The sequence below is a fragment of the Arthrobacter sp. N1 genome (assembly GCF_048288285.1).
In the GTDB taxonomy this organism is placed as follows: Bacteria; Actinomycetota; Actinomycetes; order Actinomycetales; family Micrococcaceae; genus Arthrobacter_D.
In genome coordinates, this window is record NZ_CP102608.1 from 2898876 (window position 1) to 3011421 (window position 112546).

The window sequence follows — 112546 nt, forward strand, 5'->3', positions numbered from 1 at the left end:
CGGCGCTGTCGAGCGACCACACTGGACCGGGTGCGGCTCCTGCTGGTCGCGTGGTGACCCCGGCAGCGAGTATCCCTGGGACAGGGACCAAGTCACCGACGATCCACCCCATACGCTGCGCCCGCGGCCGGTGCCGGTGCGGCAATCCGCCTGATGCTCACCGCTGTCACCGCCGACCCCGTAGAGACCGCCCGACGCGAGACCGGAGGCGTTCACCGTGTCCCCCTTGGTGATGGACACGTCCCGGTCAGCGCCCGTCCACCCGGAGATGGTGAGCCCGGGACGGTTCACGTGCCCTGACATTGCGTGGATGGCCATGGCGGCGGCAGCGTGCCGCGACGATCGATAGCGGTGCGGCGGGCCACAGTGACTCCAGGGTCGGCGCTGATGCAGACCGTGGGCGCGGTCCTGGAGTCTCAACGCGAGAGGCCGGCACCTCCACCGTTTCCAGTGGCTGTACCGGCCTCTCCTTGCTGTGGCAGATGAGGGATTCGAACCCCCGTAGGCGTTGCCAGCTGATTTACAGTCAGCCCCCTTTGGCCGCTCGGGTAATCTGCCGAACGTCTTCACAGGAAGACCGCCCGCAGCAAGCGCGGGCAAGACAACTTTACAGACAAACCAGCCTGGTGACGAATCGGCCCGAGGTACCGGGTCAGGAGCCTGCCACGGGACGGCGCAGCTCAGAGACCGGCGGCGACCCGGCGCTGGATCTGCGCGTAGAACCCGTCGGCCTGCTCGGACGTCACGAGGCGGAGGAGGACGGCCTGGTCGAGGTCGGATCGCACCCCGGCCAGGCGCTCGGCCGCTGTTGGGCCGGCGTTCGCGGAACCGGCGACGGCAGGACCGGCCAGTACGAGCGGCGCGGGCGCAGCGAGACCCACGGTCGACCCCGTGTCGAACCCGCTGACCAGGCCGTCGGTGTCGTAGTCCGGCGACTCCGCGAGGTCGGAGGTCTCGATGACGGACGACGGCGCGACGGCGAGGGCCGGCACCGGAGCCATTCCCGAGAGGGCCGCCGCACTCGCGGCGGCCAGGAAGGAGCCGGCCACGGCTCGCCGAAGGCGGACCCGGTAGCGTCGACGGGCGGTTTCGAGCATCGTTCTGGCTCCTTGGATCTCAGGTGGTAGGACCAACCGTTCCACCTGTCCGTGTGGACGTACCCGGAGACGGCTGTCCGCTTCCTGTGAGACCGCGCGCGCCCCGCGACAGGCGTTGCGGATAGTCTTGGGGGCAAGAATCCCCATCACCCCAGGAGGCATCGTGGCTAGCGAATCCACGTTCGACGTCGTCAGCAAAGTGGACAAGCAGGAGGTCGCCAACGCGCTGAACCAGGCGCAGAAGGAGATCGCCCAGCGGTACGACTTCAAGGGCGTCGGCGCGGAGGTGGACTTCAGTGGCGAGAAGATCCTGATGAAGGCGAACTCCGAGGAGCGCGTACTGGCCGTCCTCGACGTCCTGCAGTCCAAGATGATCAAGCGCGGCATCTCGCTGAAGTCCCTCGACACCGGCGAGCCGTTCCCGTCGGGGAAGGAGTTCCGCCTGGAGACCTCCATCAAGGAGGGGATCGCCCAGGACATCGCGAAGAAGATCAACAAGCTCATCCGCGACGAGGGCCCCAAGGGCGTGAAGTCCCAGATTCAGGGCGACGAGCTGCGGGTCAGCTCGAAGTCCCGTGATGACCTGCAGGAGACCATGACCCTCCTGCGCGGCTTCGAGGAAGCCGACCTCCAGTTCGTCAACATGCGCTGATCCGCGCCACCCGACGACGACGGCGGCCCACCTCCTCGGGAGGTGGGCCGCCGTCGTCGTGCCGGATCGTCGGGTTCAGCCCCGCGGCCGCCCGGCCATGCCCTCGAGGCGTGCGATGCGCTGGTCCATCGGCGGGTGCGTCGCGAACAGCTTGCCCACCCCGCCGCCCTTGAAGGGGTTGGCGATCATGAGGTGCGAGGTGTTGACGAGGCGCTGGTCCTGCGGCAGCGGCGCCCGCTGGGTGCCGGCCGCCAGCTTGCGGAGGGCCGAGGCGAGGGCCAGCGGATCGTCGGTGAGGATCGCGCCGTCCTCGTCGGCGTCGAACTCACGCGTCCGACCGATGGCCGTCTGGATGAGGCCGGCCGCGAGAGGTGCCAGGATGGCCAGCAGCAGCGCGCCGATCGCGTTCCCGCCGCCCTGGTTCCGGTTCCCGCCCATCATGCCGGTGAAGGCGAACATCTGTGCCACCGAGGTGATGACGCCGGCGACCGCCGCCGCGATGGATCCGGTGAGGATGTCGCGGTTGTACACGTGCATCAGCTCGTGGCCGAGGACACCGCGCAGCTCACGCTCGTCGAGCAGCTGGAGGATCCCCTCGGTGCAGCAGACCGCCGAGTTCTCGGGGTTGCGGCCCGTGGCGAACGCATTGGGCGCCTGCGTGGGCGAGACGTAGAGCCTCGGCATGGGCTTCTGCGCCCGCATGCTCAGCTCGCGGACGATGCGGTACATGGCGGGCTGCTGCTGCTCCGTGACCTCGACGGCGCGCATGCTGCGGATGGCGATCTTGTCGCTGTTCCAGTAGCTGTAGGCGATCGAGCCGACACCGAGCAGGGCGAACAGCCAGATGAACATGGAGCTGCCGGTCGCTCCCGCGATGACCGCACCGAAGACGAGGAAGATGCCCATGAGGGCACCGAACAACAACGCCGTCTTGGCACCGTTGAAATGGTTGTGCACGTCGTACTCCTTGCGCTGTGGACGCCGACCGCTCCGTCCGGGTGGACGGCGCACGGTTGTTGCCGGTCCCCTCATGGTAGGACGTGGCTCTGCACGCGCGCTGGGAGGGCGAGGGGGTCAGGGCTCGGGGCGCCGAGAGTCGTAGTGCGCGAACCGCGGTTGCCACCGGGCGACGGCGAGCACCAGGAGGATGCACGCGAGGCCCCCGACGACGGCGGTCCAGCCCTCGCCGAGCCATGAGGCCTGGCCGCCCGCCACCATGTCCCCGAGGCGCGGCCCCCCGGCGACGACCACGATGAAGACGCCCTGCAGGCGCCCGCGCATCGCGTCCGGCGTGGCGGACTGGAGGATGGTGTTGCGGAAGACGCTGCTGATGGAGTCCGCGATGCCGGACAGCACGAGGCACGCCGCCGCTGGGAGCACCCAGACGGACAACTCGCCCTCGCCGGGGGTCGGCAGGGACGAGGACCCTGCCATCACGACGACGAGGCCGAACCCCGACACCGACGCCCCCCATCCGACGATCGACCAGATGACGGCCTGGCCCTGCCGGTGGATGCGACCGAGGGGTCCGGAGAAGAGACCCGCCAGGACCGATCCGAAGGCGGCGGAGGCGAGGAGGATCCCGACGGTCAGCTCGCCGCCGCCGATCAGTACCGCCCCGACTGCGGGCAGTAGCGCCCGGGGCTGTGAGGTGATCATGGCGATCAGGTCCAGCACGAACGTCATGCGGATGTTCGGCCGTGTTCCGAGGAAACGGAAGCCCTCGAGGACCGTGGCGAGCCCGGCGCGCCGCTGCGGACCCTCCGGGGGCAGGGGCGGCAACCGGTAGAGCGCCCACAGCGCGAAGGTGAACGTGACGACGTCGACCGTGTAGGTCCAGGCGTAGCCGACCTGCGCGACGAGCAGGCCCGCGAGCAGCGGGCCGACGGTGAACGCGAGGCCGAAGGTGATCATGCTGAGGGCGTTGGCCGCAGGCAGCAGTTCCGGCCGGACGAGGCGCGGGATGATCGAGCTGCGCGTGGGCTGGTTGATGCCGGCCGCACCGGACTGGACGGCGATCAGTGCGTACAGCAGCCAGACGCTGTCCACGCCGATCCAGGCCTGCGCCGCGATGGCCATCGTGGTGGCCCAGAGTGCGAAGCCGGAGTACAGCGCGACCTTGCGGCGGTCCTGCGCGTCGGCGATCGCGCCGCCGTACAGTCCCGCCACCACGAGGGGCACGAGGGCGAAGAGGCTGAGGAGGCCGACGCTGAGGGTGGACTGCGTCAGCGAGTAGATCTGCAGGCTGACGGCCACGATGGTGAGCTGCGTGCCGATCGCCGAGAGCGCCGTGCCGACATAGAGCCGACGGAACGCCGGCGACTCCCGCAGCGGGGTGATGTCGGCGAGGAGTCTGGGCACGGAAGAAGTCTAGCGGCGGGATGATTCACTCCAGCAACTATCCGACGTGCCTGCTACGGCTCGTCCGGAACGACCGCTCCGTCCGGCAGGCGGACTCCCATGAGTTCGAGCTGCCCGGGCGGCACCGTGCGGTAGGCGTGGCTCTCTCCGTGGTCGGGAAGCCCGGGCTCCTCGTCCGCCGGGAGCTGCCGTGTGCGCGGCGCATCGCCGTCCGTGGAGGGCCGGTCCAGCGGTCTGCAGGCTCCCGTCGACGGCTCGCAGATGATCACGGAGCCCGTGGTCCCGGTCAGCTCGTCGGGGAGGAACCGCGCCGTCCCGTCCGGGCCGGCTCCGGGCGGCGAGGGGCAGGCCCCCGGGTGGACGGAGCAGACATCCAGGGGCACACCGACACCGCCGGGAACCGCGGGTCCGGCGTCCGCGTGGCGCGCCGGCATACCCGGCGCGGACGGACCCACCGACGGCGGCACGGCCGCCGTCGCACTGTACGCGGCTCCCGTCAGGGCCAGGATCCCGGCGACGGCGAGGAGCGGACGGCGTCGTGGCCGGGCCGGCCGCTTCCCGCCGGCACCGGTCCATCGACGGGAGCGCGGAGGTCGCCGATCAGCGCATCCGCCGCCCCGGGCGTGCCGTCCTCGACTCCTCGCATGCCCCTACCCTGCCCGCCCCGTAGCCCGGCCGCAAGGAACGGCCGCCGGCCGGTCAGGCGCTGTCGCGCTCCCCCGCCTCGATGGCCCGGTCGATCTCCTGCAGGACCCGCGCATCGGCGATCGGACGGAAGTGGCCCATGGTGTCGAGCTGGATGTTGCGCGCACCGTCGACGAAGCTGCCGCCGGGGATGTGCGGATCGAAGCGGCTGTAGATCGACGTGATGCGGCCGTTGAGCTCGAGGTTGTTCCGCAGGCTCAGCAGCGTCGGGTTGTGCGGGGAGAACGCGCGGATGCTCGGCAGGATGAAGAAGTTGGCCCAGACGGACCCGGAGAAGGGCGAATTGACCGCCACCAGTCGGCTCACGCGCCCGGTGGAACCGGACATGGTCATGAGGAACTTGCCGATCAGGCCGCCCTTGCTGTGGGCCACGACCACCACGTCGGTCAGGTCGTGCTCCTCCAGGTAGGCCGCGGCGAGCTGCGCCATCGCCTCGACCGTTCCGCGGTTGTAGCCGAGCTTCTGCACCACGTGGACGGGATGCCCGGCTGCGTGGAGGTGCTTCGCGACGGGCCGCATGAACTGCCAGGTCTCGTAGATGCCCGGGATCAGCAGGACGGGCGCCTTGCCCTCGGGGGCACCGGGGTCGGTGATCAGGTACTGCGCGGGGTCGGCCCGGACGAGGAAGGCGTGCGCCTGCCAGAACCCGACGTACGCGTAGTCCAGCGCCCAGGCCCAGCCGCGTCTGATGAGGTTCACCCCGTCCACGGTACCGACCCGCGAGGGTGGATGGGGCACAACTTAGCCGAGCCTTATTGTGAGTTATTCAGATCTACTGGTTGACTGGTCCCATGACGCACACAGCGATGGCCCTGCAGGACCGGGAGGCCCTGTGGACCGCCGCCCTGCATTCCGCCGGGCGCCGCGTGACGCGCCAGCGGCTCGCCGTCCTCACCGCCGTCGACCGCCTTCCCCACGCGACGGCGGACGACGCAGCCGCCGCCGTCCGGGCCGGCCTGCCCCACATCACCGTGCAGTCCGTCTACGTGATCCTCGCCGACCTCACCGACATCGGCCTGTTGCGCCGCGTCGAGACGCCGCACTCGCCTGCCCGGTACGAGACCCGCGTGGGGGACAACCACCACCACGCGGTCTGCACCGGCTGCGGACGCATCGAGGACGTCGACTGCGCCGTCGGCCACGCCCCCTGCCTCACCCCCGAATGGTCGCCGGGGGCATCCCGGATGACCATCCAGATCGCGGAGGTCCTGTACCAGGGCCTCTGCGACGACTGCCGCTCGGCAGCCCACAGCCGTCCACGATCCGCACCACAGGAATAGGAGCACCATGTCCGCCAACTTCAGCACGACCCAGTCCGGCGCACCCGTCATCGACGACAGCAACTCGTCGGTCCTCGGCCGCGACGGAGCCATCCCGCTCACCGACCACTACCTCATCGAGAAGCTCGCGCAGTTCAACCGTGAGCGCGTCCCCGAGCGCGTGGTCCACGCCAAGGGCGGCGGAGCCTTCGGTGTCTTCGAGACCACCGAGGACGTCAGCATGTACACGCGCGCCGCACTCTTCCAGAAGGGCACGACGACGGAGACCCTCCTGCGGTTCTCCTCCGTGGCAGGCGAGCAGGGCTCCCCCGACACGTGGCGCGATCCCCGCGGCTTCGCCCTGAAGTTCTACACCTCAGAGGGCAACTACGACCTCGTGGGCAACAACACGCCGGTGTTCTTCATCCGGGACGGCATCAAGTTCCCGGACTTCATCCACTCCCAGAAGCGCCTGCCCGGCACCAACCTGCGCGACGCCGACATGCAGTGGGACTTCTGGACGCTCAGCCCGGAATCGGCCCACCAGGTCACGTGGCTGATGGGTGACCGCGGCCTGCCGAACTCGTGGCGCACCATGAACGGCTACGGCTCGCACACCTACATGTGGATCAACGAGTCGGACGAGAAGTTCTGGGTGAAGTACCACTTCAAGTCCAACCAGGGCCACGAGGTCCTCACCGTCGACGAGGCCGAGGCGCTCGCCGGCTCGGACGCCGACCACCACCTGCGCGACCTCTCTGAGAACATCGCGAAGGGCAACCACCCGAGCTGGGACCTGAAGGTCCAGATCATGCCCTACGAGGATGCGAAGGCGTACCGCTTCAACCCGTTCGACCTCACCAAGGTGTGGCCGCAGGGCGACTACCCGCTCATCCCGGTCGGCAAGCTCACGCTGAACCGCAACCCGGAGAACTACTTCGCGCAGATCGAGCAGGCCACCTTCGCGCCGTCGAACTTCGTCCCCGGCATCGCCGCGAGCCCCGACCGCATGCTGCAGGCCCGCATCTTCTCCTACGCCGACGCGCACCGTTACCGCGTGGGCACCAACCACGCGCAGCTGCCCGTCAACATGCCGAAGAACGAGGTGCGGAACTACTCGAAGGACGGCGCCGCGCGCTACCACTTCAACTCCGCCGCCACACCGGTCTACGCACCGAACTCGGTGGGCGGACCCGCGGCCGACCCGGCGCAGTACGGCGCGCACGGCGGCTGGGAGAACGACGGCGACCTCGTGTACGCGGCGCACTCGCTGCACACCGAGGACGACGACTTCGGCCAGGCGGGGACCCTCTACCGCGACGTGTTCGACGACGCGCAGCGGGCCCGCTTCCTGGAGACGATCACGGGTGCCGTGGGTGGCGTGCAGAGTGACGACATCCGCGCCCGGGCCGTCCAGTACTGGGCGAACGTGGACGCAGAACTCGGTGCGAAGCTGGCCGCCAACCTCGGCCACGGCGTCACGCCGGCCACCGAGTCCGAGGCAGCGCTCTACTAGAGCCTCCCGCGGTACGGCAGGACCACCAGGAGGGCGGGCCCACAGGGTCCGCCCTCCTGTGTGCGTTCAGGACACGGAGCGGCGTGCCCCGGCCAGCAGGTCGAGCGTGACGTCCCACAGCCGGTCCGCGTTCTCCGGGTCGATCGCATAGGGCCGTACGCCGGAGATGCCGTCGATGATGGCGGGGACGACCTCCGCCTCCCGGCAGTCCTCGAGGTAGAGTCCGCCCACGCCGTCCAGGAGCGGCGAGGTCGCGGCGAAGACCGAGGTCGCGGCGCCCTGCTCCGGGGTCTTGGCGCTCATCCCCGCGGCGATCACCCGTTCCTTCGTCGCGGCGAGGACGTCCGGATCCCAGTGGCGCTGCAGGTTCGTCCAGATACCGCCCGGCATGACGGCGTTCGCGGTGATCCCGTCCGCCGCCCAGCGGTGCGTCGCCCCGACGGCGAAGAGTGCATTCGCCGTCTTGGACTGCCCGTAGGCGTGCCCCGCGTCGTAGGGCCGCTGCCGGAAGAAGAGGTCCTCGTACACGATGTCCGACATCCCGTGCCCGCTGGAACTCAGCGAGACGATCCGCGCTCCGCCGGCCGCTGCGAGGGCGCCGTGCAGACCGATCGCGAGCGCGGCGTGACCCAGGTGGTTGGTCGCGAACTGGAGCTCCCACCCGAGCGGCGTCCGCAGTTCGGGGGTCATCATGATCCCGGCGTTGTTGACCAGGAGGTGCAGGGGACCGGACCACCCGCCCGTGAAGCGGTCGACCGCGGAGAGGTCCGCGAGATCGAGCGGACGCACGTGCACGACGGCGCCGCCGCTGGACCGGGCGATGTCCCCGGCGACGCGACGGCCGGCGTCGACGTCCCGGACCGCGATCGTCACCTCGGCGCCGGCATGGGCCAGCGCCCGCGCGGTCTCGATCCCGATCCCCGAGGCCGCACCCGTGACCACGGCGGTGCGGCCGGCCAGCTCGATCCCCCGCACCACCTCGAGGGCGGTGCTCGCTGCGGTGAAGGGCGAGTCGAAGGTGTTCATCGTGATGTTCCTGACCGTCGTCGTGGCATGGCGGTCGGCCCTCACGCTGCGCGCGTCGAGGAGATACCGCCGTCGACCGCGACGATACTCCCGTGCACCATGCGCGCCGCGTCCGAGGCCAGGAAGAGCACGCCGTCGGCGATGTCCTGCGGTTGCACCACGACGCCCGCCGGGGTGCCGGCGGTCATCGCGTCCAGCACGGCGCGCGCCGCCTCGTTGCCCGGCGTGAGCGTCGCGCCGGGGGACACGGTGTTCACCCGCACTCCCCGGGGGCCGAACTCCGCGGACCAGGACCGTGTCAGTTGCTCGACGGCGGCCTTCCTCGCCGTGTACAGGGCGGCGAACGGATGCCCGACCGAGGCCATCCAGGACCCCACGTTGATGACCACCCCGCTGCCGCGCTCCGCCATCGCCGGCAGGATCTCCGCCGCCAGGACATGGGGGGCGCGGATGTTGACGGCGAGCATCGCGTCGAGGTCCGCATCGGCGAGGCCGGGCGTGCTGGGTGCCGGGTAGATGCCGGCGTTGTTGACGAGGATGTCGATCCGGCCGCCGAGCAGGGCGGTCGCCGCAGCGGTGAAGGCGCGGAGGTCGGCGTAGGACCCACCGAGGTCGACGGCGAGGAAGCGTGCACTGCCGCCTTCGTCGTCGATCTCCTGCACGACCTCCCGGCCGCGCGCCTCGCTGCGGCCGGCCACCAGGACGGTGGCGCCCGCCGCTGCGAGGGTCCGGGCGATGGCCGCACCGATACCGCTGGTGGCTCCGGTGACGAGGGCCGTCCGGCCGTCGAGGAGGGCGTGCGTCGCAGGGGACGGTGAGGGTGGAGCGATGGATGTCATGGTCCTGTTCTAGTCCGGGAGGCGCGACAGGAACCAGAGCAGGACCAACCGGGGCACGGCAGGACCATGCCGGGCGAGCGCTTACGACCTAGGGTTGGACCATGCCTGCAGACCGGTCCCAGCTCGGCGCCTTCCTCCGCGCGCGCCGCGACGGCCTGACACCGGCCGACGCCGGCATGCAGGCCTTCCCCGGCCCCCGGCGGGTCCCCGGCCTCCGCAAGGAGGAACTGGCCGTCCTCGCGGGCGTGAGTGCCGACTACTACAGCAGGCTCGAGCAGGGCCGGCAGGCGAACGTCTCCCGCAGCGTGCTGGACGCGCTCGCGCGGGCGCTCCGGCTCGACGAGGTGGAACGCGCGCACCTGTTCGCGCTGGCCGACCCGACGCCCGCGCGGCGCACGCACACCCGCGACGCGCAGCGGCCGGATGCCGGACTGCTCCGCCTCATGACCACGCTCGACCACGTGCCCGCACTGATCCTCGGGCGCCGCGGGGAGGTCCTGGCGACGAACACCCTGCTCACTGCGGTCCTCCGCGACATGCCGCCGTCCTCGTCGCTGGTCCGGTTCATGTTCTTCGACCCCGTGGCGCGAGAGCGGATCGTGAACTGGGAGCACTTCGCCGCCACCACCATGGCGGCCCTGCGCGGCGAGCTCGGCCGTCATCCGGAGGACTCGCAGCTGGTGGCCCTGATCGACGAGCTCCGCGCCGGCGATCCCGACGCCGCCCGCTGGTGGGCGGACCACAGCGTCCAGGACTACGCCTCGGCCCCCAAGCGCATCCTGCACCCGGTGGCCGGTGAACTGTCCTTCGACATCGAGACCGTCCTGCCTCCCCGGACCGCCGAGCAGGTACTGATCGTCTACACCGTGCAGCCGGACTCCCCGACCGCCCGCACCCTCCCGTTCCTCGCGAGCTGGAACGCGGACCAGCCGGCCGGGCGCTGACCCCGCTGCCCGTGCAGGGCCGGCACGGGACCACGACGCGCACGGCGCCCCCTGCCTCGCGGGCTCTCGTAGGCTGGGGTGATGCCCTCCCTGCCGCCCTGCGCCGAACTGCACCTCCACATCGAGGGGACCCTCGAGCCCGACCTCGTGTTCACACTCGCTGCCCGCAACGGCATCACCCTCCCCTACGCGGACGCCGCCGACCTGGCCGCACGGTACGCCTTCAGCGACCTGCAGTCCTTCCTGGACCTGTACTACGCCACCATGGACGTGCTGCGGACCGAGGAGGACTTCGCGGACATGACGCGCGCCTACCTGCGCAGGGCGGCAGCAGCGGGCGTGCGCCATGCGGAGATCATGATGGACCCGCAGGCCCACCTCGCCCGCGGGATCCCGCTGAAGACATGTGTCGACGGCGTGGCCTCGGCCCTTGCCACGAGCGAGACCGAGTTCGGCATCAGCACCCTCCTCATCGCGGCTTTCCTGCGTGACAGGCCCGCTGCGGAGGCCCTCGTGGTCCTGCGTGACCTCATCGCGATGAAGGCGCCGATCGTGGGGATCGGCCTCGACTCGGCGGAGGTCGGCTACCCGCCCTCGCTCTTCGCGGAGGTGTACGACGTCGCCCGTGCAGCCGGCCTCCGGTGCGTCGCCCACGCGGGTGAGGAGGGGCCGCCGTCGTACGTGTGGGAGGCCCTCGACGTCCTCCGCGTGGACCGGATCGACCACGGCATCCGGTGCCTCGAGGACGAGGCGCTGGTGGAGCGGCTCGTCGGGGACCGGGTGCCGCTCACCGTGTGCCCGCTCTCGAACGTCCGGCTCCGGGCGGTCACCGGCCTCGCCGACCATCCCCTCCCCCGCATGCTGGAGCGGGGCCTCAATGTCTCGGTCAACTCCGACGACCCCGCCTACTTCGGCGGATACGTGGACGACAACCTCGCCGCGGTGGAGGAGGTGTTCGGGTTCGGCCCCGGCGACCTGGCCCTGCTCGCCTCGAACTCCGTCCGGTCCGCCTTCCTCGGCCAGGCACGACGCGACCTGCTGCTCGGCGAGATCGAGGCCTGGCGCACCACGCGGTCGCCGTCCCCGATGTAGCGCGCCGGGCAGGACGGTGGAAGACTTCAGCTGATCACGCCTACCGGCCTGCGCCCTGATGAAGGAGACACCATCGAGAAGGACTTCACGATCACCCAGGACGCCGGGATCGCCGAGGTGCTCTGGCGTCCGGGCATCGTGATCGGGCCTCCGGAACTCGACGTGCTCGCCAACACGATCACGCACGCGCCGCGCTGGCGGTCCCGTCCCTTGCTCATCCACCTGGACCTGGTCCGGCACATCACGCCGGACGCGCGCCAGATGCTCGTCGCCTACCACCACGCGGGACCGATCGCCCTCACGGGGAGCGATCCCGTGGACAGGGTGCTGGCCGCCTTCATCGCGCAGTCGAGGAGCCACACCCGGTACTTCGCCCGGACCGGTGACGCCCGGGTCTGGTTGTCCGGCGGGCATCTCGCAGGACTGCCGGTCAGGCTCCTGGACGGTCCGTCCGATCAGTTCCCGGCGGCGCACGGGGTCCTCGTGCCGGCGTCGGCCGAGTGGTGACGGACCACCACCGGGCCGGGTGCGGCGCGCGCCAGGGCCAGGGCCGGAGCCAGGGGTAGCGCACCCACGGCGGGCCGGCAGGAGACCCCCGGTCGGTGTCAGGCGGACGGGCGGACGAGGCGTCGAGCGTCGATGGACGAGGACACCGCCGCACCCAAAAGGAGCAGCCGCATGGTGCGTTCCGTCGCCTCGATGAGGAGCTGCTCGCCGTTGGCCACGGCGTCCTCGAGGTTCATGGGGATGGTCATGATGGAGGCGATGGCGTCGATGCCGATGTCATGCACGTCCGGTGCTCCCTTGCCCAGCGACCCGGCGAGGGCCAGGACGGGGACGCCTGCGAGCTGTGCGCGGCGGGCGATCACGGCCGGCACCTTGCCGTTGGGGGTCTGGAAGTCGATCGCGCCTTCAGCGGTGATCACGAGGTCGGTGCCGCGCATCAACGTCTCGAGATCCAGCCCAGCGAGGCCGCTGTCGATGAGAGCTTCGAAGCGCGGCACCAGCTTCGCTCCGAGGGCGGCGAGTCCGGCACCGAGGCCCCCCGAGGCTCCCGTGCCCGGACCCGAGCGGTAGTCGACGCCGGTGGCCAGGCCGTCCCGCCCGAGCACCCGGGCCCACTGCCGCATGGCCTTGGCGAGGTCCTCCACCTGCTGCGGGGAGGCTCCCTTCTGCGGCCCGAAGACCCGTGCCACGCCCTTCTTGCCGCAGAGGACGTTGTGCTGGTTGCAGGCCACGATCAGGGTGGCCTCCTGCACGGCGGGGTGCAGGTCGGAGAGGTCCAGCCGGTCGGCGTCGATGAGCGCGGAGCCGCCGGCGGGGAGGACCCGGCCCTTGCTGTCGAGGACGCGGGCGCCGAGGGCCTGCAGGGCACCGGCGCCGCCGTCGCTCGTCCCGGAATCGCCGCACCCGATGATGATCGTGCGGAGTCCCTCGTCCAGCGCTGCGCGGATCAGCTCACCCACCCCGTAGGTGGTGGTGGCGCCCGGATCACGCAGCGTACGGGGGACGAGTCGGAGCCCGGCAGCGGCCGCCATCTCCACCACGGCCGTCCCCGCGGCACTGCCGCCGAGCCTCGCGAAGTGGGACTCCACCGGTTCGCCCACCGGACCGGTGACGTTCACCGGTACCAGCACGCCACCCGTTGCCGCGGCGAGGGTGGCCGCGGTGCCCTCACCGCCGTCGGCGATCGGCACCGCCGTGATCTGCACGCCGGGGAGGACGCGCCGGACGCCGGCGGCGATGGAGCGGGCCACCGTCTCGGCGCTGAGGGATTCCTTGAAGCCGCTCGGGGCGATGAGTACGCGCTGGGGAACTGACATGGTGGTTCTCCTCGGGATGTGGCGGTCGGGATCGACGATGCAGGATCTGTGGTGCGGGTGGTCAGGGGAAGAGCGGGAGGCCCAGGAGCGGCCAGACGAGGAAGCTGAAGAGCAGCACGAGGGCCACGTTGACGGGTGCCAGGAGCGAGGACAGGCGGAGCAGATCCCTGGCCGCATAGGTCTCGACGTCGTCCACGGCGGCGAACATGGCCACCGGCTTGGCCGAGCTCGTGAGGGTGTGGCAGAACCCGGCTGCGGCGGTGGAGGCGAAGGCCGCGGCCATCGGGTCCACGCCCACGGCCGGAGACAGGGCGATCACGATCGGGATCAGGACGGCCGAGCGCGCGGACCTGCTCTGGATGACCAGGTGGGCGAAGGTGGACAGCAGCACCACGAGGACCACGAAGAGGGGTGCCGCAGCCGCTCCCAGGGACCGGATCGGCTCCAGCACCCCGCCGGCCAGCCACTCGGCGGCACCGGTGGACACCAGGGCGTTGCCGAGGGCGAGGGTCGCGGCCATGAAGAGCAGGAGTGACCAGGGCACGGACTTGAGTCCCTTGGCCAGTTCCACGGAGCCGTAGCTCGGCGAGGCCGCGATCAGGGCCCCGATCAGTGCCACGAGGGCCGGGTCCAGCCCGTGCAGGGGCTCGGTGCACCACAGCACGACGACGGCCCCGAGCAGGAGTGCGGCCCGGGACTCGGCGACGGTCAGGGGCCCGGTGACGGGAGTGGCGGAGTGCCGCTCGAGGTCCCGGGCACTGATGCCCAGTCGCTCGGTGCGATCAGCAGCCGAGGTGAACATGCGCAGCACGATCTCGGCGCAGACGTGCGAGGCGACCAGCGCCAGCGGGAGGCCGAGCAGGAGCCAGGTGGCGAAGTCGAAGCTCTCCCCCGTGGCCGTCTCGAGGATCTGGCTCGTGATCAGGTGCGCTCCGGCCCCGAGGAACGATCCGACGGCCGAGAGCAGGATCACCGAGGGGAAGAGGATCGCCAGAGCCTTGATCAGGGCCTCCCGCTCCCCCAGGGCGTGCCGCAGGGCGAGGAAGACCGGCAGCGCCAGCGCGGCGCGGCCGGAGGTCGACGGGACCGCGAAGGTGGTGACCACGAGGGCGAGGGTGGCCAGGTGGGCGAGCTGCCGTGGCGTGGTCGCTCCCGCGATGATGAAGGCCGCGCCCCGGTTGGCGAGGCCGGAGGCTCGTACCCCTGCCGCGATCACGAAGGCGGCCAGGAGCAGCCAGATCGTCTCCTCACCCAGGGTCGAGAAGAGCGAGGCGGTGTCCATCGTGCCCGTGAGGACCAGGACGGTCGCCGCTCCCAGTGCGATGTAGGTGTCATCGATGGCGGTGAAGATCCAGAACCACACGGCGAGGATGAAGACCATCAGCGTGACGGCCCCCTGCGGGGAGAGTCCCGTCCCGGGTTGCTGGGCGGCCAGGATGACGCCTGCTGCGATCAGGAGGCCGGCCAGGGCCGCCACCGCCCGGACGACGGTCCGGCGGACGGAGCCACCGGTCGTGGTGGACGACGGTGCAGCTCCGGAGGTCCCCGATCCTCGTGGCGGGGGCGTGGTGACGTGTTCGATCATGCTCATGGCAGCCGGTACCCCGCTCCCCTGATCGTCTCGATCCGCGCGGCACCGATCTTGCCGCGGAGGGCCCGGACGTAGACATCGACCACGTTCGACCCGGGATCGAAGTTGTAGCCCCAGACGTGGTTGAGCAGCTGTTCGCGGGAGATGACGCGGTCCGGATGGCGCAGGAAGACCTCGAGGATCGCGAATTCGCGCGCTGTCAGTTCGACGATCTCGTCGCCGATCCGCACGCGCCGGGAGTGGAGGTCGAGGGACAGCCCGCCGTGCTCGATCATGGCACCACCGGTCGCGGGAGCGTGGTCGACGAGGCGCAGCCGGATCCGGGCGATGAGCTCGGCGACGTGGAACGGTTTCGTGACGTAGTCGTTCGCGCCGCCCTCCAGCCCGGCCACCGTGTCCAGCGCACTGTCCCTGGCGGTCAGGACGATCACCGGTGTCGACACCCCCTCACCCCTGATCTGGGCGAGGACCTCGAACCCGTCCAGCAGTGGCAGGCCGATGTCGAGGATGATGAGGTCGAAACCGGACGCCCGTGCCAGGAAGAGCGCGGTCTCGCCGTCGGCGGCGTGCTCGGTCGAGTAGCCGGCCGCCTGCAGTCCCTTCTGCACGAAGGATGCGACGTGAGGATCGTCCTCGGCGACCAGGATGCGGCTCATGGTGCTCCTTGCGGTGTCGTGCTCCCGATGGCGGGGAGCGAAGCGGTGACGGGCGTCGACTCGTGGTGCCCCGGCGCGCCGTCGCCGGCCGCCCGGACCCCGGGTGGGCCGGGCGGACCGGACGGCGGTTCCACCGCGGGCCGGTCCGTGGTGTTCTCCGGTGCGGGAAGCAGCAGCCCGAACGTCGCGCCGTTGCCGGGTTCGCTGCGCACCCAGGCTGAGCCGTCGTGGCCGTCGGCGATCGCCCGGACGATCGCGAGACCGAGACCGGCGCCCCCACGCTGACCGGCGCTGCGTCTGTCAGCAGGCAGGGAGTTGGCAGAGCCGTGCTCGAAGCGTTCGAAGATCGCGGCAGCTTCCTCCTCGGTGACCCCGGGCCCGGCATCCGCGACCCAGATCCGCAGCCGGCGGTCAGGGCCGGTGCCCTCATAGGCGGAACCGATCCTGACGTCGGAATCCCCGGGGGTGTACTGCACGGCGTTCGCCCCGAGTTGGAGCACTGCCTGGGTGATCCGTTGGCTGTCGAGAGCGACAGCACCCTCCGCGACCTCCATGAGCAGCCAGCGCCGGTCACCGAGGGCCTGCATCTTCGCCTCGAGGTCCAGCATCAGGACGGCGACGTCCACCGGTGCCCTCTGGACGAAGTCGGGCCGTTCGGCCTTCACCAGCAGCAGGAGGTCGGACACGATCCGCGCCATCCGGGACAACTCGCCGTCGACGAGCGCCAGGGTGGCGGCACGGCTCCGGGGATCATCGTCGATGAGCTCGAGGTGGCCGCGGATCACGGTGATCGGCGTCCGTAGCTCGTGGCTGGCGTCGTCGATGAAGTTCCGCTGCGTCACGTAGGCGTGCTCGAGCCGGTCCAGCATGTCGTTGAAGGTGGAGGCGAGGGCTGCGACATCGTCCCGGCCCTGCACCGGCACGCGCGCCGTGAGATCGGATTCGGTGATCTCGGTGGCCACGCGCCGCACGTCCCTGATCGGCCGCAGGATCTGGCCGGCGACCAGCCAGGCGATCCCCGCGGTGAACAGCAGTCCACCGAGCGCGACGAAGAAGATCACGGTGACGGTCTCCTGGACCTGTGCGTACCCGCCGCGGGTGAAGGCGGCGGTGATGAGCGTCCCGTCCTCGGTACCGGCCTCGACCTCCACCTTCCCCCAGCGCATGGGGCCGGCAGCCGTCTCCCGGACACCGGAGGCCGAGGGATCCTCACGGAGATCCTGCAGCAGGTCCGTGTCGGCGGACAGCCGGTAGGTCTCGTTGTTGCCGCGTCCGGACGATCCGAGGTACAGCACCTCGTCACCGGTGACGCCGAGGATGACCTCCCCGGCCGACGCGTTCTGACGCGAGAGATACCGCTCGAGCAGCTCGCTGACGGACATGTACGGCTGCGCGGTCAGGGGATCCACGGCCTCACCGGCGAAGGTGGTGAACTCCTGGATCTCCTGCACCACGTCGTCGTTCGCATCCCTGTCCACGCCCGCGATCAGCAGTGACCGGACGGTGACGAGCAGCGCGATCAGCGCCAGGGCCGTGGTGAGGACGATCCATCCGACGATGCGCCACCGCGCGGACACCGGAGACCCACCGAGGGGTTTGGCGACCCGCCCGGCCGGGGACGGGTCCCTTACCGGGGCGGCCGCAGACCCGGGACCACCCGGTGGGGAGGCCATCAGTCCTCCCCGGTCGTGGCTGCGTCGTCGTCGATCTCCCCAGGGGCGAGCCCGTCCTCCGTGCCGTCATCGCCGTCGCCGGCTCCGTCGTCGCCGTCGTCGTCGCCCAGCACCTGCCGTTCCACCAGCCCGGGAGTCTCCTGCTGCGGCGGAGCGACGGGGGCGGGAACCGGTGCCGGCACCGGGGGGACCGGTGCCGGGCTCGGCTGAGGTGCGGCGGACGAGTCCGGAGACGTGGACGGTCCTGACGGCGCGGCCGCAGGGGGTTCGGACGCGGGCGGCGTCACGGCGGCGCCGTCGTCCACCCCGGAACCTGCCCCGGTGGTCCGGGCGAGATCGACCACCACCGTGCGCGGTTCCACCGGCGGCACCTCCGCGGGTCGGCTCAGGGCCTGGCTTCCCACGGCGAGGAGTGCCGGGACGGCGAGCAGCCCTCCTGCAGCGAGCACGCGGGGGATGAGGGACATCGGGACTCCTGGATGGTGGTGCGGTCGGGGCGTGCCGGCGACGGTCCCGATGCGGACGATCATCCACAGCAGGCGCTTCATCGCCATCACCTACTGTCGCGTACTCCCGTGACACCCCGATGAACCACGGATGAGGATTCCTTCATCCGGCGCCGGTCCAGCGGATTCCCGTCCTCCGCGCACCAGGACCCCCCGGTCGCTCACGCCACGGGCCGGTCCGTGGGGCGGCGGGTACGCCCGGCGGCTGTTCACGCCCAGGACCATGTCCCCCAGGGCAGCGGGTAGCGTGGCAGGACGACGAGGGGAGGATCCAGCGGTGGCCGATCCCTTGAAGCCCACGCGGGTCCGGGCCGCCGCCTACGTGCTGCGCGGCGAGGGCGCCGGACGCGAGGTCCTGGTCTTCGACCACGTGGACCACCCGGAGGCGGGCACGCAGGTACCCGGTGGCGGCGTCGACCCCGGGGAGACGCTCGACGAGGCCGCCCGCCGGGAGGTCCTCGAGGAGACGGGGCTCACGGTGCGTGGCCCCCTGCTGGCCCTCGGCGTCTGCGCGACACCACCCGCCCCGCCGGTCCCGGACCAGATCACCGTCTTCTTCGCGGTGGAGACGGCGGAGCGGCGATCGTCCTGGGAGCACCGCGTCACCGGAAACGCGGCGGACCCCGGCTCGGACACCGGTCTGCTGTTCCGCTGCTACTTCGTGCCGCTGGCGCGGGCACAGGAGGTCGGACGGGCGACGGGCAACGACCACCTCGCCCTCGCGCACCTGCTGCGCTGACGCGGGCAGCAGGTGCGCGTGACTCACGCCGGTACGGACTCCTTCGCCCGCTCCGGCTCTTCGCCGAGCAGCTTGGCGCCCTCCACGTCGACGTCGGGCAGGATGCGCTGCAGCCAGGCGGGAAGCCACCAGGCGTGCTTGCCGAGCAGGTACATGGCGGCCGGCACCAGCGTCATCCGGACCACGAAGGCGTCCAGCAGCACGCCGAAGGCCAGCCCGAAGCCGATCGGCCGGACCATGGCCAGGTGGGAGAAGACGAAGCCGGCGAACACCGACACCATGATGATCGCCGCCGCGGTGACCACGCGGGCGCCGTGGCTGAACCCGATGCGGACTGCGGCCTTCGGATCGTCGCCGTGGACGAACGCCTCGCGCATACCGGACACGAGGAACATCTGGTAGTCCATCGCGAGACCGAAGAGCACGCCGATCAGGATGATGGGCAGGAAGCTGAGGATGGGCCCGGGGTTCGTGACGCCGAAGAAGCCGCCGAGCCAGCCCCACTGGTAGATCGCCACGGTGGCCCCGAAGCTCGCGAGCAGTGAGAGCAGGAAGCCCGCTGTGGCGATGATCGGGACGAGGATGGAGCGGAAGACGAGCAGCAGCAGGATCAGCGAGAGACCCACGACGATCCCGAGGTACACCGGCAGCGCCTCCATGAGCTTCGCGGAGACGTCGATGTTCGCCGCCGTCTGCCCCGTGACGGCGATGGCGACCCCCGTCTCCTCCTCGAAACGGTCGGTCTCGGCGCGGAGATCGCGGACGAGGTTCTCCGTGGTCTCGCTGGCGGGGCCCTCCTCCGGGATCACCTGGAAGATCGCCGTGCGGCCGTCCTCGCTGACCGTCGCGGGGACGGAGGCGGCGACGTCGGGCACGTCGAGCAGGAGGTCGTTGACGTCCAGGCGCAGTGCCGTCTGCTCCGCCTCGGTGGCGGTCTCGGGCAGCGAGCCGACGACGATCAGCGGGCCGTTGGTGCCGGCGCCGAACTTCTCGCCGATGGTGCTGTAGGCCTGGAACGCCGTGGAATCGGCGGGTTCCGTTCCGCCGTCGGGCAGACCGACCCGCAACTGGGCGGCGGGGATGGCGATGACGCCGAGCAGCAGGACGCCGGCGAGAACCGTCAGGACCGGCTTCCGGGTGACCAGCCCGCCCCAGCCGGCGCCCCTGGCGGCACGCTCGTCGGCGAGGGAGGTGCCGCCGTCGGCCGCGACCGGCGTGGCCGCCGAGTGCTTGTGTCCGCGGGCCTTGGCCCAACGGCGCTTGGACACGACACGACGCCCCATCAGGGCGAGCAGGGCCGGGGTCAGGGTGAGGGCCACCAGGACCGACACGGCGACCGTCCCGGCTGCGGACAGGCCCATCACGGTCAGGAAGGGCAGACCGGGGACGGCGAGCGCGGCGAGCGCAACGATCACGGTGATCCCGGCGAAGAGGACGGCATTGCCCGCCGTACCCGTGGCCCGGGCGATGGACTCCTGCAGCTCCATGCCGTGCAGGAGCTGCGTCCTGTGCCGGTTGACGATGAACAGCGAGTAGTCGATACCGACCGCCAGCCCGAGCATGAGCGCGAGGACGGGCGAGATGCTGTTCATCTCGATGATGCCGGACAGCGCGAAGGTCAGGCCGACGCCGACACCCACGCCGATGACCGCCATCAGCAGCGGCAGCCCGGCGGCGATGAGCGTGCCGAGCATGAGGACGAGGACCACGGCGGCGACGGCCAGGCCCACGGCCTCGGTGGCACCGACGATCCCGGAGACGTCCTCGACGATCTCCTTGCTGTAGTCGACGGTGACACCGGACGCCTCCGCCTCCGCCGCTGCCGCCTGCACGGCCTCCCGCAGTTCCGGCGAGACCCCGTTGATCTGCTGCTCGAACTGCACGCTCGCGACACCCGTGGACCCGTCCTCCGAGAGGAGGCCGACGCCCGACGACGCGTCGAGCTGCCGCTGCGCCAGATCGAGTTCCGTCCGGCCGGACTCGAGCTGCTCGCGGCCCGCCTCGAGTTCCGTGCGGCTCGCATCCAGCTGGTCCTGGCCCTGGGTGAGCTGCTGCTCGGTGGCGGTCACCTGCTGCCGTGGCAGCTGCGCACGGGCCTTCTCGAACTGGTCACGTTGTGCGTCGAGGTCCGCCTGGCCCTGCGCGAGCTGCTGCTCGCCTGCGGTCAGCTGCTCCTCGCTCGCCTCGAGCTCGGTGCGTCCCGCCTCGAGCTCCTCGGCACCGGCCGCCACCTGGTCGGCGACATCGAACGGATCGACGACGCCGCGGATACCGTCGAGGTCGGCGGTGTCCGCGAGGGCCGACTGCACGCCCTCACGCTGTTCTGCGGAGAAGGGTGCACCGTCGTCGGTCGTGAAGACCACGGTGCCGGTGCCGCCCACCGCCTCGGGCAGCTCCTCCCTGAGCCTGTCGGAGATCCGCTGCGACTCCGTGCCGGGGATGGTGAAGTTGTTCGTCAGGGTGCCCGAGAACGCCACGGCGGCGCCACCCACGGCGAGCATGATGGCGAGCCACGCGGAGATGACCCACCACCGCCGACGGAACGCGAAGGAGCCGAGCCGATAGAGCAGGAATGCCATGGGGGTCCTCAGGGGAAGAAGCGGTGATGCGGACGGGTGGAGGGTCAGACGGGCTGACCGGGCGAAGCGTGCGTGTCCCGAGCGGTGGACGGGGCACCGGAGGCGACGGGTTCGGAGAACCCGTCGCGGAGCATGGAGAGCGCGGCGAGGATGCGGGCCTCGAGCTGTTCGCCGGAGTCCTCCGCATCCTCCGCGGTGGTGGCAGCCCAGTCACGCACGGCCGCCTTGGTGCAGGAGAGCACCGATCCGACGAGCGCGGTCAGGTACAGGTCGCCGGTGACGGACCCGAGCCTGCGGCGGAGCGCTTCCGCGATCAGCACCTCCGCACGTTCCCAGGAGTGGAGCTGCGCCCGCAGGAGTTCCGGATTGGTGTCGGCCATGCGGAAGAGCTCACCGTGCTGGGACAGCCCCTCCATCCGCGTGGTCTCGCTGAAGGCCCGGATGATGGATTCGAAGAGGGGCTCGCCGGCCGGCATGCTCCCGAAGACACCGAGGGCCAGTTCGAGGAAACCGTCCATGCGCACGGTGAGGGCATCCTCGGCGCTGTGGAAGTAGTTGAAGAAGGTACGGCGGGAGACACCGGCGCGTTCGGCGATCTGGTCCGCGGTGAAGGCACCCGGGCCCACGGAGCGAGCCAGGTCGAAGGCGGCGTCCGCGATGGCACGCCGGGTGTCGATCTTGTTCCGCTCGCGGCGGCCCATGGGCTCCGCATCATCCGTCGTTCTCAGCACAGTCCCAGCGTAGGCGAATAATTGCACACCGTGCAATCAGGGCTCGGCGGGGGAACTCCCGGCCCATGGTCGGGCCGCCAGGCGTACTCTGGCCCGGAGTGCTGACACCTCCCCTCCTCCCCATCAATGAAGGCGAATCCCATGAAGACCATCTCCCTCGGCGCCGGCCTCGGCGTCTCCCGGCTCGGACTCGGCTGCATGGGCATGTCCGCGTTCTACACCGGCAGCGGCATGGACGACGCCGGGGCGACGACGACGCTGCACCGCGCGCTGGACCTCGGCGTCACCTTCTTCGACACCGCCGAGATGTACGGCCCCTACGCGAACGAGGAACTGCTGGGCCGGGCGTTCCGTGGCAGGCGTGACGGGATCGTCATCGCGACGAAGTTCGGGACCATCCGGCACACCGTCGACGACGCGCGGGGCCTCGACGGCAGCCCGGAGAACGTGCGCCTCTCGGTCGAGGGCTCGCTGCGGCGGCTGGAGACGGACTACATCGACCTCTACTACCAGCACCGGATGGACCCCTCGGTCCCCGTCGAGGACACCATGGGGGCCCTCGCCGATCTCGTGCACGAGGGCAAGATCCGGCACATCGGACTCTCGGAGGCCGCGCCGGACACGATCAGGCGGGCGAACGCCGTGCACAGGGTGACCGCGCTGCAGACCGAGTACTCGCTGTGGAGCCGCGATCCGGAACGCGAGATCCTGCCCCTCGTGCGGGAACTCGGCATCGGGTTCGTCCCCTACTCGCCGCTGGGTCGGGGATTCCTGACCGGCACCATCCGATCGGTGGACCAGCTCGACGCCGAGGACTTCCGGCGCAACAACCCCCGGTTCGCCGGGGAGAACCTGCAGGCCAACATCCGCATCGTGGAGCAGGTGGACGAGGTCGCACGCCAGATCGACGCGACGCCCGGTCAGGTGGCGCTCGCCTGGCTGCTCGCGCAGGGGGACGACATCGCCCCCATCCCCGGGACCAAGCAGGTGCACTACCTCGAGGAGAACGTCGCGGCCGACGCCCTCGCCCTGACGGCGGATCACCTCGCCGCGCTCGACGACGTCGCAGCGCCTGTCGGCGACCGCTACGAGGACATGTCCGGCGTCGACCGCTGAGAGGGTCCTGCGCGGCGATCGTCCGCCTCAGCCCTGCCCGCCCCGCGTGAGGGGCAGGCGCCCCGAGTGGGCGAGTTCGTCGGCCACCGCGAGCAGTTTGACGTTGGTGTCCGCCGAGACCTGGACCAGCATGATGAACGCCTGCCCGGCGGTGATGGCGTACCGCTCCATCAGGATGCCCTTCGCCTGGCCGATCAGGTCACGCGTGGCGATGGCGTCCTTGAACTGGTGCAGTTTCTGGGCATCGGCGAAGGCGACGGCAGCGTGCGCCGCGACGAGCAGCCCCACGTACTCGGACTCCTCGGTGAAGGCGTTCGGCGCCCGCCCGACGAGGTTGAGGGCGCCGAGGTTGTCCCCTTCCACGAAGAGCTGGAAGGAGAGCATGCTCCCGGCGCCGGCCCGGGCGGCTTCCGCCGAGAACTCGGGCCAGCGGTCCTCGTCCCGGAGATCCGGCACCCTGACCGTCTGCTCGTCGTAGACGGCGCTGAGGCAGGGACCTTCCCCGGTGCGCTCCTGCAGTTCGTCGAGGACCTGTGCGAGCCGGCCCGACGGCGCCCGCGACTCGACGCGCCGCCGCCCGGTGACGAGGGTGATCGAGGCTTCGTCGGCCCCGGGGACCAGGTCGATGGAACCGGGGACCAGGCGTTCGAGAACGGCGTCCTCGGAGTCCTCCCGCTGGAGGGAACGTGCGAGTTCGCTCAGCCTGCCGGCGACGTCGTCCTGCGGCAGGGTCCAGCCGTCGCCACGTCCGTCCGGGCCGTCGTCGGGAACCATCGAGTTCTCCTGCCATGATCGGCACCTCGCTGTGGGTGGACGAGCCACCCGGCCGGCGGCCGCGGACCCTCACCGTACCAGCGCACGCAATCGGTCGCCGCGATTCAGCTGTCGCTGTACTATCGGGGGATGGGCTCCCATCACCACCACGCTCCGGCCAGGGCACCCCGCGGCCCGCTGGCCGGCGCCCTCGGTATCACCCTCGCCGTCTTCGTCCTGCAGGTCGCGGGCGCTCTCTGGACCGGGAGCCTCGCGCTGCTCTTCGACTCCGTCCATGTCCTGACGGATGCCGCCGGCCTCGCGATGGCTCTCGGCGCGGCGTCGCTGGCCCTGCGCCCCGCGACCCCGCAGCGTTCCTGGGGCTTCCGGCGCGCCGAGGTGATCGCAGCCCTGCTGCAGGCGGCCTTCCTGCTCGCCGTGGGTGCCTATGTCCTCGTCGAAGGGGTCCGGCGCCTCATCACACCGGAGGACGTCGCCGCACCGCAGATGATCGTGTTCGGCGTCGTCGGGCTCGCGGGGAATCTCGCCGCCCTCGGGATCCTCTCCCGGCACCGTGCGGCGAACTTCAACCTGCGCGCAGCCTTCCTCGAGGTCCTCAACGACGCCCTCGGGTCCGTCGCGGTGATCGTCGCGGCGGTGGTCATCACCCTGACCGGCTGGATGAGGGCCGACGCCGTGGTCGCGATGCTCATCGGGGCGCTGATCATCCCCCGGACGGTCCGACTCCTGCGCGAGACCATCGACGTCCTGCTCGAATCGACGCCGGCGGGGATCGACCTGGCGGAGGTGCGGGACCACATCGCCCGCCTGCCGCAGGTCCGCGATGTGCACGATCTCCACATCACGCAGATCGCGACCGGCCTGCCCGTCCTGACCGCGCACATCGTGGTCGACGACGCCTGCTACCGGGACGGATCCGCCCACGCGGTGCTGGACCAGCTGCAGGAATGCGTGGGCCGGCACTTCGAGGTCGGCATCGACCACTGCACCTTCCAGATCGAACCCGCCGGGCATGTCCCCCACGAGACGGAGCTGTCCCACTGATGCTGCTGACCCTGACCTCCACGTCCGTGCTCGAACGCGTGGGCACGGCCCTCTCGGACCCGACCCGCGTCCGCATCCTGGTGGCACTACGGGACTCCCCCGCGTACCCGAGCGACCTCGCGGACGCCCTCGGCGTCAGCAGGCAGAGTCTCTCCAACCACCTCTCGTGCCTGCGGGGGTGCGGGTTGGTCGTCTCGGTCCCCGAGGGCCGTCGGTCCCGCTACGAGCTCGTGGACCCGAAGCTCGGCCACGCACTCACGGACCTCCTCGGGATCGTGCTCGCCGTGGACCCGGGCCACGAGGGGCACGCCCACCCCACGGACTGAGCCCTGACGGCAGGAGGACCCGGAGGGTTCGGCCCTCCGGGTCCTCCTGTCTCCGTCCCCTACTGCATCAGCCGGGACCGGATGAGGAACCTCTTTCCCTCCGGCGCCTCGACCGAGAACCCGCTGCCCCGACCCGGCACCACGTCGACGGTCAGGTGGGTGTGGCGCCAGTACTCGAACTGCTCCCGCGACATCCAGAACTCGATGAGGCGGGACCCGCCGTCGCCCTCGGCCGATGCGGCATCCCTGCCGGCCGGGCCCGCGGAGATGTCCAGCACCCCCAGGAGCACGTCGGCCTCCGCGGTGATGAACTCCCCTGCCGGGTAGCACATCGGTGACGAGCCGTCGCAGCACCCGCCGGACTGGTGGAACATGAGCGGCCCGTGGATGAGCCAGAGCTTGTCCAGCAGCTCGACGGCGCTGTCCGTCAGGGCCACCCGGGAAACGGTGTCACCCGGGATGGTCACTGATGCCTCGACGGTCATGGCGTCTCCTCCTAGAAGAACCCGAGCTTGGATTCCGAGTAGCTGACCAGGAGGTTCTTGGTCTGCTGGTAGTGGTCGAGCATCATGGCGTGGTTCTCGCGGCCGATGCCCGAGGACTTGTACCCACCGAACGCGGCTCCCGCCGGATACGCGTGGTAGTTGTTCACCCACACCCGGCCGGCCTGAATCTCGCGGCCCGCCCGGTAGGCCACGTTCCCGTTCCTCGACCAGACACCCGCGCCGAGCCCGTAGAGGGTGTCGTTGGCGATCTCCATCGCCTCGGCATAGTCGTTGAACCGCGTGACCGAGACGACCGGCCCGAAGATCTCCTCCTGGAACACCCGCATGTTGTTCGTCCCCTCGAACACGGTGGGCTTCACGTAGTAGCCCTCGGCGAGGTCGCCGTCGAGCATGTTGCGCTCGCCGCCGATCAGGACCTTCGCGCCCTCCTGCGTGCCGATGTCCATGTAGGAGAGGATCTTCTCCAGCTGGTCGTTCGAGGCCTGGGCGCCCACCTGCGTGTCCGTGTCCAGCGGGTTGCCCTGCACCATCTTCTCCACACGGGCGATCGCGTCACTCATGAAGGAGTCGTAGATGGAGCCCTGCACGAGGGCGCGCGACGGGCAGGTGCACACCTCGCCCTGGTTGAGCGCGAACAGGGCGAAGCCCTCGAGGGCCTTGTCGTAGAAGGAGTCATTGCTGTCCGCGACGTCGGAGAAGAAGATGTTGGGGCTCTTGCCTCCGAGTTCCAGCGTCACCGGGATGAGGTTCTGACTCGCGTACTGGCTGATGAGGCGGCCCGTGGTCGTCTCCCCCGTGAAGGCGATCTTGCGGATGCGCTTGCTGGAGGCGAGCGGCTTGCCGGCCTCGACCCCGAATCCGTTGACCACGTTCACCACGCCTGCCGGCAGGATGTCGCTGATCAGCTCCATGAGGACCAGGATCGACGTCGGCGTCTGCTCGGCAGGCTTCAGGACGACGGCGTTGCCTGCGGCGATGGCCGGCGCCAGCTTCCAGGTGGCCATCAGGATGGGGAAGTTCCACGGGATGATCTGCCCGACGACACCGAGCGGCTCGTGGTAGTGGTAGGCCGTCATGTCCTCGTCGAGCTGGGACAGGTGGCCCTCCTGCGCGCGGATGGCGCTGGCGAAGTACCGGAAGTGGTCGACGGCCAGCGGCATGTCGGCCGCGAGTGTCTCACGAACGGGCTTCCCGTTGTCCCAGGTCTCGGCCACCGCGAGCATCTCGAGGTTCTCCTCCATCCGGTCCGCGATGCGGTTGAGGACGGACGCACGCTCGGCGACGGAGGTCTTGCCCCACGCGGGAGCGGCCTTGTGGGCGGCATCGAGGGCGAGGTCGATGTCCTCGGAGGTACCGCGGGCCACCTCGCAGAAGGCCTTGCCCGTCACGGGCGAGATGTTCTCGAAGTACTGGCCCTTGATCGGTGGTGCCCACTCACCGCCGATCCAGTTCTCGTAGCGCGGCTTGAAACTGACCTTCGATCCATCCTGGCCAGGCTGGGCGTAAACAGTCATTGTCCAACTCCTTGAACTCCGTGTGTGCAGGACGTCGTCGTCCCTGCTGCACAGCGTAGGAGCCCGATGGTTGCATCAACGTTGCATCCCCGGATCAGCCCTCGGTGGTGGATCCCTCGTCCGGTTCCTCCGCAGGTGCGCCCGGCTTCCTCGCCGCCGGGTCATCGGCCGGAGCACCCTCGACGGGAGCCTCCGGATCGGCGCAGGGATCCTCGCTGGCCGGCTCCACCCCGGGATCGGTTCCGGCGGGATTCGTGGCGGGCGAAGCACCAGCGGTCGGTGCGGCGGCGACGGGTTCCGCCGGAGCATCTGCCGTCCGCTGCTCGGCGTCGACGGGATCCGTGGCGCAGGGCGGCTCGGTCGGGTCGACGACGGGCGGCTCCGTCGGGGCCGGGGTCACCGGCTCCGTCGGGGCAGGCACCGGCGTAGCGGTCGGGCTCGGCGCCGGCGCAGCGGTCGGGCTCGGCGTCGGTGTGGCGCTCGGCGTCGCAGACGCGGTCGGCTTCGGGCTCGGGCTCGGCGCCGGCGTAGCGCTCGGCGTCGCAGACGCGGTCGGCTTCGGGCTCGGGCTCGGCGCCGGCGTAGCGCTCGGCGTCGCAGACGCGGTCGGCTTCGGCGTCGCAGACGCGGTCGGCTTCGGCGTCGCAGACGCGGTCGGCTTCGGCGTCGCAGACGCGGTCGGCTTCGGCGTCGCAGACGCGGTCGGCTTCGGCGTCGCAGACGCGGTCGGCTTCGGCGTCGCAGACGCGGTCGGCTTCGGCGTCGCAGACGCGGTCGGCTTCGGCGTCGCAGACGCGGTCGGCTTCGGCGTCGCAGACGCGGTCGGCTTCGGCGTCGCAGACGCGGTCGGCTTCGAATCAGCAGGTCGGGCCGGCTTCGATGTGACGGGTGACCCGGGCTTCGCGACCGGTGGGACGGACGTCGGCGGCTCGGCCGCGGCTTCCGGCACAAGCCCGTCAACCAGGGCGGAGCCGAGATCCTGCCCTGACGCGACCGGCAGGATGTCGCTCTCCAGGACCGGCGGCTGCTGGTCGGACCGGGTGGAGGACTGGGCCCAGGCGGGGATGTCGGACGCACCGACGTCGCCGGGGGTGTAGTCCTTCACCTCACCCGTGCGCTCGCCGTGCGAGGTGGGAACGAAGCTCCAGCGCAGGGGGTCGACGTGCTCGCCGTCGAGGATGGTCTCGAAGTGCAGGTGGCAGCCCGTGGAGGATCCGGTGGTACCGAGCTCGGCGATGGGATCACCGCCGTTGACGGTGTCGCCTTCAAGCACGGAGATGCCCTGGAGGTGGTTGTAGGTGGTGATGAGGCCGTTGCCGTGATCGACCTCGACCCGGTTACCGCCACCCCACGGGTGCCAGCCGACGGCTCGGACCGTACCCGCGTCAGCCGCGAAGACGGGAGTGCCGCAGGGCGCCGAGTAGTCCTGGCCGGTGTGGAACTCGCCGGGCTGGCCGCTGATCGGGCTGGTCCGGAAGCCGAAGGACGACGTGGGCGTGAGCTCGTCGAGCGGAGCGAACAGACTCCCGGCAGCCGGGTGCTTGACGGCCTGGACCGAGAGTGCCTCGGACGCGTCTGCTCCTGCCGTGGCGGGTACGGCGTCCGGTTCGGGGGCGAAGGTGACGGGATCCAGCGTGTCGCCGGTTCCGAACGGCGTGAGCAGCGATTCGCCCACCGTGCCGGTGGGTGACAGGGAGTCGTCGCCGATGAGTGCGGAGAGCGTCATGCGGGAGTCGTCCGGCCCGACGGCGGACGCGGCCTCCCACGACTGCGGCACGATTCCCTGGAAGCCGACGAAGCAGACCACCATCGCGAGGCTGGCGTTCATCTTCGTGCGCGATGAACCACTGGCGCGCCTCTGCACCTTCGACCTGCTCAGGTGCTTACCGGCCTGCGTCACGAACGTCCCCCTGTAGAAATACTGCGTCCGGCGGCCGGATCGGGCGATCGCCCCGGACCTCGTCAGCCACCATGCACAACGTTAGCCCGCGCACAGCGCCCACCGCGACGATTTGTTGCGATTGGCTAACAAAATTCAGGAGAACTTGAGCCTTCCGGTGGATGTACCCGTCAACTCGGCCTCGAGCCGCTCCACGTGGGTCACGACGACGGCTCGTCGGGGCGATCGCCGAGGCAGGACACGCAACGCCAGGCGCCACGCATCGACGTCGTCCTCGGCTTCCGTCAGCAGGAGATACTGCAGCAACGTCTCGGGCGACCCGTCCGTCAGCACGGCGTCCCGCAGGAGCGTGGACACCTCGTTCCGGAGGCGGACGACGGCAGGCGCCTGGGACCGCGGCAGGACAGGGCCCCGGTAGATCCCGAGCGCCATGCGGTGGGCGCCTCGCTGCAGGTAGCTGAGCACCTGCACGGCGTCGACGACCAGTTCCGCGGGCAGCCTGTAGGGGCGGGACTGCGGCACCATGTCACCGCCGTGCTGAGCGAGGACCTTGCGCAGCCTCAGCATCTCCGCCCGGACTGTCGTCCCTGAGGCATCCTCCGGATAGGCCATCACGGCCAGCTGGTCCGCGGTGAGCCCCTCGGGGTGGAGCGCGAGGAGGGTCAGCAGTTCCGCGTGGCGGAGACTCAGTTCCAGGGAGGCGCCGCCCGCGTGCACCAGGCCGTGGTCCGTACCGAGGATCTGCAGGCTGTTGCGGTAGAGGGCGCCTGCCGTGGGAGCCGGCCGGCGCCGTCGGGCGCCCGGTAGCCGGCTCTGCAGCCGGTGGATGCTCAGGTGCGCCTCCGCGGCGGCGACGGCAGCCTCCACGAGGGCCAGCGTGTGAGTGGCCACGGCTTCGGAGGTACCGGTGATGTCGATGACGCCGAGCACGGTACCGGAATCGGGATCGTGCAGCGGAACGGCAGTGCAGCTCCACGGATGCACCTGGGGGCTGAAGTGTTCGGCGCCGGCGATCTGCACGCTGCGGCGGAGCGCGAGGGCGGTTCCCGGCGCGCTGGTCCCCACGGTCTCCTCCGACCAGTCCGCACCGGCCATGAACAGCATGCCCTCGGCCCGACGGCGCAGCTCGCGGTCACCGTCCACCCACAGGAGGCGGCCGTTCTCGTCGCCGACCGCCACGAGCATCCCGGCGTCCAGGCTCGGCTGGACGAGCAGGCGGTCGATCACCGGCATGACCGCCGCGAGGGGGTGCGCCTGCCGGTACACCTCGAGGTCCTCCTCCGACCAGAACAGGCGTGCGTGCGCCGTCGAGGGGTTCGGGAGGTGGGTGAGGGACCGCAGCCACGACTCCTCGACCAGGCCGCGCAGGTTGCCGTCGAGGCCACCGCCCTGCCCCAGGGCCTCATGAGCGGCGAAAGCCCTCCGCTGCAGGATCTCGGAGGAGAGATCCGTGGGGAGCGTTGAACGGGACGGCACCATCGACACTCCGCTTCGTGACCTGTCCCCCGTGGGGCGTGGGACAGGTCACAGTGTAGCGGGCCTACTCACCGCGGGAAATGGCCACCATGTCCTCGCGGGGCACCAGCTTCACGCGCTCCCTGACCACTTCCGCGGCGCCCGACGTGTTGACGAAGTTGGAGCCGAGCTTCATCTCGTGGGCATCGAGCTTCAGCCACCCGTCCCACGTGGTGTAGCGGACGCCGCGCTCCTCGAGGAGCGTGATGATGGCGTCCTCCGACGGGTCCTCGGCGGGCGGCAGGTTCAGCCGGTCCTCGAGCAGGAAGCCGATCGTCTCGAGGGCATCGCCCTTGGTGTGCCCGATCAGGCCCACGGGCCCGCGCTTGATCCACCCCGTCGCGTAGATGCCGGGTACCGGCGCGCCGCTCTCGTCGATCACGCGGCCGCCCTCGTTGGGGATGACGCCGCGCTTGTCGTCGAAGCCGACCTCGGGCAGCTCGGAGCCGAAGTACCCGATGGCGCGGTAGACGGCCTGCACCGGGTAGTCGATGATCTCGCCGGTACCGCGGACGTTGCCGTCCCCGGTCAGCTCGGTGCGCTCGAACCTCATGCCGGCGACCTTGCCGGGCGTCTCCACGGAGTCGTGGATCTCGACCGGGGAGTGCAGGAAGTGGAGGTGCAGCCGCCGGGACGCGCCGGTCGGCTCGTCCTCGACCAGCCAATTGGTGAGTGTCTTCACCATCGTCTTGGTCTGGTTGTTGGTGGCGATCTGCTGCTCGGAGCCGGCGTCGAAGTCGAAGTCCTCGGGGTAGAGGACGATGTCGACGTCACGCGAGTGCGAGAGTTCGCGCAGTTCCAGGGGCGTGAACTTCACCTGCGCCGGTCCGCGGCGGCCGAACACGTGCACGTCGGTGACGGGCGATGCCTTCAGGCCCTGGTAGACGTTCTCGGGGATCTCGGTGGAGAGGAGGTCGTCGGCGTGCTTCGACAGGATCCGCGCGACGTCGAGGGCTACGTTGCCGTTGCCGATGACGGCGATCTCCTTCGCCTCGAGCGGCCAGTCGCGGCTCACATCGGGGTGTCCGTCGTACCAGGAGACGAAGTCGGCACCGCCGAAGGAGCCGTCGAGGTCGACCCCGGGGATGGTCAGGTCCGCATCGCGGATGGCACCGGTGGCGAAGATGACGGCGTCGTAGAAACGGCGGAAGTCGGACAGGGTGAGGTCCCTGCCGTAGTTGATGTTGCCGAGGAAGCGGATGTCGCCGCGGTCCAGCACCTTGTGCAGGGCATTGACGATCCCCTTGATGCGCGGGTGGTCTGGGGCAACCCCGTAGCGGATCAGACCGTACGGCGCGGGGTACTGGTCGAACAGGTCGATGCTCACGGCGAAGTCGCCGCCCTGCACCTCGTTCGACTTCGTCAGGATGTCGGCGGCGTAGACGCCGGCCGGACCGGCGCCGATGATCGCGACCCGCAGCGGTCGTGCCGCAGCTGAGGTAGACACTGAATTGCCTTCTTCCCGATGGAGGAGCTCCTGCTGGATGCCGTGGTGCGGAATAAGCGCACAGTTCCCTATTCTAAATGGCCATGGCCGGGAGAGGGTCCATGAGTGGCGCGGATCTCCCCGGGCCGGCATCAGGTCCGCGGTGGACGCCCCGGATGCAGGGGAATAAAGGCCCGGCGCAGCCCGTTGCGGACCTCGTGAGCGGAACAGGTGCTGTGAGCGGTCGTCAGCCGAGGAGCGAGAACTCCGTCGGCATCCTCTTCGGCATCGGTGCGTACGGCCTGTGGGGCCTCCTTCCGCTCTACTTCCTGATCCTCGCGCCGGCCGGTCCCACCGAGATCGTCGCCAACCGCGTCCTGTGGTCCCTGATCTTCTGCGCCCTCCTGCTCACGGCGCTGCGCTCGTGGCGCCCGGTCCTCACCGCGCTCCGCACGCCGCAGATCTCGGGGACGCTCGCGGTCGCCGCCCTGCTGATCGCCGTGAACTGGTTCGTCTACACCTATGGCGTCACCTCCGGGCAGGCGATCGAAGCCTCGCTCGGCTACTTCATCAACCCCATCGTGTCGGTGCTCCTGGGGGTCTTCGTGCTGCGGGAGAAGCTCAGGCCCCTGCAGTGGACCGCCATCGGCATGGGCGTCCTGGCCGTGGTGGTGCTGGCCATCGGGTACGGCTCGGTGCCCTGGATCGCCCTCACCCTCGCCTTCTCCTTCGGGCTCTACGGCTTCATGAAGAAGCGCGTGGGGTCCCGCGTGGACGCGGTCTCGAGCCTCAGCATCGAGACCCTGGTCCTCACACCCATCGCTGCCGGCGTCATGCTGTGGCTCGCCTCGAGGGGGGAGGCCACACTGCTCACCGAGGGTACCGGCCACTTCTGGATCATGGCGGCCTCCGGTGTGATCACCGCGGTACCGCTGATCTTCTTCGGCGCAGCAGCGCGTCGGCTTCCGCTCACGACCATCGGCCTCCTGCAGTACCTGGCGCCCGTGCTGCAGTTCCTGCTGGCACTGCTGGTGCTGCACGAGGAGATGCCCTTCGAACGGTGGGTCGGTTTCAGCCTCGTCTGGGTGGGGCTCATCCTGCTGACCATCGACATGCTCCGTACCGTGCGGCGGCAGCCCAGGCCCGCCAGGGTGCCGGAACCGGCCACGGCGTCCTGACACCACACGCCGCCCGTTCCGGCCCGCCCGCCCTCACCCGGATCCCTCGGGCGGGGCACCAGGCCGACGACGATCGCGGCCACCCCTCGAGCCGGTGTCGGCAACCGACGCGCCGGTGACCGGAACGGGGAGCTCGGCCGTGAGGTAGGCGTCGTTGAAGCGGGACAGCAAACCTGCGAGCTCGACGACGTCGGCCGGTTCCCATCCCTCGAGCTGTCGGCGGAAGGTGCGGCGCCGCACGCCACGGGCGGCGTCGACGCGGCGAGCGCCCTCGGCGGTCAGCCTGACCGGGCGGGACCGTTCGTCGTCGACCGGCGCACTCCGCTCCACGAGCCCGAGCCGCACGAGCACCGCGACGTGGCCGCTCACGGCCGGCAGGCTCATGCCGAGCACCGCGGCCAGATCGGTGACACGGCACGGGCCGAGGGTCCTGGACGCCGAGAGCACGCTGTAGGCCGCGGGTTCCATCGCCGGATCGATCCCCCGTGCCAGCGACCGGCAGACGAGCTGCTCGCTGCGGCACATCGTCGCCGCCCGCTCCTGGACGCCGTCGAGCACGGAGTCCCGCGACCTCGGGACCGTGGGATCCACGCCTCCATCCATGGCCGAAGCCTAGGCAGCGGCCGCGCGCAGCGGAATGCCCCGGGCCAGCATTACCCCGGATGACTCACTCCGACCGTCCTGCTCCGGCACAGCACGGCAGCGCAGCGGCCTATACACCGCCCGGCAGGCACGACTGACGGCGACCTCGTGGCGGGATGGTGCCCCCTCACACCGTGGCCGGTCTGCCTCGATCCGGCGGGGCGGCAGATCCGGTCGTGCCGGTACCGATGCCCGCGCCCTGCCGCACGGGCGTGGTCAGGTCAGCGCGGAGTGCGCACCCAATCGCGCGGCACGACGACCATCGGCACCGGCAGCGCACGCAGCATCTTGTTGGCCGTCGCGCCGAGGAAGATCTGCCGATGCTGGGCGAGGCGGCTCGAACCGACGATGACCAGCTCCCCCGGATCCCACTCGATGCCGTCGATGGCCTGCTCGATCGTGCGGCCGTGCGCCACGATGATCGACGTCTCGTGCCCGTCCGGCAGCTGCCCGACGGCGCGTGCCAGGACCGAGTGGGCATGCTGGTGCGCCTGGTTGATGGCTTCACCCGAATCGGACGACTCCTGCACGTCGAGCGCCACGAGGGAGACGAGCCGGAGCGGGAGTCCCCGGCGCGCGGCCGACTCGACGGCGACGTCGATGGCGCCCTCCGCTCCCGGACGGTCGCCGACCGCGCACGTCATGCGGGTGAAGGTGGCCCGGTGCCGGTACCCGCGGGGGGCCAGCGCCACGGGGACCTTCGAACTGTGGAGCACCGCGTTCGCGACGCTGCCCACGGTGTACCGGCGGAGGAGTCCGTTGCTGGAAGCGCCGATGACGATCAATCCGGCGTCGACGTCGGCCGCCGCCTCGAGGAGGCCCTGCGCGAAGGAATCCGCCAGGCGCACGCGCGTGGTGACCTCGACGCCGTCGGGCACACTGTCCTTCGCACGGTCCAGCGCCTCCTGTGCCCTGCGCCCCCCGGGAGCGGAACTGCCGTCCTGCGGCCAGTCGAGCACCGTCACGAGGTCGATACCCGCTGACTGCGTCAGGGCCAGCGAGGTGGCCAGTTCGAGGGCGTCCTGCCCGCGGTCATTCTCGGTGTAGCCAACGACGTAGCGCACGGCGGGGTCTCCTCGGTGTGTACGGTGCGGGGGCGGCGCGGACGGCAGGCGCCGCACCGGATCGGTTCACTCTAGCGCAGCGCCTGCCGGGTGGCTGGGCGCCTCCCGACGGACGCCCGCCACGGCTACTCCTCCCGTGCCGCCGTGCCCTGGACCAGCACCTCCTGGCGGAAGAACGCCGGGTTGATCCGCGACCACACGAGCATCAGGACGGCACCGAGGAGGATCACGCCGATGCCGAGGATGAACACCATGCCGACCCCGAACAACTCGGACCCGGAGCCGTAGGCGGGATCCATGGAGTCCACGGCCGTCTTGACGAACATGACGAGCAGGATCACGCCGCCGAGCAGCGGGGCCAGGAAGCGGAAGAGCACGTTGCGTGCGCTCGAGAAGGCCTGGGCCCGGAAGTACCAGACGCAGGCCAGCGCCGTGATGCCGTAGTAGAAGCAGATCATCAGGCCGAGGGCGGTGATGGTGTCCCACAGCGCGTTCTCGGACACGAGCCGGGTGAACACGTAGAAGCCCGCGGCGGCGACGGCGGCAGCCACGGTGGCATAGCTCGGCGACTTGTGGGCGGGGCTGATGCGTCCGTAGCCCTTCGGCAGGGCCTTGTAGTGGCCCATGGCGAGCAGCGTGCGCGCCGGGGAGACGAAGGTGGACTGCAGGGAGGCGGCCGAGGAGCTGAGGACGGCCATGGACATCAGGATGGCGAACGGCCCCATCACCGGCCCGGCCAGCGTGGCGAAAATACTCTCCTGGTTGTCGGGATTGCCGGCTCCCAGCTCGCCGTCGCCCACGCCCGCGAAGGAGAGGGTGGCGAGGGCGACCGTGAGGTAGATGACCACGATCACGACGACGGTGAGGGCGCCCGCACGGCCCGGCGTCTTCTTCGGGTTGGTGGTCTCCTCGTTCATGGTCAGCGTCACGTCCCAGCCCCAGTAGATGAAGATGGAGAGCGAGACGCCGGCGGCGAAGGCCGAGAAGGACCCGACGGCGAACGGGTTGAACCACTCGGCACTGATGCTCGTCGCGTCGAACGCCGTGCCGTTGGCCACGTGGACGAAGGCCGCGATCGCGAACCAGGCGAGCACGACGAGCTGGAACGTGACGAGGACGTACTGGACGGTCTTGGTGGCCTCCATGCCCCGGTAGGACACGTAGCAGGCGAGCGCGATGAACACGAGCGTCGTCGCGATGTTCACCGGGAGGTCCAGGGTCAGCGCGGCGATCGAGGGGTCGTCGAGGATCTGCGAGAGCATCAGGTAGAAGAAGTCCACGGCGACGGCCGCGAGGTTGGAGAGCACGATCACGGTGGCCGCGATCAACCCCCAGCCTCCCATCCAGCCGACCCAGGGACCGAAGGCGCGGGTGGCCCACGTGAAGGAGGTGCCGGAGTCCGGCATGGCGCTGTTCAGCTCCCGGTAGCCGAGTGCCACGAGCAGCATCGGGATGAACCCGACCAGGAAGATGGCCGGCAGGTTCACGCCGACCTCGGCGACGGTGGGGCCGAGTGCCGCCGTGAGCGTGTAGGCGGGTGCCACGCAGGACACCCCGATGACCACGGCGCCCAGCAGGCCCACCGTGCCCGAGTCGAGGCCCTTCCTGCTGAGCCCGGTTCCCCTTTGTGTTGTCTCGTCGATACTCATGCATCCGCCTCTGTGGATAAGGTGCCCGGGCCGGAGGTGGTGCCGGGCGTTGCATACGTACGCGGGACGACGACCATGGGGATGGTCAGCGTACGCAGGATCTTGTTGGCCGTGGATCCGAGGAAGAGGCGCATGTGCTGCGCGAGGCGGCTCGAGCCGACCAGCAGCACCTCCCCCTCGTCCCAGGCCATCTCCTCGACGGCCTCCTCGATGGAGGACCCGTGCGCCGTCTCGACGCTCACCCGGCCTCCGGCCGCGAGCGACGACGCGGCCTCCGCGAGCCGCCGGTTCGCCTCGTCCTCGGCACCCCCGGCATCGGGTTGCCCGGCGTCGAGGGCCACGAGGGAGACGAGGCGGAGCGGAAGGCCACGGCGTTCCGCGGAGGACACCGCGACGGAGATGACGTCGTCGGCCCCCGCCCGCCGACCGACCGCGCAGGTCAGGCGTGTCACGGGCTCGGTGCGGCGGTATCCCCTCGGCGCGAGCGCGACCGGGACCGGCGCGGCGTGCAGGAGGCCGCGCGCCACGTTGCCCACGCTGAACCGGGCGGCGAGGCCCCGGGAGCTCGCGCCGATCACGATCAGCGACGCCTCGGTGTCCTCGGCGGCACGGATGAGTCCTTCGGCGTTGGACTCGGCCCGGATGACGACGCCGCGGGCCGTCACGTCGTCGGGGACGAGGGCCAGCCCCTGGTCCATCCACTCGCGCATCTGCTCTGACAGCAGGGTGTCGAAGCCCTGGTCCGGCGGGTACGTCCCCGCGTAGACGGAATGTTCGGGCGTGACGAGGACGAGGTCCAGGTCTGCGTCCTGCCGCCGTGCGAGCGCGACGGCGAGACAGACGGCGTCGTGCCCGCGCTCGTCCGCGGTGTAGCCGACGATGTAGCGCATGGTCAGGCCCCCTGGGCGGTGCCGGTGGACTGCAGTCCCGAGGACAGTTCGAGGTGGATCGCGGTCGCGGTGCGCTGACCCATGCGGATGGCACCGTCCACGTGCTGGTAGCCCTCCGCCGCGATGTCCGAGCAGGACCAGTGGATGGGGCCGACGGGCGTGCGCTGGTCCCGGCCGTAGCGGTGGAGCCCGCCGAGATCGTAGCTGGAGGCGTACGCTCCGCGCGTCCATTCCTCGGACGCCCAGTCGGACTCGTAGTACACCTCGGGCTGCAGCGCCTGCGGTCCGAGGAAGCCGGCGATCGAGGACAGGATGCGCTCGCGCCGCTCGTGCGGGGGGAGCTCGAACATCGCGTCCGCCTTCTCGTCGGAGATGAAGCCGACGAGCGTGCCCCGGGGGTCCTCGTGGTTGGAGTTGTCGTAGACCTCCTGCACGATCGAACCGGCACTGAAACCGGTGCCGGAAAGCCCCTCCTCGCGCCAGAACGGAGTGGTGTAGACGGCGTGCACCTTGATGACCAGGCCGAGCGACTGGTGCTGGTGCATCTGGTGCTGGCGGCGCGGCAGCGGGGGCTCGTAGCTGATGCGCGAGTACAGGTTGGGCGGGACGGCGACGACGGCGTAGCGCGCGTGCACCGTCGTCGTGTCCGAGACCACCGTGACGCCGTCGACCCCGTCGATGCCGCTCCAGCGCAGGGTACGCACGGGGCTCGAGAGGATCACGTCCTCCCCGAGGTCCGCCGCCATCCGCTCCGAGACGGACTGCATGCCGCCCACCACCCGCCGGTCGAGGATGAAGTCCTCGTCCACCAGGTTGGAGAACGAGCCGGCGGTCGCCGCCATGAGGATGGCCTGCAGGGTCGAGAAGGAGTGCGCTGGTTTGGTGAGCATGCCACCGGCGATGAAGAGGCCGATGTTGTCGCACGCCTCCTCGTCGTCGGACTGCTGCCGGAGCCAGTGGTGGAAGGAGATGGTGTCCAGTGCACGCGCGTCCGGATGGTTCCACGGCGCCTCCGGACCGGCCTCCGCCACGAGGCGGTCGAGGAGATCGATCAGCCGCTGCATCTCCTCCCGCGTGTACTCGTCCACGGGGAACATCTCCCCGGGGTAGCGGACGGGTGCTCCGTCGGGCCCGATGTAGACGGAGTCGCCGGCCCGGTACCGGGGGAACGTCGACATCCCGAGTTCGTCGAGGAGCCCGATCAGGGCGGTCTGGTCCGGGGAGACCCACTGGCCGCCCACTTCCAGCACCGCGCCCTCCACGACGTCGGTGTGGGTACGGCCGCCCACACGGTCCCTCGCTTCGAGGACGGCGACGCTGTGGCCGGCCTTCTTCAGTTCCCGTGCTGCGGTCAGGCCGGACGGGCCTGCCCCGATGATGACGACGTCGCGCTCGATGGTCTGCATGTGATCCTCCCGGCCCTGCATGACGAGGGCCACAAAATGAACGGCATTCATTATTCCGCACTACTATAGCCAGAGGTCGCCCGCGAGGGAAGGGAGCGGGCCTAGAGTTAATCAGGACGCAACACGAAGGCAGGAGCCATGACAGCACCCTCCCCCGAGCCCCGGCGTGCCGGGCGGCCGCCCCGCAGCGTGCTGTCGAAGGACCGCATCACCGGAGCGGCCCTCGACCTCATCGCCGCCGAGGGCTACGAGGGCCTGACCATGTCGGGGCTCGCCCGGAGGCTGCGGGTGGCCCCCTCCGCCCTGTACAACCACGCCGGCTCCAAGCAGGAGGTCCTCGGGTGGGTGCAGGACCACGTCATGACCATGGTGGATGTGAGCGCCTTCTCGCGCGAGGCGTGGGACGACGCCGTGCGGCAGTGGGCGTGGTCCTACCGGGAGGTCTTCGCGCGGCACGCCCCCCTGGTGCCGGTCATCGCGGTCATGCCGGTGACGGACGCCGCCGGGACGCTGGGGATGTACGAGGAAGTGGCGCGCGGCTTCCTGGCCGGCGGGTGGCCCGAGGAGCGGATCGTGCCGACGATCGTGGCCCTCGAGTCGTTCATCTACGGGTCGGCGCTCGACGTCGCCGCACCCCGGGACATCTTCGACTCCGGATCGCTGGGCGATCGCTTCCCGGTGTTCACCGCCGCGGTTCACAGCGCGTCGGGGGCGGGGAACGCGGACAGTGCGGCCGATGCCGCCTTCCACCTCGGGCTCGACGGCATGATCACGGGCCTGCGCGCCCAGCTGGCGGCCTACTCGTCCTGACGCTCCACCCGTCCGGAGGAGCCACCCGGTCCTGGTGCGCTACTCGTCCTGGCGGGCGGGACGGACGAGCCGTCCCATCCGGTATGCGGTGGAGTGCAGGACGTCCACGAAGGCGGAACCGTCGGCCTGCAGCCAGTCGGTCAGGGCGAGCTCGAACACCGTGACGCCGTAGCGCGCCACCATGCGGGCCTCGTCGCCGTCCACCCCGTGCCGCTCGAGTGCTCCGCTGATCACCTCCCCGAGCAGGACGTTCTTGAGCAGTTCCCGCTCGCGGAGGCCCTGGTCGGACCCGATGATGGCGCGCCGGGATCGGATGTCCTCACGCCAGCTCTCGAAGGGCCCCGTCGCCATCGCCTCGAAACCGTGCATCACGAGACCCAGCGGGGACAGGAAGGCAGGAGCGCCGGCCACCAGCGCCTCGACGACGCCGGGGAGCTCCCGCTCGCGCAGGAAGAGGACGTCGCGCTTGTCCGGGAAGTGGCGGAAGAAGGTTCGCGTGGTGAGCCCCGCGCGGGCGGCGATCTGCGGCACGGAGGTGGCGGCGTACCCCTGGGCCGAGAAGAGTTCGACGGCCGCCCGTTCCAGGCGAAGTGCGGCATCGGGGGCCCATCTGCTCATGGGTCCACCATACTCGATGACACGCCATGCCATCTTGCGCCGTTCTGACGGCATGGCGTGTCATCACGGACGTCGGTCCGGGAGAATCATGCACACCGACGCAGCCGCACTGCTCACCCACGCATTCGGAGATCTGGAGGTACGGCCGGCTGCCTTCCCCACAGCCCGTCCGGGCCAGCTGGTCCTGCGCAACCGCGCCATCGCCGTCAACCCGCTCGATCTGATCGAGCAGACGACAGGCAACGTGATGTACCGCACCGGCGACCCGGAGACCCGGCGACCTGGTGATCCGGTGTGATGCTGACCTGCCCCCGCGGACTCCTGGCGGAGCGAGCACAGCCGGGACGAACGAAGGCCCCGCAGCTTGATGCCGCGGGGCGCTCGTCGACGTACGCAGCCCGAGCCGCCGCAGGTCAGCCGGCGTTCACGGTCCTGATGGCGTGCTCGAGCACGTCCAGGCCGTCCGCCAGCAGTTCGTCGGTGATGACGAGCGGCGGCAGCAGGCGGATGACGTTGCCGTAGGTGCCGCAGGTCAGGATGATGACGCCCTCGCGCAGGCACTGTGCCGCGATGGCCTTCGTCGCGTCGGCATTGGGGGTCCGACCGCCGCCGGGCTCCACGAACTCGATGGCCAGCATGGCCCCGCGTCCGCGCAGCTCCCCGACGATACTGCCGTCCCCGAGGTCCGCCTGCAGCGCGGCGAACCGCTCGGTGACCTGCGCCTCGATGCGGCGGGCCCTGCCCGCGAGGTCCTGCTCCTTCATGCTCCCGATGGCGCCGAGTGCAGCGGCGCACGCCACCGGATTACCACCGTAGGTCCCGCCGAGTCCGCCGGCGTGGACGGCGTCGAGCAGTTCCGCGCGGCCGGTGATGGCGGACAGCGGCATGCCCCCGGCGATCCCCTTCGCCATCGTGATGATGTCCGGTACCACGCCCTCGTGGTTCACGGCGAACCACTCGCCCGTCCGGCAGAAACCGGACTGGACCTCGTCCGCGATGAAGACGACGCCGTTGGCCTTCGCCCAGTCCGCCAGGGCGGGCAGGAAGCCGTCGGCGGGGACGATGAACCCGCCCTCGCCCTGGACGGGCTCGATGATGATCGCCGCGACCGAGTCCGCGCCGATCTGCTTCTCGATCATCGTGATGGCCCGCTGTGCCGCCTCGGGGCCCGTGATCGACGGGTTCTCCTCCCGGAAGGGGTAGCTCATCGGCACGCGGTAGATCTCGGGGGCGAAGGGGCCGAAGTTGGTCTTGTACGGCATCGACTTCGCTGTGAGGGCCATCGTGAGATTGGTGCGGCCGTGGTACGCGTGGTCGAAGGCGACGACGGCGTTGCGGCCGGTGGCCAGGCGTGCCACCTTGACGGCGTTCTCCACTGCCTCGGCTCCGGAGTTGAACAGGACGGTGCGCTTCTCGAAGTCGCCGGGCGTCAGGGCCGCCAGCTGCTCCGCGACGGCGATGTAGCCCTCGTAGGGCGTCACCATGAAGCAGGTGTGCGTGAAGTGCTCCACCTGCTCCTTGACGGCACCGACCACGGCCGGGTCGGACGCACCGACGCTCGTCACGGCGATGCCGGAGCCGAGATCGATGAAGGAGTTGCCGTCGACGTCGTGGATGATCCCGCCGTCGGCGTCCGCCACGTACACGGGCACGCCGGAGGCAACGCCCTTGGCGACGACGGCCGCGCGGCGGGCCGCGAGCTCGGTGGACCGCGGACCGGGGAAGTCCCCGGTGATGCGGCGCTTCTGCTCGAGCCTGAAGCTCGGGGCGGTGATCCCGGGAGTGGTTGCGAAGATGGTCATCGGGGAGGGTCCTTTGTCTCGGGGACGATCAGGCGTCCAGCACGCTCATGACGTGCTTGATGCGGGTGTAGTCCTCCACGCCGTACATGGAGAGGTCCTTGCCGTAGCCGGAGTTCTTGAAGCCGCCGTGCGGCATCTCGGCCGTGAGCATGATGTGCGTGTTGATCCACACGGCCCCGAAGTCGAGGTCGCGGGAGACACGCATCGCGGTGCCGTGGTCCGTGGTCCACACACTGGAGGCGAGCGCGTAGTCCACGCCGTTGGCGAGCTCCAGGGCCTCCTCCTCGGTGGCGAAGGTCTGCACGGTGAGGATGGGACCGAAGGTCTCCTGCTGCACCACCGGGTCGTCCTGGCGCGCACCGGTGATGATGGTGGGCTCGAAGAAGTAGCCCTTCTCCCCCGCGCGCTTGCCGCCGGTCGCGATGCTGCAGTGTGCCGGCAGCCCTTCGATGACGGAGGTGACCGCGTTGAAGTGGTTGATGTTGTTGAGCGGCCCGAAGTAGTTCTCGGAGTCGTCGGCGCTGCCCGTGCGCAGGGTCGCCGTGTGCTCGACCATCGCGGCCACGAGGTCGTCGTGTGCCTCCTCCTGCACCAGCACGCGGGTGATCGCGGTGCAGTCCTGGCCGGCGTTGAAGAAGGCGAACTCGGTGATGGCCTCCGCCGTCTTCTTCAGGTCCGCATCGGCGAAGACGACGGCGGGAGCCTTGCCGCCGAGCTCGAGGTGGGCCCGCTTGAGGCCCTTCGCGGCGCTCGAGGCGACGGCGATGCCCGCACGGACGGATCCGGTGATGGACACCAGCCCGGGCACGGGGTGTTCGATCATCGCCGCGCCGGTCTCCCCGGTCCCGAGCACCACGTTCAGGACGCCGTCGGGCAGGATGCCCTGGGTCAGGCGCGCCAGCACGAGGGTCGACTCGGGCGTCGTGTCGCTGGGCTTCAGCACCACCGTGTTGCCGGCCGCGAGCGCGGGACCGATCTTCCAGATGGCCATGAGGAAGGGGTAGTTCCAGGGGGCCACCTGTGCGACGACGCCGATGGGCTCGCGGCGCACGTAGGAGGTGTGGCCCTCCATGTACTCGCCGGCGGACTTGCCCTCGAGGATGCGCGCGGCGCCGGCGAAGAACCGCAGCTGGTCGGCGCCCACGGCTACCTCCTCGGCGGCGATCATCTCGCGCACCTGCCCGGTGTTGCGGTGCTGCGCCTCGACGAGCTCGTCGCTCGCGGCCTCGACGGCGTCGGCGAGCTTCAGCAGCATCAGCTGGCGCTGGCTCGGGGTGGTTCGCTTCCAGGTGGTGAAGGCACGACGGGCGGCCTGCATCGCGTCGTCGACGTCGGCCGGCGTGGAGACGGGCGACTGCGCCACCACCTCGCCGTTGGTCGGGTTCACGATGTCGAGGAGCTGATCACGAGCGCCGGCGGGCACCACGAAGTGTCCGTCGATGTAGTTCTGAAGGGTCTCGGCCACGCTGCAGCGCCTTTCACGGGGTCTTCGCACGCTCGTACCGGTGCCGGTCGACGTGCACGTTCCAGCAGAACCGTACCGGCGGCGCGTAACCCACGCCACGTGTGGTTGCACAGCCTGAGCGGTGGTCTGCCGTGCACAGGTACAACCGTCGCCTACGCTGGAGGCATGGCCATCACGCTGCCCGATCTCCTCGCCGACCCTGCACTGGGCCTCGTGGCCGAGGGGACGGCCCCGCCACCCGCACAGCCGATCCAGTGGGTGGCGGTGACGGAACTGGAGGACCCCCGGCCGTTCCTGAACGGGGCCGAGGTGGTCCTCACCACCGGTGTCCGCCTGAAGACGGGTGCCGCACAGCGGGCCTTCGTGCGACGGGCACACGAGGCCGGCGCCCTGGCGATCGGCTTCGGCGTGGGCCTGACGCACCGGCGGATTCCGGCCGCAGTGCTCGCCGAGGCGGACGTCGTCGGGCTCGCTGCCTTCAGCGTCCCCTACGAGGTCCCCTTCATCGCGATCGGCAAGAAGGTGGCGGACGCCCTCTCGGCCGCACAGTACGCAGGGCTCGAGGAACTCCTCCAGGGCCACGCCGTGCTGGCGTCCGCCCTCCTCGGAGCAGGCGGCCTCACAGCACTCCTCGGTGAGCTGGCCCGCATGCTCGGCACCGACGTCGCGCTCTTCCAGTACGGGACGCGCATCGCGGACGCCCGACGGTCCGGCGCGCCGCGCCCGCCGGCGTCGTCACCACGCGCCGCCGCTCCGGGCCGCGCAGCCTCGCCAGCGGACGGCGATGCGGCACCTGCCGGTTCGCACGACCCGGCTCCCATGGTCCCGACGACGTGGCATCGCGTGCCCATCGCCACCGGCCTGAAGGACCGCTGCACCCTTGCGATCGCGGAGCCCTACGCGCACGCCGCCGTCGTCGACTACGCGAAGAGCCTCATCTCCGTGGAACTCACCAACCAGGCCCGCAACAGGACCGGCGCCCGCACCGCGACCGGCCAGCTGCTGGAGGACGTGGTGCGGGGGACGCTCACCGGGCCCGAGGCCGCGGCGCGGCTCGCCAGCTCCGGGATCGACACCACCGCACGGCACGCGGTGCTGATCGTCGACGTCGCATCGGGGCAGCGGCGCAGCCTCAGGACGCTGCCGCTGCCCTACGGCTGGGACCGCCTCTCCACCGGGCTCGTCGACGAGCGCCTGGTCCTCGTCCTGCCCGCTCCGGCGAGCCCTGATCCCGCGCCGCTCGACCCGGCGGAGCTCAGCCGGTACCTGCACGGCGCCGGCCTGACGGCCTGCATCGGCGTCGGTGGGGCGTACGCGCAGCCCACGGGTCTGCGCTGGAGCTACTTCGAGGCGCGGGAAGCCCTCCAGCGCGGGCAGGCGGTCAACCGGGCCGACCGCCTCAGCCTGACGTCGCTGCTGATGTCCAGCGCCGATGTGCCCCTCGCCGACCTCGCCGCCGAGACCCTCAGGCCCCTCGATGACTTCGACGAGGCACACGGGGCCGGTCTCGTCACGACGCTCCAGCGGTACCTCGACCTCGACGGCTCAGTGGCCGCCGTCGCCGCCGGCCTCGCGCTGCACCGCAACACGATCCGCTACCGGCTCCAGCAGGTGGTCACCCTGACCGGGTACGACCCCGCGGTCACGGCCGATCGCGTCCACCTCTACCTGGCGCTCAGGGTCAGGGCACTGGGCTGAGGGAGGGGAAGCAAGCCCCCTGACCACCCATCCCCGGCGACGGTCTGCACGAAGACCTGTCACGCACCGCTCGGCCGGCCCGCACCCATGGGATAGTTTGAAGCGACGTACACCGGTCTCAGGAGTCTTCGGGGGTATCCATGTCACTGCTTCAGGCCGACGAGCCACACCTGCGGGAAGTTGCCAGGCGGGCGGTCCTTCAGGACTACCGGCTGCCCTATGGCGAGGCAGGGGGTGCTCCGGTCCAGGAGGTCGACTACGAGACGCCGCCCGAACTCCTCAACCTCGTGAAGCTGGCCGTGCGCGTCAGCGCGATGGACATGGGCGTCATCAACATCATCACGGCGGACCAGCAGCACCAGATCGCCGCGGTCGGGGTGGAGGCGTCGGTGTGCTCGCGCGACGACTCCATGTGCTCGAAGGTCTTCACGTCCGGGTCCATCACGGCTGTCCCGGATGCCTCCCTCGACCCGCGCTTCGCCGACAATCCTTTCGTCAACGGGGGCATCGCCGAGGTCCGCTCCTACGCCTCCGTGCCGCTCCTGACCGGGTCCGGCTACGCGCTCGGCTCGCTGTGCGTGTTCTCCCCACGCGTGCTGGCGCTCGGGCCCGAGCAGCGTGAAGGCCTCGAGATCCTCGCGCGTCAGGTCGTGGAGGTCCTGGAGCTGCAGTACAAGACCAGGCAGCTCCTCGAAGCGCTCGAGGTGGTGCGTCGCAGCAACGAGGACCTGGCCGGCTTCGCGGCCCGCGTCAGCCATGACCTGAAGAATCCGCTGACGGCGATCCTCGGCTATACGGAACTGAGTGAACAGGACACGGACGTCCCGGCAGCGGGACCGGCGGCACGGTACTTCAGCATCATCCGGGGTAGCGCGAGCCGCATGCTGACCACGGTCGAGGAGGTGCTGGAGTTCTCGCGGATCGGTGGGGCGATCACCCGGCGGCCCGTACGTCTGGCCACCATGATGAACGCAGTCCTGCAGGACGTCCTCCCGCTGAGCAGCGCCTCCGACGCGCTCGTCACCGTGCAGGATGCCCACCTGTTCGTTGACCGCGCCCAGGTCATCGCCCTGCTGCAGAACCTCGTGTCCAATGCGATCAAGTACTCGACGCCGGGCAGTCCGCCGCGCGTCGAGGTGGTCGCCGGCCTCGGCGCGACGCAGGTCCTGCGGATCATCGACCACGGGAAGGGTATCGACCCGGAGGACCGGACGCGCGTCCTGGAGCCCCTCGTCCGCCTCCAGCGCGACGGTGATCCGGCCGGCAGCGGCATCGGCCTCGCCACCTGCGCCCGGATCGCGCGGGCGCACGAGGGGTCGATCAGCATCACAGCGACGCCCGGCGGCGGGACCACGGTGACGGTCGATCTGGGTCCTGCGGCCTGAGCCCCACGGACTCGGCCACGGCGGCGGGCTCGTTGTCCGGGACCCGCGGCCCGACACCTGTAGCCGGTACCCTCGGCCGTCGCTCTCGGCCGTCGCCGCCCTAGTACTCCTGGGCCTGCAGTTCCTGGTCCTGCTCGGCACGGGCGAGCGGCAGCCGGAACGTGAACGTGGACCCCTGGCCCTCGACACTCCGGCAACAGATCGTCCCGCCGTGCCGCTCGACGATCGCCTTGGAGATGGCGAGGCCCAGACCCACGCCCGGGATGGCCGCATTGCGCGCTGCCGAGGTCCGGAAGAACTTCGAGAACACACCGCGTAGTTCCTCGGCAGACATACCGCTGCCCTCGTCGGTCACGCTGCACTCCACGGCGCCGTCGACCTCCGCCGCCGTCACCGTCACACGACCACCCGCCGGGGAGTACTTGACGGCGTTCGAGAGCAGGTTGTCGAGGACCTGGCAGATCCGCGGTGCATCGCAGAGCGCCACGAGGTCACGCCCGGCGAGGTCCTCGAACCGGACGAGTGGATTGCCGTTGCGCTCCTGTGCCGCCCTGACCCGCTCCCTCACCAGGGAGGTGAAGTCGGTGGGTACGGGCCTGATCTCCGGTGTGCCCTCCGCCGTGGACAGCAGATCCACCACGAGCTTGTGCAGGCGCTCGGAGTTGCGGGACACCACCTCCAGGCCGGAGGCGACCTCGGGCTCGAGGTCCGGTATGCCGGTCAGCAACTCGAGATACCCGCGAATGGCGGTCAGCGGCGTCCGCAGCTCATGGGACACCGTCGCCACGAACTCGTCCTTGGCATTGAGGGCGCGCACGAGTTCCGTCACGTCGTTGAACGTCACCACGGAACCCTCGCGGGTGCCGTCCTGGTTGGTCATCAGGCGCGACGACGTCGACAGCACGCGCTGGTCCGGGAGTTCGCCCCACCAGAGGAGGTAATCGGAGAACACCTGGCCCTCGGCGGCGCGGCGCGTCGGGCGCCGGTTCTCCGGCATCGGCGACGTGCCGTCCTGCTGGAAGATGCGGAGGTCCTCCTCCGCCGTGTCCGAAGCCGTGCCCGCAAGGGCCCTGAACTGCTCGAGCTTGCGGTTGGTCAGGAGCGGACGTCCGCGTTCGTCGACGGCGATGAGGCCGATGTCCACGCTGTTGACCACGGTGTCGAGCAGGCGCTCGCGCCGGGCGCTCTCCTCGAGGAGCTGCTGCAGTTCCCGGTCCTTCTCCTCGACGACGTCCTGCTGCGCCATCATGCTGGCGGTCATCACCCGGATGGTGACGCCGATCGCGAGCATGATGAACGGGAGCAGGACGGACTGCGTCAGGGACTGCGAGGTGACCGCGGCATCCGTCACGAACACGGGGACCCAGACGATCCCGAGGGCCGCGAGGAAACCGGCGGTGAGCACCGCGCGCGGGTAGAGTCCCGAGGCAGCCAGCCAGATGACGGGGAACACGGTGAGCAGCCCCACACCGGTGATCACTGTTCCCGCGCCGTAGCGCATGAGGCCGATCGGGATGAAATCCAGGAGCGGGATGATCAGGAAACTCGCATGCGGCAGACGGTCCCACGGCACCAGGAAGCAGAGGGCCAGCAGGACGGCCTGGAGGGCGACGCCGATGAGGAAGGTGCGGCTCGCGAACAGATCAGGGTGGAACAGGGCCCCGCCGACAAGGATCAGGATGACGGTGAGCGAGAGGGGCAGCTGGCTCAGCACGACCCGGGCGCGCATGGTCAGCTCGTGGAACTGTCGCGTGTTGAACGTCAGGTAGGAGAGCACCCTGTCCATCCGGTGGCCACCTCCCCTCGTGCGTCATCCAGCTTCATCCCGTCGCGGCAGGACGGTGCCGATGCGCACAGGCGCGTCGGCTTCCACAGAGTAGCGCGGTGGACCGTCGATTTCCGGGGCCGGAGCGCGGCCCCGTCCTCAAGATCACATCAAGATCGGCGCAACAACCCGAGCAACACGGCGAAGGCTCGGTGCGCGTGCCGGGCAGCGCGCGCCGTAGCGTTTAATGAAGTCCATGACTGTCTCCCCGGAGCCCCGCCGTGCACTGGTTGTCGAGGACGACGTCGACATCCGGGGCCTGCTCGTCCAGATCCTGAAGCGCGAGGGTTTCACGGTGACCGAGGCCGCCACCGCCCGTGAGGGGCTGGAGAAGGCGCGTGCCGGGGCCGATCTCATCACCCTCGATCTCAACCTTCCCGACGGCGACGGTGTCGAGGTGTGCCGGGAGGTCCGCGAGTTCTCCGACGCATACATCCTCATGATCACCGCCCGCACCGATGAGATCGAGCGCCTCACGGGCCTGGAGACCGGCGCCGACGACTACATCAGCAAGCCGTTCAGCCCGCGCGAGCTCGTGGCCCGGATCAATTCGCTGTTCCGCCGGCAGAGCCGCCAGGCCGCAGCGGACGTGGCGCACGCCGACGAGCGCCAGCGTGCCGCGGAGGTGCAGCAGAACCTGCTCCCCCGCGACCGCCTGGCTCTCCCGCATTACGAGCTCGCCGGACGCTTCAGGCCGTCCCGCAGCGTCGGAGGTGACTTCTACGACTGGTACGGCACGGCCGACGGCCTGCACCTCACCGTCGCGGACGCCATGGGTAAGGGGATGGGCGCCGCCCTCGTCGCCGCGACCGTGCGCGCGATCATGCGCTCGGTGGCCACCCAACCGAACCTCGAGACCGCCTTCGCGACAGCGGCCCGTGCCACCGAGGCCGACCTCGAGCAGACGAGTTCCTTCGTCACCCTGTTCCACGGGCGCCTCGACGCCGCGACGGGGTCCGTCGGGTACGTGGACGCCGGCCATGGACTGGCCCTTCACGTCATGGCGGACGGCAGCGCCGAGCGGCTCCCCTCGGCGGGGCCACCCGTCGGCGCGTGGCCCGACCAGACGTGGGCGGCCGGGACCGTGCAGCTCGGGCCGGGGGACGCTCTCGCGATCGTGAGCGACGGCCTGCTGGACATCTACGAGACGGTCGAGGAGTTCACGGAAGCCGTCGCCGGTGTCGTCACCGCCTCCGCGGGAGTGGAGGAGGCCTGCGCCACCCTGCTCGCCATGGCTGACGTCCCGGAGGTGGCGGACGACGTCACCGTCGTCATCCTCCAGCGCTCGCCCGCCTAGCCGGCGCCCGCACGATCGACCACCACGGACAGCACCGCCGGAAGGACGTACAGATGGAATTCAGCACGCAGGACAAGGGCCGCTACACCGAGGTCACACCGAGCGGACGGCTCAACATGGTCGCTGCGCCGAAGCTCCGCGAGGTCATCGACGGCGTCGTCAGCGCCGGTGGCCGGCGCATCGTGGTGAACCTCGCCGAGACCACCTTCATGGACTCGTCCGGGCTCGGAGCGCTGATCGGCTGCCTCAAGCTGGCACGGCAGTCCGGCGGGGACCTGCGGATCGCCGCCGTGCAGCCGCAGGTCAACATGGTGCTCGAACTCACCAGCATGCACCGAGTGCTGACGCCCCACGCGACGGCCGAGCAAGCGTTCCCCAATGACTGACAACCTGGCGCGACGCGTCCTCGAGGAACCGGCCACGGAGCAGGCGATCGAGGATCTGCACGGCGTGCTGGACCAACTGTGGCTGGACGCCGCCTTCGTGCCCGCGCTGGACCAGATGGCCTTCACCACCGCCGTGATCGAATCCGCCAGCAACGTGGTGCAGCACGGTGTCCCCTCACCCGGCGCCACCCTTCATCTCGGCGTCGAGCTCACGGTGTCCGCCGAGCGACTGACGGCGGTGATCAGCGAGATCGGAGCCGCGCCGCACGATCCGGTGCCCGACCTCGACGACCTGCCCGAGCCCTCGCTGCCCGGCGAGGACGCCCTGCTGGAGGACTACGACGAGTCCGGTCGCGGTCTGTCGATGATCCGCGCCCTGGTCACGACGGTGACCGTGGAACGCCAGGGGGACACCAACGTGTGGGTCCTCTCCAGGGATTCCGGCCAGGACTGACCCGACCCGGTCGGGTGCGCCGTCGACAGTGCATCCGGCCGACCGCGCACCGGTGCCGTCCGGTGCGTCCGGCTCCTCCGGGAGAGCCGGGCGGCAACGGGAAGCCCCTGGGCTGCGGCAGGGCCGTTCGGTCCCCGGGTCCATCAGCGACGGAAGCGCGCAAGCAGCCCGGTCCCGAAGGGCCTGCAGCTACGGAAGTGCCGGTCGGCCGAGGAACGCGGCGATGTCCGCGTACACCTCCCTGGACTCGGGCAGCCGGGGGAAGGCCGGGAACACGTGGAACCCGCCCGGGTACACCGTCATGGTGACGTCCGCGCCCGCTGCGACGGCGCGGTCCCGGAAGACCGTCGCATCCGCCATGCAGACATCACGCGTGCCCTGGTAGATGCGGGTCGGCGGGACGGTCGCCAGCATCTCGTCAGGGGCGCACGCAGGGCTGATGAGGGGTGACCTCGGGTCGTCTCCCCCGGCCCACCACAAGCCGGCCTGCACGCCGCCCGCCACGGACAGCATCGGGTCCACGGCGTCGTACTTCGGGATCTCGGGGTTGGTCCCGGTCACGTCCAGCCACGGCGAGAACGCGACGATCCGCCCCGGTGCAGGCAGCCCTGCGTCGCGGAACGCCCAGGGCTGCGCAACCGCCAGCCCGCCGCCGGCGGAGTCCCCCATCAGGGTGACGTCCGCCGGGTCGGCCGTGCGCAGCACCTCCCGGTACACGGAGACGAGATACGGGAAGGCCTCCCGGTAGGTGCTCTCCGGAGCCAGCCGGTAGAGCGGCACGGTGACCGCGGCGCCCGTCCGCTTCGTCAGTTCGGCGATGATCCACCAGTGCGGGCGGCCGAGCTCGTTGATGTATATGCCGCCGTGCGTATAGATGATGTGCGACCTCGTCGCCCCGAGCAGGGGGCGCACGGTGATGGTCCGGACCCCGTCGATCCGCTTCTCCTGGATGGTGTGCGTCTGCTTGAAGGTCCAGGGGATCGCCGCGATGGACGGGTAGGTCCGCCCGGGGTACGTGGCGTTGACCCAGTCGGTCCCGTTCAGGTTCCGCTTCGTCGGCAGGAGGCCGATCAGGCGCGAGGCCGTCCGCATGGCCCACGAGCCGTCCCGTCTGCTCGGCTCGACCGTCCCGGGGCCCGCTGCGTATCCGCTCGTCATGGGGTCAGCCTAGTGCGGTGCGCGGAGCCGGGTTGCCTCTGTCATGCTGGTGAAGCCCGTCCTGTCGTTCGCCGGATCGACGCGGTACGCCCCGCGCTGGTGTCCGTACCCTCCGTGGGTCGTCGTGAGAGAAGGAGCCGCTCGACCAGATGGACACCGCGTCGCACATCGCCCTCGCCGCAGACCTGCTCGGCGTCTTCTTCTTCGCCGTCTCCGGGTCCCTGCTGGCGGCGCGCAAGGGCTTCGACCTCGTGGGATCCCTCCTGCTGGCGTCGCTGGCCTCCCTCGGTGGAGGAGTGGCGCGCGACCTCATCATCGATGTCCCCCCTGCGGCCTTCAACAATCCCGCCTACCTTGTCCCCCCGTTGCTCGCGACCGTCCTCGTGTACTTCGTCTTCTCCGGGGTGGAGCGGGTCAAGCGCGTCCTGGTGATCTTCGACGCCGCAGGCCTCGCCCTCTTCTGCATCACGGGCACGGTGAAGGCGCTCGACGTCGGGCTCAACCCGGTCTCCGCCGTGCTGCTGGGCGTCACCACCGCCGTGGGCGGCGGCCTGCTGCGCGACGTCGTCGCCAACGAGATCCCGCAGCTCTTCGACCCGCGTGACATCTACGCGCTGCCCGCGATGCTCGGCGCCGTCGTCGTCACCGTCCTCTACCTGACCGGGACCTTCACGATCGTCACGGGCATGCTGGCGGCGTCGCTCGTGTTCTCGCTGCGCGTCCTCGCCTGGCGGTACGGCTGGCATGCCCCGCTCGCGTCCCGCACCTGGAGCGCACGGAGGTAGCCCGCGCGTGCAGCCCGACGGCTAGGATGGACGCATCCCCGCCACCACTCCTGGAGTACCTGTGACTGAGCTGTTTTCCGACAAATTCCGCGCCCTGGTGCCCTCGTACTTCGAGGACGAGTGGGCCGAGGAAGACGGGCTGACCGAGGACGAGCTCGCCGAGATGCTCGAGGGCAAGGACTTCGAGCTGCCTCTGGCGCTCCACGAGTTCTACCGCGCCGTGGGTGCCACCGAGGACATCATGGAGGCCTTCCACTTCTTCTGGGACCCGGACGAGCTCGAGATCGAGGACGGTTTCCTGTTGTTCCTCGAGGATGAGGACGAGCAGTACACCTGGGGTATGAGGGTGGAGCAGCTCGACGTCCCGGATCCGATCGTCTGGCGGCGCAACAATGCCCGCGGGGAGTGGCAGAGCGAGGAGGGCACCTTCACCGAGTACGTGCTGGATCTCTTCGAGTGGGTCTTCGAGGAGGACGAGGAGAACTGATGGAGTTCGTCCATCACGCCCCCGAAGGCTACCGGTGCCCGTTCTGCGACCTGGCGCGCGGGGACTTCGGCAACCCGAAGAACCTGTGCCGGCCCGGGGACGTCATCTATGCGGACGACCTCGTGTTGGCATTCATCGCCTCGCACGGCTTCGAGCCGAACCCGGGTCATGTGCTTGTCACGCCCCGTGAGCACGTCGAACTGCTGTACGAACTGCCCGACGCCGTCGCCGCCCGCATCATGACGCTCACCCGGGACATCGCCGTCGCGATCAAGCTGGCCTGGGAACCGGACGGTGTCTCGACCCGGCAGCACAACGAGCCCGCAGGCAGCCAGCACGTCTGGCACTACCACCAGCACATCCTGCCGCGGTGGCACGACGACGGCTTCTACTTCACCCCGAAGCGCCCCATCGTCGATCCCGCCGTCCGGGCGCGGAAGGCCGACGAGCTCAGGGCCTTCCTCCCGACGGCGTAGCCCCCAAAATACCCCGGCGGCTGCGGTGTCGAGGCCCCCAGCGGAGCCGTCGCCTGGTGCACGCGTCGCTCCTCGTACGCGGACCGCACGTGCCGTCGTTCATTTCTGGCTCCGACAAGGCGCGTCGTGGTGCGACATGCCGTCCGTAGCTGCGCACGAGTTCGTAAGGCGCGATCGAACGAGCGCTCATCGAACAGGTCGGCCTCCAACAGCTGACAGCACCTGCGCGAGCAACTCTGACTGGTGGTACATCACGTCCGCGTAGCAGAAGCGCAGGACTGCGTAGCCGCTGGGCATGGCGGTGTTGTTCCGCCGTCGATCCCGGCGGAGGGCGGCCCGATCGGCAGCGGAAACGCAGGTCAATCGCGCGTGCAGGGTGACTGCCGCGATGAAATCTGCGGGCGCCTGCGGGGTGGCGATAACTCCCCTGCGCACACGCACGACCTCGCCGCCGTCGAGCGCACAGGAGAGCCCGCGCCGGCTGATCCCGCGTTCAAGCAGCCTGTGGGTAGGGGCAACGCCGCCGAGGGCCGTCAGGACCTGAACAAGTCTCATGCGTCGAGTACAGGACCTGCTCCCATTTCTTCATCCCGTCGACCGCGCTATGTGCGCGAGCGCGCATCGGAGGCCCCCGATGAATGGATCACGGCCGAGGTGCCTCTGCGCCTTCGTTCGCGGTTCAGGTTGACCCACACGCGTGTCGGACGGTGACACACCGCTGCAGGACGGCTCCTCCGGCAGAAGGAGTGAACGAGCGCCCGCCTGACGCAGACGAGCCGTAGCAGAGCGGGCGGGCGCAACCGACGGAGCACAACGGGGCCGAGGCAGACGGAACGCCGCAGGGCCGACGCCGACGCGAAGGACCGCTAGACGTCCCGGCTGACGACCGCCTGCGCGAAGCTGGCCAGCGCCTGCTTCACCACGCTGTCCGGCAGCGGCTCGAGGGCGGCGACGGCGTCGTCCGCCCACCGCTGCGCCACGGCCCAGGCGGCCTGCGTCTGCGGGTGTGAACGGACGGCGGCGACGGCCTCGGCCAGCGCCTCGTCGGAGGTCAGGTCGCCGTCGACGAGGGCGAGGACGTCGGCCGCCGAGCTGTCTCCCGCAGCAGCGGCGCGGCGCAGGAGGATCACCGGAAGGGTGGGGACACCCTCTCTGAGATCTGTCCCCGGAGCCTTGCCGGACTTCACCTTCAGGCCGGTCACGTCGATGACGTCGTCCGCGAGCTGGAAGGCGACACCGACCTTCTCGCCGTAGGACACCATGACGTCGACGACCTCGCGCGGGGTGTCCGCGAAGAGCGCGCCGAGCTGCCCGGAGGCGGCGACGAGGGAACCGGTCTTGTCCGCGATCACGGAGAGGTAGTGCTCGAGGTCGTCCTGGCCGTGGCGGGGACCGACGGTCTCGTGCAGCTGCCCGAGGCAGAGCCGCTCGAAGGTGCGGGCCTGGATGCCGAGGGCCTCCCCGCCGAGTTCGGACACGAGGATGGAGGCGCGAGCGAAGATGAGGTCACCCGTGAGGATCGCGACGGAGTTGCCCCAGACCTCGTGCGCGGTGGGGGCGCCGCGGCGGTAGGGCGCGGAGTCCATGACGTCGTCGTGGTACAGCGTGGCGAGGTGGGTCAGTTCGACGACGACGGCGGCCTGGACCACCTTCGCGCGGGTCGGGTTGCCGAGGTGCGAGGCGAGGATGGTCAGCAGGGGCCGGATGCGCTTGCCGCCCGCCTCGACGAGGTGGCGGCTCGTGGCGTCGGCGAGGGGGTCCGAGTTGGCGATGGCTCCGCGGAGCTGCTTCTCCACCTCGGCGAGGCAGGACGAGACCGACGGCCCCAGGTCCGGGTCCTCGGCGATGAGGGCGAACCCGGGAGGCAGGCGCAGGGCCTCGGAGTCGTCCGCGATGTCCGCCGTGTCCAGCGCGCTGCCCCGGCCCACGCTGGCCCATCCGGAGTTGAAGGATTGTGTCACGGTCTAAGACTAACCACGTGCGACGGCGCCATGCGCACGAAGGGTGCCCATGACGGACGGCTGGTTGGTGGTGGGCGGGACGAGGGACTCGAGCAGATGGATCACGCGGTCCTCGAAGCCGCGACCTCCGGCGTCGGTCAGGTTGGCGAGCATCCGGACCACGAACCGCATGAGCAGCGGGACGGGCATGCCCGTGCGCAGCGCGAGGGAGAGGATGGCCGGCTTGCCGATCAGCTGGGCGAAGATCCGGCCCAGCGTGAAGTGGCTGCCCCACTGCTCGCGGACGTAGGGTGCGTAGGCCGACATGACCTGGTCGCGGCCGAGCGGCGAGGAGACGGACCGGGACCGCTCGATGAACTCGGCGGCATAGCGTGCCGATTCCATGGCGTAGGAGATGCCCTCACCGTTGAAGGGCGAGACCATGCCGCCGGCGTCGCCGAGGAGCAGTAGTCCGGGACTGTAGTGCGGCGTGCGGTTGAAGCCCATGGGCAGGGCCGCCCCCCGGATCTCGCCGACCTGGTTCTCGGGCGTGAAGCCCCACTCGGCGGGCATGCCGCCGGTCCAGTCACGCAGGACCTGCTTGTAGTCCAGCTTCCCGAACTCGGCGGAGGAGTTGAGGATGCCGAGCCCGACGTTGGAGGTTCCGTCCCCGACGCCGAAGACCCAGCCGTACCCGGGCAGCGGTTTCCCGGTGGCGTCCGGCAGCTCGAGCCAGCCCTCCATCCAGTCGTCGTTCGTGCGCGGGCTCGTGAAGTAGGTGCGCACGGCGACCCCGAGGGGGCGGTCGTCGCGCTTCTGCATGCCGAGACTCACCGCGGTGCGGGTGGAGTTGCCGTCGGCCGCCAGGACGACGTCGGCCGTGAAATCCCGCGTCTCGCCGGTCTTCCGGCCGTCGGCGTCGAGCAGGTTCACGGTCACGCCCGTGACGCGACCGGTCTCGTCGCGGAGAGCCGTGGACACGGAGTGACCCTCGAGAATCGTTGCGCCGGCCGAGCGAGCGTGCTCGGCGAGGGCCTCGTCGAAGCCGAGGCGGGTGCGGACCAGCCCGTAGTCGGGGAAGTCGCTCAACTCGGGCCAGGGCACCTCCACAGTGCGCTTGCCGGCGATCAGGCGGAGTCCCCTGTTGCGCCGCCATCCCTCACTCTCGTCGTGCGGGAGGCCGAGGAGCTGCAGCTCCCGCGTGGCACGGGGCGTGAGTCCGTCGCCGCACACCTTCTCCCGGGGGAACCAGGTCTTCTCGAGGACCGTGACCTCGATACCCGCGCTCGCCAGGTAGTAGGCCGCGGTGGACCCGGCCGGACCGGCGCCGACGATCAGGACGGACATCTAGCCCGCCGCCGACGTGCGTCGGGTCAGCCGGACCTGGCCCGGGAGGAGCGGTTCCTCGCCGGGCGCTGCGGGAGCCTTGACGGCGCGGTGCACGGCGACGATCCCGCCGTTGAGGTTCCGGTACTCGACGTCGTTCCAGCCGCTGTCACTGATCCAGGCGGCGAGAGCGTCCTGGTCGGGCCACGCCCGGATGGACTCGGCGAGGTACACGTAGGCGTCCGGATTCGAACTGACCTTCCGCGCTATCGCCGGCAGGGCCCGCATGAGGTACTCGGTGTAGGTGGTGCGCCAGAGGGCCACGGTGGGCTGGGAGAACTCGGCGATCACGAGGCGTCCGCCGGGCCGCGTGACGCGCAGCATCTCGGCGAGCGCCTTCTTCGGCTCGTTGACGTTGCGGAGCCCGAAGGAGATGGTCGAGGCGTCGAAGGAGTTGTCCGCGAACGGGAGGTTGGTGGCGTCCCCGGCGACGAAGTCGATGTCCGGGCGGCGGCGCTTGCCCACCTTCAGCATGCCGAGCGAGAAGTCGCAGGCGACGACGTCGACCCCTGCGTCCGCGTAGGGCTCGCTCGAGGTGCCCGTGCCGGCCGCGAGGTCCAGGACCCGCTGGCCCGGTTCGGCTCCGACCGCGTCGACGACGATCCGGCGCCATCGACGCGTCTGTCCCATCGACAGGACGTCGTTGACGACGTCGTACTTGGGCGCCACGTCGTCGAACATGGCTGCTACTTCGTCAGGGCGCTTCTCCAGCGATGCACGATTCACTCCCCCAGTGTCTCAAACATTGCCGCGATGCCCGACCGGCACGGTAGGGTCCGCAGGCCCGCGCCCGCCGGGACGCGGGCGCACGCGCCGGGACGTGCCGAACCTCACGGCGCAGGGCGACCTTCCCGCAGGAAGCGGGCCGGAGCCGCCGGAGTACGCTTGGACCATCATGAGCACTCCGTCCCTCACCGCGCTGACGCCTGCGCCCGGACAGTCCCGCGGGCTCCGCAGCATCACGGTGGCACGCGGCGACATGGATCCGCAGTCCGGCCTTCTCGAGTACGTGGTACGCAACGATGCGCACACCTGGATCCGGCGCGGCGGCGGCCTCGTGGCCTACGGCGAGACGGCCCGCTTCACCACCACCGGCCCGGACCGTTTCACGCAGGCGCAGGAGTGGTGGCGCCGGGAGCTGGCCGGCGCCGAGGTGCAGGATGATCTCGGCGTACCCGGAACCGGCCTGATCGCCTTCGGGTCCTTCGCCTTCTCCAAGACGTCGTCCCACGAGTCCCGCCTGATCGTCCCCGAGGTGGTCATCGGCTGCAGCGAGGGGCGGACCTGGCTGACCTACATCACGGACGACGCCGGCGCCGAGCTCAGCGCGGAGGCGGCCGAGGCGGCGCTGGCCGCCTATCTCGTCGAACCGGACGCCGACCGCTCCCCCGATCCCGCGGACCACCTCGGCCCCGGGGTGCTCAGCGAGGAGCAGTACGAGCTCGCCGTCGAGGAGGGCGTCAAGCACGTGCAGGGCGGCGAGCTCAGCAAGGTGGTGCTGGCCCGCGACGTCGTCGCCCACCTCGCATCGCCCGTCGCCACGGCCCAGGTCCTGCGGGAACTGGCGGTGCGCTACGAGGACTGCTGGACCTATGCCGTCGACGGCCTGATCGGATCCACGCCCGAGATGCTCATCAAGGTGGAGAACAACACCGCGCAGGCACGCGTGCTCGCGGGGACACTGGACCGCGCCGGTGCGCCCCTCGATGACCCCGGCTACCCCACGAGGGTGCTCGCCGGCTCGGACAAGCAGCTCCACGAACACCAGATCGCCATCGACTCGCTCACCGAGACCCTGCAGCCCTTCACGAGCTCCATGACGTCCCACAGCGAGCCCTTCGTGCTCCAGCTGCCCAACGTCTGGCACCTCGCGTCGGACGTCACCGCGCAGCTCGCCGTCGACGACCGCGGCCAGGTCCCGACGTCGCTCGCCCTCGTCCAGGCCCTCCACCCGACCGCTGCGGTGTGCGGCACGCCGACGACGGTCGCGGGAGCGCTCATCCGGGAGCTGGAGCACCTGCAGCGGGGTCCGTACGCGGGGCCCGTCGGCTGGATCGACGCCGGCGGCAACGGCGAATGGGGGATCGCGCTGCGCGGTGCGGTGGTCGAGACCCCGACGCGCGTGCGCCTCTATGCCGGGTGCGGGATCGTCGAGGGGTCACAGCCCGCTGCAGAGCTGGCGGAGACCTGGAGCAAGTTCAGGCCGATGATCGAGGCGCTGGGCCTGACCGCCCCGTCCTGACCCTTGGTTACCTATAGGCAATGCCTGTAGCCTGTGACGCACATCTCTCTTTCGTCGCTAGAATCAGCAGGACCTTTTTCCGATCCATCACGTCCGCACAAGTGAGGCACCCATGCTTTCCAAGAACTACGCACTGCTGGCCGCCCTGGCCGCCGGCACCCTCGCGCTCAGCGCCTGCGGTGGAGGCTCCGACGACGCCGGCTCCGGCACCGCCTCCGGGGAGGCCGGCGGTCTGAGCCTCGTCTCCGAGGGCTCGCTGACGGTCTGCTCGGACATCCCCTACCCGCCCTTCGAGTACGAGGAGAACGGCGAGTACACCGGGTTCGACATGGACCTGATGCGGGAGATCGCCACCGGGATGGGCCTCGAGCTCGCCGTCCAGGACGTCGGCTTCGACGGGCTCCAGAGTGGGGCCGTCCTCGGCGCCGGCCAGTGCGACATCGGCGCGAGCGCCGTGACCATCACGGAGGAGCGCCAGGCGAACCTCGCCTTCTCCGATCCCTACTACGACTCCCTGCAGTCCGTCCTCGTGCCCGAGGACTCGGACATCGCCTCCATCGACGACCTCGCCGGCAAGAAGGTCGGCGTCCAGCAGGGCACCACCGGCGCCCTCTACGCGGAGCAGAACGCCCCCGAGGCCGAGCTCGTCCAGTACCCCTCCGATGCCGAGATGTACGCCGCGATCCAGGCGGGCAACGTCGACGCGCTCCTCCAGGACCTCCCGGTCAACCTCGGCCACACCGAGGACGGCGCCTTCACCATCGCCGAGGAACTGCCCACGGACGAGCAGTACGGTTTCATCATGGCCAAGGAAGGCAGTGAGGAGCTCGTGACCGCCGTCAACGAGCAGCTGACCGCGCTGCGCGACAACGGCACGTACCAGGACATCTACGACACCTACTTCTCGGAGTAGAACCACCGCAGCCCGTGCGGCGTCGACGACGGCGCCGCACGGGCCCCATCTCCTTCGAAGGAAGGTAGTTCCTCCGCGTGAAACGCTCTACACGCAGACGCCTCACGCAGGGCGTCCTCTACGCGATCTTCGCAGCAGTCATCCTCTTCGTCCTCCTGTCCGCGGACTGGGGGAGGATCCAGCCCTACTTCTTCAACATCGACGTGGCGCGGTCGGCCTTCCCCGAGATCCTCACCATCGCGGCGAAGAACACCATCGTCTACACGGCGATCGCCTTCGTGGGCGGCATGCTGTTCGGGCTCCTCCTGGCGCTGATGAAGCTCTCCCCCGTCCTGCCGTACCGCTGGCTCGCGACCGGCTACATCGAACTCTTCCGCGGGCTGCCCGCCCTGCTCGTGATCTTCGGTTTCGCCTTCGCGGTGCCGATCGCGTTCCAGTGGCAGGCACCGGGCGGCAGCGTGGGTGCCGGCCTGATCGGCCTGATCGTGGTCTCGGCGGCGTACATCGCCGAGACCATCAGGGCAGGCATCGAGGCCGTGCCCAAGGGTCAGGTCGAAGCCGCGCGGTCCCTCGGCATGGGTTCCACGTGGACGCTGGTCACCGTCGTGCTCCCGCAGGCGTTCCGCATCATCACCCCTCCCCTGACGAACGAGCTCGTGATCCTCATCAAGGACACCTCGCTGCTCTTCATCGCGGGTATGGCGATCGGCGACCGTGAACTCACGACCTTCGCCCGCGACTCCCTGACGAACTCGGCGAACGCGACGCCCCTGGTGGTGGCAGCACTGCTCTACCTGGTCATCACGCTCCCGCTCACGCAGCTGGTCGCGAAGCTCGAACGACACAACAAGAGAGGCCGGTGATCCCCGTGGCGCATGCAGCTCCGGGCACCACGGCGGTGCCAGCGATCGAGATCCGCGCACTGTGCAAGAACTTCGGCGAGAACGAGGTGCTCAAGGGCATCGACTTCCATGTGGACCAGGGCGAGGTGGTCTGCGTGATCGGCCCCTCGGGCTCCGGGAAGTCCACCCTCCTGCGCTGCGTCAACCGGCTGGAGGAGCCCACCTCCGGCACCGTCATGGTGGAGGGCATCGACATCACGGACCGCGAGACGGACCTCGACGACGTCCGCACGCGCATCGGCATGGTGTTCCAGCAGTTCAACCTCTTCCCGCACCTCAGCGTGCTGAAGAACCTCACCCTCGCGCAGCAGCGGGCCAAGAAGCGGGGCAGGGCCGAGGCCGTCGAGGTGGCCCGGCGCAACCTCGCCAAGGTGGGCCTCTCCGAGAAGGCGGATGCCTTCCCTGCCCAGCTCTCGGGCGGCCAGCAGCAGCGGGTCGCCATCGCCCGGGCCCTGTCGATGGACCCGGACATGATGCTCTTCGACGAGCCGACCAGCGCCCTGGACCCCGAACTCGTCGGCGACGTGCTGGAGGTCATGAAGCAGCTCGCCCGCGAGGGCATGACGATGATGGTCGTGACGCACGAGATGGGCTTCGCCCGTGAGGTCGGGGACCGCGTGGTGTTCATGGACGGCGGCGTCGTGGTGGAGCAGGGCAGGCCCGAGGACGTCCTCGGGGACCCGCAGCACGAGCGGACGAAGCTCTTCCTGTCGAAGGTGCTCTAGCTAGGAGACCGTCACGTCCGCCACCGCCCGGCGGATCCGTGCGTGGAGGTCCCGGAGGGTGCTGCGGTCGGTGCGCACCTCGAGGATGGAGCGGCCCGAGATGGGCCGCTCCATCGCCGTATCCAGCTCGTCCAGCGTCGTGGCGCGCTCGTACCGGAGTCCGTAGGCGGCCGCGAGCGCGGCCACGTCCACGGTGTGCGGGGTTCCGAACAGGCGTTCGACGGCGGCGCCGTACCGCGCCGTCGTCGCCTCGGCACCGTGCTCGAGCAGGCCGAAGATCCCGCCGCCGCCGTCGTTGAGGACCACGATGTGCAGGTCCGGCTGCGGTTCGCCGCTGCCGAGGAGCAGGCCACCGACGTCGTGCAGGAACGTGAGATCACCGAGGAGGACGCGGGTCGGGATGCCCGCCGCGAGCGCCACGCCGCTCGCGGCCGAGAGGGTGCCGTCGATCCCGGCCAGCCCGCGGTTGGCGAAGACCTCGAGCGGATGCCAGCCGGTCGAGGCGATCAGATCCATGTCCCGGATGGGGTTGGAGGACCCCAGCACCAGGTTGCCGTCGGTGTGCTCCCAGACGGCATCGGCCACGTCGAGTCCCGTCATCCGCTCCTCGTCGACCAGGAGCGAGCGGATGGCGGCGTCGGCCGCTGCCCCTGCCTCGCGCCAGCGCCCGAGCCAGCCCTCCGCCCCGCGACCCGCGAAGGCGATCAGGCCGGGCAGGTCGTCGATGATGCGTTCGGTCCGGCGCCCCTCCTCGAACCAGGCCACGGGCTCGGGCAGGTACAGCGCGTGCTCGACGTCGGCCCGGGCGAGGAGCGCGGTCACCGGACGGGACAGCGTGGGCCGCCCGAACGTGACCACGCGGGTGATCGACGGGCCGAGATGCTCGAGCAGCAGGCGGTAGGCCGGGATGCCACTGCTGCCGAAACGCGCGTTCGACGACGGCTCGGCCAGCAGCGGCAGGTCCAGGTGGGCGGCGAACACCGCGGCCACCTCGCCGGCACCGTGTCCGGCGACGACGACCGTCGTTCCCTGACCGTCCGTGGGGAGGTCGGAGCGGGACGCGCCCACCGGGCGCGTCGACACCTGCGCGGCGGACTCGGGCGTTCCCGAGCCGGCCGGTGACGCCGATCCGACGACGGACCCACCCCCACCATCCCACCCGTTCGCGGCGGCCGTCCGCCCTTCCGCCTGTACGGGCCGGGCAGATCGGAGGACGTCCAGGTCGTCCGCGTCCGGCACCAGGGGGTCGCGGAAGGCGAGGTTGAGGTGCACCGGACCGGCCGGGCTGGTCGCCGCACCGTCGTCCGGCCGCCCGAGCGCGGCGCGCAGCACGTCGCCGATGAGGCTCGTGGGATCCTCCCCCGCGCCCACATCGACGCCCGCGCGCACGTGGACGCCGAACAGTCCGGGCTGCACCGTCGTCTGGTTCGCGCCGGTCCCTCGGAGCTCGCCGGGCCGGTCCGCGGAGACGACCACGAGGGGCACCGCGGCATGGTTCGCCTCCATCACGGCGGGAAGCAGCTCGCCCACCGCCGTGCCCGACGTCGTCACGACGGCCGCCGGCCGCTGTCCGCCGAGCGCCAGGCCGAGCGCCGCGAAGCCTCCGGACCGCTCGTCGATGCGCACGTGCAGCCGGACGAGCCCCTCGGCCTCCGCCTCGGCGAGCGCGTAGGCGAGCGGGGCGCTGCGGGATCCGGGGGCGACGACGACGTCGGTCACACCGCCCGCCACCAGGGCCCGCACGGCCCGGGCCGCCGTCACGGCGGAACCGAGGGGGGCTGGAGGGGACATCTCTGAGTCGGTCACCTCTCCATCCTCACATCCCGGACGCGAACGCACCCCCTCCCGACGGGGAGGGGGTGCGTGGGCCGTCCGGGTCGGGGACGGCGCTACTTGCCGTCGCTGGTCCCGCGCGATTCGCTGATGCCGGACTTCGGCCGGGCCTTGCCGGGCGAGCGGCGGCCGCGTCCCCTGTGGTCCTCGGCCGGAGCCTCCGCGCCGCGGAACACCTGCACCACCGAGGGGCGGGGAACGGCTGCCTCACCCTTGCGGGGCAGGGCCCCGAGCGGCACGTAGTCCGGGAAGAGCGATGCCTGCTCGGCCCACGTCCCGTCCTCCCCCGGGTGCTGCACGGCCACGAACACACTGCCCTCCTGGTCCCGGATGACGGGCCCGCAGGTCTCGGCGTCGCGCGGGACCGCGAGGAACTGCTGCACACGGCCGCGCTCCGCGCCGACCAGGCCGACCTTGAACAGGCCGTCGTTGAATCCCACCGTCCCGGGCTGGCCGTCCGTGGAGATCCAGAGGTTGCCCTCGGAGTCGAAGGCGACGTTGTCGGGGCAGGAGATCGGCGAGACCTTGTCCTTCGGGTAGCCCGCGAAGTAGGTGGACGGGTTGCGCGCAGGATCACCGCAGACGAGCAGGAGGTTCCACGTGAAGCGCGTGCCTGTCGCGTTGTTGCCGGCCTCGGTGATCTCCACGACGTGGCCGTCGCGGTTCTGGGTGCGGGGATTGGCCTCGTCGGCGATCGCGGTGGAGCCGACGCCGCGGTTGGTGTTGTTGGTGCAGGCGATGTAGATCTTGCCGGAGACGGGATTCGGCTCCACGTCCTCGCAGCGGTCCATCTTCGTGGGGCCCACCTTGTCCGCGGCCAGTCGGGTGTAGACGGCCACGTCGGCCGCCGTCATGCCCGGCACCACGGACGTGTTGTCGATGAGGAGCGGCAACCACTCGCCGACGCCGTCGAAGGCGCCGTCGGAGGGGAGCGTGCCCGTGCCGTCGATCTCGGCGACCGAGTTGCCCTGGAAGCGCGCCACGTACAGCGAGCCCTCGCTGAGCAGCGTCATGTTGGCGCGACGCGCGGCAGGGTTGGTGCCCGGGGTGACCCGGTTCCGGGAGACGAACTTGTAGAGGTAGTCGAACCGCTCGTCGTCGCCCATGTAGGCGACCACCCGGCCGTCGGAGGCCACCGTGACGTTCGCACCCTCGTGCTTGAAGCGGCCGAGTGCCGTGTGCTTCTTCGGGGTGGACGTGGGATCGAAAGGATCCACCTCCACGATGTAGCCGAAGCGGTTCGTCTCGTTCTCGTAGCCGGCATTCCGGGTGTCGAAGCGCGGCTCGTCGATCTCCCAGCCGCGGACGGTCGGACGGTTGCTGATGCCGTAGCGGCGGTCGCCGGCGCTCGTGCCGGGCGCGACGAAGTAACCGTTGAAGTTCTCCTCGCCGGAGAGGATGGTGCCCCACGGCGTGGTGCCGCCGGCGCAGTTGCCCAGCGTGCCGAGGATCGTCCGGCCCTCGGGATCGTCCTTGGTCCTGAGGAGGTCCGAGCCTGCAGCCGGGCCAGTCACCTCGTACGGCGTGGTGGTCAGGTAGCGGCGGTTGAGGGCCGCACCCTGCACGTAGGACCAGGGCTTGTTGGCGTTCTTGCGCTCGAGCTCGACGACGGACAAGCCGTGTGCGGCCTTACCGATCCCGCGCACCTCGGCTGCGGCGAGGGTCGGCGGGACCATGATGTTCTCGTTCGTGTACTCGTGGTTCGCGAAGAGCACGGCACGGCGGCCCTTGCTGCCCTCGATCTCGATGATGTCCGTGTAGTCGCAGTTGTAGCCGAACTGCAGCGCCTGCGCTGCTGCGGTCTGGTTGGCGGCGTCGAACCTCGGCGAGCCGGCGAACAGGGGATCGCCCCAGCGGATCACCGGCTTCCAGCCGTAGCCCTCGGGAACGGTCATGTCATCCACCAGGGCGTCCACGGGGGCGATGGGGGTGAAGGCCAGCTTGCCCGCCGGTTTCCCGGGCCTCCCCGGGGCGGCGACGGCGGACCCGGCGCCGGTCTGGGTGCCGACCAGGAGCGTCAGTGCTCCGGCAGCGCCCACGCCGAGCGCGCTGCGGCGCGAGAACTCGCTGCCGGCGATGTCACGGAAGTAGGTGTTCCTCGACGTGTTGCAGACCGCGTCGGAGCACGCATTGTCACACTTCAGGGCGCAGGTCACGGCACTGCGCTTGCCCTTGGTGTGGCCGAGCATGGGCAGCAGGCGGCGCGTGGTGTCAGTCATGGGGGTGGTACCTCTCAAGAAGATGAACGGCGTTCGCCCCTCACCCTGCCGAGACCACCTGAACAGCCGTGGTGCGTGCCGGTGAACGCCGGGTTAACGACGCCGGAACAGGGCCTGCCCGTCAGCCTGCGGGGAGCACCGCATCCCGCAGCGCCGCGTCGAGCACCGCGGTCCGGGGCCGGGCCTCGGCTGCTGAAGCCGTCACGGGGTGTTCCTCCCACGACGACGCTGGACGGTCCACCCCGGACCGCTCGCATCGACCGCGTCCTCCCTGCGTGTGGTCACTCCGCGTCGCCCGCGGCGGACCTCCGGTCCCGCGCTGCGAGGACCGCATGGGTCCGGGCGAGCCGCTCCAGCCACCAGGACCGACGGTCTCCGTCGGCTGCGAACCGCAGCAGTCGTTCTTCACGCACGTCGACGTCACGCACGGGCAGGTGACCGCCCTCGGGCACCAGCGAGGCGTCCGTGACGTCGCCCTCCATGAGCGAGACCGTGGCCAGGCCGCAGGCGAACGGCAGGTCGGGCAGCGCTGCCGCGAGCGCGACGCCCGAACGGATCCCCACCGAGGTGTCCAGGGCGGAACTGACCACGGCCGGCAGCCCGGCCCGGCGGATGATGTCGAGCGCCCGCCGCACTCCCCCGAGCGGTGCGGCCTTGACCACGAGGACGTCGGCCGCATCCTCGCGCGCGACCAGCAGCGGATCCTCCTGCCGCCGGACGCTCTCGTCCGCCGCGACGAGGATCCCGGACCCGCGGCGCCGGAGTTCCAGCCGGACGGCCCGGAGGCCGGGGATGTCGGCGACCGGCTGCTCCACGTACTGCAGCCCGGACGGCGCCAGGGCATCGAGTGCCGTGAGCGCCTCCGCGACCTCCCAGCCGCCGTTCGCGTCCACCTTGATGCCGGCGTCGGGTAGGAGCCGGCGGACCTCCGCCACGCGGGCGACGTCGTCGCGCAGGTCCTGTCGCCGCTCCGCCACCTTGACCTTGACCGCGCCCACCGGCCCGAAGCGGGCGAGGACGCCCTCCACCGCCTCGGGCCCGACGGCGGGGACGGTCGCGTTCACCGGCACGGAGTCGCGGACGGATGCAGGGAACCCTGCCCAGGCCGCCTCGACGGCGGAGGCCAGCCACGGCGCGGACTCGGCGTCGTCGTACTCGAGGAAGGGGCAGAACTCCCCCCAGCCGGCGGGGCCCCGGAGCAGGAGTGCCTCGCGATGCAGGACGCCGCGGAACTTCACCCGCATGGGGATGGACACCACGCGGGCCGAGGACAGCAGGTCCCCGAGCGACGGCAGGGGCAGGGGTGCGGTCGGTGGCGTCACGCCCTCAGGCTACGGCAGCCCCCCGCGGCCCCGGAACGGCAGGCGGACACGCCTCAGGACGAGGTCACAGGACGGTGACGGAACTCCGAGGTCGATGTGGAACGATTGACCGATGACCACGCAGCGGACCAGGACGACGGCCCGGGCGGCGCGCTCGCCGTTCGTCTTCGTGCTGGCCGCAGCCGCCTGCGCGGCGGCTCTCGGCTGGACCTACTGGGCCTTCGTCCGGACCACGACGGGGCAGTTCGCGGACGAGTCGGCCTGGCAGGAGGCAGGGGTGGCGGCGCCGGACACGCAACTGCCCTTCCTGCGGTTCCTCGACACGCTTCCCGCCATCTCCGTGGTCCTCGCCGCGGCGGCCATCCTCTTCGTGGTGCTGCGGCGGCAGCGGTACGGGGCGGCGGTGGTCGCCGTCGCCGTCGTCCTCACCTCGAACCTGACCACCCAGGTGCTGAAGAATCTCGTCTTCGACCGCCCGGACCGGGGCGTCGCCACGCTCGCGTTCAATTCATTACCCTCCGGGCATACAACTCTGGCGGCATCGGCGGCAGCGGCCGTCTTCATCATCATGACCCCCCGCTGGCGTCCCTTCGCCGCCGCTGCGGGTGGTGCCTACTCCGTCCTCGCCGGGGTGGCCACGTTCATCAACCTGTGGCATCGTCCGGCGGACGTGGTCGCGGCTCTTCTCGTCGTCGGCACCTGGACGCTCATCGGCGGCCTCATCATCATGCGCACGGGCGATCACTGGAACCGGTGGGAGGGATTCGGCAGCGGGTGGGGCTCGTCGCGCGGCTGGCTGGTGCTCTGCTGGATCCTGGGCCCGGGCGGCATGCTCGTGTCCGCCGTCCTGTACGTGTCCGTCCAGGCAGCCGGCCCGGCCGCCGTGCCGGGGACCGCGACCGTCCCCCTCTTCTTCTGGTGGGGGCTGACGTGGATCGTCGGCGTGGGCTTCACCCTCTCAGGGGCCGCGGGCTGGCTGTTCGCCGCCCAGGCGCGCCGCACGCCGGCTACCGACCGCCGGCGATAACACCCTCCGCGGTCCTCCGCACGCGCTTTCCGTCCCCTGCTCCTTGTTGAAGCGCTGCTCCGTCCGGTGCCACGCTGACCGGACGAGCGACGAAAGAGGCGACGGATGAGAGCCATGGTCTACCGCGGTCCCTACACGATCCGCGTCGAAGAGAAGCCCATGCCGACGATCGAACACCCGAACGACGCCATCATCCGGGTGACGACGGCGGCCATCTGCGGCTCCGACCTGCACCTATACCACGGGATGATGCCGGACACCCGGATCGGCCACACGTTCGGCCACGAGTTCATCGGGGTGGTCGAGGAAGTGGGCCCCTCGGTGCAGAACCTGAAGCGCGGCGACCGCGTGATGGTGCCCTTCAACGTCTACTGCGGATCCTGCTACTTCTGCGCACGCGGCCTCTACTCCAACTGCCACAATGTCAACCCGAATGCGACGGCGGTCGGTGGCATCTACGGCTACTCGCACACCACGGGCGGGTACGACGGAGGGCAGGCCGAGTTCGTGCGCGTCCCCTTCGCCGATGTGGGACCGGCCATCATCCCGGACTGGATGGACAGCGAGGACGCCGTGCTGCTCACGGACGCCCTCGCGACGGGCTATTTCGGGGCGCAGCTCGGCGACATCGTCGAGGGTGACACCGTGGTGGTCCTCGGTGCCGGACCGGTGGGCCTCTACGCCGCGAAGTCCGCCTGGCTGATGGGCGCGGGGCGCGTGATCGTCGTCGACCACCTCGAGTACCGGCTCGAGAAGGCGCGCACCTTCGCCCACGCCGAGACCTTCAACTTCGCGGAGTACGACGACATCGTGGTCGAGATGAAGAGGACCACGGATTGGCTCGGGGCCGACGTCGTCATCGACGCCGTCGGGGCCGAGGCGGACGGGAACGTCCTCCAGCAGGTCACCGGGACCAAGCTCAAACTGCAGGGCGGTTCGCCGATCGCGCTCAACTGGGCGATCGACGCTGCCCGTAAGGGCGGCACGGTGTCCGTCGTCGGTGCCTACGGGCCCATCTTCAGCGCCGTGAAGTTCGGGGACGCGCTCAACAAGGGCCTCACGCTGCGCATGAACCAGACACCGGTGAAACGACAGTGGCCTCGCCTTTTCAGCCATATCCGGAACGGCTTCCTCAAGCCGAACGACATCGTCACCCACCGGATCCCGCTGGAGGACATCGCCGAGGGGTACCACCTGTTCTCGGCCAAGCTCGACAACTGCATCAAGACCCTCGTCATCGCGGATCCCAGCTAGGAGGCACACCATGTCGACGACGCCGTCCACCCCCTACGTCGCGAACAAGCCGAAGGACATCCCGTCCGCGGAGGCTCTCCGGGCGCGCATCCCGGGCTGGGGTGCGGACCTCGACCCGAAGGACCGGCCCTCCTACCCCCGCGAGGTGTACGACCCCGCGGGCACCGGCGCGCACTGGGACTACCCGGACGAGCAGCAATCGGGCCGGGAGGGCCGGGAGCGTTCGATCGAGCACGGGCAGCTGACGCCGGTCTTCGGGACCAGCGCACCGCTCCACGGCGTCTCCGGCCGGATCCGCCGGTACGCCTACCGCTACAGCGAGGGGCGGGCGGCGCACTGGCTCATCCTGATCGGGGCCGACCGCGTGGATACCTGGGGTGCGCACCTCCGATCGCTGGTGTCCCTCCGTCCGGACAACCCGGTGACCGAGACGGGCGTCCTGGCGGAAGGACGGTTGCACGGCATCGCGTCGCGCCTCGGGAAGAGGCGCGCCGACGTCAACCACCAGTGGCTCGACCCCGTCATCGTGGGCGGTCCGTGGGTCATGGCGACGGCAGGAGCCGTTCTGGCGGCGCGGGTGATCCGGCGTCGCGCCCGGCGCTGACGAGGGCCAGGTCACGGCGACGGCCGGAGCGTAATCGGCCGCACGGCACATGCCTCAGCCCCGCGGCACCGCGGGGTCCGCGGGGTCCGCGGAGCCCGGTGCAGCGCGCGGGATCCAGTACCAGAGCACGGCAGCACCGAGGAAGCCGAGGGCGGCCGTCGTCCAGATGCCCGCGGACAGGGTCGCCAGCGCCGTGACCAGGGACAGGAGTGCGGGTCCGGACATGTTCCCCACATCCGTGAACAACCGCCAGATGCCGAGGAACTGCGGACGGCCGGGCGACGGCGAGAAATCGGCGCCCAGCGTCATCACGATGCCCGAACCGATGCCGTTGCCGAACCCGATGAGCAGCGCCACCAGCAGCAGGCCGACCGCGTCCGCGGTGAACGGCAGCAGCGTCAGGGACGTGCCCATGATGAGCATGCAGGGCACGGCGATCCAGCGGCGGCCCTTGACGTCCATGATCTTGCCGGACGGGTAGAAGATCAGCATGTCGATGGCGCCCGAGAGACCGTAGATGAGCGCCGTGGACGAGGCGTCCAGCCCGATGCTCTCCGCCCAGAGGGGGAGGACGGCCTGACGGGTCGCCCGCACGGCGGCGATCAGGAGGACACCGATACCGACCGTGACGAAGATCCGGGAGTGGCTGCGCATGACGGACCGCACCGTCGGCGCGGGCGGGGGCGCCAGCGCCGCCTCGACGGGTGACTGCGCGGTGAGGGCCACGCGGCCGGGAGCTCCGAGCTCGGGGACGCGCCAGCTGAGGACCGCGGCCGCGATGCTCGCGCCCCCGCCGACCCAGTAGGCGCCGTCCAGGCCGTACACGCTCATGGCGAGGGCCGCGGCGAAGGGGCCGATGAACACGCCGATGCGCGTCACGCCGCCCAGGGTGGAGAGCGCGCGTGCTCGGAAATGGGCGGGGACGGCCTCCGTGAGGTAGCTCTGCCGGGCGAGGCCGAACACGGCACCGGCCATGCCGACCATGAACACGGCGGCAGCGAAGACCGGGAGGGTCGGTGCAGCGAGCGCCAGGAACATCGCGGCCGCGCACCACAGCGCCGCCCCCACGAGCGCCTTCCGCTCCCCGAAACGGGTGGCGATCAGGGTGGCCGGGACATTCGTGACGAGGGACCCGATCCCGGACAACGTGATGACGAGGGCCGCTGTCGCCACGTCTGCTCCGAGGTCCCGCGCCGTCAGGGCGATGACGGGCAGGATGGCCCCTGTCGCGACCCCGTAGAGCAGCGACGGCCCGTACGCCCCGACGGCGATCGATCGGAGGTCGAAAGTTTCCCTGGGCACCGTTCTACCCTAGTCCGAGGGCCGGCATCGGGCGCGGTCGATGTCCTCGCGACGGCAGACCACCACGGGATCAAGGCGACGGAGCGCGACGACGAGGCGGCACGAGGGCGTGAGGACGAGGGGACCGCGGCCCTGGACGGAGTGGACCCGCGGCTCACAGCTTCCCCGCCTACTCGCCGCCGGCGTCACCCGCGTCGGCGCCCGCCCCGAACGAATCCGAGGCCCCGAAGGACGCGGGCAAGCCACCCTGCGGATCACCGTGGCTGGACGTCACATAGGCGTGCAGGGAATCGCCCGCCCGGAGCACCGAGGCATCCGTGTAGTCGGGTGGACCCTCCTCGAGGGCCAGGGCGGGAAGCGGGGCGCAGGCGATGGTCGTGCCGGCCGCAGCGGGCCACGGCACACGGGTGGCGAGATCCTCGGCCTCGATGGCCGGTGTCGCAGGAAGACCGGGCTGCAGGTCCTGGTCCACGCTTACCTCCTCGTCAGGCACCACTCCCAGGGTGCACTGTCTCGATGGTCCCGCGTCCAGCGGAGGAGTCAAGGGGTCCCGGCCCCTCGACGAAGGAGGGTACGCCCGCCGTGCCGGGCGGGATCCGGAGGACGCGGCATGTCAGCGGGCGTGGACATGGCTGCAGGCCAGGGATACCCGGGTCTACCCGGCCAGGAGGAACCCCGCCCACAGCCCGAGGCCGGCTGCGGCCAGCGCCGTCACCGCTGTGCCGAGTCCGGAGAGGAGGGCAGCGCGGGTCCGACCGGCCTGTACCAGCCGCACGGTCTCGTTGCTCGCCGTGCTGAAGGTGGTGTATCCGCCGAGGAATCCGGTCCCGGCGATGAGCGTCCACTCCGGCGGCAGGGCCGCCGCCAGGACGATCCCGGTGAGCAGGCCCAGGAGCAGGGAGCCGGAGATGTTGACGGTCATGGTGCCGACCGGGGCCGCCCCGTGCATCCGCGAGCGGATCGTCCCGTCGAGCACGAAGCGGGCCACGGATCCCAGTCCGCCCGCGAGACCGACGGCCAGCACGACGGCGACCCTCATCGCTCGGACCCGAGATGGTGCTGTTCCCCGGTCGGACGCCCGCTGTGCCCGACGGCGATACCGGCCGCCGTCGCCACCAGTCCTATGAGGACCGACACCGCCAGGTAGCCGAGTCCTGCGAGGAGGCGCCCGTCGGACACCAGGAGTGCCGTGTCGACGGCGAGCGCGCTGTAGGTCGTGAATCCACCCAGGAACCCGGTGCCGAGCACGAGCCTCAGCGCCCGGCGCCGTCCCACGTCGGGACCTCGGCGCGCGAGCGCCTCGAGCAGCACTCCGAGGGCGAACGCGCCGGTGACATTGATCAGGAGGATACCGAGCGGCAGGCCACCCGGAGCCGGGAGCACCTCGGCCAGGCCGAACCGGGCGAGCGTGCCGGCTGTGCCGCCCATGAGGACCAGCCCCAGGTACCGCGGCCGGAGGTGTACCGGGCGCCGCCCGGCGGGAGGCCGGGCAGCGCCCGGTGCGCCGTCGCGATCAGGCAACGTGCCGCGCGAGGAACTCCAGCGTGCGCTGCCAGGCATCCTCGGCCGGAGCTGCCCGGTAGGCGAAGCGGTTGGAGTCATTGAAGAAGGCGTGGCCGGCACCCGGGTAGACGACGGCGGTGAAATCGACCCCGGCGTGCTGCATCGCCGCCTCGAGGGCCGGCAGTTCCTGCAGGAGCCCGTCGTCGTCCTGCCCGTAGAAGGCGAGGACGGGCGCCTCGATGCGCCCGAGCTCTTCCGCCGTGAACGTGGCATGGCCGTAGAACGGCACGCTCGCGAGGAGGCGCGGCTCGTGCACGGCGAGGGAGAAGCTGTACGTCCCTCCGAAGCAGAAGCCGATGATGCCCACGCGCCCGGCCACCTCGGCGTCATCGAACAGATGGGAGAAACAGGCCCGCACGCGCTCCGTCGTGAGGGCGCCGAACTCGGGACTGAGCAGGGGCGCGAGGAGCGCACGCAGCTTCGGCTGCGCCTCGTTCCGCGCCTCGTCGTCGGGCCCGGCCAGCGCCTCCCCCAGGCCCAGGGTGTTCTGCTCGGTGATGCCCTGGTCGGCGAGGAGATCGGGCGCGACCACGACATAGCCCTCACGCGCGAAGCGGTCGGCGACATCACGCGTGTGGCCGACGAGCCCCCACACCTCGTGCACGAGTACGAGCCCGCCCCGGACCGGTCCCTCCGGCCGGACGACGTAGGCGGAGACGGTCCCGGAAGGGGTGTCGATGTCCTGGAGAGTGCTCATTCGCCTAGGCTTGCACGCTTCGTGATGCTGCGCCAACCACCCGACCGGTTGTCGGTGATGACGGTGCGGCCGATCTCCCACCGGCATGGGGGCAGGGTGCGATGTCGTCGTCGATGGCCCAGCCCCCCCTCCGGCGGCGACCGTTCCGACGGCGGGACGGGCGGGTCCGGCCGTCGCTCGGCTACGATGGCGCGGGTGTCCACCACCCTGCCCTCGGGGACGACCCTGCGCCTTCTCGTGTCCACGGACGCGGCTGAGCTCGCCGCCGCGTATCGCCGGAACCGCGCGCACCTGGCGCCGTGGGAACCGCTGCGGGAGGAGGGCTTCTTCACCGCCGATGGTCAGGCCGGTGCGGTGGCCGCCCGCCTCGCCGGCCTCGCGTCAGGGACGGACGCGCCCTGGGTCCTCGAGGCGGAGGGCCGGATCGTCGGAACAGTCACCCTCTCCGGGATCGTCCGCGGCCCCTTCCTCAGCGCCCATGTGGGCTACTGGGTGGACGCCGCGCTGCAGGGACGGGGCATCGCGTCGGCGGCACTCCGGGAGGTCCTCACCGTGGCCCGCGACGACCTCGGACTGCACCGCGTGCAGGCATCGGTGCTGCCGCACAACACCGCGTCCCGGGCACTCCTCGACCGGGCCGGCTTCACCCTGATCGGATCGGCGCCGTCCTACCTCCGGATCGCGGGGCGATGGCAGGACCACCTCCTGTACCAGCGCATCCTCGCCTGATCGGGCCCGGCTCCGGACGCCGGTAACGGCCCGTCAGAGCGCGCCGAGGGCCTGCGCGATCGGCACGGCGGAAGCGGCGGCCCAGGCCTGCGGACGGCACGACGCCGGGTACGGCACCGGGCGCTCGACGTCGGCCGCAGCGTGGCCGGAGAACAGCTCCGGCAGCCGCCAGTCGAAGCCCTCGGCCGCGTCCAGCAGACCGTTCGCCAGCTCGGCGGCCGCCTCCACGAACCCCGCCCGCAGCATGCCGCCGATGATGATGCCGGTGTCATGGCTCCACACGGACCCCGCGTGGTAGCGCGTGGGCCAGTAGCCGCCGTTCGTTGTCGAGACCGTGCGGATCCCGTAGCCGGAGAACATGGCCGGGCCGAGGAGGCGTGCGACCACGTTGGCCTCCTCCTCCCCCGTCAGGATGCCCGTGCCGAGGAGGTGGCCCATGTTGCTGGTGACGCCGTCGACCGCTCGCTTCTGCGCATCGAGGGCGATGGCGGGGTAGGAACCCGCCCCGTCGGAGCACCAGAACTGCTGGCGGAAGCGCGCCGCAAGCGAGGCGGCGTAGCTGCGCCAGGCCGTCGCGCCGGGCCGGCCGAATGCCTCAAGCAGCGCGGCGCCACCCATCGCCGCCTCGTAGGCGTAACCCTGCACCTCGCTGAGGGCGATCGGCCCGTCGGCCAGGGAACCGTCATGCCAGCGGATGGAGTCCCCGGAATCCTTCCAGCCCTGGTTGGCGAGGCCGTGGCCGCTCGTGTCCAGGTACTCCAGGAAGCCGTCACCGTCGGAGTCGCCGAAGTCCCGGAGCCAGGCGAGCGCGAGCTCCAGCGGGTCGAGGAGCGGCAGGACGACGTCGTCGCCGAGTCCTGCGCGCCAGGCATCGTGCAGCAGGATGATCCACAGTGGGGTCGCGTCGATGGTGCCGTAGTACACCGGTGGCAGGACGATGCCCGTGCCCCCCTCCTCGAACTGCAGCGTGCCGCGGCGCACCTCGTGGAGGATCTTGCCGGGCTGCTCCGCCGACGAGGGATCGCTCACGGCGCCCTGTCGCGCGGCGAGTGCCCGGAGGGTCGTCCCCGCGAGGTCGGTGGAGAGCGGCAGCAGCATGCGGGCCGCGATGAGGGAGTCGCGGCCGAACATCGTGAAGAACCAGGGAGCGCCCGCCGCGAGGAAGGTGGCGGAGGGGTTGTCCGCAGCAGCCATCCGCAGGCCGTTGAGGTCGGAGACGGAGCGGGTGAGGAGATGCCCGATGCGGCGGTCCCGGGTGTGCCGGACCTGCGGAACCTGCAAGAGCCGCCCAGCGGGAGCGACCATCGGAGCCCCAGCATCGTGCAGGTGCAGGGTGAACCCGGCATCCGCCGAACCGCCGGCCGCGACGGTGAGCCGCCAGGTGAGCGTGACGGCGCCGTCCTCGAAGGTGACGTCCGCCGTGCCTGCATCCAGGTGCGCCACGGTGTCCCCGGTGCGCCAGGTCCAGCGGAGCGCCTCCAGTGCCAGGGGTGCGCCCGCCTCCTGGCCGGACTTCACCTTCTCCATGGGCGTGCTGTCCGCAAGGAGCGTGCAGGCGAGCTCCACGGGCAGCGGGGCGTCGAGCGCCGAGTCCAGCCGGAGGCGCTCACCGACCCCCTGCGCCGTCGCGGTCCTGGTCCTCGTCAGCTGGACGAGCGGATCGGCTCCCGCGCCCTCCACCCGGACCAACGAGAGGAAGCGGATCTCCTGACCGGACACCACCTGCGTGCTCACCCAGTCGGGCTCGGTCCCGCCAACGGTGAGGAGGGTGCTGCTGATGACGCGATCGTCCCCGCAGAAGATCCCCTGCGCGCCGTCGCGCCTGATCTGCCCGTGCGGATCGGACCACGCCTGCACCGGGGCGCTGAACACGCCGGTGAGGTCGTGCAGGAACGGCTGGAGGTGCGCCATCGGATCTCCTCGGGGTCGGTCCGGTTGTCCACCCTAGCGAGGATGCCGGTTTTTGATCGTTCACATCAACCATTGACAGCGTATTTGAACGTTCATACTCTTGTAAACGTCGCATCACACCCGGTGCTCCGACGACGGAGGGGAGGCAGGACGGCATGGCGAAGACCACGCTCGTGACCCTGGCAGATTCCCTCGGGGTCTCCCGCCAGACCATCTCCAACGTCATCAATGCCCCGCACCGCGTCAAGCCGGCCACCCGGGAACGCGTCGAGGCTGCGATCGCCGCGAGCGGTTACCGGCCGAGCGCTGCCGCCCGGCAACTCCGCACGCGGCGGTCCATGAACCTCGGGCTGCGGCTCATGCCCGTGCACGACGGCATCAACGGCTCCATCCTGGACCGCTTCCTGCACTCCCTCACCGAGACCGCGCAGCGCGAGGGCTACCGCCTCACACTCTTCAGCGCGGACTCCGACGCCGACGAGATCGGCCAGTACGAGGAACTCCTGCAGGTCGCCGACATCGACGGGTTCGTCATCACCGGTACGCACCACGGGGATCGCCGCACGGCCTGGCTCATGGACCGCGACATCCCCTTCGCCGCGTTCGGCCGCCCCTGGAGCGAGACGGAGGATCCGTTCCTCAGCCGCCACGCATGGGTCGACGTCGACGGTGGCGCCGGCACGGCCGAAGCCACCGCGCTCTTCCTCGCCGAGGGCCACACCTCCGTCGGCTTCCTCGGCTGGCCGAGCGGTTCCGGGGCGGGCGACGACCGTCGGGCGGGATGGCAGCGCACGCTCGCCGCGGCCGGTGTCGGGACGGCGCGCATCCTCGAACTCACCGCCTCGATCGACGACGGCATCCAGACCGGGGCCGTCGCGACGCGGCACCTCATCGCCGCGGGGGCGACGGCGATCGTCTGCGCGAGCGACTCGCTCGCCCTCGGTGCTGCCGCCCAGCTGCGCGAGGCCTTCCCCGACCGCCCGGCAGCCGTGACGGGCTTCGACGACACACCCGTCGCCGCAGCCGTCGGCCTGTCCAGCGTGGCGCAGCCCATCGAGGACGCGGCCCGCCACGCGATCGCCGTCCTCACCCACCAGCTTGCGGAAACAACAGCGGCGGGCGCCGGCGCGCCCGCGCCGGACAAGCACCTGCTACTGCCGGCGACGCTGGCACGACGAACGTCCTACCCGCTCGGCGGTGACATCTCCACCGTCGGCAGCTCCTGACAGCACCACCTCCCACGAAGGACACAGACAATGACGACTGGCAACCATCGCACCCCCCGGCGCCTCGCCGCCGCGGCCCTCGTGGCCGCGGGAGCGCTCACCCTCTCCGCCTGCAGCGGAGGATCGGGATTCTCCGATGCCGGCGAAGGATCCGGCGACCAGACCGAGCCCACCGATGCTCCCCTGACCGTCCTGATCGGCTCCTCCGGCACGGCCGAGACCGACGCCGTCACCAGCGCGGTCTCCGACTGGTCCGGTGAATCCGGCATCGAGGCGACCGTGAACGTGGCCTCGGATCTCCCCCAGCAGCTCAGCCAGGGCTTCGCCTCCGGTGATCCTGCCGACGTCTTCTACGTCTCCGCCGATGCCTTCGCCGGGTACGCGGCGAACGGGTCCCTGGAGCCCTACGCCGAGGACCTCGCGGCGAAGGACGACTTCTACCCCGCCCTCCGCGAGGCCTTCACCTACGAGGACACGCTGTACTGCGCACCCAAGGACTTCTCCACCCTCGGACTCGTGATCAATGACCAGCTGTGGTCCGCCGCGGGGCTGACCGACGAGGACATCCCCACCACCTGGGACGAGCTGGCCGACACCGCCGCGACCCTCACGAAGGACGGCACCACCGGGCTCGCCTTCAGCCCCGAGTTCCAGCGCGTCGGCGCCTTCGCCGCCGCGGCGGGCGGTGGACTCGTCATCGACGGCGAGGCGACGGCGAACAGCACGGAGAACGTCGAGGCGCTCACCTACGTGCAGCAACTCCTGGACGATGGCGTAGCCGCCTACTCCTCGGACCTCGGCGCGGGATGGGGCGGCGAGGCCTTCGGCAAGGGCCAGGCCGCCATGGTCATCGAGGGCAATTGGATCGCCGGCGCCATGAGCGCGGACTACCCCGACGTCGAGTACTCGATCGCCGAGCTGCCCGAGGGCCCCGCCGGGAAGGGAACCCTGCAGTTCACCAACTGCTGGGGCATCGCGGCCGACAGCGAGAACATCGCCGGCGCCCGTGAGCTGGTCGAGCAACTGACCTCCGCGGACAGCCAGCTCGCCTTCGCCCAGGCCTTCGGCGTCATGCCGTCCATCCAGTCCGCCGCGGACCAATGGTCGACCGAGTACCCGGATCTCGCGCCCTTCATCGCCGGTGGCGACTACGCGCAGAACGTGCCGGCTCAGCCCGGGGCCGTGGACGTCATCGCCGAACTGAACGCGCAGCTGGAGAGCCTCCGCACGGCCGACCCGCAGCAACTCCTCGACGGCATCCAGCCGGACCTCGAAGCCGTCCTCGCCGACGCCCGGTAGACCGGCCCACAGTCCCCGCGGCAGCGACCGGACCGCAAGCCGGTCGCTGCCGCGGTCCACACCGACCCGGCCTGCACGGCCGGGCCGCAGCCGTCGCCCCGAGGGTGACGGACTCCCAGGACGACCCCTGCAACATCGCTGCGAAGGAGCACGCCGGTGGCATCATCGACCATCCCCCGAGGAACCGCCGGCACCACCCGACGCCGCACCCCTCGGGGACGACAGGGACTGACGGGCTGGCTGTTCATCTCGCCCGTCGTCGTGATCCTCGGGCTCTTCCTCGTGATCCCCGTCCTCATGGCGGCCTGGGTCAGCGTCTCCGACTGGACCGGCAGGGGCAGTCCCCTGTCGGGGTCGGTCGGCTTCGTCGGGACCGAGAACTACGCAGCCATCCTCGACGGCGAGGGCCTCACCTCCCGTGACTTCGGGACCTCCATCCGCAACAACCTCTACTACGTCCTGCTCGTGGTACCCCTGCAGACCGCTCTCAGCATCTTCCTCGCGGTCCTCGTCAACCGGCAGGTCCTGCGCGGCCGAGGCTTCTTCCGCACCGCCTTCTACTTCCCGTCGGTCACCAGCTCCGTAGCCATCACGGTGCTCTGGCTGTTCCTCTTCAGCTCGACGGGCGTGGTGAACCGCATCCTCTCCTTCGTGTCGGTCACCGGGCCCAACTGGTTCCAGGACCCGCGCGGCGTGATCCACGTGGTCCTCGCGGCCGTGGGCGTCGGCACGGCTCCGGGAGCGCTGCAGGAGCCCGGGTTCCTCGGCATCTCCGGCTGGGAATGGCTCGCCGGGCCGTCCGTGGCCATGAGCGCCTTCATCCTCATGGCGATCTTCACGACCTCGGGGACGTTCATGCTCCTGTTCATCGCGGCCCTGCAGAACATCAGTGGTGAGGTGCAGGAAGCCGCGATGGTGGATGGTGCCAACGGCTGGCAGCGGTTCTGGCTGGTCACCCTGCCGATGCTCCGGCCCACCCTGTTCACCGTGCTGACCCTCGGCCTGATCGGATCCTGGCAGGTGTTCGACCAGATCTACACCGGTACTCAGGGCGGCCCGGCGAAGACGACGCTCACGCCCGCCTACCTCTCCTTCAGCTCGGCCTTCAACAACCAGCGCTGGGGTGAGGGAGCGGCGATCGCTTTCATCCTCTTCGCCATCATCGTGGTCCTCACTCTGCTGCAGCGGTTCGCGCTCCGGGAGCGCGACGTGCCCCGGCGGCGCCGCATGGTGCCGGTGACCGTGTCCTCCACGGGGGCGCGGACCGCGTCCAGCCCCGCCGAGCCCGTCGGGGAGGTACGGCGATGAGCCAGCTCGCCACCCGACCGGCCACGCCCACCCCGCCGTCGTCGCCCTCGCCCGGGCGGAAGCGCGGCAGGTCCGCCGGGACGGGCCGCCGGGCGCTGTTCCTCTACGCCCTGCTCGCCGTGCTGGCGCTCATCTACATCCTGCCGTTCCTCGTGCAGGTCTCGAGCTCGTTCAAGACCGAACCCGAGGCCGCCCAGAACCCGCTGGGACTCGTACCGCAGAACTGGACCTCGGCGGCCTACACGCAGCTCTTCGCGGCGTCCGACTTCCCGACCTGGGCGGGGAACTCGTTCATCGTCACCCTGTTCGTCACCGCGGGCCGCGTGTTCTTCAACTCCCTCGCCGGCTATGCGCTCGCGCGCATCCCCTTCCGGGGCCGCGGGCTGGTGTTCGCGCTGCTCATCGCGGTGATGGCGGTACCGGGTGTGGTCCTGCTGATCCCCAAGTTCCTCGTGATCAACCAGCTCGGCATCTACGACTCCTATCCCGGGATGATCCTGCCACTGCTCGCGGACGCCGCCGGCGTGTTCATCATGAAGAACTTCTTCGAATCCATCCCCGTGAGCGTCGAGGAGCAGGCGCGGATCGACGGCGCCGGGACGTTCCGCACTTTCTGGTCCGTGGTTCTGCCCATGGCGCGGCCGGCGGTGATGACGATCGTCATCCTGTCCTTCCAGGGGTCCTGGAACGAGCTCAACCACTTCATCGTCTCCACGCAGGACCCGGGGCTCACCACGCTGACCAAGGGCGTGGCCCAGCTCTCCTCGGGGCAGCTGAGCCAGGGTACGCAGTACCCGCTGAAGCTCGCGGCTGCGGCCCTCATGACCGTTCCGGTGGCCATCGTGTTCTTCGTGTTCCAGAAGCGCATCATGAACGCCTCGGCCGGCGCCGTGAAGGAATGACACTGCGGAGGGTCCGGCTCGGAACAGGGAACGGGCGCAGTCCCGCACGTCGGCAGGGCTGCGCCCGGTGTGCACCCCTGGCACGGTCGCCAGAACCGGCCTGATCGGCCCGCCCCCTCGGGCCGGTCCTCCGGGACACGCGGCGCCGGCAGCGCCGCCAGGCGGAACAGCGGGTACCATCGGTGCCACCACCCTCAGTCAACGACGACGGACGCGTGATGGCTTCTAGACTCCTCGTACCACTCGGCCTGCTCAGCACCTCCCTCGGTATCCTCGTGCTCTTCGCGGGCATCCGGGGCTACCCGTTCCTCCTTCTCGCCGCGGGCGGGATGGTCCTGGCGCGCTCCTGTTTCTCCACCGGCGTCCCCGCCGCGATGCGCGCCGACCCTGCGCCCGGTCCGCAGTTCGCCCTGCCAACGGTCCCCGCATGCCCGCCGGAGCGGCTGTGCGAGGCCAGGACGCTCGCCGCGCGCCTGGCGCGGGCGGCGAGCGAGGACCACGGCCCGGACGCGGGGTGGAGGGCAGCTGCTCCGGACGCGCCGATCGCCGGCAGGGCACGGGTCCTCGCGGACGCTGCGGTGCCGCGCTCCGGCCGGTCGACCCCGTGACGGCGCCCTCGAGCGCAAAGCCGTGAGGCGCACGGTGCGGTGGGTCGGGGCGTCATGAGACGCGTGCTGATCCTCGGTGGCACGGCCTGGCTCGGCAGGGAACTCGCGGCGCGGTCCCTCGACGAGGGGGACGAGGTGACCTGCCTGGCGCGCGGCACGGCGGGGCCGCCACCGGCAGGAGCCGTCCTCATTGCAGCCGACCGCGCGGATCCCGCCGCCTACCAGGCCGTCGCCTCCGAGGACTGGGACGAGGTCGTCGAGATCTCGTGGGACGTGCAGCACGTCTCCGGCGCCCTGGCCGCCCTGGCCGAGCGCGCCGCCCACTGGACGCTGGTGTCCTCGTGCTCGGTGTACGCCTCGAACACGCAGCCCGGGGCGGACGAAGCCGCCGCCCTCGTCGACGTCGGGGTCGGGGCTGATCCCACGGACTACGCCACGGCGAAGGTCATGTGCGAGCAGGAATCGCGCAGGGTCCTCGGAGAACGGCTGCTCACCGTCCGCGCGGGGCTGATCGCCGGTCCCGGCGACGGCAGCGACCGTTTCGGCTACTGGGTATCGCGCTTCGCCCTGGCGGGCGACGGCGCCGTGCTGGCACCCACCCTCGCCGGCCCCTTCGTCCAGGTCGTCGATGTCCGGGACCTCGCGGCGTGGACCGTCGACGCCGGCCGTGCGGGGACAACGGGATCGATCAACGCGGTGGGCGAGGAGACCTCCTTCGGCGACATGCTGGGCCAGGCGCGCTCGGTCGCGGGACATACCGGTGCCGTCGTCGAGGCGCCGTCGGACTGGCTGCTGGAACAGGGCGTGACCCACTGGGCGGGCCCGCGATCGCTCCCGCTCTGGCTGCCCGAGGACTTCTCCGGCTTCAGCCGGCGCAGCAACGCCGCCTTCAGGGCTGCGGGAGGAACCCTGCGGGACCTTCGGCGGACCCTCGAGGACACGCTCGACGACGAGCGCGCGCGGGGACTGACGCGCCACCGGCGATCAGGTCTGACGCGCCGGGAGGAACTCGACCTGCTGCGCTCGCTCGAGGAGCGCCCGCGCGTCCTCGGCCGGTAGCCCTCGACCCGGCTCACCGGGCAGACGGAGCAGGGCCAGGCCGTGTCCTGCCGGCGAAGGCCTCCCCCGGCGACACGACGGCCACGGATGCCGGCCCTGCCGTCGAGCCATCCCGACGCTGTGAGGTTGCTGTGCATCCGCCGGTCGGACCGCAGGACGGGGAACACCGCGCGGGAACCTCCCGTTGGACGGTGTGTCCCCTCTCGTGAAAGGCACGTCGCTGCGCATCCTCCTCATCGGTATCGACGGCTCCGGCAAGAGCACGGCAGCGCACGAGCTGGAGCGGGCCCTCGTGCGCCGGGGGCAGGACGCCGCCGTCTTCAGGAACCCGGCCGGCCGCCGGACGATGGCCGGCTGGTGGGCCCGGCTCGGACACGTACCGGGTCCGCGTGTCCTCGACGCACTCGAGACGGTCGCCCGGGTGGTCAACGTCCTGCGCAACGAGATGCGGATGCGGACCTACGACGGCGTCGCCGTGCTGGACCGGGGCCTCGAATGCCAACTGGCGCTCCGCGCGGCCCGGGGCCTGCCGCGCGGCCTGATGGTGCCCTGGCTCCTCGGCCTGCTCCCCGCCGCGGACGTCGTCGCCTTCGTCGACGTCCCGGTCGGCGTGGCCGTCGACCGCGTGAGGCTCCGCGCCACCGACGAGGAGGACCCGGCGGACCTGGCGGCACTGGAGGCCGGGTACCGTGCCCTGCCCGAGTTCACCTCGTTCACGGCCGTCGACGCATCGCGGTCCCTGCCCGATGTGCTCGACGACCTGCTCGCGCTCGTCGACGGCGGAGGCGCCGCATCCGGGAGCAACCGCCGGCTCGCGGTCTCACGCACTCCGTAGGGACCCGCCCGGCGCCGCCGGCTAGAGCGCGCTGATCGTCCAGCCCGTCCGGTGCGTCTGCCCGGGCTCGAGCACCACGAGGTCCTCCCCGGAGTTGAACGCCTCCGGCGGACAGGTCATGGGTTCGACGGCGAGACCGAGGCGCGTGCTCTCGGGCTTCTTCGGGAGGTCCGCGGTGTGGATCTGGACCCAGGGGCAGCTCCCGTCCCACGTCATCGCCACCCCCGTCCCATCGGCAGGGTCCATGAGGCGCACGGTCGCGAGGCCCGCGGCGTCACGCTGGATCCCGGTGAACGCGTGGTCGATCTGCACGTCCCCGAGGGCGTGCGCCGAGCGGAAGTCGAAGGGCGTCCCGTCCACGTCCTCCCTGCCGACGGGCAGGAGGCGGTCGGGAGTCACGGTCAGCACCGTCGCGGCGGGGAGTTCGAGCACCCAGTCGTCGAGCGCGGAGGTGCCCGCGACCAGGTACGGGTGGGGGCAGACCCCGTAGGGAGCCCGGCCGGATCCCGTGTTCAGCGCTGTGACCTCGGTCCGGAAGCCGTCCGGGCCGATGCCGAAGCGCGCGTGCAGCGTGACGGTGAAGGGGTACGCCTCGCTCGGCTCGATGGTGCAGCCGAGCGTCACGCTGGAGGCCGTGTGCTCCACGAGCGTCCAGGGGATGTCGAAGACGAGTCCGTGGAGGGCCGTGCCCCGCTCGGGTTCGTTGATCGGCAGTTCGTGATCGACGCCGTCGAACGTGTAGCGCCCGTCGGCGATCCGGTTGGGCCAGGGAGCCACGAAGGCGCCGCGGAAGTTGGGCATGTCCTCGTCGGGGCCGAAGCCGACCACGAGGGGGCGGCCCTCGAACGTCAGTTCACGGACGGCGGCACCGAGACCGAGGACGACGGCCGCATAGCCGTCGCCCTCGATCCTGTATTCGGGGTGGTTCATGCGAGGGCTACGGCCGTCCATGACACGGGTGGCAGCGTGACGGTGACGGCGCCGCCGTCGAGCGTCGCCGTGGTGTTGGGCTTCATGGTCACGCGCTCGGGCTCCTCGAGAGTGTTCTTGGCATACACGTCCGTATCGTACAGCGACTCGGCGCTGACGCCGGTGAAGCCCTCGAGGGCCGCGATGTCGATCGTCACGGTGATCTCCTCGGTCTGTGAGCGGTTGACCAGGAAGACGGCGGCGGTACCTGCGGCGCCGTCGTGCGTCGCCACGGCGTCCACGAGCGGGACGACGCCGTACTCGGCGCTCTCGTACGTGCCGGCGTCCAGCTTCAGTTCGAGGACGGAGCCCTGCGCCAGGCGTGAGGTGATGGCGAACGGGTAGAAGGTCGTCTGGCGCCACGCCGGGCCGTCCGGCTCCGTCATGATCGGCGCGATCACGTTCACGAGCTGCGCCAGCGACGCCGACGTCACGCGGTCCGCGTGCTTGAGCAGCGAGATCATCAGGTTGCCGAACACGACGGCGTCCGCCACCGAGTAGCAGTCCTCCAGCAGGCGCGGGGCGACCGGCCAGTTGTCGAGGCCCTGGATCTTGTCGACGTTCTCGAAGCGGCTGATGTACCAGACGTTCCACTCGTCGAAGGAGATGTTGATGGTCTTCGAGCTGCCGCGGACGGCCTTCACGTGGTCGGCGGTGGCGACCACCGATTCGATGAAGTGGTCCATGTCCACGGCGGAGGCGAGGAACGAGGCGAGGTCGCCGTTCTTCTCCTCGTAGTAGGCGTGGCAGGAGATGTAGTCGACGTCGTCGTACGTGTGCGAGAGGACCACGCGCTCCCACTCGCCGAAGGTCGGCATGTGGGCGCTGGAGGATCCGCAGGCCACGAGCTGGATCGACGGATCGAGCTGGCGCATGGCCTTGGCGGTGCGGGAGGCGAGCTTGCCGTAGTCCTCCGCGGAGCGGTGCCCGAGCTGCCAGGGACCGTCCATCTCGTTGCCGAGGCACCAGATCTTCACGTCGAACGGGTCGGGCCGCCCGTCGGCCATGCGCTGGTCGGCGAGTGCCGTGCCCTTGGGCAGGTTCGCGTATTCGAGCAGTTCGAGGGCCTCGAGCGTGCCGCGCGTCCCGAGGTTCACCGCGAGCATGAGGTCGCTGCCCACCTTCCGCAGCCAGGAGGCGAACTCGTGCATGCCGACCTGGTTCGTCTCCGTGGAGTGCCACGCGAGATCGAGGCGCGTGGGGCGCTCCTCGCGCGGGCCCACGCTGTCCTCCCAGCGGAAACCGGAGACGAAGTTGCCGCCCGGGTAGCGGATGGTCGAGACACCCATCTCCCTGACCAGTTCGACGACGTCCTGGCGGAAGCCTTCGTCGTCGGCCGTGGCGTGGCCGGGCTCGTAGATGCCGTCGTACACGTGGCGGCCGAGGTGTTCGACGAAGCCGCCGAAGATGTTGCGGTTGATCGGCCCGACCGTGAAGTGGGGGTCGAGGGTGAGGCGTGCGTTCTGCATCGAACTACTTTCTGCGCGGTGTCATGGGTCGGTGGGGGCGGGTGCCCGGGCTACTTGAGTGAGCCCAGGGACAGTCCGCCCTGCCAGTACTTCTGGAGGGACAGGAAGGCGATGATCAGCGGGATGATCGAGATGAAGGCACCCGTGGTGATGAGGTTCCACAGCGCCTCGCCGCCGCTGCCGGCGTTGGAGAGGGCGGTCCAGCCGTTGAGTCCCACCGTGACGGGGAGCAGCAGCGGGTCGCTGAGGACCGCGAGCGGCAGGAAGAAGTTGTTCCAGGTGCCGACGACGGAGAGCAGGAGCACCGTGACGATGGCCGGGCGGAGCAGCGGCAGCGCGATGGTGAAGAACGTCCGGAGTTCACCCGCCCCGTCGATCCGTGCGGCATCGAGCAGTTCGTCCGGCACCGCCTCCTGGGCAAAGACCCGCATGAGGTAGACGCCGAAGGGGCTGAGGAGCGACGGGAGGATGACAGCCCAGATGGTGTTGACGAGGCCCACTTCGCTGAGCAGGACGAACGTCGGGATGACGAGCGCCGTCAGCGGGACCATGACCGCGCCCAGGAGGACGCCGAAGAAGGCGCCCCGGCCGCGGAACCTGTACTTGGCGAAGCCGTAGCCGGCGAGGACCGCGAGGACCGTCGCTCCCACACCACCGGAGATCGCATACAGGAACGAGTTGCCGAGCCACCGCCAGTAGATGCCGTTCTGGCGGTCGAACAGGCCCTGCACGTTGTCGACGAAGTGGAACTCGTCGTCGAACCACAGTGGTCCGCCCGAGCCGCTGAAGAGGCCGGCGGTGTCCTTGGTGCTCGCGACGGTCAGCCACCAGATGGGGGTGATGAAGTAAATGACGAGGATGAGCAGGAAGATGTGCGAGCCGATGCGAGGTCCGCCGCTGCGGGCCCTGGTGCGCGACGCCGCGCTCCGGCCCCTGCCGCCCTGCTGCTTCGGATCGAGCGTGTCGGTGACGAGTGCCATGGCTTATTTCAGTCCGCTCTGCTTGCGGGTCAGGAAGAGGAAGAAGAAGGAGAACACGAAGACCACGATGCCGAGGGCGAAGGAGATGGCCGAGGCGTAGTTGAACTGGCTGTAGGAGAAGGCCAGCGAGAACGCGTACATGTTCGGTGTGTAGTCCGTGGGGATGGCACCCTGCGCCACCCCCCGCAGCACCTGTGGTTCGGTGAAGAACTGGAGGGTCCCGATCAGCGCGAAGATCACCACCATCACGAGCGACGAGGAGATCATCGGCACCTTGATGCGCGTGGCGATCTGCCGGTCCGAGGCGCCGTCGAGCACGGCCGCCTCGTAGATGCCGGGGTCGATGCCCCGCAGTGCCGCGTAGATGATGATCATGTAGTAGCCGGCCCACTGCCAGGTGACGATGTTCACGAGGCTGCCGAAGATGCTGTCCTGCGCGAGGAAGTTCGGCGCCTCGGCCCCGAACAGGGCGAAGACCGTACTCGCGGGACCGAAGCGCGGGCTGTAGAGGAAGCCCCACATGAGCGCGCCGATGACCACTGGCACGGCATAGGGGATGAAGATCATCAGCCGGGAGAACTTCGACGCCCAGGTGGCCAGGTTGTCGAGGACGAGCGCGGCGATCAGCGCCACGATCATCTGCGCCGGGATCATGATGAGCCCGAACTTCGCGACCGTGAGCAGTCCGTCGAGGAAGAGCGGATCGGTGAAGGCCTTGGCGTAGTTCGCGAATCCCACGAATCTGTCGCCGGTGGCGAGCGTGCTCGTGAACAGGCTCATCCGGAAGGCGAAGACGAGCGGGAGGACCAGGAAGGTCAGGAAGATCAGGGCGAAGGGTGCGACGAACAGCCATCCCCAGCGTTGGCGGCGCCGGTAGTTCCTGTCCGGTCGGTGCTTGACCTGCTGGTGTGCCTCGGCGCGGTGTGACGACGTCGGCGCGGTGGTCGTGGCCATGGTGGTCTTTCCTCGGGGATCGGAACGGATGTGGGGTGGAGCTCTCCGCAGGGACCGGGACGCAGGGTGCCCGTCCTGGAGCGGGCACCCTGCCGGCAGGCTACGTGAGCGTGAAGCCCTGCTCGGTGGCGTACTGCTCGAGCGAGGCCTGCAGGTCGTCGAGTGCCTGGCTCGCGTCCTTCTCGCCCTGGACCATCGCGTAGATCTGCACCGTCAGCTGGTCGTAGGCGTAGTTCTGGAAGGGGCTGAACGTGGCGCCCTCGTAGCCGGCAGCGGCGTCGAGGAACACGTCCTTGTTGATCTGCTGCCCGCCGAAGAACTCGTACTCCTTGGTGGCGAACTCGTCGGATTCCAGGACCGGCGCGTAGGAGGGGAACAGGGCGCCCGCGTCGACGCCGAGGTTCATGCCTTCCTCGTTCCCGAAGATGCCCATGGCCACCTTCGCGGCGAGCTCCTTGTCGGAGGCCTGCTCGGTCACCGCGAAGGTCGAGCCGCCCCAGTTGACCTGCACCGGGTTCGCAGCGTCCCACTGCGGAAGCGGCGCTGCACGCCAGACCGCGGTCGGGTCGGCGTCCGAGAGACCCTGCAGGTATCCGGGCCCCCAGGCCGCCGCGAGATACACGGCGTAGGAACCGTCGACCAGCTTGGTGTTGTAGTCGGCGGTGAAGGCGTCATCGGTGGCCACGAGACCGTCCTTGACGAGTCCCTCCCAGTACTCGAGCACCTTCTTGGCGCCGTCGTCGTTCACGGTGATGCCGATCTCCTGCGGGTTCGCGGAGTCGTACTCGAACGGGACGGACCCGGCCTGGGCGAAGAGCGCCTGGTTGAACGCGCGGCCGTTGGTCGGGAAGTCGGCCATGACCGCGCCGTCGCCCGAGTCCTTCAGGGTCTGCGCGGCCGCCTCGAACTCCTCCCAGGTGGTCGGCACCTCGATGCCCGCGGCGTCGAAGATGTCCTGGCGGTAGAGCATGCCCATGGGTCCGCCGTCGACCGGGATCGCGTACACGGCGTCGCCGCTCGATGCGTCCTCCCAGGCACCCTCGGCGTAGTCCCCCTCGACGTCGTTCGCGCCGAACTCGGTCAGGTCCACGAGGGCGTCGCGGATGGTGAAGCTGGAGAGGACCTCGGACTCGAGCTGGATGACGTCCGGGGCACCGGATCCGGACTCGATCGACGTCGAGAACTTCGTGTACTCGTCATTGCCCTGACCTGCGTTCGTCCAGCAGATCTGGACGTCGTCATTGGCGTTGTTGAAGGTGTCGACCACCTGGTCGAAACCGGGGTACCAGGCCCAGACGGTCACCTGGGGAGCCTCGGCGTTGACGACGGTGTTGGTGCAGGAGGCCGCTTCGGAGCCCCCTCCTCCGCCGCCGGATTCCCCTCCGGAGCAGCCGGTCAGTGCTACGGCGGTGGCGGCGGCGATGCCGACCGATGCCAGGAACGTGGCTTTCATATCTCGTGCTTCCTCTCGCGGTGGCGTTCCACCGTGGCCAGCCCGTGGGCGGCCGGTCCAGGTGCTGCAGGGAGGAGGATCACCGGGGCACCCGGATGGCGTGCCCGCTCGAATCTTCCTTGATCCGGGTCCCGCCCTCCTGCGCGTCGACCTCCGGTGGAGAGGTGTGGAGCAGGTCTCGGTTCCGTCGTTTACATCGTTGTAGGTAAACGATGTAGAAGAAGCATGCAGAGTGAGGCGGGTCACTGTCAAGCAGGTGCTGCAAGGAAGCTCCCCCGGCGTCGGAACCGCGGCCCGTGACGCGGGCAGCTCAGCCGGGCAGCGCGGAGGACTCGCGCTCGATCACCTGGTAGCGGGCTTCGAATTCGCGGGGAGGCGCATCACCGTCGCGCCGGGAGATCCGCTCCTGCAGCACCCGGACCGCGGTGTCCGCGATCTCGACCCTGCCCGGGTCGATGGTGGAGAGGGTCGGCAGGGAGTACCGCCCCTCGTCGAGGTCGTCGAACCCGATCACGGCGACATCGTCGGGTATCCGCCGCCCCGCCTCCTGCAGAACCCGCATGGCACCGAGCGCCAGGGTGTCGTTCATGCCGAACATCGCGTCGAACTCCACCCCCGATTCGAGGAGCTCGCGCATGGACGTCGCCCCATTGGCACGGTGCCAGAAGGTGGTGTGGCCGACGAGGGCGGGATCGAAGGGGATCCCCGCCTCCTCGAGTGCCTGCTGGTAGCCGCGCAGGCGGAGACCGGCCGAGCCGATCACCTCCCCCCGGTGACCGCCGACGACGGCGATGCGCCGCCGCCCCTTCGAGATGAGGTGTGCTGTCGCGGCCCGCGCCGATTCCACGTTGCTCATGGTCACGTGGTCGGTGGGGCCGCCGAAGATCCGTTCACCGAGCAGGACGAGCGGGAAGTTGACGTCGAGGTAGTGGGCGTCCTCGTTCGACATGCCGAGCGGACTGAAGAGCAGGCCGTCGGTCATCTGCAGCCGTGGGCTCCGCAGGATCTCCAGCTCGCGTGCCCGGTCACCGCCGCCGGTCTGCTCGATGAGGACCTTGAGCCCCCGCCGCTCGGCTGCCGTGATGACGGCATCGGCCAGTTCGGCGAAGTAGCTGAGGGACAGTTCGGGGACGGCGAGGCCGATCACGCCGGTCCTGCCCGACCGGAGGCTGCGTGCCGAGAGGTTGGGACTGTACCCGAGCTCGTCGATGGCCTCCATGACCCGCTGCTTGGTGTCGGCCCGGATGTGCTGGTAGTCGTTGATGACGTTCGAGACGGTCTTGATCGAGACGCCGGCCGCCAGGGCGACATCCTTCAGTGTGGCCGCCATAGCGCTCCCTCGATCCGCCGGTGATGCCCTGTACGTCACGCGTCCCGCGAGTCTACAACGTTGTAGGATTGCCGGGCACCCTACCGCTTGTGTCCCGCGGCTCCTTTCCCGCCGGCGCGACCCTGCCAGACAAGGACACCATGATCGAGGAACAGGCACGGGACCGGCTCAACTGGGCGGGCAACCATTTGTATGCCGCCGAGGCGATCGAGCACCCCACCACGCTCACGGAGCTGCAACGGGCCGTCGAGGGAGGCACCCGCGTCAGCGCCCTCGGCTCCCGCCACTCCTTCAACGACATCGCGGACAGCCCGGGCACCCTCGTGTCGCTGGACGTCATGGACCCTGCCGTCTCGGTCGATCCGGAGGCCCTCACGGTCACGGTCGGCGCGGGCGTGCGGTACGGCGTCCTCGCCGAGCACCTGCAGCGCGGCGGCTACGCGCTGCACAACCTCGCCTCCCTCCCCCACATCTCCATCGGTGGTGCCATCGCGACAGCCACCCACGGATCGGGGGACCGCAACGGTAACCTCGCAACCGCCGTCGTGGGCCTGGAGATCGTCACGGCCTCCGGTGACGTCCTCACCGTCACGCAGGGCGACGACGATTTCGACGGCATGGTGGTGGGCCTCGGCGCCCTCGGGGTGGTGCACCGCGTGACGCTACGCATCGAGCCGACCTTCGAGGTCCGTCAGGACGTCTTCACGGACGTCCCGTGGGACGCCGTGCTCGCCGACTACGACGCCGCCACCTCCGCCGCCTACAGCGTCAGCCTCTTCACGGACTGGACCGGCGGCACCATCGGTCAGGCCTGGCTGAAGAGCCGCGTCGACAGCGGGACCGCCGTCCCCACGGACTTCTTCGGCGGCAGGCCGGCAGAGGCCGCCCTGCATCCGGTGCCGGGTGTGGCCGCGGACCACTGCACGCAGCAGCTCGGCGTCGCAGGACCGTGGTCGGACCGCCTGGCCCACTTCCGCCTCGCCTTCACCCCCAGCAACGGCGAGGAACTGCAGACCGAGTATCTCGTGGGCCGCGAACACGCCGTCGCGGCCATCGAGGCCGTACGCGCCCTCGCGCCACGCATCACGCCGCTGCTGCAGGTCTCGGAGATCCGCTCGATGGCCGCGGACGGGCTCTGGCTCAGCAACAACTACCAGCGGGCCGGCATCGGCCTCCACTTCACCTGGAAGCCCGCCCAGCCCGAGGTCGAGGCGCTGCTGCCGGAGATCGAGGCCGCCCTGGCGCCGTTCGCCATGCGTCCGCACTGGGGAAAGCTGTTCACTGCTGATGCCGCCCGGCTGGCCCCGCTCTATCCGCGCTTCGACGACTTCCGCGCCCTGGCCGCACGCATGGATCCCGAGGGCAAATTCCGCAACGCCTTCCTGGACCGGACCGTCTTCGGCGCGACCGCCTAGGTCCTCGGGCCACCCGGCCGGGTCAGTGCTTGCGTGTCAGCCACGTCCAGTGGGCCAGCGTGCGCAGGCGGATCAGCAGGGCGCGCGACTGCTCGGGGCCGTACGGGAGGATCGGGATGGCTTTCGTCATGTCCACGGAGGCCTCGTCCATGGCGAGCCGGGTCACGCGGATGGCGCTGCGCATCTTGTTCATCTGCGTGGTGACCTCCGCGACGCCGACGGGGGCTCCGTGACCGGGGACGAACACGTCGTAGAGGTCCTCCAGCGCCACCATCTTCCCGAGCGTCCGCACCCAGTCCACGGGGAAGGAGTCCTCGAACGCCGGATCCGCACCCTCCTCCACGAGGTCACCCGTGAAGAGGACGTTCCCGGCGCCGACGAGCAGGTCGTGGTCCGTGTGGCCGCGGCCGAGGTGGAAGAGGGTCACCGACACCTCCCCCAGGTCGAGGTCCACGGGCGTGCCCTCCACGAGCCGGTTGGCCGGGAGGATCTGCGTGTGGTCGCCGTCGCCCGCGCCCATGGCCGGTTCGACGGCGGCGACCAGCGTCCGCTGGTCCTCGCCGGTCTCACCCTGCGCGGTGCTGCACCTCGCGGTGGCCCAGAAGTCCTCCACACCCTGTGCGGCGAAATAGGCGTTGCCGAAGAAGTGATCCGCGTGCGCGTGCGTGTTGACCACGATCAGGGGCAGATCGGTGATGCCCCGGACCTTCCCGTACACCTCGGCGGCCCCGACGGGACCCGCACCGGCGTCGACCACCAGGGCGCGCTCGCGCCCGACGACGAGGCCCACGTTCATCCGGAAGCCGGGAGTCGGGAGCTGGTAGATGCCCGGCGCGAGCTCGCGCCAGGGGCTGCGGGTCTCGGCGCTGGGGACGTCGGCGGTCATGGGGTCCTCTCGGTCGCGGCAGGACTCCCAGTCTAGGTCTGCCGGGTCCGCCCGCCGGGGAGCAGGCCGGGACCTCGTGGCGCGAGGAGCCCATCCGGCAACCCCACCGGGCGTCGGAGCGGGGATCTGCGGCGTCAGGTCCCGGCAGTCGCGGTGTCCGGGGCGGTGTCCGGGGCGGTGTCCGGGGTGGTGTCCGGGGTGGTGTCCGGGGCGGACCGTGGGCTCTCCGGCACCCGGAAGACCGGCAGCGCGAGGTTGATCAGGGGCCCGATGAGGAGCGCGAAGGCGACGGTGCCCAGCCCCACGGTCCCGCCGAGCAGCCAGCCCAGCACCAGCACCGTGCCCTCGATGCCGGTGCGGACCAGCCAGATGGGCAGGCCGCTGCGCGCGTGGATGCCCGTCATCAGTCCGTCGCGGGGTCCGGGGCCCAGGCGGGCACCGATGTAGAGGCCGCTGGCGACGGCGAGGAGCACCAGCCCGCCGGTGAACAGCAGGATCCGCGCCCACAGCTGGGTGGGCTCGGTGAGCAGTGCCAGGCCGATCTCCGCGCTCGGCCCCACGAGCGCGACGTTGAGGACGGTGCCGATGCCCGGGCGCTGCCGCAGCGGGATCCAGAGGAGCAGGACGATCAGGCCGATGATGTTGGTCATGAAACCGAAGGGGATGCCGGTCCGGAGGGACCCGCCCTGCCCGAGGACGTCCCACGGCGAGACGCCGAGGGTCGCCCGGATCATCATCGCGAGGGACAGGCCGTAGAGGAAGAGTCCGAGCAGCAGTTGCAGTCCGCGCCGGACACCGAGGAAGGTCATGCCTTCAGTAGAACCTGTCATTGGACTGACAACAAGATGCCAATCATGGGATGGTGGCTCCATGATGGTCCTCACCGCGCGGCGCCTCGCCGCGGAACTCGGCTCCTGGCGGACCGCCGGGCCCGCCTACGCTGCACTGGGCGACCGCATCCGCCTGCTCACCCTCGACGGCCGGATCCCCCTCGGGTCACGGCTACCGGCCGAGCGGGAACTCGCGGTGCAGCTCGCGGTCAGCCGCACGCTCGTCGCCGCCGCCTACGCGCGCCTGCGCTCGGCCGGGTACGTGCAGAGCATGCGCGGCTCGGGATCCGTGGTGTCGATGCCGGGACGCGGCGCCCCGGTGCACGACGACGGCGGCTCCGGCGTCGTGCTCGACCTCAGCAAGGCGGCGCTGCCCGCCGCCCCGCAGGTCGGCGAAGCAGCCGCGCGTGCCGCCGCCGAGCTGCCCGCCTACCTCAACGGTGACGGCTACGACCTGCTCGGCCTCCCCCGGCTGCGGCAGGCCCTCGCGGACCGGTACACCGCCCGCGGCGTACCGACCGAGCCCGGGCAGCTCATGGTGACCCTCGGCGCGCAGCACGCCATCTCGCTCCTCGCGCGGACCTGGCTGACACGCAGCGACACCGTCCTGGTCGAGGCCCCGAGCTATCCGCACGCGTACGAGGCGCTCCGCGCGGCCGGCCGGCGGCTCGTCCCCGTCTCCGTCGGCGCGGGGGACGGCTGGGACGACGACGGCCTGGAGCAGGCCTTCGACCGGGCACGGCCCGCACTCGCCTACGTGATGCCGGACTTCCACAACCCCACCGGGGCCGTGATGCCGCCCGGTCAGCGCGAGCGCCTCATGTCCGCCGCGGCGCGGGCCGGCACGGTGGTCGTGGCGGACGAGACGATGGCCGAGCTGCGGATCGAGGGCGACGCCGAGCCGCCCCTCGCGGCGTTCGGTCCCGCCGTGCTGATCGGCTCCATGGGCAAGACCGTCTGGGGCGGGCTGCGTATCGGCTGGATCAGGGCCGAGCGCGAGGTGATCCGGCGGCTCGTGCAGTCACGGTACGCGCAGGACCTCGGGACGCCGATCCTCGAGCAGCTGATCGCCCTCGAGATGCTCGGGGACTACGACGCGCTGCTCCGGTTCCGGGCGCAGCAGCTCGACGACGGACAGCGGGAGCTCGGCCGGCTCCTCGCCGCACAGCTGCCGGGCTGGGACGTACCGCGCGTCTCGGGCGGCCTGTGCACCTGGGTCAATCTCGGCGCCCCGGTCAGCTCGGAGCTCGCCCTCGCCGCGCGCGACCGCGGCCTGCTGCTGGGAGCGGGTCCCCGCTTCGGCATGGGCGGCGTGTTCGAGCGCTTCCTCCGCCTCCCCTTCAGCTATCCGGCCGAGGACACCCGACGGGCCGTGGGAATCCTCGCCGGGGCGTGGGCCTCCCTGGACGGCAGCAGGTCCGCGCGCGACGACTTCGCCCCCGCGCTGGTCTAGCCCGCGCACCGGCACCGGCTGGAGCACTCGGCCCGCCGCACGACGTCGCCGCGGCGCGGGCCCGGCGCGTCACACCCGGTGCGCGGGCGCCGACCGATGACCTGACAGGTGGAGTGCGAGATAGGGCGCCGTGGCGCTCGTCCCCGCGTCGAGGCGCGCGACGTCAGCAGGCGTCCCCGCCGCGACGATCGACCCGCCCGCCGACCCGCCGCCGGGCCCGAGGTCGATCACCCAGTCGGCCGCGGCCACCACGGACATGGTGTGCTCCACGACCACGACGGTGTTCCCCGCGTCCACGAGTGTGCGCAGCTGGGCGAGGAGCAGGACGACGTCGGCCGGGTGCAGGCCCGTGGTCGGCTCGTCGAGCAGGTACAGGGTGTGCCCGCGGCGGGCGCGCTGCAGTTCCGTGGCGAGCTTGATCCGCTGGGCCTCGCCCCCGGACAACTCTGTGGCCGGCTGGCCGAGGCGGAGGTAGCCCAGGCCCACCTCGCGGAGCGTGGCGAGGGAGCGCGCTGCGGCGGGGACGTTCGCGAGGAAACCGGCGGCGTCGTCGACCGTCAGGGCGAGCACGTCGGCGATGCTGCAGCCGTCCAGCGTGACCGCGAGCGTCTCCTCGTTGTAGCGCGCGCCGTGGCAGGTGGGGCACGGCCCGTAGCTCCCGGGCAGGAAGAGCAGCTCGACGGACACGAAACCTTCGCCCTGGCACGTCTCGCAGCGGCCGCCCTGCACGTTGAAGGAGAAGCGACCCGCTCCGAAGCCCCTGGCCCGGGCCTCGTCCGTCGCGGCGAAGGCTTTCCGCACGGCGTCGAAGAGCCCCGTGTAGGTGGCGAGGTTGGATCGCGGCGTCCGCCCGATCGGCTTCTGGTTGACGCTGACGAGCCGGTCGACGGCCTCGAGGCCGCTGATGCCCGCCACTGGCGGCTCTGCCGCGCCGGCCTGACTGTCGGCGTCGTCGTCGATCTCCTCCGGGGTGTCGTTGCGCACGTGCGCCCCGACGGCCTCGGCCAGGACCGAACTGACCAGGGTCGACTTCCCGGAACCGGACACCCCGGTGACCGCCGTCAGCACGCCGACCGGGATCTCGGCGTCGAGTCCCGCGAGGTTGTGGCGGTGGATGCCGGTCAGGCGCAGCCAGCCCGCGGGCGCACGCGGTGCGGGAGGACCGGCGTCCGCGGAGCCGCTTCCGGCGAGGAACGGTGCCGTCACCGATGCCGGGATGGCGGCGAGGCCGTCGACCGGGCCGCTGTAGAGGACGGTGCCGCCGCCCTCGCCCGCACCCGGGCCCACGTCGACGATCCAGTCCGCGTGGCGCACCACGTCCATGTTGTGCTCGACGACGAACACCGAGTTGCCGGCGTCCTTGAGCTCCTCGAGGACGGCCAGGAGCGGCTCGACGTCGGCCGGATGAAGGCCCGCCGAGGGCTCGTCGAGGACGTAGACCACGCCGAACAGGCCCGAGCGGAGCTGGGTGGCGATCCGGAGCCGCTGCATCTCCCCGGGTGAGAGCGTGGGCGTGGCGCGGCCGAGGCTGAGGTAGCCGAGCCCGAGGTCCACGAGAGTGCCGAGCCGCTGCACGAGGTCCCTGCTGATGGTCACCGACACCTCCGTCCCCTCCCCCGAGGTCCACGACCGGTGGGCTGCGGACGGGTGGTCGAGGGTCGCCGCCGGTTCGAGGTGCGCCGCCAGCTCAGCCAGCGGCAGGGCGTTGGCCTCGGCGATCGAGAGGCCGGCGAACGTCACCGCGAGCGCCTCCGGCCGCAGCCCGCTCCCGCCGCAGACCCCGCACGGCCCGGATTCCATGAAGGGCAGCACGCGCTCGCGCATCTGCTGGCTCTTGGAATCGTGCAGGGTGTGCAGCACGTAGCTCTTCGCGCTCCAGAAGCGCCCCTTGTAGGGCTTGGCCACGCGGTCCCGCTGCGGGGTCACCTCGACCACGGGCTGCTCCTCGGTGAACAAGAGCCACGTCCTCGCCTCCTCCGGCAGCTCGCGCCACGGGACGTCGATGTCATGGCCCAGTTCGCTCACGACGTCGCGCAGGTTCTTGCCCTGCCAGGCTCCCGGCCACGCGGCGATGGCGCCGTCGCGGATGCTGAGCGTCGGATCGGGAACGAGGGATTGCTCCGTGACGTCGCGGGCTATTCCGAGCCCATGGCAGCGCGGGCAGGCTCCGGCCGCGGTGTTCGGTGAGAAGGCGTCGGACTCGAGCCGTCCGGCGGCGTCCGCCGGGTACGTGCCGGCCCGGGAGTAGAGCATCCGCAGGGAGTTCGACAGCGTGGTCAGCGTGCCGACGGTCGAGCGGGCGCTCGGGGTGCCGCGCCGCTGCTGGAGGGCGACGGCGGGAGGCAGCCCGGTGATCGAGGCGACATGCGGGGTGTGGCCCTGCTGGATGAGCCGCCGCGCGTACGGGGCCACGGACTCCAGGTAGCGGCGCTGGGCCTCGGCGTAGATGGTCCCGAACGCGAGGGAGGACTTGCCCGAGCCCGAGACACCCGTGAAGGCGACGACGGCGTCGCGGGGGCAGTCGACGTCGACTCCGCGCAGATTGTTCTCGGTGGCGCCGAGGACCCGGACGAAGCCGGGCCGGCTGGTCGGCGTGCCGGACGGGATGCTTTCGGTCGATTCGATCACCGGTCCCACCCTACGGTCCCCCACGCCCCCGTGCGCACCTCCCCGGGCCTCGGAGCACCCCGCGCGCATCGAGCGGGGTGGCCGAGATGCGGGCCGTCGTCGTCGGAGGCACACCCGCCGATGAAGACCCGGTCGATCCACCCCGTGGGGATCGCCGGCATGGACCACCTGTACACGGGGACGACGAGCACCACGTCCGTCACGGCGTCGAGCCGTTCCTGCTCGCGCAGGACGGACGGCCGGGGCACCCGTTCACCGGGTGCGTCGTGCGCAGGGCCCGGTGTTGCCCGGGACGGTCGGCGGCGGATCATAGGTCGCGCCGCCGTCGAGCGGAAGGCATCGACCGGCACGATCCTCACCTCGCGACCGCCTGCACGCCTTCCTAGGCTGGAGCGATGGCCGACATCGACGAAGAGTTCCCGACGCTGGACGATCTCAACCCCGACAACGACGCCCTGCCGCGGCCCTCGCCCCGGACCCACGGCAAGTCCGACGACCACGTGGACGACGACGCCCTGGCGCTCGCCACCGAACGCGAGGAAGTGGCACTGGGCCTGAAGGACTATGTCCCGGACGACGTCCCCGATGCCACGGATCCGCTGCCCCCGCAGGCAGCTTCGGAGGCCGACCTCGCCCAGCGCGGTCTGCTGGGAGACCCCGGCGAGGGCTGACCGGACAGCGTTCGCCGCGGCCGGTCAGAGGTCGGCCAGCATCCCGCCCGGGTTCTCCATCGCGTCGGCGACGAAGCGGAGGAACCCACCGGCCGTCCCGCCGTCGCACACCCGGTGGTCGAACGCGAGCGTCAGCTCGGTCACCTTCCGCACGGCGAGCTCACCGTCGACCACCCAGGGGCGGTCCATGATGCGCCCCATGCCGAGGATCGCCGACTCCGGGTAGTTGATGATCGCGGCGCTGCCATCCACTCCGAAGACGCCGTAGTTGTTCAGCGTGAAGGTACCGGAGGACAGGTCGGACGGTGTCGCCTTCCCGGTGCGCGCGAGGGCAGCCAAGCGCCGGATCTCGGTGTCGAGTTCACGCGCCGACAGGGTGTCGGCGCGTCGGACGCTCGGCACCACGAGACCTCGGTCGGTCTGTGCCGCGATGCCGAGGTTCACGCCGTCCACGCGCACGAGCTCCTGCGTGCCGTCCTCGCCCGTGGTGATCCTGCTGTTCAACGCGGGATAGCGTGCCAGGCCCGCGACCACGAAGCGCGCCACGAAGGCGAGGATGCCGGGGACGGCGTCGGGCGTGCGCCGTTTGATCCCGTCGCGGAGTTCCACGAGGGCCGTGACGTCGACATCCACCCACACGGTCGCCTCGGGGATCTCCCGCCGGCTCCGCGACATGGCGTCCGCGATCGTCCGACGCACCCCGCGCAGTGGTGTCCGCTCGAGGACGGCGAGGCCGGATCGTGAGTCACGGGACACCGATGCCTCCGCGGGGGGCACCGGCGTGTCGGGACCACCGGTCAGGTCGGAGGGGCTGACGTGCACGGCGATGGCGGCATCGATGTCGCGCCGGAGGATCAGGCCCTTCTCCCCCGACCCGCGGACGTCGTCGAGCCTGATGCCGTGGTCGCGGGCGAGCTTGCGCACGAGCGGCGAGACGCACAGGGGTGCGCGCCGCTCGGGGGCCTCACCCGGGTCGGTCGGCGTGTGGGCCGGAGTGCGGGCAGAACCCTGGGCCGGAGCCTGCCCGGGAAGCTGCGCGGATGCGCTCGCCGGGCTGCTCGTCGAATCAACAGCACCTTCGAGCGCCGGTCGCGTAGCTGTCGGCGCTGCGCCTTTCCGCGGTCGCGTCCGGCCGCCGGTCAGCCCACCCGGGGTGCCGTACCCGATGAGGACGTTCCCGGACCCCTCGCTCACGACCGGCGACCGCTCGTCGGGACGGGTCGCGGACGCCGGGACACCGGAATCCTCGCGAAGCACCTCGGCGGCGCCGTCGATCGCCGCGGCATCGGAGGTGACCGCGGCATCAGGGGTAGCTGCGCCGGATCCTGGTACGGGAGCCCCCTCGGGCCGCACGGACAGGAAGGGGGCGCCGACGTCGAGCACCTCGCCCGGCCGCCCGTGGAGGACGGCGACCGTTCCCGCGAAGGGCGACGGCACCTCGACCACGGACTTGGCGGTCTCGACCTCGGCGATCGCCTGGTCGACGACGACGGTGTCACCCTCCGCGACGAGCCACGACACCAGCTCGGCCTCCGTGAGGCCCTCGCCCAGGTCGGGGAGCATGAAGACGAGGAGCTTCTCGGCAACGGTCGGCGTGCTCATGTCAGTCCTCCCACTGCAGCTGGTCGACGGCGTCGAGGATGCGGTCCACACTCGGGAGGTAGAAATGCTCCAGCTTGGGCGAGGGGTAGGGGATGTCGAAGCCGGTGACGCGGAGCACGGGCGCCGCCAGCGAGTGGAAGCAGCGTTCCTGCACGCGGGCCACGATCTCCGACGCCACCGACGCGAATCCGGGGGCCTCGGCCACGACGACGGCGCGGCCGGTGCGCCGGACGCTCTCGCAGACGGTCTCGTCGTCGAAGGGCACGATGGAGCGCAGGTCGATGACCTCGATCGAGCGCCCCTCCTCGGCGGCGGCAGCCGCAGCGGCGAGCGCCGTGGGCACGGACGGCCCGTAGGTGATGAGCGTGGCGTCGGTCCCCGCGCGGGCGACGACGGCGCGGCCGATCCGCCGGGGCGCCTGACCGTCGTCGTACGTGCGGCGGAGCTCCGCGAGGTCCACCTCCTCCTTCGACCAGTACAGCTTCTTCGGCTCGAGGAAGACGACGGGGTCCGGGGAGGCGATGGCCTCGCGCAGCATGAAGTAGGCGTCGCGCACCGTGGCGGGAGCCAGCACGGTGAGGCCCGGCGTGTGCGCGTAGTAGGCCTCGGAGGAGTCGCAGTGGTGCTCCACGCCGCCGATCCCGCCGGCGTAGGGAATCCGGATGACGATCGGCAGACGCACCTTGCCGCGGGTCCGGTTCGGCATCTTCGCGACATGGCTCACCACCTGCTCGAAGGCCGGGTAGGCGAAGGCGTCGAACTGCATCTCGACCACGGGCTTCATGCCGTTCATCGCCATGCCCACGGCCATGCCCATGATGCCGGCCTCGGCGAGGGGGGTGTCGAAGCACCGCTCCTCGCCGAACCGTGCGGTGAGTCCGTCGGTGATGCGGAAGACACCGCCGAGCCTCCCGACGTCCTCGCCGAACATGAGCACGGCGGAATCGGCCTCCATGGCGTCCGCGAGCGCTGCGTTCAGGGCCTTCGCGAACGTCGAGGTGGAGCGCGGCGCGGGTGGCACGACGCCGGCCTGCCGGTCCTGGGTTGCGCGGGCCGGCGCCTCCGTGGTCTGCGTCATGGCCGCTCCCCGTCCGCCTGGTCGCCGTCGCCGGGTGCGTCGCCGGCACCGTCAACGGCGGGGTCGGCGCCGCGCGCCAGTTCCTCGCGCAGCTGCTCCGCCTGCTCGCGCAACTGCGACGTCTTCTCGGTGTACACGTACTCGAAGAGCTCTGCCGGATTCACGTCGACCTCCGTGTTGAGTCCCTGGCGGATGGCGGCCGCGATGCGCTCCGCCTCGTCGGAGAGCGTGCGCTCCCCGTCATCGGTCAGCAGGTTCAGGCCCCGCAGGTAGGTGCGCATCCGCAGGAGGGGATCGCGCGGCACCCACTGCTCGACGTCGTCGGCCGAGCGGTAGCGGGTGGCGTCGTCGGCGTTGGTGTGCGCCTGCATGCGGTAGGTGTGTGCCTCGATGAGCGAGGGGCCCCCGCCGTCACGCGCGCGGTCCACGGCGGAGCCGAGGACGGAGAGGAGGGCAGCGAGGTCGTTCCCGTCCACCCGCTCGCCCGGCATGCCGTAGCCGATGGCCTTGTGCGCCAGCGACGGCGCCACGGTCTGGCTCGAGAGCGGCACCGAGATGGCGAACTCGTTGTTCTGGATGAAGAAGACCACGGGGACGTGGAACACGGCGGCGAAGTTCAGGGCCTCGTGGAAGTCCCCCTCGCTGGTCGCACCGTCACCGCACATGGCGAGGACCACGGTCGGCTCACCGCGCAGCTTCGCGGCGTGCGCCACACCGACGGCATGCAGCAGCTGGGTTGCGAGCGGGGTGGCCTGCGTGGCGACGCGGTGCTCGTAGGGGTCGTAGCCGCCGTGCCAGTCACCGCGCAGGAGCGTCAGGACCTCGAGCGGGTCGACGCCGCGCGTAATGACCGCGACCGTGTCACGGTAGGTGGGGAACAGCCAGTCCTCCTCGTCCAGCACGACGGCGGCGGCCACCTGGCACGCCTCCTGTCCGTGCGAGGACGGATAGACCGCCATGCGGCCCTGGCGCACGAGTGCGTTCGCCTGGTCGTTGATCCGGCGGCCCGTCACGAGCCGGCCGTAGACCCCGAGCAGTCGCTCACCGTCGGGGAGGGGGTAGCGGTCGTCGTGCGTGTGCCGCCCCTCGGGGTCGATCAGTTGCACCGGCCGGGCCGATGGGAGGAGCGCGCGGTCTGCCGCCGACGTCGTCCTGTCCTCCGCGGGCACGCCCATCATGCTCCTGCCCTCGTTCGTTGCCGTACTCATGTCCGCCTCCGTCACCGGCCGCTGCAGCGGCGCGTCGATCCCGCGCGCCGGGAGCCCCGGCGCTGGATGCTGTGTCGCTCCAGTATGGCCAGCGGTCCTCTTTTGTATCCAGAGAGCAGCAGAAGTCTGGATGTTCGAAGCCAGAGAGGAGTATTGTTTGGACGAATTGCCAGTGTGAGCTGGATTACGTAAAGGAGCGTGGACAGGTGGCGGACGGAAAACTCGACGACGTCGACCGGAGGATCCTCGCCGAACTGACGCGGGACGGACGGCAGTCCGTCACGTCGGTCGCCGAACGGGTGCACATCTCCCGCGCGCACGCCTACTCGAGGATCGCGAAACTCACCGAGGACGGCGTCCTCACCCGGTTCACGGCCATCATCGATCCCGCGAAAGCAGGCCTCCGCTCCTCCGCCTACGTCACCCTCAAGGTACGGCAGCACTCCTGGCGCGAGCTCCGGGACAAACTCCGCGACGTCCCGGAGATCCACCACATCGCCCTGGTGGGCGGGGACTTCGACGTCATCCTCCTGGTGCGGGCCGAGGACAACGTGGGCCTGCGGCGCGTGATCTTCGACCAGCTGCAGTCCATGCCCGGGGTGCTCGACACCCAGACGTTCCTGGTCTTCGAGGACCTCGACACGCGCTGAGGCCTCCGCCCTCGTGTCGCCGTTCCCGTCGGAGGACGGGCGGTCACGGCGGTCACCGCGGCCGGCGAGGACCGGCGGTCACCGCGCCCTGCGGGTGAGGACCAGATGGACCACGCCGCTGGGGGACGGCGTGGCTTCGATAGCGAAGCGCTGCTCGAGCCCTTCGAGAGAATCCCAGAGGCGTTCGCCCCGCCCGAGGAGGATCGGTACGAGGACGATGTGCAGGTGGTCGATGAGGTCGGCCTCGAGGAACGCGCGGACCGTGGTGACGCCGCCGCCGATCCGCACGTCGAGGCCTCCGGCCAGCTCGCGTGCCTGCGCGAGCGCCGCCGCCGGCTCCGCATCGACGAAGTGGAACGTCGTCCCACCCTCCATCTCGAGCACGGGCCGCGGATGGTGCGTGAGGACGACGACGGGCGTGTGGAAGACGGGATCCCCGCCCCACCACCCCTTCCACTCGTGGTCCTCCCAGGGGCCGCGGTGGGGTCCGAACTTGTTGCGGCCCATGATCTCCGCGCCGATACCGGGTTCCCAGGCGCTCGCGAAGGCCTCGTCGACGCCGGAGGAACCCGCCGACTCCCCGTGCAGGCCCATCGCGCGGAAGGTGCGGGTCTCGAACGCCCATTCGACGAGCCGCGAGCCCGCATGCCCGAACGGGGCCTCGAGCGTCTGGCCCTCCCCGGTGCCGAACCCGTCGAGGGAGATGGAGAAGTTGTGCACGCGGACGAGGGACATGGCAGCTCCTGGGTGCTGGTGGCGTGGACCCACTGTAGGGCCTGCTGCGTCCCGGGTCACCCGATGCTGCACACCCGGCTTCTAGCCGCTCGGCCGGGACGTCTCGCGAACGTCCAGCGCCCGCGCCATCCGGTCCACCGCTTCGGTGACGACGGCGCGCGACGTCGCGAAGTTGAACCGGATATGACCTCCCCCGCCGGCGCCGAAGACATGGCCCGAACTCAGGGCGACCCGGGCGTGGTCGAGGAAGAACCGTGCCGGACCGGCCAGGTCGGTCACGATGCCCGGGGCACCGTCCGCGGCAGGGTCATGAAGGCCCAGCGGGCGGCAGTCCAACCAGGCGAGGTAGGTCCCTTCGGGCGGACGCAGGCCGATCTGCGGGAGCCGCTCCCCGACGAGCTCGCGCAGCAGCGTCCTGTTGTCCGCCAGTCCTGCGAGCAGTGCGTCCAGCCAGGGCTCCCCCTCGTCGAAAGCGGTGGTGTGGGCGATGACGCCCAGGTGGCTGGCGCCGTGTCCCACTTCCTCGGGCAGGCGCCGGAGGTCGGCCGCCGCCTCGGGACCTGCGACGATCAGCCCCGTCTTCAGTCCGGCGAGGTTCCACGCCTTCGACGCGGCCACCACGGCGAAGCCGTCCTCCGCGCCGGCGACGCTCAGATAGGGCGTGAAGGCGGCACCCGCCAGGACGAGCGGGCTGTGGATCTCGTCCGAGACCACGCGGACGCCGTGGCGGCGCGTCAGGGCTGCCAGCTGCTCCAGCTCGGCGCGGGAGTGGACCGTGCCCGTCGGGTTGTGGGGGTTGCTCATGAGGTAGACGGCGGGCCTGCCTGCTGCCCGGACCTCACCGAACACGCGGTCGAGGGCTTCGAGGTCGAGCCGGCCCGCGTCGGTGCAGGGGGCGTGCCTGATCAGGCGCTGGTCATGCTCCACGAACGCGTAGAACGGCGGGTAGACGGGTGCGCTGACGACGACGGTGTCACCGGGCGACGTCAGGAGCCGGATCACCTCGACGATGCCGAGCATGACGTCGGGCGCGAGGGCGGTGTTCGCCGGATCGACACCGGCCCAGCCCCAACGCCGCCCGGCGAACCCCGCGTAGGCCTCGGCGAGTCCCCGACCGGAGGGGTAACCGGTGTCGCCGCGCTCGATGGCCTGCCTGAGGGCTGCGGCGATCGGTTCGGCCAGTCGGACGTCCATCTCGGCGACCCACAGGGGAAGGACGTCCTCCGGGTAGGTCCGCCACTTCACGCTCGTGCGGCGCCGGAGGTCCTCGAGGGACAACTCCTCCAGCGGATTGGCGATACCGGTCACGGTGGCTCCTCCTGTGGGCGATGGGATGACGCCAGCTTGCCACTCCTGCTCCTGCTCCTGCTCCTGCTCCTGCTCCTGCTCCTGCTCCTGCTCCTGCTCCTGCTCCTGCTCCTGACGACCCTCGTCACGGCGCCCCCGCTACCTCGGCGGGGCTACCCATGGTGTTCGCTCCCCGCGCCCCTGCATAATGACCGAAGCAGACCCGCGGGGCCGGGTTCGCGGCGTTCCACGTGGGGGAGAGAATGACGGATTCAGGGAGCACCGGCGGTCAGGGGCAGGACGACGGAGGGCGCCTCCACGGCGCAGGCGGGTCCGGCGTTCCTCCGACTCCCCCGGGTCCGGTCGGGGCCGGCCCGACTCCTCAGGGCCCCTTCGGCAATGATCCGGGCCACGGTGCGTCCTTCGATGATCTGCCGCGGGCGAACGCCCCCCGCACGGAGAATCTGTGGGCGACACCCGGCCCCGGCGACGTCGAGCGGCTCGCCGGGAGCCGGCCCTCCCCGCCGCAGCGCACAGGACCAGGCCAGGTTCCGCAGGGCGCCTTCAGCGGCTACGCGTCCGGGTCCGGCGGACCACCTCCGCGCAGGAGGGGCCTGCCGGTGTGGGGCTGGGTCCTCATCGGGGCCGGGACACTCGTGGTCGGCCTGGTCGGTGTGGTGGTGGTCCTCGCGGTCCTCGGTCTCGCCGCGACGTTCACCCCCACGACGGCCTCCGAGACGGGGTTCGCCGCTCCGCCGTCGACGGACGTCCCGGGTGGCCCCGTCCCGGAGATCACCGGCCCTGACCCCGCCGCCGGAACGATCGACGCGCCCGAGCAGCAACCGCTCGAAAGCTCCGCCCTCTTCACCGCTCCGCCGTCCTGGGCGCAGCCGGTGGCGACGTGGACCATGGACGACCTCCCGGCCGACGGCATCTCCACCTTCAGCAGTCCGAACGGCTGCGACCTCCTGCTGGAGCAGGCGTACATGCCGCCGCTCGACGGTGACGACGACCTCCTGAGCGACGCTCCTGCCACCTCGAGCTACATGGTCTACCTGCTCGAATTCTTCGCGGACCTCGAAGGCGGAACGATCGAGGGCCAGGCCGGCACCGTCCCCCTCAGCATCAACTTCGCCGGCGGACCCACCGTGGACCTCTCGACGACCACGCTCCCGGGCCTCACCCTCGAGGGCGACACCGGGGTGCGCTACATCGCGACCCGCGCCATGCCGGCGAGTGAGGGGGTGGTCAGCGCCGTCATGACCTGTCCGCAGGCCGTCCTCGACGCCGACCCGGCCTTCTTCTCCGAGGCGATGGCGCGGCTCTACATCCTGCCGACTCCCTAGGAGCCCCCACCTCGATGCGCTCGACCAGTCGGGTCACAGCCGCCGTCGCAGCGAGTACCTACCGGGCAGCCCGGATGTGTGCGCGATCAGTGCGCGACAGAACCGGCGGTAGCGCCCGCGACGGGGAACCGGTCAGCTGCCGAAGCGCGGAGCCCGCTTCTCCCGGAAGGCCGCGAGACCCTCGCGGTAGTCCTCCGTGCTGCCGAGCACGGCCTGCGCGTCGTTCTCGCCGCGGATGGCGTCCCACAGGCCCAGGCGGTCGTCGCGGATCCGCCCGATGAGCTGTTTCGAGGCGACGAGCGACTGCAGCGGACCGCGGGCGGCCCGGGCGGCCTTCGCCCTCGTGAGGTCCAGGAGGTCCGCCGCAGGCACTGCACGGCTGAAGAGGCCACCGGCCACGGCCTCCGCGCCGGTCATGAGGTCGCCGGTGTACATCAGGTCGAGGGCCCGGTGCGAGCCGAGCCGTTCCATGAACAGCCAGTGCCCGCCGGAGTCGAGCATCAGCCCGAGATTGGCGAAGGGCGAGCCGATCTTGGCGTCCTCGGCGACGTAGACGACGTCGGTCGCGATGAGCAGGCCGAGCCCGACGCCGAGGCACGCACCCTGTGCGGCGGCGAACGTCGGAGCCGGGAAGTCGGCCATCTTCCGGAGCAGGGGCGTCAGGGTGGCATCGAGGAACTCGTACGCGTCGTCGTCCTCGAAGGTGATGGCCCCGAGGTTGCGGCCCGCACAGAACGCGCGTCCCTCCCCGCGCAGCACGAGGGCTCGGACCGTGCCTTCCCGCACACCGGCTGCGGCGTCGTCGTACGCGGCGGCCAGGTCCTCGAGTGCCTGGGCGTCGACGGCGTTGAGCCGGTAGGGCGCGTCCAGCACCACGTCGGCGATGCCGTCGGCGATCGTCAGCCGGACCATGCTCGTCGATGTGGTGTCCTGTGGTGCGGTCATCGCTGCTCCTAGGCGTCGTAGTCGACGGTGACGGTGTCGCTGGTGGGGTGGGCCTGGCACGTCAGCACGAAGCCCTTCGCCACCTCGTCGGGCTCCAGCGCGTAGTTCTCGGTCATCTCCACGGTGCCCTCGACCACCTTCGCGCGGCACGTGCCGCAGACACCACCGGCGCATGCGAAGGGGACGTCGGGCCGCACCCGCAGGGCGGCGTTCAGGATGGACTCCCGCGCATGGGTGGGACTCTGCACGGATCCCTGGAGGCCGTCGAGGTTGAAGGAGATCGTGTAGTTCTCGCCGCTCTCCGCGGGCGCGACCGGGCGCCCGATGCTCCCCTCCGGACGTGTGGGCTCACCCGTCGTGAACAGCTCGAAGCGGATCCTCTCAGCGGGGACGCCTCGCTCCGCGAGCGCATCCCGGCAGAGCTGCACCAGCTCGAAGGGCCCGCAGAGGAACCACTCGTCCACCCGCTCGGCGGCCAGGACCGTCCCGAGGAGCTTCTCCAGCTTCTCGGCGTCGATCCGGCCGGACAGCAGCGGCGAGATGCGCTGCTCCCGGGACAGGACATGGTGCAGCGCGAACCGCGCGGGGTAGCGGTCCTTGAGGTCGGCGAGTTCCTCGAGGAACATCACGTCCATCGCCGCCCGGTTCGCGTAGATGAGGTCGAAGCGCGCATTGGGGCTGCCGGCGAGCATCGACCGAGCGATGGAGATCACCGGCGTGATGCCTGATCCCGCCGCGACGGCGACGAGAGCGACAGCCTGGTCGCCCGGCGTCGTACGCGGGGTGAACTGTCCCAGCGGACTCATGACGTCGAGGGTGTCCCCCGCCGCGAGCGACTCGTTGGCCCACGTCGAGAACACTCCGCCGAGGTCCCGCTTGACGGCCACGCGGAGCTCACCGGGGCGGGGATCGGCACAGATCGAATAGCTGCGCCGGACCTCCTTGGGCTCCCCGTCGACGTCGAGCGTCGCCCGGAGCGCCACGTACTGGCCGGGAAGGTAGTCGTACTTCTCCTGGAGCTCGGCGGGAACGTCGAGGGTGACCTCGACCGCGTCCTCGGTGAGGCGGCGCACCTCGCGGACCGTGAGCGTGTTGAAGGCACTCCGCCGCTGGGTGGAGGGGGCGAGGACGACGGCCATCAGTGCACCTTGAAGTAGTCGAAGGGTTCCCGGCAGTCGTTGCAGACGTACAGGGCCTTGCAGGAGGTCGAGCCGAAGCGCGTCATCTCGCGGGTGTTGAGCGACGAGCACTGCGGACACTTGACGCTGAGCCCGATCCGGACCGGACCGGCGGCGGCCTTCCCCGTGGGCGGGGCGATGCCGTAGTCCACGAGTTTCGCCTTGCCGTCGTCGCTCATCCAGTCCGTGGTCCAGGCGGGCGAGAGGACCAGGCGCACGGCGACGTCGTCGTACCCCGCTCCCCTGAGGGCCTCGGTGACGTCGTCGCGGATGGCGTCCATGGCGGGGCAGCCCGAGTACGTCGGCGTGATGGTCACGAGGACCTGCCCGGTCTCCGCGACGTGGGCGTCGCGGAGGATCCCGAGGTCCTCGATCGTGAGGACCGGGATCTCGGGGTCGCAGACCGTCGCGGCGATGTCCCACGCCGCGGCGTCCACGGCGGACGAGGGCCGCAGATCGGTGACGGTCACCACGACGCTCCGGGGTACTCCCTCGCGAGCACCTGGAGTTCGGCGAGGATGTAGCCGAGATGTTCGCTGTGCCGTCCGAGGCGCCCGCCGCCCACGGATCCGGGCACCTGCGGCACGTCCAGATCGGCCTCGGCGAGGACCGCCTGCACCGCCGCGTCGAACGGCGCACGAAGACTGCTCGGGCGGACACCGGCATCACCGAGCTCGTCGACGAGTGGATGATCGGTGAAGAGTTCCTCGACGTACGGCCAGGTCAGCTTGAGACCGGCGATCATCCTGCGGCGCGACTCCTCGGTGCCCTGACCGAGGCGCAGGATCCACTGGATGCTGTGGTCCCGGTGGTAGTCCACCTCCTTGACCGCCTTCGCGGCGATCGCGGCGAGGGTGGGATCGCTGGAATCCACCAGCCGCGAGTAGAGCTCCCACTGGTAGAGGGCGACGACGAACTGCCGCGCGATGGTGCGGGCGAAGTCCCCGTTGGGCTGCTCGACGAGATGGACCGAGCGGAACTCGGGCTCCCGGCGGAAGTAGGCGAGATCGTCCTCGGTCTTGTCCCACGCCCGTCCCGCATAGGTGAGGAAGGACCGGGCGTGGCCGATCTGATCGAGCGCGATGTTGGCGAGCGCCACGTCCTCCTCGAGTTCGGGCGCGCGGGAGATCCACCAGCCGAGCCGCTGCGCGAGGATCAGGGCGTCGTCGCCCAGCCACAGCGCGTACTGCCCGACGGCGTCCGAGGGCTTCGCCTCGAGCAGCGCGATATCCTCCGGCCGCAGGGCGTTGCCCGGGGTGATGCGGGTCGCGCTGGCGTTGGCCTCGCTCACAGGTGCTTCACTCCCTCGCTCTTGGTGTAGTACGTCGCGTGCCGGTAATCCTTGCCCTGGGGGGATTCGAAGAACTGGTCCTTCGCGTCGGGGTCGCTGGTGATGATCGCCGTCGCCGGGACCACCCACAGGCTCACGCCCTCGTTGCGCCGCGTGTAGAGGTCACGCGCGTTCCGCACGGCCATCTCGGCGTCGGGCGCGTGGAGCGACCCGGCGTGGACGTGGGAGAGCCCGCGCGACGACCGCACGAACACTTCCCAGAGCGGCCAGGCCGCACGCGGTTCCCGCGGACCCGACGACGGTGCCTTCGCGCCGTCGTCGCCCGTGGTCGACCCGCCCGTCACCTACGCCGCCTGCGCGGTCTTGAGGACCTGCTTCTCGGCGTAGGCCGCAGCGGCTTCGCGCACCCAGGCGCCGTCCTCGTGGGCTTCGCGGCGCCGCTCCATGCGCTGGGCGTTGCAGGGTCCACGGCCCGCGAGGACCTCCTTGAACTCGTTCCAGTCCAAGGGCCCGTGCTGCCAGCGGCCGGTCTCCTCGTCGAAGCGCACGTCCTGGTCGGGCAGGTCGAGCCCGAGAACCTTGATCTGCTCGACCATCATGCCGACGAAGCGCGAGCGCAGCTCGTCGTTCGAGAAGCGCTTGATGTTCCACTCCATGGACTTCTGCGAGTTGGGCGAGTCCTCGTCCGGCGGACCGAACATCATCAGGGACGGCGCGTACCAGCGGTTCACGGCGTCCTGCGCCATCTGCTTCTGCGCCTCGGTGCCGTTGGCGAGTTCGAGCAGGATCTCGAAGCCCTGGCGCTGGTGGAAGGACTCCTCCTTGCAGATGCGCACCATCGCGCGGCCGTACGGGCCGTAGGACGCACGGCACAGGGGCACCTGGTTGCAGATGGCCGCACCGTCGACGAGCCAGCCGATCGCACCTATGTCGGCCCAGGTGAGGACGGGGTAGTTGAAGATGCTCGAGTAGCGCGCCTTGCCGGCGATCAGGTCCTCGGTCATCTGGTCACGGGGCGTTCCGAGGGTCTCGGCCGCGGAATAGAGATAGAGCCCGTGGCCGGCTTCATCCTGCACCTTGGCCATGAGGACGGCCTTGCGCTTGAGGGACGGCGCGCGCGTGATCCAGTTGGCCTCGGGCTGCATGCCGATGATCTCGGAGTGCGCATGCTGGGAGATCTGGCGCGTCAGCGACTTGCGGTAGTCGGCCGGCATCCAGTCACGGGGCTCGATGCGTGAGTCCTGGGCGATCAGCTCGTCGAATCGGCGCTCACCGGCCGCGTCGTGGTCCTCGCGGCTCCGCGGATCAATCGCTGTCGTCGTCATCGTGCTACCTCGCTCGTCTGGACGTATGCGGCGTATTTACCGACCGTTCGTTCAGTATAGGGAGCAGGGCGTTGAGCAGTCAACGGAACGACGGGTCGCCGGACGGGATCTGCCGGTCAGCGAGACGTTCCTCCAGCCAGGCGAGCGCCAGGGAGACGGACGTGAAGTACCGGGTGGGATGCACCGCCCTGCATGCTCCCGCAGCCAGCACCTCGTCCATCGGCCCGTCGCCCAGCAGGGCGGCCGCGACCACGAGCGACTCCCCGTTGAAGGCCGCCCGCGCATCGGAGCGGACGTCGACCGTCGTCGTCATGTCGACCAGGATGGCGTAGGGCCCGCCGGAGGACATGATCCTGCTCGCGGCGAGCACCGAGAGCGCGTCGTCGTGATCGATGTGCGTCCCCGGACTCCAGGAGAGGCGCTGCAGACCGGGCGCGATCAAGGAGACTGTCGCTCGGCCGCTCGCCGCCACCACACTGTTCATCGGCTTCCTCGCAGAATGCCGCCCTGGCGCCCCGGGGACGTCCGGGTCCGTTGCAGCGTTGCACGTGTGCCGAACCTATCACCCGTCAGGAAGCGGCGTAAGGGAGGCGCGAGCTCAGACGGTGTGCGCGAGACCGTCGACGGCCACCGCGTCGAGGATGGCGCGCAGTGCACGCAGTGGCTCCGTTTCGGCCGCTCGGCCGGAGAGCTGCACGTGCATCCAGTGCGCAAGGCGCTTCTCGCCCGCCGTCGCCGGCGCCACGAAGGACGGCAACCGGCCCTCCTCCTCGACGAATTCGGCCACACTGGCCACCCTGAGCCACGCCGTGCCGGTGCGGGGACTGCCGATCTCGTCCGCCGTGAGCAATCCCGCCTGCTGCAGGATCTCCCGGCGGGCGGGCCCCATCCGTCCGGCGCGCACCGACTTCCGCTGCTCGTCGAGCCACAGGGCCAGCCGGTGCTCCCCGGCAATGGCGGATCGGGTCGAGGGCTCGCGGCCTTCGGCGTCCATGAAGGCGGTCAGGGCGTGGAGACGGAGGTCCCAGGAGGTGGTCGGCACGGTGAGCGCCCTTTCACGGGTGGTGCGGTGGTATCGACAGTAAGGCTACTACTCTCTAGGCAAACTAAGGATTGTGTTCGATTGTGACGCCGTGGCCCGCCGTCCCGCCCGCTCTCCCGACCGAACGGTCGTGCAAAAATGACCCTATGACTGCTGCCGGAGCCGCTCCGCTCCCCACTGCCCGCCGGGGACGTCCCGGGTACGACCAGCAGTCGGTCCTCGCCGTCGCCGTCACGGCCTTCAACCGCCACGGCTACGAGGCGACCTCCATGGGCATGCTCGCCGAGGAACTCGGCATCAGCAAGTCGGCGATCTACCACCACGTGCCGTCGAAGGGCGACCTCCTCCGGCTCGCGCTCGACCACGCGCTCGGCGGGCTGGAGGCCGTGCTCGAGGACAGCCGCGCGGGCACCGGCGCCGCGGACGCCCGCCTGGAATTCGTGCTCCGTGGCACCATCGCCGTCCTGACGGAGCGCCTCCCCTTCGTCACGCTCCTGCTGCGGCTCCGCGGCAACACGGAGGTGGAGCGGGAAGCCCTCGACCGGCGCCGGAGATTCGACCGTGAGATCGCCGCGCTCGTCGACGCCGCCCGCCACGAGGGCTCCATCCGCGACGACATCGACCCGCGGA

109 protein-coding genes and 1 tRNA gene (1 of these 110 running past the window's edge) are annotated in these 112546 nt (G+C 70.5%); 42 read left to right on the forward strand and 68 right to left on the reverse strand.

Annotated features, from left to right (window positions below):
• Nucleotides 1-476 precede the first annotated feature (476 nt).
• Nucleotides 477-558, reverse strand: a tRNA-Tyr gene (locus NVV32_RS13460).
• Nucleotides 559-680: 122 nt separating this feature from the next.
• Nucleotides 681-1097: a hypothetical protein gene (locus tag NVV32_RS13465; protein ID WP_422390485.1), complete on the reverse strand. Its 417-nt coding sequence runs from the start codon at nucleotides 1095-1097 to the stop codon at nucleotides 681-683.
• A gap of 163 nt (nucleotides 1098-1260) precedes the next feature.
• Here NVV32_RS13465 and NVV32_RS13470 point away from each other — a divergent pair, with 163 nt between their 5' ends.
• A complete protein-coding gene (locus NVV32_RS13470; RefSeq protein WP_191931599.1) occupies nucleotides 1261-1749 on the forward strand; it encodes a YajQ family cyclic di-GMP-binding protein in 489 nt (162 codons plus the stop codon).
• Between the two features lie 75 nt (nucleotides 1750-1824).
• Here NVV32_RS13470 and htpX read toward each other — a convergent pair whose 3' ends face one another.
• The 5 genes from htpX to NVV32_RS13495 all read right to left on the reverse strand — a co-directional run bounded on the left by htpX (nucleotide 1825) and on the right by NVV32_RS13495 (nucleotide 5514).
• Complete coding sequence (gene htpX / locus NVV32_RS13475; RefSeq protein WP_422390486.1) at nucleotides 1825-2706, reverse strand: zinc metalloprotease HtpX; 882 nt, start codon at nucleotides 2704-2706, stop codon at nucleotides 1825-1827.
• Between the two features lie 117 nt (nucleotides 2707-2823).
• Entirely contained in the window at nucleotides 2824-4110 is a 1287-nt protein-coding gene (locus NVV32_RS13480) for an MFS transporter (protein ID WP_422390487.1), read from the reverse strand.
• Nucleotides 4111-4163: 53 nt separating this feature from the next.
• A complete protein-coding gene (locus NVV32_RS13485) occupies nucleotides 4164-4577 on the reverse strand; it encodes a hypothetical protein (protein ID WP_422390488.1) in 414 nt (137 codons plus the stop codon).
• A gap of 29 nt (nucleotides 4578-4606) precedes the next feature.
• Nucleotides 4607-4756 carry a hypothetical protein gene (locus NVV32_RS13490; protein ID WP_422390489.1) on the reverse strand — a complete coding sequence of 50 codons (150 nt, stop codon included), beginning with the start codon at nucleotides 4754-4756 and terminating at the stop codon, nucleotides 4607-4609.
• A gap of 53 nt (nucleotides 4757-4809) precedes the next feature.
• Nucleotides 4810-5514: an esterase/lipase family protein gene (locus tag NVV32_RS13495; RefSeq protein ID WP_055767851.1), complete on the reverse strand. Its 705-nt coding sequence runs from the start codon at nucleotides 5512-5514 to the stop codon at nucleotides 4810-4812.
• Between the two features lie 92 nt (nucleotides 5515-5606).
• On the opposite strand from NVV32_RS13495, the gene NVV32_RS13500 reads away from it, so the two are divergent.
• On the forward strand, nucleotides 5607-6095 hold the full coding sequence (locus NVV32_RS13500; protein ID WP_422390490.1) for a Fur family transcriptional regulator: 489 nt from the start codon (nucleotides 5607-5609) through the stop codon (nucleotides 6093-6095).
• Nucleotides 6096-6102: 7 nt separating this feature from the next.
• Nucleotides 6103-7590, forward strand: coding sequence for a catalase (locus NVV32_RS13505; protein WP_422390491.1), 1488 nt, complete (start codon nucleotides 6103-6105; stop codon nucleotides 7588-7590).
• A 66-nt stretch (nucleotides 7591-7656) separates the two neighbouring features.
• Here NVV32_RS13505 and NVV32_RS13510 read toward each other — a convergent pair whose 3' ends face one another.
• A complete protein-coding gene (locus NVV32_RS13510) occupies nucleotides 7657-8616 on the reverse strand; it encodes an SDR family NAD(P)-dependent oxidoreductase (RefSeq protein ID WP_422390492.1) in 960 nt (319 codons plus the stop codon).
• A 41-nt stretch (nucleotides 8617-8657) separates the two neighbouring features.
• Entirely contained in the window at nucleotides 8658-9455 is a 798-nt protein-coding gene (locus NVV32_RS13515) for an SDR family NAD(P)-dependent oxidoreductase (protein WP_422390493.1), read from the reverse strand.
• A gap of 101 nt (nucleotides 9456-9556) precedes the next feature.
• Between NVV32_RS13515 and NVV32_RS13520 the strand changes: the two genes are divergently transcribed.
• The 3 genes from NVV32_RS13520 (at nucleotide 9557) to NVV32_RS13530 (ending at nucleotide 11998) form a co-directional block, all read left to right on the forward strand.
• Entirely contained in the window at nucleotides 9557-10399 is an 843-nt protein-coding gene (locus tag NVV32_RS13520; RefSeq protein ID WP_422390494.1) for a helix-turn-helix transcriptional regulator, read from the forward strand.
• Between the two features lie 81 nt (nucleotides 10400-10480).
• A complete protein-coding gene (locus tag NVV32_RS13525) occupies nucleotides 10481-11491 on the forward strand; it encodes an adenosine deaminase (protein WP_422390495.1) in 1011 nt (336 codons plus the stop codon).
• Between the two features lie 117 nt (nucleotides 11492-11608).
• A complete protein-coding gene (locus NVV32_RS13530; protein ID WP_422390496.1) occupies nucleotides 11609-11998 on the forward strand; it encodes a hypothetical protein in 390 nt (129 codons plus the stop codon).
• Between the two features lie 98 nt (nucleotides 11999-12096).
• On the opposite strand, the gene NVV32_RS13535 is transcribed toward NVV32_RS13530, so the two are convergent.
• From NVV32_RS13535 to NVV32_RS13555, 5 genes are all read right to left on the reverse strand, one after another.
• Nucleotides 12097-13314, reverse strand: a complete 1218-nt coding sequence (locus tag NVV32_RS13535) for a glycerate kinase (protein WP_055767828.1) — start codon at nucleotides 13312-13314, stop codon at nucleotides 12097-12099.
• 61 nt (nucleotides 13315-13375) lie between these two features.
• Nucleotides 13376-14905, reverse strand: coding sequence for an SLC13 family permease (locus tag NVV32_RS13540; protein ID WP_082471253.1), 1530 nt, complete (start codon nucleotides 14903-14905; stop codon nucleotides 13376-13378).
• Complete coding sequence (locus tag NVV32_RS13545; protein ID WP_422390497.1) at nucleotides 14902-15561, reverse strand: response regulator transcription factor; 660 nt, start codon at nucleotides 15559-15561, stop codon at nucleotides 14902-14904. Before NVV32_RS13545 ends, NVV32_RS13540 begins: the two co-directional genes overlap by 4 nt.
• Nucleotides 15558-17234 carry an ATP-binding protein gene (locus NVV32_RS13550; protein ID WP_422390498.1) on the reverse strand — a complete coding sequence of 559 codons (1677 nt, stop codon included), beginning with the start codon at nucleotides 17232-17234 and terminating at the stop codon, nucleotides 15558-15560. The genes NVV32_RS13545 and NVV32_RS13550 overlap by 4 nt, the downstream gene beginning before the upstream one ends.
• Nucleotides 17234-17782 carry a hypothetical protein gene (locus tag NVV32_RS13555; protein WP_422390499.1) on the reverse strand — a complete coding sequence of 183 codons (549 nt, stop codon included), beginning with the start codon at nucleotides 17780-17782 and terminating at the stop codon, nucleotides 17234-17236. The genes NVV32_RS13550 and NVV32_RS13555 overlap by 1 nt, the downstream gene beginning before the upstream one ends.
• A gap of 235 nt (nucleotides 17783-18017) precedes the next feature.
• On the opposite strand from NVV32_RS13555, the gene NVV32_RS13560 reads away from it, so the two are divergent.
• Nucleotides 18018-18479 (forward strand): NUDIX hydrolase, encoded by a 462-nt coding sequence (locus tag NVV32_RS13560; RefSeq protein ID WP_422390500.1) that lies wholly within the window; start codon nucleotides 18018-18020, stop codon nucleotides 18477-18479.
• Nucleotides 18480-18502: 23 nt separating this feature from the next.
• Here NVV32_RS13560 and NVV32_RS13565 read toward each other — a convergent pair whose 3' ends face one another.
• Complete coding sequence (locus tag NVV32_RS13565) at nucleotides 18503-21058, reverse strand: MMPL family transporter (protein WP_422390501.1); 2556 nt, start codon at nucleotides 21056-21058, stop codon at nucleotides 18503-18505.
• A 44-nt stretch (nucleotides 21059-21102) separates the two neighbouring features.
• The gene (locus NVV32_RS13570) at nucleotides 21103-21789 is read right to left on the reverse strand and encodes a TetR/AcrR family transcriptional regulator (protein WP_157365746.1); all 687 of its coding nucleotides are present in this window, start codon (nucleotides 21787-21789) and stop codon (nucleotides 21103-21105) included.
• Between the two features lie 141 nt (nucleotides 21790-21930).
• Here NVV32_RS13570 and NVV32_RS13575 point away from each other — a divergent pair, with 141 nt between their 5' ends.
• On the forward strand, nucleotides 21931-22905 hold the full coding sequence (locus NVV32_RS13575; RefSeq protein ID WP_422390502.1) for an aldo/keto reductase: 975 nt from the start codon (nucleotides 21931-21933) through the stop codon (nucleotides 22903-22905).
• A 27-nt stretch (nucleotides 22906-22932) separates the two neighbouring features.
• Here the strand turns inward: NVV32_RS13575 and NVV32_RS13580 are convergent, their stop codons facing one another.
• Nucleotides 22933-23679, reverse strand: a complete 747-nt coding sequence (locus NVV32_RS13580; RefSeq protein WP_422390503.1) for a GAF and ANTAR domain-containing protein — start codon at nucleotides 23677-23679, stop codon at nucleotides 22933-22935.
• A gap of 129 nt (nucleotides 23680-23808) precedes the next feature.
• Here NVV32_RS13580 and NVV32_RS13585 point away from each other — a divergent pair, with 129 nt between their 5' ends.
• Entirely contained in the window at nucleotides 23809-24723 is a 915-nt protein-coding gene (locus NVV32_RS13585; RefSeq protein ID WP_055767809.1) for a cation diffusion facilitator family transporter, read from the forward strand.
• Nucleotides 24723-25049 carry an ArsR/SmtB family transcription factor gene (locus tag NVV32_RS13590; RefSeq protein ID WP_422390504.1) on the forward strand — a complete coding sequence of 109 codons (327 nt, stop codon included), beginning with the start codon at nucleotides 24723-24725 and terminating at the stop codon, nucleotides 25047-25049. Before NVV32_RS13585 ends, NVV32_RS13590 begins: the two co-directional genes overlap by 1 nt.
• Before the next feature lie 59 nt (nucleotides 25050-25108).
• Here NVV32_RS13590 and NVV32_RS13595 read toward each other — a convergent pair whose 3' ends face one another.
• The 5 genes from NVV32_RS13595 to NVV32_RS13615 all read right to left on the reverse strand — a co-directional run bounded on the left by NVV32_RS13595 (nucleotide 25109) and on the right by NVV32_RS13615 (nucleotide 31931).
• A complete protein-coding gene (locus tag NVV32_RS13595) occupies nucleotides 25109-25534 on the reverse strand; it encodes a DUF779 domain-containing protein (RefSeq protein ID WP_055767806.1) in 426 nt (141 codons plus the stop codon).
• Between the two features lie 11 nt (nucleotides 25535-25545).
• Nucleotides 25546-27069 (reverse strand): aldehyde dehydrogenase family protein, encoded by a 1524-nt coding sequence (locus NVV32_RS13600; RefSeq protein WP_055767803.1) that lies wholly within the window; start codon nucleotides 27067-27069, stop codon nucleotides 25546-25548.
• A gap of 94 nt (nucleotides 27070-27163) precedes the next feature.
• On the reverse strand, nucleotides 27164-28969 hold the full coding sequence (locus NVV32_RS13605) for a peptidoglycan DD-metalloendopeptidase family protein (protein WP_422390505.1): 1806 nt from the start codon (nucleotides 28967-28969) through the stop codon (nucleotides 27164-27166).
• Between the two features lie 135 nt (nucleotides 28970-29104).
• Entirely contained in the window at nucleotides 29105-30448 is a 1344-nt protein-coding gene (locus NVV32_RS13610) for a GAF domain-containing protein (protein WP_422390506.1), read from the reverse strand.
• Between the two features lie 61 nt (nucleotides 30449-30509).
• Nucleotides 30510-31931 (reverse strand): FAD-dependent oxidoreductase, encoded by a 1422-nt coding sequence (locus NVV32_RS13615; RefSeq protein ID WP_235498659.1) that lies wholly within the window; start codon nucleotides 31929-31931, stop codon nucleotides 30510-30512.
• Between the two features lie 155 nt (nucleotides 31932-32086).
• On the opposite strand from NVV32_RS13615, the gene rarD reads away from it, so the two are divergent.
• Nucleotides 32087-33088, forward strand: coding sequence for an EamA family transporter RarD (gene rarD, locus NVV32_RS13620; RefSeq protein ID WP_082471249.1), 1002 nt, complete (start codon nucleotides 32087-32089; stop codon nucleotides 33086-33088).
• Between the two features lie 33 nt (nucleotides 33089-33121).
• Here rarD and NVV32_RS13625 read toward each other — a convergent pair whose 3' ends face one another.
• From NVV32_RS13625 to NVV32_RS13645, 5 genes are all read right to left on the reverse strand, one after another.
• On the reverse strand, nucleotides 33122-33679 hold the full coding sequence (locus NVV32_RS13625) for a MarR family winged helix-turn-helix transcriptional regulator (RefSeq protein ID WP_422390507.1): 558 nt from the start codon (nucleotides 33677-33679) through the stop codon (nucleotides 33122-33124).
• 272 nt (nucleotides 33680-33951) lie between these two features.
• Complete coding sequence (locus NVV32_RS13630; protein WP_422390508.1) at nucleotides 33952-34794, reverse strand: universal stress protein; 843 nt, start codon at nucleotides 34792-34794, stop codon at nucleotides 33952-33954.
• 125 nt (nucleotides 34795-34919) lie between these two features.
• A complete protein-coding gene (locus tag NVV32_RS13635) occupies nucleotides 34920-36443 on the reverse strand; it encodes an APC family permease (RefSeq protein ID WP_422390509.1) in 1524 nt (507 codons plus the stop codon).
• A complete protein-coding gene (locus NVV32_RS13640; RefSeq protein WP_422390510.1) occupies nucleotides 36440-37333 on the reverse strand; it encodes a universal stress protein in 894 nt (297 codons plus the stop codon). The genes NVV32_RS13635 and NVV32_RS13640 overlap by 4 nt, the downstream gene beginning before the upstream one ends.
• A 2-nt stretch (nucleotides 37334-37335) precedes the next feature.
• Nucleotides 37336-38739, reverse strand: coding sequence for a flavin monoamine oxidase family protein (locus NVV32_RS13645; protein WP_422390511.1), 1404 nt, complete (start codon nucleotides 38737-38739; stop codon nucleotides 37336-37338).
• 138 nt (nucleotides 38740-38877) lie between these two features.
• Between NVV32_RS13645 and NVV32_RS13650 the strand changes: the two genes are divergently transcribed.
• Complete coding sequence (locus NVV32_RS13650) at nucleotides 38878-39549, forward strand: TetR/AcrR family transcriptional regulator (RefSeq protein ID WP_422390512.1); 672 nt, start codon at nucleotides 38878-38880, stop codon at nucleotides 39547-39549.
• A gap of 39 nt (nucleotides 39550-39588) precedes the next feature.
• Here the strand turns inward: NVV32_RS13650 and NVV32_RS13655 are convergent, their stop codons facing one another.
• Nucleotides 39589-40167, reverse strand: coding sequence for a helix-turn-helix domain-containing protein (locus tag NVV32_RS13655; RefSeq protein ID WP_422390513.1), 579 nt, complete (start codon nucleotides 40165-40167; stop codon nucleotides 39589-39591).
• An 88-nt stretch (nucleotides 40168-40255) separates the two neighbouring features.
• Here NVV32_RS13655 and NVV32_RS13660 point away from each other — a divergent pair, with 88 nt between their 5' ends.
• Nucleotides 40256-40465, forward strand: coding sequence for a hypothetical protein (locus NVV32_RS13660; protein ID WP_422390514.1), 210 nt, complete (start codon nucleotides 40256-40258; stop codon nucleotides 40463-40465).
• 115 nt (nucleotides 40466-40580) lie between these two features.
• Here the strand turns inward: NVV32_RS13660 and gabT are convergent, their stop codons facing one another.
• The gene (gene gabT, locus NVV32_RS13665) at nucleotides 40581-41969 is read right to left on the reverse strand and encodes a 4-aminobutyrate--2-oxoglutarate transaminase (RefSeq protein ID WP_422390515.1); all 1389 of its coding nucleotides are present in this window, start codon (nucleotides 41967-41969) and stop codon (nucleotides 40581-40583) included.
• Nucleotides 41970-41997: 28 nt separating this feature from the next.
• Nucleotides 41998-43434 carry a gamma-aminobutyraldehyde dehydrogenase gene (locus NVV32_RS13670; protein ID WP_055767768.1) on the reverse strand — a complete coding sequence of 479 codons (1437 nt, stop codon included), beginning with the start codon at nucleotides 43432-43434 and terminating at the stop codon, nucleotides 41998-42000.
• Between the two features lie 165 nt (nucleotides 43435-43599).
• On the opposite strand from NVV32_RS13670, the gene NVV32_RS13675 reads away from it, so the two are divergent.
• Together NVV32_RS13675 and NVV32_RS13680 are read left to right on the forward strand one after the other, a co-directional pair.
• The gene (locus NVV32_RS13675; protein WP_422390516.1) at nucleotides 43600-45132 is read left to right on the forward strand and encodes a PucR family transcriptional regulator; all 1533 of its coding nucleotides are present in this window, start codon (nucleotides 43600-43602) and stop codon (nucleotides 45130-45132) included.
• Nucleotides 45133-45272: 140 nt separating this feature from the next.
• On the forward strand, nucleotides 45273-46517 hold the full coding sequence (locus NVV32_RS13680; RefSeq protein ID WP_422390517.1) for a sensor histidine kinase: 1245 nt from the start codon (nucleotides 45273-45275) through the stop codon (nucleotides 46515-46517).
• Between the two features lie 100 nt (nucleotides 46518-46617).
• On the opposite strand, the gene NVV32_RS13685 is transcribed toward NVV32_RS13680, so the two are convergent.
• On the reverse strand, nucleotides 46618-48303 hold the full coding sequence (locus tag NVV32_RS13685) for a sensor histidine kinase (RefSeq protein WP_422390518.1): 1686 nt from the start codon (nucleotides 48301-48303) through the stop codon (nucleotides 46618-46620).
• Between the two features lie 235 nt (nucleotides 48304-48538).
• Here NVV32_RS13685 and NVV32_RS13690 point away from each other — a divergent pair, with 235 nt between their 5' ends.
• The 3 genes from NVV32_RS13690 to NVV32_RS13700 are packed head-to-tail and all read left to right on the forward strand — an operon-like array spanning nucleotide 48539 to nucleotide 50479.
• Nucleotides 48539-49639 (forward strand): PP2C family protein-serine/threonine phosphatase, encoded by a 1101-nt coding sequence (locus NVV32_RS13690; protein ID WP_422390519.1) that lies wholly within the window; start codon nucleotides 48539-48541, stop codon nucleotides 49637-49639.
• Between the two features lie 53 nt (nucleotides 49640-49692).
• Nucleotides 49693-50025, forward strand: a complete 333-nt coding sequence (locus tag NVV32_RS13695) for an STAS domain-containing protein (protein WP_055767755.1) — start codon at nucleotides 49693-49695, stop codon at nucleotides 50023-50025.
• Complete coding sequence (locus tag NVV32_RS13700) at nucleotides 50018-50479, forward strand: ATP-binding protein (protein WP_422390520.1); 462 nt, start codon at nucleotides 50018-50020, stop codon at nucleotides 50477-50479. Before NVV32_RS13695 ends, NVV32_RS13700 begins: the two co-directional genes overlap by 8 nt.
• 189 nt (nucleotides 50480-50668) lie before the next feature.
• Here NVV32_RS13700 and NVV32_RS13705 read toward each other — a convergent pair whose 3' ends face one another.
• A complete protein-coding gene (locus NVV32_RS13705) occupies nucleotides 50669-51637 on the reverse strand; it encodes an alpha/beta hydrolase (protein WP_422390521.1) in 969 nt (322 codons plus the stop codon).
• 149 nt (nucleotides 51638-51786) lie between these two features.
• On the opposite strand from NVV32_RS13705, the gene NVV32_RS13710 reads away from it, so the two are divergent.
• From NVV32_RS13710 to NVV32_RS13720, 3 genes are all read left to right on the forward strand, one after another.
• On the forward strand, nucleotides 51787-52422 hold the full coding sequence (locus NVV32_RS13710; RefSeq protein ID WP_055767746.1) for a trimeric intracellular cation channel family protein: 636 nt from the start codon (nucleotides 51787-51789) through the stop codon (nucleotides 52420-52422).
• 61 nt (nucleotides 52423-52483) lie between these two features.
• The gene (locus NVV32_RS13715; protein WP_055767744.1) at nucleotides 52484-52909 is read left to right on the forward strand and encodes a hypothetical protein; all 426 of its coding nucleotides are present in this window, start codon (nucleotides 52484-52486) and stop codon (nucleotides 52907-52909) included.
• The gene (locus tag NVV32_RS13720; RefSeq protein WP_055767740.1) at nucleotides 52909-53385 is read left to right on the forward strand and encodes an HIT family protein; all 477 of its coding nucleotides are present in this window, start codon (nucleotides 52909-52911) and stop codon (nucleotides 53383-53385) included. Before NVV32_RS13715 ends, NVV32_RS13720 begins: the two co-directional genes overlap by 1 nt.
• Nucleotides 53386-53571: 186 nt before the next feature.
• On the opposite strand, the gene NVV32_RS13725 is transcribed toward NVV32_RS13720, so the two are convergent.
• The 4 genes from NVV32_RS13725 to NVV32_RS13740 form a co-directional block, all read right to left on the reverse strand.
• Nucleotides 53572-53940, reverse strand: a complete 369-nt coding sequence (locus tag NVV32_RS13725) for a hypothetical protein (RefSeq protein ID WP_422390522.1) — start codon at nucleotides 53938-53940, stop codon at nucleotides 53572-53574.
• Nucleotides 53941-54251: 311 nt separating this feature from the next.
• The gene (locus tag NVV32_RS13730; RefSeq protein ID WP_422390523.1) at nucleotides 54252-55346 is read right to left on the reverse strand and encodes a polyprenyl synthetase family protein; all 1095 of its coding nucleotides are present in this window, start codon (nucleotides 55344-55346) and stop codon (nucleotides 54252-54254) included.
• Between the two features lie 9 nt (nucleotides 55347-55355).
• Complete coding sequence (locus NVV32_RS13735) at nucleotides 55356-56672, reverse strand: geranylgeranyl reductase family protein (RefSeq protein WP_422390524.1); 1317 nt, start codon at nucleotides 56670-56672, stop codon at nucleotides 55356-55358.
• The gene (locus tag NVV32_RS13740; protein ID WP_422390525.1) at nucleotides 56673-57437 is read right to left on the reverse strand and encodes a demethylmenaquinone methyltransferase; all 765 of its coding nucleotides are present in this window, start codon (nucleotides 57435-57437) and stop codon (nucleotides 56673-56675) included.
• A 169-nt stretch (nucleotides 57438-57606) separates the two neighbouring features.
• Here NVV32_RS13740 and NVV32_RS13745 point away from each other — a divergent pair, with 169 nt between their 5' ends.
• The 4 genes from NVV32_RS13745 to NVV32_RS13760 all read left to right on the forward strand — a co-directional run bounded on the left by NVV32_RS13745 (nucleotide 57607) and on the right by NVV32_RS13760 (nucleotide 61493).
• Nucleotides 57607-58953: an isochorismate synthase gene (locus NVV32_RS13745; protein ID WP_422390526.1), complete on the forward strand. Its 1347-nt coding sequence runs from the start codon at nucleotides 57607-57609 to the stop codon at nucleotides 58951-58953.
• 112 nt (nucleotides 58954-59065) lie between these two features.
• The gene (locus NVV32_RS13750) at nucleotides 59066-59866 is read left to right on the forward strand and encodes a basic amino acid ABC transporter substrate-binding protein (RefSeq protein ID WP_055767729.1); all 801 of its coding nucleotides are present in this window, start codon (nucleotides 59066-59068) and stop codon (nucleotides 59864-59866) included.
• 77 nt (nucleotides 59867-59943) lie between these two features.
• A complete protein-coding gene (locus tag NVV32_RS13755; RefSeq protein ID WP_055767726.1) occupies nucleotides 59944-60729 on the forward strand; it encodes an amino acid ABC transporter permease in 786 nt (261 codons plus the stop codon).
• Nucleotides 60729-61493, forward strand: a complete 765-nt coding sequence (locus tag NVV32_RS13760; protein WP_414826614.1) for an amino acid ABC transporter ATP-binding protein — start codon at nucleotides 60729-60731, stop codon at nucleotides 61491-61493. Before NVV32_RS13755 ends, NVV32_RS13760 begins: the two co-directional genes overlap by 1 nt.
• Here the strand turns inward: NVV32_RS13760 and menD are convergent, their stop codons facing one another.
• The 3 genes from menD to NVV32_RS13775 all read right to left on the reverse strand — a co-directional run bounded on the left by menD (nucleotide 61494) and on the right by NVV32_RS13775 (nucleotide 66867).
• Nucleotides 61494-63284: a 2-succinyl-5-enolpyruvyl-6-hydroxy-3-cyclohexene-1-carboxylic-acid synthase gene (gene menD / locus NVV32_RS13765; protein ID WP_422392054.1), complete on the reverse strand. Its 1791-nt coding sequence runs from the start codon at nucleotides 63282-63284 to the stop codon at nucleotides 61494-61496. It abuts the gene before it with no gap.
• Nucleotides 63285-63382: 98 nt separating this feature from the next.
• Nucleotides 63383-65545, reverse strand: coding sequence for a PhoX family protein (locus NVV32_RS13770; protein WP_422390527.1), 2163 nt, complete (start codon nucleotides 65543-65545; stop codon nucleotides 63383-63385).
• Between the two features lie 281 nt (nucleotides 65546-65826).
• The gene (locus NVV32_RS13775; RefSeq protein WP_422390528.1) at nucleotides 65827-66867 is read right to left on the reverse strand and encodes an o-succinylbenzoate synthase; all 1041 of its coding nucleotides are present in this window, start codon (nucleotides 66865-66867) and stop codon (nucleotides 65827-65829) included.
• A gap of 112 nt (nucleotides 66868-66979) precedes the next feature.
• Between NVV32_RS13775 and NVV32_RS13780 the strand changes: the two genes are divergently transcribed.
• The 3 genes from NVV32_RS13780 to NVV32_RS13790 all read left to right on the forward strand — a co-directional run bounded on the left by NVV32_RS13780 (nucleotide 66980) and on the right by NVV32_RS13790 (nucleotide 69752).
• Nucleotides 66980-67894 carry a phosphatase PAP2 family protein gene (locus NVV32_RS13780; protein ID WP_422390529.1) on the forward strand — a complete coding sequence of 305 codons (915 nt, stop codon included), beginning with the start codon at nucleotides 66980-66982 and terminating at the stop codon, nucleotides 67892-67894.
• Between the two features lie 105 nt (nucleotides 67895-67999).
• Complete coding sequence (locus tag NVV32_RS13785; protein ID WP_422390530.1) at nucleotides 68000-69148, forward strand: zinc-dependent alcohol dehydrogenase; 1149 nt, start codon at nucleotides 68000-68002, stop codon at nucleotides 69146-69148.
• A gap of 10 nt (nucleotides 69149-69158) precedes the next feature.
• The gene (locus tag NVV32_RS13790) at nucleotides 69159-69752 is read left to right on the forward strand and encodes a hypothetical protein (protein ID WP_422390531.1); all 594 of its coding nucleotides are present in this window, start codon (nucleotides 69159-69161) and stop codon (nucleotides 69750-69752) included.
• Between the two features lie 54 nt (nucleotides 69753-69806).
• On the opposite strand, the gene NVV32_RS13795 is transcribed toward NVV32_RS13790, so the two are convergent.
• From NVV32_RS13795 to NVV32_RS13815, 5 genes are all read right to left on the reverse strand, one after another.
• Nucleotides 69807-71054, reverse strand: a complete 1248-nt coding sequence (locus tag NVV32_RS13795; protein WP_422390532.1) for an MFS transporter — start codon at nucleotides 71052-71054, stop codon at nucleotides 69807-69809.
• Between the two features lie 169 nt (nucleotides 71055-71223).
• The gene (locus tag NVV32_RS13800) at nucleotides 71224-71526 is read right to left on the reverse strand and encodes a hypothetical protein (protein WP_422390533.1); all 303 of its coding nucleotides are present in this window, start codon (nucleotides 71524-71526) and stop codon (nucleotides 71224-71226) included.
• Between the two features lie 183 nt (nucleotides 71527-71709).
• Nucleotides 71710-72093, reverse strand: a complete 384-nt coding sequence (gene crcB / locus NVV32_RS13805) for a fluoride efflux transporter CrcB (RefSeq protein WP_422390534.1) — start codon at nucleotides 72091-72093, stop codon at nucleotides 71710-71712.
• Nucleotides 72090-72482, reverse strand: coding sequence for a fluoride efflux transporter FluC (locus NVV32_RS13810; RefSeq protein WP_422390535.1), 393 nt, complete (start codon nucleotides 72480-72482; stop codon nucleotides 72090-72092). Before NVV32_RS13810 ends, crcB begins: the two co-directional genes overlap by 4 nt.
• 85 nt (nucleotides 72483-72567) lie before the next feature.
• The gene (locus tag NVV32_RS13815) at nucleotides 72568-73314 is read right to left on the reverse strand and encodes a dienelactone hydrolase family protein (RefSeq protein WP_422390536.1); all 747 of its coding nucleotides are present in this window, start codon (nucleotides 73312-73314) and stop codon (nucleotides 72568-72570) included.
• Nucleotides 73315-73500: 186 nt separating this feature from the next.
• On the opposite strand from NVV32_RS13815, the gene NVV32_RS13820 reads away from it, so the two are divergent.
• Nucleotides 73501-74043 carry a GNAT family N-acetyltransferase gene (locus tag NVV32_RS13820; RefSeq protein ID WP_422390537.1) on the forward strand — a complete coding sequence of 181 codons (543 nt, stop codon included), beginning with the start codon at nucleotides 73501-73503 and terminating at the stop codon, nucleotides 74041-74043.
• 33 nt (nucleotides 74044-74076) lie between these two features.
• On the opposite strand, the gene NVV32_RS13825 is transcribed toward NVV32_RS13820, so the two are convergent.
• Complete coding sequence (locus NVV32_RS13825) at nucleotides 74077-75954, reverse strand: glycogen debranching N-terminal domain-containing protein (RefSeq protein WP_422390538.1); 1878 nt, start codon at nucleotides 75952-75954, stop codon at nucleotides 74077-74079.
• Nucleotides 75955-76109: 155 nt separating this feature from the next.
• On the opposite strand from NVV32_RS13825, the gene NVV32_RS13830 reads away from it, so the two are divergent.
• The 7 genes from NVV32_RS13830 (at nucleotide 76110) to NVV32_RS13860 (ending at nucleotide 83191) form a co-directional block, all read left to right on the forward strand.
• Complete coding sequence (locus NVV32_RS13830) at nucleotides 76110-77180, forward strand: LacI family DNA-binding transcriptional regulator (RefSeq protein ID WP_055767688.1); 1071 nt, start codon at nucleotides 76110-76112, stop codon at nucleotides 77178-77180.
• Nucleotides 77181-77210: 30 nt separating this feature from the next.
• Nucleotides 77211-78479, forward strand: a complete 1269-nt coding sequence (locus NVV32_RS13835) for a sugar ABC transporter substrate-binding protein (RefSeq protein WP_422390539.1) — start codon at nucleotides 77211-77213, stop codon at nucleotides 78477-78479.
• Between the two features lie 156 nt (nucleotides 78480-78635).
• Complete coding sequence (locus NVV32_RS13840) at nucleotides 78636-79787, forward strand: carbohydrate ABC transporter permease (RefSeq protein WP_422390540.1); 1152 nt, start codon at nucleotides 78636-78638, stop codon at nucleotides 79785-79787.
• Nucleotides 79784-80689 (forward strand): carbohydrate ABC transporter permease, encoded by a 906-nt coding sequence (locus NVV32_RS13845; RefSeq protein WP_055767682.1) that lies wholly within the window; start codon nucleotides 79784-79786, stop codon nucleotides 80687-80689. The genes NVV32_RS13840 and NVV32_RS13845 overlap by 4 nt, the downstream gene beginning before the upstream one ends.
• Before the next feature lie 182 nt (nucleotides 80690-80871).
• On the forward strand, nucleotides 80872-81297 hold the full coding sequence (locus NVV32_RS13850) for a hypothetical protein (protein WP_422390541.1): 426 nt from the start codon (nucleotides 80872-80874) through the stop codon (nucleotides 81295-81297).
• A gap of 54 nt (nucleotides 81298-81351) precedes the next feature.
• Nucleotides 81352-82356 (forward strand): NAD-dependent epimerase/dehydratase family protein, encoded by a 1005-nt coding sequence (locus tag NVV32_RS13855; protein WP_422390542.1) that lies wholly within the window; start codon nucleotides 81352-81354, stop codon nucleotides 82354-82356.
• A 193-nt stretch (nucleotides 82357-82549) separates the two neighbouring features.
• Nucleotides 82550-83191, forward strand: a complete 642-nt coding sequence (locus NVV32_RS13860; RefSeq protein ID WP_422390543.1) for a thymidylate kinase — start codon at nucleotides 82550-82552, stop codon at nucleotides 83189-83191.
• A 21-nt stretch (nucleotides 83192-83212) separates the two neighbouring features.
• Here NVV32_RS13860 and NVV32_RS13865 read toward each other — a convergent pair whose 3' ends face one another.
• The 6 genes from NVV32_RS13865 to NVV32_RS13890 form a co-directional block, all read right to left on the reverse strand.
• Nucleotides 83213-84121, reverse strand: a complete 909-nt coding sequence (locus NVV32_RS13865) for an aldose 1-epimerase family protein (protein ID WP_422390544.1) — start codon at nucleotides 84119-84121, stop codon at nucleotides 83213-83215.
• A complete protein-coding gene (locus NVV32_RS13870) occupies nucleotides 84118-85629 on the reverse strand; it encodes an alpha-N-arabinofuranosidase (RefSeq protein WP_422390545.1) in 1512 nt (503 codons plus the stop codon). The genes NVV32_RS13865 and NVV32_RS13870 overlap by 4 nt, the downstream gene beginning before the upstream one ends.
• A gap of 50 nt (nucleotides 85630-85679) precedes the next feature.
• The gene (locus NVV32_RS13875; protein WP_422390546.1) at nucleotides 85680-86609 is read right to left on the reverse strand and encodes a carbohydrate ABC transporter permease; all 930 of its coding nucleotides are present in this window, start codon (nucleotides 86607-86609) and stop codon (nucleotides 85680-85682) included.
• 3 nt (nucleotides 86610-86612) lie between these two features.
• Nucleotides 86613-87563, reverse strand: a complete 951-nt coding sequence (locus tag NVV32_RS13880; RefSeq protein ID WP_055767669.1) for a carbohydrate ABC transporter permease — start codon at nucleotides 87561-87563, stop codon at nucleotides 86613-86615.
• A gap of 100 nt (nucleotides 87564-87663) precedes the next feature.
• A complete protein-coding gene (locus tag NVV32_RS13885; RefSeq protein ID WP_055767668.1) occupies nucleotides 87664-89016 on the reverse strand; it encodes an ABC transporter substrate-binding protein in 1353 nt (450 codons plus the stop codon).
• Between the two features lie 310 nt (nucleotides 89017-89326).
• On the reverse strand, nucleotides 89327-90346 hold the full coding sequence (locus NVV32_RS13890) for a LacI family DNA-binding transcriptional regulator (protein ID WP_422390547.1): 1020 nt from the start codon (nucleotides 90344-90346) through the stop codon (nucleotides 89327-89329).
• 140 nt (nucleotides 90347-90486) lie between these two features.
• On the opposite strand from NVV32_RS13890, the gene NVV32_RS13895 reads away from it, so the two are divergent.
• The gene (locus NVV32_RS13895; protein ID WP_422390548.1) at nucleotides 90487-91761 is read left to right on the forward strand and encodes an FAD-binding protein; all 1275 of its coding nucleotides are present in this window, start codon (nucleotides 90487-90489) and stop codon (nucleotides 91759-91761) included.
• 22 nt (nucleotides 91762-91783) lie between these two features.
• Here NVV32_RS13895 and NVV32_RS13900 read toward each other — a convergent pair whose 3' ends face one another.
• On the reverse strand, nucleotides 91784-92647 hold the full coding sequence (locus tag NVV32_RS13900) for an MBL fold metallo-hydrolase (protein ID WP_422390549.1): 864 nt from the start codon (nucleotides 92645-92647) through the stop codon (nucleotides 91784-91786).
• 134 nt (nucleotides 92648-92781) lie between these two features.
• On the reverse strand, nucleotides 92782-93456 hold the full coding sequence (locus tag NVV32_RS13905) for a YczE/YyaS/YitT family protein (protein WP_422390550.1): 675 nt from the start codon (nucleotides 93454-93456) through the stop codon (nucleotides 92782-92784).
• A 61-nt stretch (nucleotides 93457-93517) separates the two neighbouring features.
• On the opposite strand from NVV32_RS13905, the gene NVV32_RS13910 reads away from it, so the two are divergent.
• Nucleotides 93518-94930 (forward strand): PLP-dependent aminotransferase family protein, encoded by a 1413-nt coding sequence (locus tag NVV32_RS13910; RefSeq protein WP_422390551.1) that lies wholly within the window; start codon nucleotides 93518-93520, stop codon nucleotides 94928-94930.
• Between the two features lie 69 nt (nucleotides 94931-94999).
• Here the strand turns inward: NVV32_RS13910 and NVV32_RS13915 are convergent, their stop codons facing one another.
• Nucleotides 95000-97558, reverse strand: a complete 2559-nt coding sequence (locus tag NVV32_RS13915) for an ABC transporter (protein ID WP_422390552.1) — start codon at nucleotides 97556-97558, stop codon at nucleotides 95000-95002.
• Entirely contained in the window at nucleotides 97555-97908 is a 354-nt protein-coding gene (locus tag NVV32_RS13920) for an NAD(P)H-dependent oxidoreductase (protein WP_422390553.1), read from the reverse strand. Before NVV32_RS13920 ends, NVV32_RS13915 begins: the two co-directional genes overlap by 4 nt.
• Before the next feature lie 45 nt (nucleotides 97909-97953).
• Between NVV32_RS13920 and NVV32_RS13925 the strand changes: the two genes are divergently transcribed.
• Nucleotides 97954-98229, forward strand: coding sequence for a hypothetical protein (locus tag NVV32_RS13925; RefSeq protein ID WP_422390554.1), 276 nt, complete (start codon nucleotides 97954-97956; stop codon nucleotides 98227-98229).
• Nucleotides 98230-98253: 24 nt separating this feature from the next.
• On the opposite strand, the gene NVV32_RS13930 is transcribed toward NVV32_RS13925, so the two are convergent.
• The 3 genes from NVV32_RS13930 to pdhA are packed head-to-tail and all read right to left on the reverse strand — an operon-like array spanning nucleotide 98254 to nucleotide 102117.
• Entirely contained in the window at nucleotides 98254-99831 is a 1578-nt protein-coding gene (locus NVV32_RS13930) for a dihydrolipoamide acetyltransferase family protein (protein WP_422390555.1), read from the reverse strand.
• A gap of 1 nt (nucleotide 99832) precedes the next feature.
• Nucleotides 99833-100909 carry an alpha-ketoacid dehydrogenase subunit beta gene (locus NVV32_RS13935; RefSeq protein ID WP_152812656.1) on the reverse strand — a complete coding sequence of 359 codons (1077 nt, stop codon included), beginning with the start codon at nucleotides 100907-100909 and terminating at the stop codon, nucleotides 99833-99835.
• Nucleotides 100906-102117: a pyruvate dehydrogenase (acetyl-transferring) E1 component subunit alpha gene (gene pdhA, locus NVV32_RS13940; RefSeq protein ID WP_422390556.1), complete on the reverse strand. Its 1212-nt coding sequence runs from the start codon at nucleotides 102115-102117 to the stop codon at nucleotides 100906-100908. The genes NVV32_RS13935 and pdhA overlap by 4 nt, the downstream gene beginning before the upstream one ends.
• A gap of 206 nt (nucleotides 102118-102323) precedes the next feature.
• Here pdhA and NVV32_RS13945 point away from each other — a divergent pair, with 206 nt between their 5' ends.
• A complete protein-coding gene (locus NVV32_RS13945; protein ID WP_055767641.1) occupies nucleotides 102324-102767 on the forward strand; it encodes an Lrp/AsnC family transcriptional regulator in 444 nt (147 codons plus the stop codon).
• Nucleotides 102768-102845: 78 nt separating this feature from the next.
• On the opposite strand, the gene NVV32_RS13950 is transcribed toward NVV32_RS13945, so the two are convergent.
• Together NVV32_RS13950 and NVV32_RS13955 are read right to left on the reverse strand one after the other, a co-directional pair.
• Complete coding sequence (locus tag NVV32_RS13950) at nucleotides 102846-103502, reverse strand: dihydrofolate reductase family protein (protein ID WP_422390557.1); 657 nt, start codon at nucleotides 103500-103502, stop codon at nucleotides 102846-102848.
• Nucleotides 103503-103583: 81 nt separating this feature from the next.
• The gene (locus tag NVV32_RS13955) at nucleotides 103584-104810 is read right to left on the reverse strand and encodes a MalY/PatB family protein (protein ID WP_422390558.1); all 1227 of its coding nucleotides are present in this window, start codon (nucleotides 104808-104810) and stop codon (nucleotides 103584-103586) included.
• 242 nt (nucleotides 104811-105052) lie between these two features.
• On the opposite strand from NVV32_RS13955, the gene NVV32_RS13960 reads away from it, so the two are divergent.
• On the forward strand, nucleotides 105053-106135 hold the full coding sequence (locus NVV32_RS13960) for a hypothetical protein (protein ID WP_422390559.1): 1083 nt from the start codon (nucleotides 105053-105055) through the stop codon (nucleotides 106133-106135).
• Between the two features lie 132 nt (nucleotides 106136-106267).
• Here NVV32_RS13960 and NVV32_RS13965 read toward each other — a convergent pair whose 3' ends face one another.
• The 8 genes from NVV32_RS13965 to NVV32_RS14000 all read right to left on the reverse strand — a co-directional run bounded on the left by NVV32_RS13965 (nucleotide 106268) and on the right by NVV32_RS14000 (nucleotide 111916).
• Nucleotides 106268-107047, reverse strand: a complete 780-nt coding sequence (locus tag NVV32_RS13965; protein WP_055769179.1) for an enoyl-CoA hydratase/isomerase family protein — start codon at nucleotides 107045-107047, stop codon at nucleotides 106268-106270.
• 41 nt (nucleotides 107048-107088) lie between these two features.
• The gene (paaE, locus tag NVV32_RS13970) at nucleotides 107089-108219 is read right to left on the reverse strand and encodes a 1,2-phenylacetyl-CoA epoxidase subunit PaaE (RefSeq protein WP_422390560.1); all 1131 of its coding nucleotides are present in this window, start codon (nucleotides 108217-108219) and stop codon (nucleotides 107089-107091) included.
• Entirely contained in the window at nucleotides 108219-108728 is a 510-nt protein-coding gene (paaD, locus tag NVV32_RS13975) for a 1,2-phenylacetyl-CoA epoxidase subunit PaaD (RefSeq protein ID WP_422390561.1), read from the reverse strand. The genes paaE and paaD overlap by 1 nt, the downstream gene beginning before the upstream one ends.
• Nucleotides 108725-109549, reverse strand: a complete 825-nt coding sequence (gene paaC, locus NVV32_RS13980) for a 1,2-phenylacetyl-CoA epoxidase subunit PaaC (protein ID WP_055767624.1) — start codon at nucleotides 109547-109549, stop codon at nucleotides 108725-108727. The genes paaD and paaC overlap by 4 nt, the downstream gene beginning before the upstream one ends.
• On the reverse strand, nucleotides 109546-109893 hold the full coding sequence (gene paaB, locus NVV32_RS13985) for a 1,2-phenylacetyl-CoA epoxidase subunit PaaB (protein WP_055767621.1): 348 nt from the start codon (nucleotides 109891-109893) through the stop codon (nucleotides 109546-109548). The genes paaC and paaB overlap by 4 nt, the downstream gene beginning before the upstream one ends.
• Complete coding sequence (gene paaA, locus NVV32_RS13990) at nucleotides 109894-110874, reverse strand: 1,2-phenylacetyl-CoA epoxidase subunit PaaA (RefSeq protein ID WP_055767618.1); 981 nt, start codon at nucleotides 110872-110874, stop codon at nucleotides 109894-109896. It abuts the gene before it with no gap.
• A 79-nt stretch (nucleotides 110875-110953) separates the two neighbouring features.
• The gene (locus NVV32_RS13995; protein ID WP_422390562.1) at nucleotides 110954-111358 is read right to left on the reverse strand and encodes an STAS/SEC14 domain-containing protein; all 405 of its coding nucleotides are present in this window, start codon (nucleotides 111356-111358) and stop codon (nucleotides 110954-110956) included.
• A gap of 114 nt (nucleotides 111359-111472) precedes the next feature.
• Nucleotides 111473-111916, reverse strand: a complete 444-nt coding sequence (locus NVV32_RS14000; RefSeq protein ID WP_422390563.1) for a hypothetical protein — start codon at nucleotides 111914-111916, stop codon at nucleotides 111473-111475.
• Nucleotides 111917-112062: 146 nt separating this feature from the next.
• Between NVV32_RS14000 and NVV32_RS14005 the strand changes: the two genes are divergently transcribed.
• Nucleotides 112063-112546: the 5' portion of a TetR/AcrR family transcriptional regulator gene (locus tag NVV32_RS14005; RefSeq protein WP_055767609.1), read on the forward strand. Its footprint extends 131 nt past the window's final position; only the first 484 of its 615 coding nucleotides appear in the window; the start codon lies at nucleotides 112063-112065; the stop codon falls past the right edge of the window.

Coding starts and splice junctions, on each gene's coding strand:
- NVV32_RS13875 (WP_422390546.1), bottom strand. CDS start 86,609: ATGGCACTCGTCACCGACACGCTCGATCCGAAGCAGCAGGGCGGCAGG.
- NVV32_RS13585 (WP_055767809.1), top strand. CDS start 23,809: ATGGGCTCCCATCACCACCACGCTCCGGCCAGGGCACCCCGCGGCCCG.
- NVV32_RS13600 (WP_055767803.1), bottom strand. CDS start 27,069: ATGACTGTTTACGCCCAGCCTGGCCAGGATGGATCGAAGGTCAGTTTC.
- NVV32_RS13610 (WP_422390506.1), bottom strand. CDS start 30,448: ATGGTGCCGTCCCGTTCAACGCTCCCCACGGATCTCTCCTCCGAGATC.
- NVV32_RS13645 (WP_422390511.1), bottom strand. CDS start 38,739: ATGCAGACCATCGAGCGCGACGTCGTCATCATCGGGGCAGGCCCGTCC.
- NVV32_RS13845 (WP_055767682.1), top strand. CDS start 79,784: ATGAGCCAGCTCGCCACCCGACCGGCCACGCCCACCCCGCCGTCGTCG.
- NVV32_RS13900 (WP_422390549.1), bottom strand. CDS start 92,647: ATGACCGCCGACGTCCCCAGCGCCGAGACCCGCAGCCCCTGGCGCGAG.
- NVV32_RS13885 (WP_055767668.1), bottom strand. CDS start 89,016: ATGAAAGCCACGTTCCTGGCATCGGTCGGCATCGCCGCCGCCACCGCC.
- NVV32_RS13815 (WP_422390536.1), bottom strand. CDS start 73,314: ATGAGCACTCTCCAGGACATCGACACCCCTTCCGGGACCGTCTCCGCC.
- NVV32_RS13830 (WP_055767688.1), top strand. CDS start 76,110: ATGGCGAAGACCACGCTCGTGACCCTGGCAGATTCCCTCGGGGTCTCC.
- NVV32_RS13680 (WP_422390517.1), top strand. CDS start 45,273: ATGTCACTGCTTCAGGCCGACGAGCCACACCTGCGGGAAGTTGCCAGG.
- menD (WP_422392054.1), bottom strand. CDS start 63,284: ATGTCCCCTCCAGCCCCCCTCGGTTCCGCCGTGACGGCGGCCCGGGCC.
- NVV32_RS13855 (WP_422390542.1), top strand. CDS start 81,352: ATGAGACGCGTGCTGATCCTCGGTGGCACGGCCTGGCTCGGCAGGGAA.
- NVV32_RS13490 (WP_422390489.1), bottom strand. CDS start 4,756: ATGCGAGGAGTCGAGGACGGCACGCCCGGGGCGGCGGATGCGCTGATC.
- NVV32_RS13540 (WP_082471253.1), bottom strand. CDS start 14,905: ATGAGCATGATCGAACACGTCACCACGCCCCCGCCACGAGGATCGGGG.
- NVV32_RS13705 (WP_422390521.1), bottom strand. CDS start 51,637: ATGACGAGCGGATACGCAGCGGGCCCCGGGACGGTCGAGCCGAGCAGA.
- NVV32_RS13675 (WP_422390516.1), top strand. CDS start 43,600: ATGGCCATCACGCTGCCCGATCTCCTCGCCGACCCTGCACTGGGCCTC.
- NVV32_RS13825 (WP_422390538.1), bottom strand. CDS start 75,954: ATGGCGCACCTCCAGCCGTTCCTGCACGACCTCACCGGCGTGTTCAGC.
- NVV32_RS13700 (WP_422390520.1), top strand. CDS start 50,018: ATGACTGACAACCTGGCGCGACGCGTCCTCGAGGAACCGGCCACGGAG.
- pdhA (WP_422390556.1), bottom strand. CDS start 102,117: ATGAGTACGGCAACGAACGAGGGCAGGAGCATGATGGGCGTGCCCGCG.
- NVV32_RS13995 (WP_422390562.1), bottom strand. CDS start 111,358: ATGAACAGTGTGGTGGCGGCGAGCGGCCGAGCGACAGTCTCCTTGATC.
- NVV32_RS13580 (WP_422390503.1), bottom strand. CDS start 23,679: ATGGTTCCCGACGACGGCCCGGACGGACGTGGCGACGGCTGGACCCTG.
- NVV32_RS13735 (WP_422390524.1), bottom strand. CDS start 56,672: ATGTCCGTCCTGATCGTCGGCGCCGGTCCGGCCGGGTCCACCGCGGCC.
- NVV32_RS13510 (WP_422390492.1), bottom strand. CDS start 8,616: ATGAACACCTTCGACTCGCCCTTCACCGCAGCGAGCACCGCCCTCGAG.
- NVV32_RS13905 (WP_422390550.1), bottom strand. CDS start 93,456: ATGACCTTCCTCGGTGTCCGGCGCGGACTGCAACTGCTGCTCGGACTC.
- NVV32_RS13810 (WP_422390535.1), bottom strand. CDS start 72,482: ATGGGCGGCACAGCCGGCACGCTCGCCCGGTTCGGCCTGGCCGAGGTG.
- NVV32_RS13465 (WP_422390485.1), bottom strand. CDS start 1,097: ATGCTCGAAACCGCCCGTCGACGCTACCGGGTCCGCCTTCGGCGAGCC.
- NVV32_RS13575 (WP_422390502.1), top strand. CDS start 21,931: ATGAAGACCATCTCCCTCGGCGCCGGCCTCGGCGTCTCCCGGCTCGGA.
- NVV32_RS13935 (WP_152812656.1), bottom strand. CDS start 100,909: ATGACGCAGACCACGGAGGCGCCGGCCCGCGCAACCCAGGACCGGCAG.
- NVV32_RS13785 (WP_422390530.1), top strand. CDS start 68,000: ATGAGAGCCATGGTCTACCGCGGTCCCTACACGATCCGCGTCGAAGAG.
- NVV32_RS13550 (WP_422390498.1), bottom strand. CDS start 17,234: ATGGCCTCCCCACCGGGTGGTCCCGGGTCTGCGGCCGCCCCGGTAAGG.
- NVV32_RS13895 (WP_422390548.1), top strand. CDS start 90,487: ATGATCGAGGAACAGGCACGGGACCGGCTCAACTGGGCGGGCAACCAT.
- NVV32_RS13750 (WP_055767729.1), top strand. CDS start 59,066: ATGCTTTCCAAGAACTACGCACTGCTGGCCGCCCTGGCCGCCGGCACC.
- NVV32_RS13565 (WP_422390501.1), bottom strand. CDS start 21,058: ATGGCATTCCTGCTCTATCGGCTCGGCTCCTTCGCGTTCCGTCGGCGG.
- NVV32_RS13545 (WP_422390497.1), bottom strand. CDS start 15,561: ATGAGCCGCATCCTGGTCGCCGAGGACGATCCTCACGTCGCATCCTTC.
- NVV32_RS13640 (WP_422390510.1), bottom strand. CDS start 37,333: ATGCGCTACATCGTCGGCTACACCGCGGACGAGCGCGGGCACGACGCC.
- NVV32_RS13870 (WP_422390545.1), bottom strand. CDS start 85,629: ATGCAGAACGCACGCCTCACCCTCGACCCCCACTTCACGGTCGGGCCG.
- NVV32_RS13770 (WP_422390527.1), bottom strand. CDS start 65,545: ATGACTGACACCACGCGCCGCCTGCTGCCCATGCTCGGCCACACCAAG.
- NVV32_RS13965 (WP_055769179.1), bottom strand. CDS start 107,047: ATGGTCCGGCTGACGATCGCCGACGGCATCGCCGACGTGGTGCTGGAC.
- NVV32_RS13890 (WP_422390547.1), bottom strand. CDS start 90,346: ATGGCGGCCACACTGAAGGATGTCGCCCTGGCGGCCGGCGTCTCGATC.
- NVV32_RS13790 (WP_422390531.1), top strand. CDS start 69,159: ATGTCGACGACGCCGTCCACCCCCTACGTCGCGAACAAGCCGAAGGAC.
- NVV32_RS13820 (WP_422390537.1), top strand. CDS start 73,501: ATGGCGCGGGTGTCCACCACCCTGCCCTCGGGGACGACCCTGCGCCTT.
- NVV32_RS13595 (WP_055767806.1), bottom strand. CDS start 25,534: ATGACCGTCGAGGCATCAGTGACCATCCCGGGTGACACCGTTTCCCGG.
- NVV32_RS13835 (WP_422390539.1), top strand. CDS start 77,211: ATGACGACTGGCAACCATCGCACCCCCCGGCGCCTCGCCGCCGCGGCC.
- NVV32_RS13960 (WP_422390559.1), top strand. CDS start 105,053: ATGACGGATTCAGGGAGCACCGGCGGTCAGGGGCAGGACGACGGAGGG.
- gabT (WP_422390515.1), bottom strand. CDS start 41,969: ATGACCATCTTCGCAACCACTCCCGGGATCACCGCCCCGAGCTTCAGG.
- NVV32_RS13520 (WP_422390494.1), top strand. CDS start 9,557: ATGCCTGCAGACCGGTCCCAGCTCGGCGCCTTCCTCCGCGCGCGCCGC.
- paaE (WP_422390560.1), bottom strand. CDS start 108,219: ATGGCCGTCGTCCTCGCCCCCTCCACCCAGCGGCGGAGTGCCTTCAAC.
- NVV32_RS13685 (WP_422390518.1), bottom strand. CDS start 48,303: ATGGACAGGGTGCTCTCCTACCTGACGTTCAACACGCGACAGTTCCAC.
- rarD (WP_082471249.1), top strand. CDS start 32,087: ATGCAGGGGAATAAAGGCCCGGCGCAGCCCGTTGCGGACCTCGTGAGC.
- NVV32_RS13710 (WP_055767746.1), top strand. CDS start 51,787: ATGGACACCGCGTCGCACATCGCCCTCGCCGCAGACCTGCTCGGCGTC.
- crcB (WP_422390534.1), bottom strand. CDS start 72,093: ATGAGGGTCGCCGTCGTGCTGGCCGTCGGTCTCGCGGGCGGACTGGGA.
- NVV32_RS13555 (WP_422390499.1), bottom strand. CDS start 17,782: ATGAAGCGCCTGCTGTGGATGATCGTCCGCATCGGGACCGTCGCCGGC.
- NVV32_RS13660 (WP_422390514.1), top strand. CDS start 40,256: ATGCACACCGACGCAGCCGCACTGCTCACCCACGCATTCGGAGATCTG.
- NVV32_RS13880 (WP_055767669.1), bottom strand. CDS start 87,563: ATGGCCACGACCACCGCGCCGACGTCGTCACACCGCGCCGAGGCACAC.
- NVV32_RS13930 (WP_422390555.1), bottom strand. CDS start 99,831: ATGAGCACGCCGACCGTTGCCGAGAAGCTCCTCGTCTTCATGCTCCCC.
- NVV32_RS13745 (WP_422390526.1), top strand. CDS start 57,607: ATGAGCACTCCGTCCCTCACCGCGCTGACGCCTGCGCCCGGACAGTCC.
- NVV32_RS13515 (WP_422390493.1), bottom strand. CDS start 9,455: ATGACATCCATCGCTCCACCCTCACCGTCCCCTGCGACGCACGCCCTC.
- paaA (WP_055767618.1), bottom strand. CDS start 110,874: ATGACGACGACAGCGATTGATCCGCGGAGCCGCGAGGACCACGACGCG.
- NVV32_RS13535 (WP_055767828.1), bottom strand. CDS start 13,314: ATGTCAGTTCCCCAGCGCGTACTCATCGCCCCGAGCGGCTTCAAGGAA.
- NVV32_RS13635 (WP_422390509.1), bottom strand. CDS start 36,443: ATGAGTATCGACGAGACAACACAAAGGGGAACCGGGCTCAGCAGGAAG.
- NVV32_RS13865 (WP_422390544.1), bottom strand. CDS start 84,121: ATGAACCACCCCGAATACAGGATCGAGGGCGACGGCTATGCGGCCGTC.
- NVV32_RS13950 (WP_422390557.1), bottom strand. CDS start 103,502: ATGTCCCTCGTCCGCGTGCACAACTTCTCCATCTCCCTCGACGGGTTC.
- NVV32_RS13695 (WP_055767755.1), top strand. CDS start 49,693: ATGGAATTCAGCACGCAGGACAAGGGCCGCTACACCGAGGTCACACCG.
- NVV32_RS13505 (WP_422390491.1), top strand. CDS start 6,103: ATGTCCGCCAACTTCAGCACGACCCAGTCCGGCGCACCCGTCATCGAC.
- NVV32_RS13590 (WP_422390504.1), top strand. CDS start 24,723: ATGCTGCTGACCCTGACCTCCACGTCCGTGCTCGAACGCGTGGGCACG.
- NVV32_RS13655 (WP_422390513.1), bottom strand. CDS start 40,167: ATGAGCAGATGGGCCCCCGATGCCGCACTTCGCCTGGAACGGGCGGCC.
- NVV32_RS13925 (WP_422390554.1), top strand. CDS start 97,954: ATGGCCGACATCGACGAAGAGTTCCCGACGCTGGACGATCTCAACCCC.
- NVV32_RS13525 (WP_422390495.1), top strand. CDS start 10,481: ATGCCCTCCCTGCCGCCCTGCGCCGAACTGCACCTCCACATCGAGGGG.
- NVV32_RS13650 (WP_422390512.1), top strand. CDS start 38,878: ATGACAGCACCCTCCCCCGAGCCCCGGCGTGCCGGGCGGCCGCCCCGC.
- NVV32_RS13910 (WP_422390551.1), top strand. CDS start 93,518: ATGATGGTCCTCACCGCGCGGCGCCTCGCCGCGGAACTCGGCTCCTGG.
- NVV32_RS13500 (WP_422390490.1), top strand. CDS start 5,607: ATGACGCACACAGCGATGGCCCTGCAGGACCGGGAGGCCCTGTGGACC.
- NVV32_RS13720 (WP_055767740.1), top strand. CDS start 52,909: ATGGAGTTCGTCCATCACGCCCCCGAAGGCTACCGGTGCCCGTTCTGC.
- NVV32_RS13725 (WP_422390522.1), bottom strand. CDS start 53,940: ATGAGACTTGTTCAGGTCCTGACGGCCCTCGGCGGCGTTGCCCCTACC.
- NVV32_RS13780 (WP_422390529.1), top strand. CDS start 66,980: ATGACCACGCAGCGGACCAGGACGACGGCCCGGGCGGCGCGCTCGCCG.
- NVV32_RS13690 (WP_422390519.1), top strand. CDS start 48,539: ATGACTGTCTCCCCGGAGCCCCGCCGTGCACTGGTTGTCGAGGACGAC.